This is a genomic window from Sphingopyxis sp. P1IMeth2 (assembly GCF_900185685.1).
In the GTDB taxonomy this organism is placed as follows: domain Bacteria; phylum Pseudomonadota; class Alphaproteobacteria; order Sphingomonadales; family Sphingomonadaceae; genus Sphingopyxis; species Sphingopyxis terrae_A.
On sequence record NZ_FYAT01000013.1, the window covers coordinates 275,868 to 387,552 of the forward strand.

The 111,685-nt window shown below is 64.9% G+C and carries 108 protein-coding genes, 2 tRNA genes, 1 pseudogene and 1 riboswitch (2 of these 112 only partly in view); of the genes and pseudogenes, 59 read left to right on the forward strand and 52 right to left on the reverse strand.

What is annotated here, in order from left to right:
• The 14 genes from P1IM2_RS12715 to P1IM2_RS12780 all read left to right on the forward strand — a co-directional run.
• On the forward strand, nt 1-1,198 hold the 3' portion of the coding sequence (locus tag P1IM2_RS12715; RefSeq protein ID WP_062900555.1) for an SPOR domain-containing protein. Its footprint begins 551 nt before the window's first position; the window shows 1,198 of its 1,749 coding nt (coding positions 552-1,749); the start codon falls outside the window, past its left edge; its stop codon occupies nt 1,196-1,198.
• A complete protein-coding gene (locus P1IM2_RS12720) occupies nt 1,195-2,367 on the forward strand; it encodes a deoxyguanosinetriphosphate triphosphohydrolase (protein WP_062900554.1) in 1,173 nt (390 codons plus the stop codon). Before P1IM2_RS12715 ends, P1IM2_RS12720 begins: the two co-directional genes overlap by 4 nt.
• On the forward strand, nt 2,360-3,016 hold the full coding sequence (locus tag P1IM2_RS12725; protein WP_186402677.1) for an NAD(P)H-binding protein: 657 nt from the start codon (nt 2,360-2,362) through the stop codon (nt 3,014-3,016). Before P1IM2_RS12720 ends, P1IM2_RS12725 begins: the two co-directional genes overlap by 8 nt.
• Before the next feature lie 58 nt (nt 3,017-3,074).
• A riboswitch (glycine riboswitch) is annotated at nt 3,075-3,174 on the forward strand.
• A 173-nt stretch (nt 3,175-3,347) separates the two neighbouring features.
• Nucleotides 3,348-4,502, forward strand: a complete 1,155-nt coding sequence (gene gcvT, locus P1IM2_RS12730; RefSeq protein WP_186402678.1) for a glycine cleavage system aminomethyltransferase GcvT — start codon at nt 3,348-3,350, stop codon at nt 4,500-4,502.
• Nucleotides 4,503-4,505: 3 nt separating this feature from the next.
• Nucleotides 4,506-4,877: a glycine cleavage system protein GcvH gene (gene gcvH / locus P1IM2_RS12735; protein ID WP_186402679.1), complete on the forward strand. Its 372-nt coding sequence runs from the start codon at nt 4,506-4,508 to the stop codon at nt 4,875-4,877.
• Nucleotides 4,878-4,922: 45 nt separating this feature from the next.
• Nucleotides 4,923-5,738, forward strand: coding sequence for a glycosyltransferase family 2 protein (locus P1IM2_RS12740; RefSeq protein WP_062900551.1), 816 nt, complete (start codon nt 4,923-4,925; stop codon nt 5,736-5,738).
• 3 nt (nt 5,739-5,741) lie between these two features.
• Complete coding sequence (gene gcvPA, locus P1IM2_RS12745) at nt 5,742-7,100, forward strand: aminomethyl-transferring glycine dehydrogenase subunit GcvPA (RefSeq protein ID WP_186402680.1); 1,359 nt, start codon at nt 5,742-5,744, stop codon at nt 7,098-7,100.
• A complete protein-coding gene (gene gcvPB / locus P1IM2_RS12750) occupies nt 7,097-8,644 on the forward strand; it encodes an aminomethyl-transferring glycine dehydrogenase subunit GcvPB (protein ID WP_186402681.1) in 1,548 nt (515 codons plus the stop codon). Before gcvPA ends, gcvPB begins: the two co-directional genes overlap by 4 nt.
• On the forward strand, nt 8,644-8,988 hold the full coding sequence (locus tag P1IM2_RS12755) for a hypothetical protein (RefSeq protein ID WP_062900548.1): 345 nt from the start codon (nt 8,644-8,646) through the stop codon (nt 8,986-8,988). Before gcvPB ends, P1IM2_RS12755 begins: the two co-directional genes overlap by 1 nt.
• 12 nt (nt 8,989-9,000) lie before the next feature.
• A complete protein-coding gene (locus P1IM2_RS12760) occupies nt 9,001-9,450 on the forward strand; it encodes an ABA4-like family protein (RefSeq protein WP_058812652.1) in 450 nt (149 codons plus the stop codon).
• A gap of 7 nt (nt 9,451-9,457) precedes the next feature.
• Nucleotides 9,458-9,982, forward strand: coding sequence for a CcdC protein domain-containing protein (locus tag P1IM2_RS12765; protein ID WP_062900546.1), 525 nt, complete (start codon nt 9,458-9,460; stop codon nt 9,980-9,982).
• Nucleotides 9,979-10,614 (forward strand): DUF938 domain-containing protein, encoded by a 636-nt coding sequence (locus P1IM2_RS12770; protein ID WP_186402682.1) that lies wholly within the window; start codon nt 9,979-9,981, stop codon nt 10,612-10,614. Before P1IM2_RS12765 ends, P1IM2_RS12770 begins: the two co-directional genes overlap by 4 nt.
• A gap of 124 nt (nt 10,615-10,738) precedes the next feature.
• Nucleotides 10,739-12,298: a fatty acid--CoA ligase gene (locus tag P1IM2_RS12775; RefSeq protein ID WP_186402683.1), complete on the forward strand. Its 1,560-nt coding sequence runs from the start codon at nt 10,739-10,741 to the stop codon at nt 12,296-12,298.
• Nucleotides 12,295-13,503: an acyl-CoA dehydrogenase family protein gene (locus tag P1IM2_RS12780; protein ID WP_186402684.1), complete on the forward strand. Its 1,209-nt coding sequence runs from the start codon at nt 12,295-12,297 to the stop codon at nt 13,501-13,503. The genes P1IM2_RS12775 and P1IM2_RS12780 overlap by 4 nt, the downstream gene beginning before the upstream one ends.
• Here the strand turns inward: P1IM2_RS12780 and P1IM2_RS12785 are convergent.
• The gene (locus P1IM2_RS12785; protein WP_186402685.1) at nt 13,498-14,130 is read right to left on the reverse strand and encodes a glutathione S-transferase family protein; all 633 of its coding nucleotides are present in this window, start codon (nt 14,128-14,130) and stop codon (nt 13,498-13,500) included. The genes P1IM2_RS12780 and P1IM2_RS12785 overlap by 6 nt on opposite strands.
• Nucleotides 14,127-15,059: a DMT family transporter gene (locus P1IM2_RS12790; protein ID WP_062900541.1), complete on the reverse strand. Its 933-nt coding sequence runs from the start codon at nt 15,057-15,059 to the stop codon at nt 14,127-14,129. The genes P1IM2_RS12785 and P1IM2_RS12790 overlap by 4 nt, the downstream gene beginning before the upstream one ends.
• 141 nt (nt 15,060-15,200) lie before the next feature.
• Between P1IM2_RS12790 and P1IM2_RS12795 the strand changes: the two genes are divergently transcribed.
• A tRNA-Trp gene (locus P1IM2_RS12795) sits at nt 15,201-15,276 on the forward strand.
• 79 nt (nt 15,277-15,355) lie between these two features.
• On the opposite strand, the gene P1IM2_RS12800 is transcribed toward P1IM2_RS12795, so the two are convergent.
• From P1IM2_RS12800 to P1IM2_RS12830, 7 genes are all read right to left on the reverse strand, one after another.
• The gene (locus P1IM2_RS12800; RefSeq protein ID WP_186402686.1) at nt 15,356-15,847 is read right to left on the reverse strand and encodes a MarR family winged helix-turn-helix transcriptional regulator; all 492 of its coding nucleotides are present in this window, start codon (nt 15,845-15,847) and stop codon (nt 15,356-15,358) included.
• A complete protein-coding gene (locus tag P1IM2_RS12805; protein WP_062900539.1) occupies nt 15,844-17,052 on the reverse strand; it encodes a serine hydrolase domain-containing protein in 1,209 nt (402 codons plus the stop codon). Before P1IM2_RS12805 ends, P1IM2_RS12800 begins: the two co-directional genes overlap by 4 nt.
• An 85-nt stretch (nt 17,053-17,137) precedes the next feature.
• Entirely contained in the window at nt 17,138-18,304 is a 1,167-nt protein-coding gene (locus tag P1IM2_RS12810; protein WP_062900538.1) for an acetyl-CoA C-acyltransferase, read from the reverse strand.
• A 1-nt stretch (nt 18,305) separates the two neighbouring features.
• Nucleotides 18,306-19,535, reverse strand: coding sequence for an acetyl-CoA acetyltransferase (locus P1IM2_RS12815; RefSeq protein WP_186402687.1), 1,230 nt, complete (start codon nt 19,533-19,535; stop codon nt 18,306-18,308).
• A 1-nt stretch (nt 19,536) separates the two neighbouring features.
• Nucleotides 19,537-21,228 carry a class I adenylate-forming enzyme family protein gene (locus P1IM2_RS12820; protein WP_186402688.1) on the reverse strand — a complete coding sequence of 564 codons (1,692 nt, stop codon included), beginning with the start codon at nt 21,226-21,228 and terminating at the stop codon, nt 19,537-19,539.
• A gap of 2 nt (nt 21,229-21,230) precedes the next feature.
• Nucleotides 21,231-22,727 (reverse strand): carotenoid oxygenase family protein, encoded by a 1,497-nt coding sequence (locus tag P1IM2_RS12825; protein WP_062900535.1) that lies wholly within the window; start codon nt 22,725-22,727, stop codon nt 21,231-21,233.
• On the reverse strand, nt 22,724-23,695 hold the full coding sequence (locus P1IM2_RS12830; RefSeq protein ID WP_062900534.1) for an NAD(P)H-dependent flavin oxidoreductase: 972 nt from the start codon (nt 23,693-23,695) through the stop codon (nt 22,724-22,726). Before P1IM2_RS12830 ends, P1IM2_RS12825 begins: the two co-directional genes overlap by 4 nt.
• Nucleotides 23,696-23,819: 124 nt before the next feature.
• Here P1IM2_RS12830 and P1IM2_RS12835 point away from each other — a divergent pair, with 124 nt between their 5' ends.
• Entirely contained in the window at nt 23,820-26,105 is a 2,286-nt protein-coding gene (locus P1IM2_RS12835; RefSeq protein WP_238929711.1) for a TonB-dependent receptor, read from the forward strand.
• Between the two features lie 100 nt (nt 26,106-26,205).
• Entirely contained in the window at nt 26,206-27,144 is a 939-nt protein-coding gene (locus P1IM2_RS12840; protein ID WP_062900532.1) for a winged helix-turn-helix transcriptional regulator, read from the forward strand.
• Between the two features lie 32 nt (nt 27,145-27,176).
• Here the strand turns inward: P1IM2_RS12840 and P1IM2_RS12845 are convergent, their stop codons facing one another.
• Together P1IM2_RS12845 and P1IM2_RS12850 are read right to left on the reverse strand one after the other, a co-directional pair.
• Nucleotides 27,177-27,602, reverse strand: coding sequence for a DUF2147 domain-containing protein (locus tag P1IM2_RS12845; protein WP_062900531.1), 426 nt, complete (start codon nt 27,600-27,602; stop codon nt 27,177-27,179).
• Nucleotides 27,599-28,456 (reverse strand): metal-dependent hydrolase, encoded by an 858-nt coding sequence (locus P1IM2_RS12850; protein ID WP_062902957.1) that lies wholly within the window; start codon nt 28,454-28,456, stop codon nt 27,599-27,601. Before P1IM2_RS12850 ends, P1IM2_RS12845 begins: the two co-directional genes overlap by 4 nt.
• A 177-nt stretch (nt 28,457-28,633) precedes the next feature.
• Between P1IM2_RS12850 and P1IM2_RS12855 the strand changes: the two genes are divergently transcribed.
• Nucleotides 28,634-29,269: a TetR/AcrR family transcriptional regulator gene (locus P1IM2_RS12855; protein WP_234178575.1), complete on the forward strand. Its 636-nt coding sequence runs from the start codon at nt 28,634-28,636 to the stop codon at nt 29,267-29,269.
• Between the two features lie 16 nt (nt 29,270-29,285).
• Here P1IM2_RS12855 and P1IM2_RS12860 read toward each other — a convergent pair whose 3' ends face one another.
• The gene (locus P1IM2_RS12860) at nt 29,286-30,281 is read right to left on the reverse strand and encodes a FecR family protein (protein WP_062900529.1); all 996 of its coding nucleotides are present in this window, start codon (nt 30,279-30,281) and stop codon (nt 29,286-29,288) included.
• Complete coding sequence (locus P1IM2_RS12865; RefSeq protein WP_062900528.1) at nt 30,278-30,790, reverse strand: RNA polymerase sigma factor; 513 nt, start codon at nt 30,788-30,790, stop codon at nt 30,278-30,280. The genes P1IM2_RS12860 and P1IM2_RS12865 overlap by 4 nt, the downstream gene beginning before the upstream one ends.
• Before the next feature lie 343 nt (nt 30,791-31,133).
• Between P1IM2_RS12865 and P1IM2_RS12870 the strand changes: the two genes are divergently transcribed.
• The 3 genes from P1IM2_RS12870 (at nt 31,134) to P1IM2_RS12880 (ending at nt 37,391) form a co-directional block, all read left to right on the forward strand.
• On the forward strand, nt 31,134-34,379 hold the full coding sequence (locus tag P1IM2_RS12870; RefSeq protein ID WP_186402689.1) for a TonB-dependent receptor domain-containing protein: 3,246 nt from the start codon (nt 31,134-31,136) through the stop codon (nt 34,377-34,379).
• A 155-nt stretch (nt 34,380-34,534) separates the two neighbouring features.
• Nucleotides 34,535-35,032, forward strand: coding sequence for a hypothetical protein (locus tag P1IM2_RS12875; RefSeq protein ID WP_186402690.1), 498 nt, complete (start codon nt 34,535-34,537; stop codon nt 35,030-35,032).
• Between the two features lie 214 nt (nt 35,033-35,246).
• On the forward strand, nt 35,247-37,391 hold the full coding sequence (locus tag P1IM2_RS12880; RefSeq protein WP_186402691.1) for a TonB-dependent receptor: 2,145 nt from the start codon (nt 35,247-35,249) through the stop codon (nt 37,389-37,391).
• A 131-nt stretch (nt 37,392-37,522) separates the two neighbouring features.
• Here P1IM2_RS12880 and P1IM2_RS12885 read toward each other — a convergent pair whose 3' ends face one another.
• Nucleotides 37,523-38,116 (reverse strand): Crp/Fnr family transcriptional regulator, encoded by a 594-nt coding sequence (locus P1IM2_RS12885; protein ID WP_186402692.1) that lies wholly within the window; start codon nt 38,114-38,116, stop codon nt 37,523-37,525.
• 132 nt (nt 38,117-38,248) lie between these two features.
• On the opposite strand from P1IM2_RS12885, the gene P1IM2_RS12890 reads away from it, so the two are divergent.
• The gene (locus P1IM2_RS12890) at nt 38,249-39,082 is read left to right on the forward strand and encodes a TauD/TfdA family dioxygenase (protein ID WP_186402693.1); all 834 of its coding nucleotides are present in this window, start codon (nt 38,249-38,251) and stop codon (nt 39,080-39,082) included.
• A 16-nt stretch (nt 39,083-39,098) separates the two neighbouring features.
• Here P1IM2_RS12890 and P1IM2_RS12895 read toward each other — a convergent pair whose 3' ends face one another.
• Nucleotides 39,099-39,914: a hypothetical protein gene (locus tag P1IM2_RS12895; RefSeq protein ID WP_234178577.1), complete on the reverse strand. Its 816-nt coding sequence runs from the start codon at nt 39,912-39,914 to the stop codon at nt 39,099-39,101.
• Nucleotides 39,915-40,186: 272 nt separating this feature from the next.
• Here P1IM2_RS12895 and P1IM2_RS12900 point away from each other — a divergent pair, with 272 nt between their 5' ends.
• Entirely contained in the window at nt 40,187-40,366 is a 180-nt protein-coding gene (locus P1IM2_RS12900) for a hypothetical protein (RefSeq protein ID WP_062900524.1), read from the forward strand.
• Nucleotides 40,367-40,442: 76 nt separating this feature from the next.
• On the opposite strand, the gene P1IM2_RS12905 is transcribed toward P1IM2_RS12900, so the two are convergent.
• The 4 genes and pseudogenes from P1IM2_RS12905 to P1IM2_RS12920 all read right to left on the reverse strand — a co-directional run bounded on the left by P1IM2_RS12905 (nt 40,443) and on the right by P1IM2_RS12920 (nt 47,070).
• The gene (locus tag P1IM2_RS12905) at nt 40,443-41,645 is read right to left on the reverse strand and encodes a M14 family metallopeptidase (RefSeq protein WP_186402694.1); all 1,203 of its coding nucleotides are present in this window, start codon (nt 41,643-41,645) and stop codon (nt 40,443-40,445) included.
• 4 nt (nt 41,646-41,649) lie between these two features.
• Nucleotides 41,650-44,715, reverse strand: coding sequence for a TonB-dependent receptor domain-containing protein (locus P1IM2_RS12910; RefSeq protein WP_186402695.1), 3,066 nt, complete (start codon nt 44,713-44,715; stop codon nt 41,650-41,652).
• A 29-nt stretch (nt 44,716-44,744) separates the two neighbouring features.
• On the reverse strand, nt 44,745-45,689 hold the full coding sequence (locus P1IM2_RS12915; protein ID WP_186402696.1) for an alpha/beta hydrolase: 945 nt from the start codon (nt 45,687-45,689) through the stop codon (nt 44,745-44,747).
• A pseudogene (locus P1IM2_RS12920) lies at nt 45,686-47,070 on the reverse strand (dicarboxylate/amino acid:cation symporter). The gene P1IM2_RS12915 and the pseudogene P1IM2_RS12920 overlap by 4 nt, the downstream one beginning before the upstream one ends.
• A gap of 198 nt (nt 47,071-47,268) precedes the next feature.
• Here P1IM2_RS12920 and P1IM2_RS12925 point away from each other — a divergent pair.
• The 3 genes from P1IM2_RS12925 (at nt 47,269) to P1IM2_RS12935 (ending at nt 50,545) form a co-directional block, all read left to right on the forward strand.
• Entirely contained in the window at nt 47,269-48,951 is a 1,683-nt protein-coding gene (locus P1IM2_RS12925; protein WP_186402697.1) for an ATP-binding protein, read from the forward strand.
• Nucleotides 48,948-50,270: a sigma-54-dependent transcriptional regulator gene (locus tag P1IM2_RS12930; RefSeq protein ID WP_186402698.1), complete on the forward strand. Its 1,323-nt coding sequence runs from the start codon at nt 48,948-48,950 to the stop codon at nt 50,268-50,270. Before P1IM2_RS12925 ends, P1IM2_RS12930 begins: the two co-directional genes overlap by 4 nt.
• Before the next feature lie 101 nt (nt 50,271-50,371).
• Nucleotides 50,372-50,545, forward strand: coding sequence for a hypothetical protein (locus P1IM2_RS12935; RefSeq protein ID WP_186402699.1), 174 nt, complete (start codon nt 50,372-50,374; stop codon nt 50,543-50,545).
• An 82-nt stretch (nt 50,546-50,627) separates the two neighbouring features.
• On the opposite strand, the gene P1IM2_RS12940 is transcribed toward P1IM2_RS12935, so the two are convergent.
• Entirely contained in the window at nt 50,628-51,146 is a 519-nt protein-coding gene (locus P1IM2_RS12940; protein WP_234178579.1) for a carboxymuconolactone decarboxylase family protein, read from the reverse strand.
• 282 nt (nt 51,147-51,428) lie between these two features.
• Between P1IM2_RS12940 and P1IM2_RS12945 the strand changes: the two genes are divergently transcribed.
• Nucleotides 51,429-53,756 carry an EAL domain-containing protein gene (locus P1IM2_RS12945; protein WP_186402700.1) on the forward strand — a complete coding sequence of 776 codons (2,328 nt, stop codon included), beginning with the start codon at nt 51,429-51,431 and terminating at the stop codon, nt 53,754-53,756.
• A 59-nt stretch (nt 53,757-53,815) separates the two neighbouring features.
• On the opposite strand, the gene P1IM2_RS12950 is transcribed toward P1IM2_RS12945, so the two are convergent.
• The 12 genes from P1IM2_RS12950 to P1IM2_RS13005 all read right to left on the reverse strand — a co-directional run bounded on the left by P1IM2_RS12950 (nt 53,816) and on the right by P1IM2_RS13005 (nt 62,919).
• On the reverse strand, nt 53,816-54,265 hold the full coding sequence (locus P1IM2_RS12950) for a MarR family transcriptional regulator (protein ID WP_186402701.1): 450 nt from the start codon (nt 54,263-54,265) through the stop codon (nt 53,816-53,818).
• Entirely contained in the window at nt 54,262-54,846 is a 585-nt protein-coding gene (locus tag P1IM2_RS12955; protein WP_186402702.1) for a JAB domain-containing protein, read from the reverse strand. The genes P1IM2_RS12950 and P1IM2_RS12955 overlap by 4 nt, the downstream gene beginning before the upstream one ends.
• Nucleotides 54,786-55,283: a hypothetical protein gene (locus tag P1IM2_RS12960; protein WP_186402703.1), complete on the reverse strand. Its 498-nt coding sequence runs from the start codon at nt 55,281-55,283 to the stop codon at nt 54,786-54,788. The genes P1IM2_RS12955 and P1IM2_RS12960 overlap by 61 nt, the downstream gene beginning before the upstream one ends.
• Before the next feature lie 38 nt (nt 55,284-55,321).
• The gene (locus P1IM2_RS12965; RefSeq protein ID WP_186402704.1) at nt 55,322-55,654 is read right to left on the reverse strand and encodes a hypothetical protein; all 333 of its coding nucleotides are present in this window, start codon (nt 55,652-55,654) and stop codon (nt 55,322-55,324) included.
• 61 nt (nt 55,655-55,715) lie between these two features.
• Nucleotides 55,716-56,258 carry a LuxR C-terminal-related transcriptional regulator gene (locus P1IM2_RS12970; RefSeq protein WP_186402705.1) on the reverse strand — a complete coding sequence of 181 codons (543 nt, stop codon included), beginning with the start codon at nt 56,256-56,258 and terminating at the stop codon, nt 55,716-55,718.
• A 308-nt stretch (nt 56,259-56,566) separates the two neighbouring features.
• Nucleotides 56,567-57,178 carry a MarR family winged helix-turn-helix transcriptional regulator gene (locus P1IM2_RS19015; RefSeq protein ID WP_186402706.1) on the reverse strand — a complete coding sequence of 204 codons (612 nt, stop codon included), beginning with the start codon at nt 57,176-57,178 and terminating at the stop codon, nt 56,567-56,569.
• Between the two features lie 120 nt (nt 57,179-57,298).
• Nucleotides 57,299-58,294: a spore coat U domain-containing protein gene (locus P1IM2_RS12980; RefSeq protein WP_186402707.1), complete on the reverse strand. Its 996-nt coding sequence runs from the start codon at nt 58,292-58,294 to the stop codon at nt 57,299-57,301.
• Nucleotides 58,282-60,648 carry a fimbria/pilus outer membrane usher protein gene (locus P1IM2_RS12985; RefSeq protein ID WP_186402708.1) on the reverse strand — a complete coding sequence of 789 codons (2,367 nt, stop codon included), beginning with the start codon at nt 60,646-60,648 and terminating at the stop codon, nt 58,282-58,284. Before P1IM2_RS12985 ends, P1IM2_RS12980 begins: the two co-directional genes overlap by 13 nt.
• A gap of 3 nt (nt 60,649-60,651) precedes the next feature.
• Nucleotides 60,652-61,437: a molecular chaperone gene (locus P1IM2_RS12990; RefSeq protein WP_186402709.1), complete on the reverse strand. Its 786-nt coding sequence runs from the start codon at nt 61,435-61,437 to the stop codon at nt 60,652-60,654.
• On the reverse strand, nt 61,431-62,063 hold the full coding sequence (locus tag P1IM2_RS12995; protein ID WP_186402710.1) for a spore coat U domain-containing protein: 633 nt from the start codon (nt 62,061-62,063) through the stop codon (nt 61,431-61,433). The genes P1IM2_RS12990 and P1IM2_RS12995 overlap by 7 nt, the downstream gene beginning before the upstream one ends.
• Nucleotides 62,060-62,605: a spore coat U domain-containing protein gene (locus tag P1IM2_RS13000; protein WP_186402711.1), complete on the reverse strand. Its 546-nt coding sequence runs from the start codon at nt 62,603-62,605 to the stop codon at nt 62,060-62,062. The genes P1IM2_RS12995 and P1IM2_RS13000 overlap by 4 nt, the downstream gene beginning before the upstream one ends.
• Before the next feature lie 107 nt (nt 62,606-62,712).
• Entirely contained in the window at nt 62,713-62,919 is a 207-nt protein-coding gene (locus tag P1IM2_RS13005) for a hypothetical protein (protein ID WP_186402712.1), read from the reverse strand.
• Nucleotides 62,920-63,575: 656 nt separating this feature from the next.
• Here P1IM2_RS13005 and P1IM2_RS13010 point away from each other — a divergent pair.
• The 4 genes from P1IM2_RS13010 to P1IM2_RS13025 all read left to right on the forward strand — a co-directional run bounded on the left by P1IM2_RS13010 (nt 63,576) and on the right by P1IM2_RS13025 (nt 69,680).
• The gene (locus P1IM2_RS13010; RefSeq protein WP_186402713.1) at nt 63,576-65,972 is read left to right on the forward strand and encodes a membrane-bound PQQ-dependent dehydrogenase, glucose/quinate/shikimate family; all 2,397 of its coding nucleotides are present in this window, start codon (nt 63,576-63,578) and stop codon (nt 65,970-65,972) included.
• A gap of 50 nt (nt 65,973-66,022) precedes the next feature.
• A complete protein-coding gene (locus P1IM2_RS13015; protein ID WP_186402714.1) occupies nt 66,023-67,015 on the forward strand; it encodes a cation diffusion facilitator family transporter in 993 nt (330 codons plus the stop codon).
• Nucleotides 67,016-67,099: 84 nt separating this feature from the next.
• Nucleotides 67,100-68,377 (forward strand): DUF2254 domain-containing protein, encoded by a 1,278-nt coding sequence (locus P1IM2_RS13020; RefSeq protein ID WP_217372575.1) that lies wholly within the window; start codon nt 67,100-67,102, stop codon nt 68,375-68,377.
• Between the two features lie 46 nt (nt 68,378-68,423).
• Nucleotides 68,424-69,680 (forward strand): cation:proton antiporter, encoded by a 1,257-nt coding sequence (locus tag P1IM2_RS13025; RefSeq protein WP_062900512.1) that lies wholly within the window; start codon nt 68,424-68,426, stop codon nt 69,678-69,680.
• Nucleotides 69,681-70,101: 421 nt separating this feature from the next.
• Here P1IM2_RS13025 and P1IM2_RS13030 read toward each other — a convergent pair whose 3' ends face one another.
• Together P1IM2_RS13030 and P1IM2_RS13035 are read right to left on the reverse strand one after the other, a co-directional pair.
• The gene (locus P1IM2_RS13030; protein ID WP_186402715.1) at nt 70,102-70,800 is read right to left on the reverse strand and encodes a pirin family protein; all 699 of its coding nucleotides are present in this window, start codon (nt 70,798-70,800) and stop codon (nt 70,102-70,104) included.
• Between the two features lie 54 nt (nt 70,801-70,854).
• Entirely contained in the window at nt 70,855-71,553 is a 699-nt protein-coding gene (locus P1IM2_RS13035) for a pirin family protein (RefSeq protein WP_186402716.1), read from the reverse strand.
• 111 nt (nt 71,554-71,664) lie between these two features.
• On the opposite strand from P1IM2_RS13035, the gene P1IM2_RS13040 reads away from it, so the two are divergent.
• Complete coding sequence (locus tag P1IM2_RS13040) at nt 71,665-72,594, forward strand: LysR family transcriptional regulator (protein ID WP_186402717.1); 930 nt, start codon at nt 71,665-71,667, stop codon at nt 72,592-72,594.
• Here the strand turns inward: P1IM2_RS13040 and P1IM2_RS13045 are convergent.
• From P1IM2_RS13045 to P1IM2_RS13075, 7 genes are all read right to left on the reverse strand, one after another.
• Entirely contained in the window at nt 72,591-73,949 is a 1,359-nt protein-coding gene (locus P1IM2_RS13045) for an alginate export family protein (RefSeq protein WP_186402718.1), read from the reverse strand. The genes P1IM2_RS13040 and P1IM2_RS13045 overlap by 4 nt on opposite strands.
• On the reverse strand, nt 73,949-75,526 hold the full coding sequence (locus P1IM2_RS13050) for an MFS transporter (RefSeq protein ID WP_186402719.1): 1,578 nt from the start codon (nt 75,524-75,526) through the stop codon (nt 73,949-73,951). The genes P1IM2_RS13045 and P1IM2_RS13050 overlap by 1 nt, the downstream gene beginning before the upstream one ends.
• Nucleotides 75,523-75,933: a DoxX family protein gene (locus P1IM2_RS13055; RefSeq protein ID WP_062900506.1), complete on the reverse strand. Its 411-nt coding sequence runs from the start codon at nt 75,931-75,933 to the stop codon at nt 75,523-75,525. Before P1IM2_RS13055 ends, P1IM2_RS13050 begins: the two co-directional genes overlap by 4 nt.
• A gap of 3 nt (nt 75,934-75,936) precedes the next feature.
• Nucleotides 75,937-77,868: an amidohydrolase gene (locus tag P1IM2_RS13060; RefSeq protein ID WP_186402720.1), complete on the reverse strand. Its 1,932-nt coding sequence runs from the start codon at nt 77,866-77,868 to the stop codon at nt 75,937-75,939.
• Entirely contained in the window at nt 77,865-78,113 is a 249-nt protein-coding gene (locus P1IM2_RS13065; protein ID WP_186402721.1) for a XapX domain-containing protein, read from the reverse strand. Before P1IM2_RS13065 ends, P1IM2_RS13060 begins: the two co-directional genes overlap by 4 nt.
• Nucleotides 78,114-78,136: 23 nt before the next feature.
• The gene (locus tag P1IM2_RS13070; RefSeq protein WP_186402722.1) at nt 78,137-78,973 is read right to left on the reverse strand and encodes an alpha/beta fold hydrolase; all 837 of its coding nucleotides are present in this window, start codon (nt 78,971-78,973) and stop codon (nt 78,137-78,139) included.
• Nucleotides 78,974-79,041: 68 nt separating this feature from the next.
• The gene (locus P1IM2_RS13075; protein ID WP_062900502.1) at nt 79,042-79,701 is read right to left on the reverse strand and encodes a hydrolase; all 660 of its coding nucleotides are present in this window, start codon (nt 79,699-79,701) and stop codon (nt 79,042-79,044) included.
• 512 nt (nt 79,702-80,213) lie between these two features.
• Between P1IM2_RS13075 and P1IM2_RS13080 the strand changes: the two genes are divergently transcribed.
• Genes P1IM2_RS13080 through P1IM2_RS13090 form a run of 3 tightly spaced genes read left to right on the forward strand, consistent with a single transcriptional unit; the run spans nt 80,214 to nt 83,249 of the window.
• A complete protein-coding gene (locus P1IM2_RS13080; protein ID WP_186402723.1) occupies nt 80,214-81,716 on the forward strand; it encodes an ATP-binding protein in 1,503 nt (500 codons plus the stop codon).
• Entirely contained in the window at nt 81,709-82,158 is a 450-nt protein-coding gene (locus tag P1IM2_RS13085) for a response regulator (protein WP_186402724.1), read from the forward strand. Before P1IM2_RS13080 ends, P1IM2_RS13085 begins: the two co-directional genes overlap by 8 nt.
• A 20-nt stretch (nt 82,159-82,178) precedes the next feature.
• Nucleotides 82,179-83,249: a sensor histidine kinase gene (locus P1IM2_RS13090; RefSeq protein WP_260834134.1), complete on the forward strand. Its 1,071-nt coding sequence runs from the start codon at nt 82,179-82,181 to the stop codon at nt 83,247-83,249.
• Nucleotides 83,250-83,424: 175 nt separating this feature from the next.
• Here P1IM2_RS13090 and P1IM2_RS13095 read toward each other — a convergent pair whose 3' ends face one another.
• The 3 genes from P1IM2_RS13095 to P1IM2_RS13105 all read right to left on the reverse strand — a co-directional run bounded on the left by P1IM2_RS13095 (nt 83,425) and on the right by P1IM2_RS13105 (nt 85,298).
• Nucleotides 83,425-83,622, reverse strand: a complete 198-nt coding sequence (locus tag P1IM2_RS13095; RefSeq protein WP_186402725.1) for a CsbD family protein — start codon at nt 83,620-83,622, stop codon at nt 83,425-83,427.
• A gap of 261 nt (nt 83,623-83,883) precedes the next feature.
• Entirely contained in the window at nt 83,884-84,624 is a 741-nt protein-coding gene (locus P1IM2_RS13100) for a Crp/Fnr family transcriptional regulator (RefSeq protein ID WP_186402726.1), read from the reverse strand.
• A gap of 326 nt (nt 84,625-84,950) precedes the next feature.
• Nucleotides 84,951-85,298 (reverse strand): response regulator, encoded by a 348-nt coding sequence (locus tag P1IM2_RS13105; RefSeq protein ID WP_186402727.1) that lies wholly within the window; start codon nt 85,296-85,298, stop codon nt 84,951-84,953.
• 193 nt (nt 85,299-85,491) lie between these two features.
• On the opposite strand from P1IM2_RS13105, the gene P1IM2_RS13110 reads away from it, so the two are divergent.
• Nucleotides 85,492-85,875, forward strand: coding sequence for a hypothetical protein (locus P1IM2_RS13110; RefSeq protein WP_186402782.1), 384 nt, complete (start codon nt 85,492-85,494; stop codon nt 85,873-85,875).
• Nucleotides 85,876-86,277: 402 nt separating this feature from the next.
• Here the strand turns inward: P1IM2_RS13110 and P1IM2_RS13115 are convergent, their stop codons facing one another.
• Nucleotides 86,278-86,412 carry an entericidin A/B family lipoprotein gene (locus tag P1IM2_RS13115; RefSeq protein WP_086457012.1) on the reverse strand — a complete coding sequence of 45 codons (135 nt, stop codon included), beginning with the start codon at nt 86,410-86,412 and terminating at the stop codon, nt 86,278-86,280.
• Between the two features lie 793 nt (nt 86,413-87,205).
• Between P1IM2_RS13115 and P1IM2_RS13120 the strand changes: the two genes are divergently transcribed.
• The 3 genes from P1IM2_RS13120 (at nt 87,206) to P1IM2_RS13130 (ending at nt 88,837) form a co-directional block, all read left to right on the forward strand.
• Nucleotides 87,206-87,658 (forward strand): MarR family winged helix-turn-helix transcriptional regulator, encoded by a 453-nt coding sequence (locus tag P1IM2_RS13120; RefSeq protein WP_186402728.1) that lies wholly within the window; start codon nt 87,206-87,208, stop codon nt 87,656-87,658.
• Nucleotides 87,659-87,690: 32 nt separating this feature from the next.
• The gene (locus P1IM2_RS13125) at nt 87,691-88,092 is read left to right on the forward strand and encodes a DUF1398 domain-containing protein (protein WP_186402729.1); all 402 of its coding nucleotides are present in this window, start codon (nt 87,691-87,693) and stop codon (nt 88,090-88,092) included.
• Between the two features lie 154 nt (nt 88,093-88,246).
• Nucleotides 88,247-88,837 (forward strand): DUF305 domain-containing protein, encoded by a 591-nt coding sequence (locus P1IM2_RS13130; protein ID WP_186402730.1) that lies wholly within the window; start codon nt 88,247-88,249, stop codon nt 88,835-88,837.
• A gap of 361 nt (nt 88,838-89,198) precedes the next feature.
• On the opposite strand, the gene P1IM2_RS13135 is transcribed toward P1IM2_RS13130, so the two are convergent.
• Entirely contained in the window at nt 89,199-90,134 is a 936-nt protein-coding gene (locus tag P1IM2_RS13135) for an SDR family oxidoreductase (RefSeq protein WP_186402731.1), read from the reverse strand.
• Between the two features lie 431 nt (nt 90,135-90,565).
• Here P1IM2_RS13135 and P1IM2_RS13140 point away from each other — a divergent pair, with 431 nt between their 5' ends.
• The 3 genes from P1IM2_RS13140 to P1IM2_RS13150 all read left to right on the forward strand — a co-directional run bounded on the left by P1IM2_RS13140 (nt 90,566) and on the right by P1IM2_RS13150 (nt 95,011).
• Complete coding sequence (locus P1IM2_RS13140) at nt 90,566-92,752, forward strand: bifunctional diguanylate cyclase/phosphodiesterase (protein WP_186402732.1); 2,187 nt, start codon at nt 90,566-90,568, stop codon at nt 92,750-92,752.
• A gap of 269 nt (nt 92,753-93,021) precedes the next feature.
• Entirely contained in the window at nt 93,022-93,621 is a 600-nt protein-coding gene (locus tag P1IM2_RS13145; protein WP_260834140.1) for an outer membrane protein, read from the forward strand.
• Nucleotides 93,622-93,838: 217 nt separating this feature from the next.
• Nucleotides 93,839-95,011 (forward strand): hypothetical protein, encoded by a 1,173-nt coding sequence (locus P1IM2_RS13150; protein ID WP_186402733.1) that lies wholly within the window; start codon nt 93,839-93,841, stop codon nt 95,009-95,011.
• A 126-nt stretch (nt 95,012-95,137) separates the two neighbouring features.
• On the opposite strand, the gene P1IM2_RS13155 is transcribed toward P1IM2_RS13150, so the two are convergent.
• Both P1IM2_RS13155 and P1IM2_RS13160 read right to left on the reverse strand, forming a co-directional pair.
• Entirely contained in the window at nt 95,138-96,073 is a 936-nt protein-coding gene (locus P1IM2_RS13155; RefSeq protein ID WP_260834142.1) for a cation diffusion facilitator family transporter, read from the reverse strand.
• Nucleotides 96,074-96,132: 59 nt separating this feature from the next.
• On the reverse strand, nt 96,133-96,417 hold the full coding sequence (locus P1IM2_RS13160; RefSeq protein WP_186402734.1) for a plasmid stabilization protein: 285 nt from the start codon (nt 96,415-96,417) through the stop codon (nt 96,133-96,135).
• A 358-nt stretch (nt 96,418-96,775) separates the two neighbouring features.
• On the opposite strand from P1IM2_RS13160, the gene P1IM2_RS13165 reads away from it, so the two are divergent.
• A complete protein-coding gene (locus P1IM2_RS13165; protein ID WP_186402735.1) occupies nt 96,776-96,946 on the forward strand; it encodes a DUF1328 domain-containing protein in 171 nt (56 codons plus the stop codon).
• Between the two features lie 222 nt (nt 96,947-97,168).
• Entirely contained in the window at nt 97,169-97,429 is a 261-nt protein-coding gene (locus tag P1IM2_RS13170) for a hypothetical protein (RefSeq protein ID WP_186402736.1), read from the forward strand.
• A 5-nt stretch (nt 97,430-97,434) separates the two neighbouring features.
• Here P1IM2_RS13170 and P1IM2_RS13175 read toward each other — a convergent pair whose 3' ends face one another.
• The 3 genes from P1IM2_RS13175 to P1IM2_RS13185 form a co-directional block, all read right to left on the reverse strand.
• Nucleotides 97,435-97,908, reverse strand: coding sequence for a hypothetical protein (locus tag P1IM2_RS13175; RefSeq protein ID WP_186402737.1), 474 nt, complete (start codon nt 97,906-97,908; stop codon nt 97,435-97,437).
• Nucleotides 97,909-98,251: 343 nt separating this feature from the next.
• Nucleotides 98,252-98,327 (reverse strand) — tRNA-Thr (locus P1IM2_RS13180).
• Between the two features lie 20 nt (nt 98,328-98,347).
• Nucleotides 98,348-99,220: a hypothetical protein gene (locus P1IM2_RS13185; RefSeq protein ID WP_186402738.1), complete on the reverse strand. Its 873-nt coding sequence runs from the start codon at nt 99,218-99,220 to the stop codon at nt 98,348-98,350.
• A 62-nt stretch (nt 99,221-99,282) separates the two neighbouring features.
• On the opposite strand from P1IM2_RS13185, the gene P1IM2_RS13190 reads away from it, so the two are divergent.
• The 9 genes from P1IM2_RS13190 (at nt 99,283) to P1IM2_RS13230 (ending at nt 105,940) form a co-directional block, all read left to right on the forward strand.
• The gene (locus tag P1IM2_RS13190; RefSeq protein WP_062900485.1) at nt 99,283-99,861 is read left to right on the forward strand and encodes a NifU family protein; all 579 of its coding nucleotides are present in this window, start codon (nt 99,283-99,285) and stop codon (nt 99,859-99,861) included.
• A 29-nt stretch (nt 99,862-99,890) separates the two neighbouring features.
• Entirely contained in the window at nt 99,891-100,484 is a 594-nt protein-coding gene (locus P1IM2_RS13195; RefSeq protein WP_186402739.1) for a malonic semialdehyde reductase, read from the forward strand.
• Nucleotides 100,459-101,103, forward strand: a complete 645-nt coding sequence (tsaB, locus tag P1IM2_RS13200; protein WP_186402740.1) for a tRNA (adenosine(37)-N6)-threonylcarbamoyltransferase complex dimerization subunit type 1 TsaB — start codon at nt 100,459-100,461, stop codon at nt 101,101-101,103. The genes P1IM2_RS13195 and tsaB overlap by 26 nt, the downstream gene beginning before the upstream one ends.
• Complete coding sequence (locus P1IM2_RS13205; protein WP_186402741.1) at nt 101,100-101,579, forward strand: GNAT family N-acetyltransferase; 480 nt, start codon at nt 101,100-101,102, stop codon at nt 101,577-101,579. Before tsaB ends, P1IM2_RS13205 begins: the two co-directional genes overlap by 4 nt.
• A gap of 112 nt (nt 101,580-101,691) precedes the next feature.
• Nucleotides 101,692-102,123 (forward strand): MucR family transcriptional regulator, encoded by a 432-nt coding sequence (locus P1IM2_RS13210; protein ID WP_062902952.1) that lies wholly within the window; start codon nt 101,692-101,694, stop codon nt 102,121-102,123.
• A gap of 124 nt (nt 102,124-102,247) precedes the next feature.
• The gene (locus P1IM2_RS13215) at nt 102,248-102,673 is read left to right on the forward strand and encodes a Fur family transcriptional regulator (RefSeq protein WP_003039883.1); all 426 of its coding nucleotides are present in this window, start codon (nt 102,248-102,250) and stop codon (nt 102,671-102,673) included.
• Nucleotides 102,645-103,439, forward strand: a complete 795-nt coding sequence (locus P1IM2_RS13220; protein ID WP_186402742.1) for a lysophospholipid acyltransferase family protein — start codon at nt 102,645-102,647, stop codon at nt 103,437-103,439. The genes P1IM2_RS13215 and P1IM2_RS13220 overlap by 29 nt, the downstream gene beginning before the upstream one ends.
• 7 nt (nt 103,440-103,446) lie before the next feature.
• Nucleotides 103,447-104,799, forward strand: coding sequence for a tRNA (N6-isopentenyl adenosine(37)-C2)-methylthiotransferase MiaB (miaB, locus tag P1IM2_RS13225; protein ID WP_186402743.1), 1,353 nt, complete (start codon nt 103,447-103,449; stop codon nt 104,797-104,799).
• Nucleotides 104,800-104,932: 133 nt separating this feature from the next.
• On the forward strand, nt 104,933-105,940 hold the full coding sequence (locus P1IM2_RS13230; RefSeq protein ID WP_003039878.1) for a PhoH family protein: 1,008 nt from the start codon (nt 104,933-104,935) through the stop codon (nt 105,938-105,940).
• 29 nt (nt 105,941-105,969) lie between these two features.
• On the opposite strand, the gene P1IM2_RS13235 is transcribed toward P1IM2_RS13230, so the two are convergent.
• Nucleotides 105,970-106,353: a DoxX family protein gene (locus tag P1IM2_RS13235; RefSeq protein WP_062900479.1), complete on the reverse strand. Its 384-nt coding sequence runs from the start codon at nt 106,351-106,353 to the stop codon at nt 105,970-105,972.
• Between the two features lie 138 nt (nt 106,354-106,491).
• Between P1IM2_RS13235 and P1IM2_RS13240 the strand changes: the two genes are divergently transcribed.
• The 6 genes from P1IM2_RS13240 to P1IM2_RS13265 form a co-directional block, all read left to right on the forward strand.
• The gene (locus P1IM2_RS13240) at nt 106,492-106,944 is read left to right on the forward strand and encodes a carboxymuconolactone decarboxylase family protein (RefSeq protein WP_062900478.1); all 453 of its coding nucleotides are present in this window, start codon (nt 106,492-106,494) and stop codon (nt 106,942-106,944) included.
• The gene (locus tag P1IM2_RS13245) at nt 106,941-107,813 is read left to right on the forward strand and encodes a sigma-70 family RNA polymerase sigma factor (RefSeq protein ID WP_186402744.1); all 873 of its coding nucleotides are present in this window, start codon (nt 106,941-106,943) and stop codon (nt 107,811-107,813) included. The genes P1IM2_RS13240 and P1IM2_RS13245 overlap by 4 nt, the downstream gene beginning before the upstream one ends.
• Nucleotides 107,814-107,886: 73 nt before the next feature.
• Nucleotides 107,887-109,971 (forward strand): transglycosylase domain-containing protein, encoded by a 2,085-nt coding sequence (locus tag P1IM2_RS13250; RefSeq protein ID WP_186402745.1) that lies wholly within the window; start codon nt 107,887-107,889, stop codon nt 109,969-109,971.
• A 118-nt stretch (nt 109,972-110,089) separates the two neighbouring features.
• A complete protein-coding gene (gene ybeY, locus P1IM2_RS13255; protein ID WP_186402746.1) occupies nt 110,090-110,596 on the forward strand; it encodes an rRNA maturation RNase YbeY in 507 nt (168 codons plus the stop codon).
• Nucleotides 110,597-110,613: 17 nt separating this feature from the next.
• Nucleotides 110,614-111,555: a hemolysin family protein gene (locus P1IM2_RS13260; protein WP_186402747.1), complete on the forward strand. Its 942-nt coding sequence runs from the start codon at nt 110,614-110,616 to the stop codon at nt 111,553-111,555.
• A 40-nt stretch (nt 111,556-111,595) separates the two neighbouring features.
• Nucleotides 111,596-111,685, forward strand: partial view of a glycosyltransferase family 4 protein gene (locus P1IM2_RS13265; protein ID WP_058813370.1) — the 5' end (the start) only. Its footprint extends 1,068 nt past the window's final position; the window shows 90 of its 1,158 coding nt (coding positions 1-90); it begins with the start codon at nt 111,596-111,598; the stop codon falls past the right edge of the window.

Below are 111,685 nucleotides of genomic sequence, written 5' to 3' on the forward strand. Positions count from 1 at the left end.
CGGCATCACGGGGCAGGCCGACCGCGCGATTCAGCTCCTCACGCCGCAGCTTCGCACGCAGGACCGTGCCGCATGGCGGTCGCGCGCGATGATCCTAGCGATCAACGGCCGCAATGACGAGGCGACCGAGATCGTCAAGGCGACGATGCCGGCGCTGCTGGCGCAGAGCATTTTGCCCTATCTAACCCAGATGGACCGGCTCAATCCGGCGCAGCAGGCCGCCGCCGCGCATTTCGGGCGCTTCCCGGCTGGCGAACTTGGCCCGGTGCGCAAGCCCGTGCAGATCGCTGCGGCCGCTCCGGCCCCGACACCAGCGCCTTCCCCGACTTCGACGCCGAGCAAACGGCGCGGCGACAAGGGCAAACCGGTGCAGGTGGCCACTGCCACGCCGCCACCGGCGACGCGACCGGCTCCGACGCTGACCCCGAAGCCGACACCTGCGCCCACGCCAGCGCCTGCGCCGACCTTGGCGCAGCCGCCAGCCGCCGTGCCGGTGCGCCGTGCTGATACACCGTCCGTCCCGGCAGCGAAGCCTCCCGCGCCGACACCGGCGCCAGCGGCGGCCCAACCGGTGGGCGTCGCGGTGAACAGCGGTGCCGGTCCGGTCGGTCCGGGCTTCTCGCTGAGCGATGTCGGCCAGCCGCCGGCCGCTGCCGCTGCGCCGCCGTCGGCGACGACCACGCCAGCGCCGAGTGCTGCGGCTCCGCTCGCCTCGTTGGCGCAGATCGTCAGCTCGATCGAGATTCCGCCCGAGGAGCTTGAGCGCACCAGCGGCGCGGTCGGCGCCGATACGCTTGCCAAGCTGGTCGAGGACAAGCGCAAGGCAGATGCCGCCGAAGCGGCAAAGCGCGAAAAGGAAGAAGCCGCGGCCAAGGCCAAGGCGGAGGCCGACGCCAAGGCGAAGGAAGAGGCCGCGAAGAAAAAGGCCAATCCCTCGCGCATCTGGGTGCAAGTTGCGGCGGGGTCGAACCAGAAGGCGCTCGCCTTCGATTTCAACCGCTTCGCCAAAAAGAATGCCGCGCTGTTCAAGGGCAAGGATGGCGGCTCGACCGAATGGGGCCGCACCCGCCGCCTGCTCGTGGGGCCGTTCAAGGACAAGAAGGCGGCTGCCGACTGGCTCGCGCAATATAAGAAGGCGGGCGGCGATGGTTTCGTCTTTACCAGCGATGCGGGGCAAGAGGTCGATCTCTTCAAATGACATTGTCGGCCTGTGCGAGTGACCCCAGGGCGACACGCGGACGCCGCCATGACGAACCGGGCCGCGTCGTGCGCGGGCCGCGCGATGCCTTTCAGCGCGACCGCGACCGCATCATCCATTCGATCGCTTTCCGCCGGCTGCGTCACAAGACGCAGGTCTTCGTCGCGCCCGACGGCGACCATTATCGCGTCCGGCTGACGCACAGCATCGAAGTCGCGCAGATTGGTCGCGGTATCGCCCGGGCGCTGGGGCTGAACGAAGATCTGACCGAGGCCTTGTGCCTTGCCCATGACATCGGTCACCCGCCCTTCGGTCATGCGGGCGAGGACGCGCTGAAAGCGGCGATGATGGCGCATGGCGGGTTCGATCATAATGGGCACACGCTGCGCACGCTCGCGCGGCTCGAATGTCCCTATCCGCGCTTCGATGGCATCAATCTGACGTGGGAGACGCTGGAGGGGTTGGCGAAGCACAATGGTCCGGTGCGTCACCCCGGCTGGGCATTGGCGGAAATCGACGCGGAATTTCCGCTCGACCTGACGAGCCATGCCAGCCTGGAGGCGCAGGTGGCGGCGGTCGCCGACGACATCGCGTACGACAATCACGACATCGACGACGGCCTGCGCGCGGGACTGCTGACGATCGACCAGTTGATGGCGCAGCCCTTCGTCGCCGAGAATTTCCGCCTCGTCGAAGCCCGCTTTCCGGGCGCGCCGCGCGACCGGTTGCTGCGCGAGCTGGTGCGCGACCAGATCGGCGTGATGGTCAACGACGTGATCGCCGCGACCAAGGCCAATGTCGCCGATGCGGGGGTGGAGAGCGTAGCGGAAGTGCGCGCGGCGGGCCGCACGCTCGGCGGCTTTTCGGATACGCTGGCGCGGCAGGAGCGCGATCTCAAACGCTTCATGTATGCGAACCTCTATCACCATCCGTCGCAGATCGCGGCCGCCGACGCGGCGCGCACCGTCGTTTCGGGGCTGTTTGCGGCCTACAGGGACGATCCTGCGCTGATGGGCGAGGAATGGGCATCGCGGCTGCCCGATACGGACGGGGCGACGGTGCGCCACATCGGCGACTATATTGCCGGGATGACCGACCGATTCGCGATCGATCGCTTTGCTGAGATGAATGGGCGGGCCGCGGTGCCCGAGGCGCTGGCGCATGTCTGATGCCGCACCCCGCGCGCTTCTGATCGGAGCGACGGGGCTTGTCGGACAGGCGGTTGCCCGCTGCGGCCATTCCCTGCCGCTTACCCTGCTGGCGCGCCGCTTGGTCGAGGCGGGGGCCGGCCATCGCGCCATGACCGCCGATCCGGGCGAATGGGCCGAGATCATCGCGGCGGAGCGACCCGGGATATTGATCTCCTGCCTCGGCACCACGATCCGCCAGGCGGGGTCGCAGGACGCGTTTCGCGCGGTCGATCATGATCTGCTGCTCGCCTGCGCCCGTGCGGCGAAGGCGGCGGGGACGGCGCACATGATCGCGGTCAGCAGCGTCGGCGCGGCGGCGCATAGCGCGAACTTCTATCTGCGGACGAAGGGTGAGGTGGAGGAGGCGCTGCGCGCGCTGAATTTCCTGCGGCTCGACCTGATGCGCCCCGGCCTGCTCACCGGTGACCGGCGGGGGCCGAAGCGGATTGGCGAGGGGCTGGCGATGCTTGCCGCGCCGCTCACCGACGCGCTGTTGCACGGATCGCTGCGCCGCTATCGCTCGATTCCGGCCGAAACGGTGGCGCGCGCGATCGTAGCCGCGGCGTCGCTCGCGGCGCCGGGACAGTTCGTCCACGAAAATGACGCGATGCAACAGCTCGCCGATTGACTCTGCCGAAGGCGAGCGCCAAGGCTCAGGCGTCTGTCGAGCCTCTTAAAGAGATTCGACCGGCCACGCGGGAGAGCGCGGGGGCAGGGAAACCGGCCGTCGCCACCGAAGGAGCAACCGCCCCGGAAACTCTCAGGTCAACGGACCGCGCGGCTGGAACGGACACTCTGGAAAGCGTTCGGGCGTCGCCCGGACCACCGAAGGGGTAACTCCATGCCGACCCGTCATCGTGGGCGCATGGACGAAAACTCTCAGGTTCCCGTGACAGAGGGGGCATGGCGAAGGAACGGCATCGGGCCGCGCCGCGTCATGTCAACGACGGGAGGCCGATATGAGCGAAACCGAAGAAATGGGCGAAACGGTCGCGATCGAAACGCTTCCGCTCGACGCCTGGCACCGTGCAAGGGGCGCGCGGATGGTCGAATTCGCCGGCTATCACATGCCGATCCAGTATGACGGCATCATGGCCGAACATCTGTGGACGCGCGACAATGCGGGTCTGTTCGACGTCAGCCACATGGGGCAGCTCGTGTTCAGCGGCGAAGGCGCCGCCGAAGCGCTCGAGGCGCTGGTTCCGGGCGATATTTCGGCGTTGAAGCCGGGGCGGATGCGCTACTCGCTGCTGCTCGCCGACGATGGCGGCATCCTCGACGATCTGATGGTCACCAATACGGGGCATGGCCTCTACATGGTCGTCAATGGCGCGGTGAAGTGGGACGACATCGCGCATCTGCGCGAACATCTGCCCGACGAGATCGAGATGAACCTGCTCGACGAACAGGCGCTGCTTGCGCTGCAGGGGCCAAAGGCCGCGGCCGCGCTGACGGCGCTCGGCGTGGTTCCCGAATTTTCCGATATTCTTCCCGTCGATCGCCTCGTCTTCATGCAGGCCGGCCCCTATCTGTGGGGCGACGTGCGGCTGGGGATCAGCCGTTCGGGCTATACCGGAGAAGACGGGTTCGAAATTTCGGTGCCGGCGAGCGACGTCTCGGCCCTCGCCGATGCGCTGTGCGCGCAGGAGGCGGTAAAACCGATCGGCCTCGGCGCGCGCGATTCGCTGCGGCTCGAAGCGGGATTGCCGCTTTACGGCCACGACCTCGACGAAGGCATCGACCCCGTCGAGGGCGATCTGGCCTTTGCGATCAGCAAGCGCCGCCGCGAGGAAGGCGGCTTTCCGGGCGCCGCGCGCATCCTCGGCCATCTTGCCGATGGCAGTCCGCGCAAGCGCGTCGGCCTGACCGTAGATGGCAAGATGCCGGTGCGCGAGGGCGCCAAGATTTTCGACGGGAACCGCGAAGTCGGTGTCGTCACCTCGGGCGGTTTTGCGCCGAGCGTCGGCGCCCCCATAGCGATGGGCTATGTGCCCACCGGCCTGTCCGAGCCCGGCACGGCGCTCGCCGCCGAAGTCCGCGGCAAGCGCGTCGCCGTGACGGTGACGCCGATGCCCTTCGTTCCACATCGTTACGTGCGCAAACAGGGAGGCTGATCGATGCCGCGTTTTTATACCGAAGAGCATGAATGGATCGATGTCGATGGCGATGTGGCGACGGTCGGCATCACCGACTTCGCGCAGGGCCAGCTCGGCGATATCGTCTTCGTCGAGGTTCCCGACACCGGCGCCGAACTGTCGAAGGGCGGCGACGCCGCGGTGGTCGAATCGGTGAAGGCGGCGAGCGACGTCTACGCGCCCGTCGATGGCACCGTCACCGAAGGCAACGGCCAGCTTGAGGAGGACCCCGCGCTCGTCAATTCGGACCCCGAAGGCGAAGGCTGGTTCTTTCGCATGACGCTCAGCTACAAGAGCCAGCTCGACGGGCTGATGAATGCGCAGGCGTACAAGGAATTCATCGCCGATCTGTGATCGCAAACTCCTTCCGGTCGCGGGAGGGGGAAAGGCCGCAAGACCATGACGGACCCTGCGCTTGCCAATTGCCGCCTGATGGTGGCGACGCCCATCTATGACGGGGCGCAGGGTAGCTATGTCCGCGCGCTGCTCGACCTTGCGTTACGCGCGCAGGCGATCGGCCTGACGGTGCGGTTCGAGTTCATCCTCTACCAGCCGTCGGTGACGCGCGCGCGCGACATGCTCGCCGCGATCTTCGCGGAAAGCGACTGCACCCACATGCTGTTCGTCGATGCCGACATCGACTTCGGCGCCGAGGATGTATTCGCGATGCTGCGCGCGATGGTCGGCCGCGACGATTGCGCGATTCTGGGGGCTGCCTGTCCGCGGCGGATGCTCAACTGGCGCAATGCGGCGCTGGCCGCCAAAGCCGGGCTGGGTGACGCCGATCCGGCGGCGCTCGGGCGCTTTTCGGGGGAGTTTGCGCTGCATTTCCTGCATCCCGACCAATCCTTCGCGCTCACCGATCTGGTCGAACTGACGCGGGTCGGCAGCGGGATGATGATGATCCGCCGCGACGTGTTCGACAGGTTGCGCGCGCGTCATCCCGAACTGGTCTTCCGCACCGATCCCGCCGAGCGCGCCGCGCACGGGATCGGCGAGGAGGCCTATGCCTATTTCCTGCCGATGATCGAACCCGACACGCGGGCGCAGTTGTCGGACGATTATGCCTTTTGCCGCCGCGTGCGCGATGCGGGGCTTCGCATCTGGCTCGCCCCCTGGGTGAAGACCACGCACAGCGGGCCGGCGATCTTTACCGGATCGCTTCCCGATCTGGCCCAGCTTCTTGCCATAAAATCAGCTTCTTCGACGGAGTAGTTCATGCGTTACCTCCCCCTCACGCCCGATGACCGCAGCGCGATGCTCGCGGCGGTCGGCGCTGCCTCGATCGACGATCTGTTCGTCGACGTGCCTGCCGAAGCGCGGCTCGACGGCCCGATCGCCGGCCTTCCCGGTCATGCCAGCGAATTGGCGGTCGAGCGCCATATGGCAGCGCTCGCGCGACAGAATCGCGCCGCCGGCGACGGTCCCTTCTTCCTCGGTGCGGGCGCCTATCGCCACCATGTGCCCGCGAGCGTCGACCATCTGATCCAGCGCGGCGAGTTTCTGACTGCCTACACGCCCTATCAGCCCGAAATCGCGCAGGGCACGCTGCAGATGCTGTTCGAGTTCCAGACGCAGGTCGCGCGTCTTTTCGGCACCGACGTCGCCAATGCGTCCATGTACGACGGCTCGACTGCCTGCTGGGAGGCGATCGTGATGGCGCGGCGCATCACCAAGCGCGGCAAGGCGTTGCTCTCGACCGGCCTCCATCCGCATTATCGCAGCGTCGCGCGGACGATGGCGAAATATACCGGTGACCAGCTTGTCGACGGCGACCCGACGCTTGAAGCCGGTACCGACTGGGCCGCGCTCGCCGCCGCTATCGACAAGGATACAAGCTGCGTCGTCGTTCAATATCCCGATATATTGGGCCGCATCGACGACATGAGCGCGCTCGCTACGGCATGCCAGGCGGCCGGTGCGCTGCTGATCGCGGTCGTTACCGAACCCGTTGCCCTGGGCCTCATCAAGTCGCCGGGCGAGATGGGCGCCGATATCGTGGTGGGCGAGGGGCAGGCGATCGGCGTCGGGCTCCAGTTCGGCGGTCCCTATGTTGGCCTGTTTGCGTGCAAGACGAAATATGTCCGCCAGATGCCGGGGCGGCTGTGCGGAGAGACGGTCGATGCCAATGGCAAGCGCGGCTTCGTTCTGACGCTGTCGACGCGTGAGCAGCATATCCGGCGCGAGAAGGCGACGAGCAATATCTGCACGAATGCAGGGCTTTGCGCGCTGGCCTTCAGCATCCACATGACCTTACTCGGCGAAGCGGGGTTGCGGCAGCTTGCCGGCATCAACCACGGGCGCGCCAGGGTGGCAGCGGCCGAACTGGCGCAAGTACCGGGCGTGTCGGTCGTCAACAGCGGCTTCTTCAACGAATTCACGCTGCGGCTGCCCGTCGACGCGCGCGCGACGGTTCACAAGCTCGCCGAAAAGGGCGTGCTCGGCGGCGTGTCGCTCGGGCGCCTTTATCCTGACAATGACGCGCTGGCGAACGGCCTGGTCGTCGCCGTCACCGAAACCGCGACCGAAGAGGATATCGCCGCCTTTGCCGCGGCGCTGAAGGAGGTGCTGGCATGACCGCGCTCAACCCCGCCGGCTGGCGCCCCGAAATGCACGGCGCTGGTGGTGCCGCCGATACCGCGACATTTACCGGCAACCGCGCGCTGATGCTCGAGGAGCCGTTGATCTTCGAGATCGGCTCGACCGCGACCACCGGCGTCGACTTCGACGAGGCGGCGCCCGCTGCCGATCTCGGCGCGCTGATGCGCCGCGATCCCATCGGCCTGCCGGGGCTCAGCGAGTCCGAAACGGTGCGCCACTATACGCGCCTGTCGCGCCAGAATTATGCGATCGACCTCGGCCTCTTCCCACTTGGCAGCTGCACGATGAAGCATAACCCGCGCCTCAACGAAAAGGTCGCGCGGATGCCGGGCTTTGCCGACGTGCATCCGCTCCAGCCGCAGGAAACGGTGCAGGGCGCGCTTGCGGTCATCAACGAACTCGCGGTGTGGCTGATCGAACTCACCGGCATGTACGGCGTCGCCATGTCGCCCAAGGCGGGCGCGCACGGCGAGCTTTGCGGGATCCTGTGCATCAAGGCGGCGCTCGAAGCGCGCGGCGAGGACCGGCGGGTGCTGCTCGTCCCCGAAAGCGCGCATGGGACCAATCCCGCAACAGCTGCCTTTGCCGGCTTCACGGTCGAGGATATTCCGGCGACCGCGGAGGGGCGCGTCGATCTCGCGGCGCTCAAGGCGCGGCTCGGCCCCGATGTGGCGGGCGTGATGATCACCAACCCCAACACCTGCGGCCTGTTCGAACGCGACATGAAAGCGATTTCGGACGCGGTGCACGCGGTGGGCGGCTATGTCTATTGCGACGGCGCCAACTTCAACGCGATCGTCGGCAAGGTTCGCCCCGGCGACCTTGGCATCGACGCGATGCACATCAACCTGCACAAGACCTTTTCGACCCCGCACGGCGGCGGTGGTCCCGGTTCGGGGCCGGTCGTGCTGTCGAAGGCGCTCGCGCCCTATGGCCCGATCCCCTATTCGGCGCGCTACGCCGACGGGTCTTTCAAGCTGGTCGAGGAAGAAAGCGCGGGCGCCGAGCACCCCGACACCTTCGGTCGCATGACCGCCTTCCACGGCCAGATGGGCATGTTCACCCGCGCGCTGGCCTATATTCTCAGCCACGGGGCCGACGGGCTGAAGCAGGTCGCCGAGGATGCGGTGCTCAACGCAAACTATATCCTGCGCAGCCTGGAGGATGTGCTCGATGCGCCCTTCGCCGCGTCGGGACCATGCATGCACGAGGCGCTGTTCAGCGATCGCGGGCTTGCCGAGGGCTTCTCGACGCTCGACATCGCCAAGGGACTGATCGACGAAGGCTATCACCCGATGACGGTCTATTTCCCGCTCGTCGTCCACGGCGCGATGCTCGTCGAACCCACCGAGACCGAATCGAAGGCGGTGCTCGACCAGTTCGTCGGTGCGCTGCGCAGCATCGCGCTTCGCGCAAAGAACGGCGATCCGGCGCTCAAGTCGGCGCCGCATTTCGCGCCGCGCGCGCGGCTCGACGAGACGCTGGCGGCGCGCAAGCCGGTGCTTCGCTGGGAGGATTGATGCGCGCCGCGGGCGAGGATGAAAGCGGTGCCGCGCCGCGCCGGGGCGGCTGCGGTCTCGCCGCCGCCTTGTCGCTCGTCGTCTTCGCCGCGATCTGGCTGGCCGCGGTAACCGGCTACGGCCTTGTCGCCGAACAATGGGAAATCGTCCGGCCCCGCCGCGCGCTCGCGCACCACTGGGTGTTCGGCTATGCGCCGCTCATCGCGCTGGGTTTCGCGCTGCTCACCGCCTTCGTCGTGATGCGGCGGCGGGCCGCGGCGCGAATGACGCTGCTGATTTTGTCGGCGGGGCTGGTTGCATTGTTCGGCGGAATCATCTTTCTCGGCGTCGGCGGACTGATCTGAAGGGGAAAAGCGATGAGCTGGGATAGCGTTTTCCTGCTGGCCAATTATTGGGCGATCGGTGGCTGGCTGCTTCTCGCCTTCGCGCCGCGCGGGCCGAAAGTGCTGGCGCTGATCCTCTATGCCGGGGTCTTCCTGCTCTGCCTCGCCTATGCCGTGATGCTCGGCGGCTTCCTCTCCGGCACGATCGATGCCGGCGGAACCGGCGGCGGCAATTTCACGACGCTGGCGGGGGTGATGAAATTATTCGACAGTCCCGGCGGCGCGACGCTCGGCTGGACGCATTATCTGGCCTTCGACCTGTTCACGGGCATGTGGATTGCCCGCGATGCCGATGCCAAGGGTTTCAGCCGGATCGTCCAGTTCCCTTTCCTGTTCCTGACGCTGATGGTCGGGCCGGTCGGGCTGCTGGCGTGGCTGATCGTGCGCGAACGTCGCGCGCGGGCGCAGGCAAAGGCGAAGTGAGGCGGTCATGAACGCCGGAACCGCCCCGTCGCCGCTGCTGCATTATCTGATCCCCGCCGGGGTCGTTCTGCTCGTGCTGTTCTTTAGGCTGCGCTCGGTCGGCAAGGCACGGCGGTTGCGGCTCGAACGCCTGTGGATATTGCCGACCTTCTACGCGCTGTTGCTGGGTTTCATTTTCTGGAACGCTCCGCCGCACGGACTGGTGTGGATATGGTGCCTTGTCGCGCTCGCGGTCGGCAGCGGCCTCGGCTGGATGCGCGGCAAGTTGATGCAGGTTGCGGTCGATCCCGACACGCATGAACTCAGCCAGACCGTGTCGCCCGCAGCGTTGCTCTTCTTCGTCGCGCTCATCTTCATCCGGGGTGTGTCGCGCAACATGGCCGAAGGCGTCGCCGGCCACGGACAGGCGGGATTGATGGCCGTTACCGATATCCTGATGGCCTTCGCGCTCGGCTTCATCGTTTTTCAGCGGGTCGAGATCGCGCTGCGCGCCCGGCGCCTGCTCGCGGCAGCGCGTTCGTCGCGGCGATGAAGGGGCCGTGGACGCCTTCGGACGGCGGCGAGGGCGACAAGCGCCATGCCCCCGCAACCTTGCGCAATCGCGACACGATCGCCGCGGTGCTCGGCGACTGGCTCCCCGCGTCGGGCACGGTGCTTGAGGTGGCGAGCGGTTCGGGCGAGCATGCCGTCCATTTCGCCGCCGCCTTCCCGAAGCTTGACTGGCAGGCGAGCGACCCCGACCCAGCCGCGCTCGCCTCGATCGCGGCCTGGAGCGCCGAGGCAAGGCTGCCGAACATCGCCGCGCCGCTGCACCTCGACGCATCGGCGCCGGACTGGCCGCTGGGACATGCCGATGCCCTCTTGTGCATCAACATGGTGCATATCAGCCCGTGGGCGGCGACGCTGGGCTTGTTCGCGGGGGCGGCGCGATTGCTGGGATCGGGCGCCCCTCTGATCCTTTACGGCCCTTATCTCGAAGCCGATGTCGCGACCGCCGACAGCAACCTTGCCTTTGACGAGAGCCTGCGCAGCCGCAATCCCGCCTGGGGGCTGCGCGAAGTGGAGGCGGTCGTCGATGCGGCCGCGCCGCACGGATTTGGCTTAACCGAGCGCCGCACCATGCCGGCGAACAATTTGATGCTGCTGTTCCGCAAACACAGCTGAGTCCGGCGGCGCGCCCAAGCTGTCACTGCTGTCAGGTTGGGCGTTCGGCGCTTTACCTTGGCCGCCGAAGCTTTAGCGTCCTTCTCGATTGCAAATAGCAACGCGATTCGAGGAGAGAGGATCGATGGCTGCCGACGTTTCGGACCTTGTCAGTTTCGACGAATTCATCACCCACTGGGCCGCCGACCGGCCGTCGCGCATTGCGATGCGCGAAGAGGACCGATTGTTCACCTATGCCGAGCTTGAGGAGCGGACGGCGCGCGTGGCAAGCGCGCTGCGCGCCGCGGGGCTCGAGAAGGGCGATCGCATCGCGTGGATCGGCAAGAACAGCGACCTCTATTTCACGCTCTTCTTTGGCGCCGCGCGCGCCGGGATCGTCATGGCGCCGATCGGCTGGCGGCTTTCGCCCGTCGAATGGGCCTATATCATCAACGATACCCGGGCGAAGATCGTCTTCACCGGCCCCGGTTTCGACGCGGTGCCCGATCAGTTGGCGGGCAAGCTCGACCATGCGCCGCGCATCGTCGGCGATACCGAGGCACGCGCGCTGATCGACGCGACGCCGCGCGCGCCCTTCACCCCGTCCGGTCCCGACGATGCCGTGCTGCAACTTTATACCTCGGGGACCACCGGCAGTCCCAAAGGTGCCGTGCTGTCGAACCGCAATTTGTTCGCGTTGCGGAAAAACTCGGCCGACGCCGATCTGGCCTATACGAAATGGGACGATGACGAGGCGGTGCTTGTCGCGATGCCCTGCGCGCATATCGGCGGAACGGGGCTTGGGATCATGGCGCTGGCGGCAGGGCTGCCCGGCATCATCCTCGCCGAATTCAATCCCGACGGGGTTTTCGATGCGGTCGAACAGCATGGCGTGACGCGCTTCTTCATCGTTCCCGCGGCGCTTCAGATGCTGCTGCTCCACCCGCGCTGCGGCACGGTCGATTACAGCCGGCTCAAATATATCCTCTATGGCGCGGCGCCGATCCCGCTCGAACTGCTGCGCCAGTGCATCAAGATGTTCGGGGCGGAATTCATCCAGGCTTATGGGATGACCGAAACGACAGGCACCATCTGCATGCTGCCGCCCGAGGATCATGATCCCGAAGGCAACAAGCGCATGCGGTCGGCGGGCAAGCCGCTGCCCGGCGTGGAGATCAGGATCATCGGCGACGACGGGCAGGATATGCCCGTGGGCGCGGTGGGCGAGGTTGTCACGCGCTCTTCGAACAATATGCTCGGTTACTGGAACCTGCCCGAGGCGACCGCGCGCACGATGACGGGCGACGGCTGGATCCACACCGGCGACGCCGGCTATATGGACGAGGACGGTTATCTCTACATCCACGACCGGGTGAAGGATATGATCATCACCGGCGGCGAGAATGTCTATCCGGCGGAGGTCGAAAGCGCGATCTACGGCCACCCGGCGGTGCAGGAAGTCGCCGTGATCGGCATCCCCGATCTCAAATGGGGTGAAACGGTCAAGGCGGTCGTCGTGCCCAAGCCCGGGACGACGGTGGAAGAGGCCGACATCATTGCCTGGGCGCGCGAGCGCATAGCGCCATTCAAATGTCCGCGCAGCGTCGACGTGATCGAGGCGCTGCCGCGCAACGCCAGCGGCAAGATTCTTCGCAAGGATCTCCGCGCCCCTTATTGGGAAGGCTATGAGCGGATGGTGAATTGACGGCCGATCCGATCCAGAGGCAGGGGCTGGAGGCCTTCCGGCAGGAGGTTCGCGGCTGGATTGCGGCCAATCTGACCGACGATCTGCGCGACGCCGCGGCGCGCGCGACGAGCGTGTTCGTCGACAAGCCGCATGCGATGGCGTGGCAGGCGATCCTGCATCGCCATGGCTGGGCGGCGCCGCACTGGCCGCGCGAATATGGCGGGACCGGCTGGGACGAGACACAGCGGCATATCTTCGATTCCGAACTCGCCGCTGCCGGCGCGCCCAGCCTGTCGCCGATGGGATTGCGCATGGTCGCGCCGTGCATCATGCGCTTCGGCACCCCCGAGCAGAAGGCGCATTATCTGCCGCGTATCCTGTCGGGCGAGGATTTCTGGTGCCAGGGCTATTCCGAACCGCAGGCAGGATCGGATCTTGCCAGCCTGTCGCTCCGCGCCGAGCGCGATGGCGACGATTATGTGCTGACCGGGTCGAAGATCTGGACGACGCACGCCCATTTCGCGAACCGCATGTTCTGCCTGGTGCGCACCAGCCGTGACGGCCGCCCGCAACAGGGCATCACCTTCCTGTTGCTCGACATGACGCTGCCGGGGATCGAGGTGCGGCCGATCCTGACGCTGTCGGGCGACCATGATTTCAACCAGGTCTTTTTCGACAATGTCCGCGTGCCGCAATCGGGGCGGCTCGGCGAAGAGGATCGGGGGTGGGGCGTCGCCAAATATCTGCTCGAGTTCGAACGCTCGGCGGCTTACGCTGCGGGGCTGACCGCGGCGCTCGATCGCCTGCTGGCCGGCGCGGCGGCGCGCGATTTCGGCGAGGGCGGCACCTTGCTTGACGATCCGGCGATCCGGCGGCGTTTCGCACGGCTCTATACCGATGTCCACGCGATCCATGCCGCCGAGCAGCGGATGATGGCGGCAATCGCGCTCGGGCGCAGCCCCGGTCCGGCGTCATCGATGCTGAAGGTGCAGGGAACCGAGGCGCAGCAGCGGATACAGGAACTGGCGGTCGACATCGCCGGTCCCTACGCGGCGCCGCACCAGTTCGCGGCGCGCGCGCCGGGCAGCAATCTGCCCTTCGTCGGACCCGAAGATGATCTCACCGCTTCGGCGCGCTATTTCAACGGTCGCGCCGCGTCGATCTATGGCGGGTCGAACGAGATTCAGCGCAATATCATGGCCAAGCTGATGCTGGGGCTATAGCTGCGGCGCGTCGGTGCGCTGGCGTTCGCGGGCGCGAAGGAAGGCGGGGCGGGCAGTGCAGCGATGCAGCCAGTCGGTCGTCGCTTCGCCCAGCACGTCGGCCGCGCCCAGCGTTGTCGCAAGGAAGGCGGCATAGCCGATCACGATGTCGGCGGCGGTGAAACGGCCGGCGACCAGCCAGTCGCGCCCGTCGGCGAGCGCCGCCTCGATGCTCTTGGTGCGGCCGCCGAAGAAGGCCTTGTAATCGTCGACCGCCTGCGCGAGCCGGCGCTCGGCGGGTTCGACGCGCGTGTAGCGGATCATGACCGCGAGCGGGAAGGTCAGCGTGGCATCGCTGCGGTGCAGCCAGTTGCGATAGTCCCAATAATCCGCTTCGTCGCGGCGCACCTCGAGCGCGCTGTCCTCGACGATGCGTTCGCATATGGCCGCGGATTCGGTCATCACCCGTCCGCCTTCGACCCAGCCCGGCACCGTCATCAGCGGATTGACGGCGCGATATTCGGGCGCAAAGGCGCGCGGCGGAAAGGGCAGGACGCGCAGGTCGACGTCTGCGCCCACCTCTTCGACCGCCCACAGGCAGCGCAGCGAGCGGGCATCGGGGCAATGGTAGAGGATGGGCGGGGTCATGCGGTGATATCCTTCATCCGTTCGATATGCAGGCGATGCTCGCGCCAGGCGATGAACAGCCCGCTCGCGACGATCAGCGGCGCGCCGACCCAGGTCGTCTCCGCAGGCAGGGTGCCAAAGAAGAACCAGCCGCAGGCAATCGACCACAGCAGGCTCGAATAATCCATCGGCGTCACCACCGCGACAGGCGCGAGGCGCAGCGCGCCGGTCAGCGACAATTGCACCACTGCACCGAGCAGGCCGAGCCCGATCAGCAACGCCCATTCGCCGGCGCCATGCGCGGTCATCACGAACGGCAGCGCCAGACCGAGCGGGAGCATCGAGATCAGACTGAACCAGAAGACGATCGTCATCGGACTTTCGGTGCGCGCCAGATCGCGGACCTGGATCGTGATCAGCGCGGTCATCACCGCCCCGCCGAGCGCAATCAGCGTGCCGAGCCCGTGATGGCCGGTGAAGCCCTGCGCGACGAGCGTCGTCGGATTGAGGACGAGCAGGACGCCAAGGAAACCGACCAGCACGGCGCTCCACCGCTGCCACCCCGTTGGCTCGCGGAGGAACAGCGCGGCAAAGATCACCGCGAAGATCGGCACCGACAGGTTGATCGTCGTCGCCTCGGCCATGGGCAAAAAGATCATCCCGCCGAAGTTGAGCGCCATGCCGGTCAGCCCCATCATCGCTCGCCGCGCATGGGTGCCGATCCGGTGGGTGCGATAGATGGCAAGGCCGCCCCGCGTCAGCGCCCAGCCGACGAGCATCGGCAGCACGATCGCCTGCCGCCAGAACAGGCTCTCGACGATATGGATGCCCGCGGCGTCGATCCGCTTCACGAGCACGAACATCAAGGAGAGGCTGAGCATGGCGAGCAGCCGCAGCGCGATGCCGCCCAGATAATGCTGCGGAACCTCGGGGGACGGGGCGGTGCTCATGCGCCGTTTCGCATATCAGCCTGCCGATGCTTTGCAAGCTAGGGTTCCGGCCCGAGCCAAGCGGCGACAACAATGTTGGGATCGATCGTGCAATCCCCTTGCGCGCGGCCCCCCGTTACGGCTAAGGGCGCACTCCGGCCTAGGGGTATAGCTCAGCTGGTAGAGCATCGGTCTCCAAAACCGAGGGTCGCGGGTTCGAATCCTGCTGCCCCTGCCAGGCCGGACCACGGCGGCTCTCGAAGTGTGCGCCGTTCCAGCGAATATTGTATTTGATAGGGGCTTTCGTGCCGTCGCGCTCAAGGCCGCGCCGCATGTGCCAAAGCGCGGTCGAGAAGCGAGCGCTCCGTCAGCGCATCGTCCAGGCGGTCGAGGAGCGGTATCAGATCGCCGGCTTCGGCATTGAGTTCGGCCGCGCTGGCGCCGAGCGCCTGCCAGAGTCCGGCGAGTTCTCTGGTCAGCGCCTCGCCTTTCGGCGTCAGCGCTATCGGACGTCTTCGCGCATCCTTGCCGTCGGTGAGACTGTGGACGAAGCCCTTGGCCTCCAGCGAACGCCGCGCCTGGCTTATCGAGACATGGGTTAGACGTAGCGCCGACGCGATGTCGCCTACGGTCATCGGCCCGTTGCGCATGATCTGATTGAGAATCCCGAACCATCGCTGCTCGAATTCGATGCCGTATGCGGCGTATAGTTGAGCGCTCTCGCGATCGATCCGTTCGGACAGCCGGCGCAGCCTGGCGCCCAGTGCCGCGCCGCCGGCGAGTCGGCTGTAATCGGGTTGTTCGCTCATGAGAGCGCGTTCCCGAGCGTGAACAACTTGCGTGCGATGGCCTTGATCGCGGCTTTGCTGGATGCGGTCGCCGAGCCGTTGGTGAGGATTGCGATCCCGGTCGTCGTCGCGGGATCGAGGTAGACCGCCGTGAAAACGCCGGGATCGCCGCCCCAATGATTGATGCGCGGCGCGCCTTCGCCCTCGGATTCCATCCAGCCGAGCCCTTGACCGGTCAGCCAAACCGGCAGACCTGGCGGCTTTTGCATGTGGAGCATCTCGTCCATCGAGGGTTCGGCGAGCATCCGGTGAGACCCGGTGCGGCCGCGATTTGCCGACGCCGCGACGAAGGGCATGAGGCCCGAGATCGAGGCGCGGAGCATGCCCGCAGGCCAATCGGGAAATCCGACGGGCGCAACAGGGACAAGACGCTGCGCGTCGCTTTCATAGGGCGTGACGCGAAGCGCGGCCGGAACATCGGCGAGGGTCCACGACAGATGATCCATGCCGAGCGGGCTGAACAGCCGGCGCTGCAGATAGGTCCTGAAATCGACGCCGGCGACGCGCGTGCCGATATAGCCGAGCAGGCCATAGCCGACGTTGCAATAGTCATAGGCCCGTCCCGGTGGCGCGCCGGAAAAGCTTCCGGTCGCAGAATAATGTGTTCCGCCGGGAACCAGGTAACTGTGCAGGAAATCGCCGAGTGCGAGCGGCGAATCGCCGCCGTGCGTCCGGAAATCGACCGCATAATAGGTCGCATCCGAGATGCCCGACATGTGCATGAGAAGGTGGCGCGCGGTAATATTTTGCTCGGGCGCTGCCGGAGAAACGACCGCGAAGTCGAGGTAGCGGTTGATCGGCGCGTCGATATCCAGCCGTCCCTCCTCCGCCAGCATCATGATCCCGGTGGCGGTAATCGTTTTCGTCACCGACGCGAGGTGAAACATCGAATCGACGGTGACAGGCCGCCGCATGGCAATGTCGGCATGGCCGCAGGTTCGCGACAGCAGCACTTTGCCCGATCGCGCAAGGCCGACGGCAAGGCCTGTCATCCCGCCGCTGCGCCTCTGGTCCGCAAGGAAGCGGTCGAGGTTCTCGGCGGCGGGGGAGCGCGCGAGCGCTGGTGGCGCGAGCGCAACGGCCGAAAGCGCTCCGGCAAGAAAGGATCGGCGGCCAACCGCCGCATGCATGGACGCCGTCGATGCGGCCGAAGGATCATCGATCATTGGCTATCAATGTAGGCACCTACATATATTGTCAAGACAGGTAATTCGCGCGTCCCTATGCACTCGCCGTCGCATTGCCGCTGCGTCAGGAGCGATCGATCCGTTCCACGATCAGGGCGGCGCCAACCCCCATCGCGCCCGTTACGACCACGAGCCCCAAACGCCCGTCGCACGCATCGAGCGCGTCGAGCAGTGCCGACGTCAGGATCGCGCCGCTGGCGCCCATTGGATGTCCCTTTGCCAGATGCCCCCCGCCGACGTTCACCCGCATCGGATCGACATCATAATCGCGCAGGAATTTGGCGATGGTGACCGCGAAGGCTTCCATGAATTCGATGCGATCCATGGCGTCGATCGTCAGTCCGGTGCGTGCCAATACCTTGTCCATCGCGGCGAAGCCGGCGGTCAGCGACGCGGCCGGATCGCCGCCACATTCGGCAAAGGCGACGACGCGCGCGCGCGGGGCGTCGCCGAGCCCGTCGGTTCCGAGAAGCGCGAGGGCGGTGCCGTCGCAGATCGGCGGCGTGTGGGCGACGCTGTGCAGCGGCGCAAAGCGCACGCCGCCGAGCGCCCCAGCATATTGATCCTGCAGGTCGCCAAAAGCTGGCGGTGTGTCGGCGAGGGTCTCCGCGCTGGTTTGCGGGCGCAGGCATTCCTCGCGCGACAGCGCCCCGGTGTCGATGCGCGAGCGTTGCAGCGCCAGGCTGTCCTCCGCCGCCACCGCGCGCTGCTGTGACAGGAGGGCGACAGCGTCTAGGTCGGCACGCGCAATGTCTTCGGCATGGGCGAGCCGGTCGGCGCCGAGAACCGGCGGAACGAAGCGAGCATGCGGCGGCAACTCGGCGTTGGTGTAGAAGCTCGCCCGGTCGCCCAGAAAGGGCGCGCTGCTCATCGATTCGACGCCGCCGGCGAGGATCGAATTCATCTCGCCGCTCGCCACCTTCGCAATCGCCTGGCCGATGGCCGAAAGGCCCGATGCGCAGTAATTGTTGATGCTGTGTGCGATGGTTTCGTGCGGCAGACCGGCGTGGAGTTTGGCGACCAGCGCGATGTGGCCGCCCTGCGTGCCGCTCTGCGTTACGCAGCCGAGCAGCAGCGCGTCGGGCGCGGCCGCCGCATCGCCGCATCGCGCGCGCAGCGCGATGATCTGCTGGCGAACCAGTTCCTGCGGGCTGAGCTTTGCAAGGCCGCCGTCCGGCCGCGCTTTGCCGCGCGGTGTCCGCACCGCGTCGTAGATATAGACGTCGGTCAAATCAGGTGCCGACGACGAAGCTGACTGCGGTCGTGGCACTGCCGCCGACGTTGAAGGTCGCGAAATTGCGCGCGCCTTCGACCTGATAGTCGCCGGCATTGCCCGTTACCTGCCGCCAGCCGTCGAGCAGCATCCGCACGCCCGTCGCGCCGACCGGATGGCCGAGCCCGATCAGCCCGCCCGACGGATTGACCGGCAGCTTGCCGCCGAGCGCAATCGTCCCGTCCTCGACCGCGCGCCAGCTTTCGCCTGGCTTGGTGATGCCGAAATGATCGATCGCCATATATTCGGTTATCGAGAAGCAATCATGCACCTCGACCCCGTCGCAGGCATAGATATCGGGCATCTCGGCGCGGCGCAGCGCGTCCATCATCGCCTTGCGCACGCTGGGGAAGACATAGTCGCCGCCGCGACTGTCGGCGACCTTGGTCGAATAGAGCAGGGGGGCGGTGGCGTGGCCCCAGCCCTTGATGCGCGGGATGCTTTCGAGCGGGATGCCGCGGCGCTTCGCATAAGCCTCGGCAACCTCGCGCGAGGCGAGGAAGATGGCGGCAGCGCCGTCGGTCACCTGTCCGCAGTCGGATTTGCGCAGGCTTCCTTCGATCAGCGGATTGACCTCGTCATTCTCGCCGAGATGATCGTCGGTCACCGCCCAGCCGCGCGTCTGCGAGTTGGGGTTCTTCTTGGCATTGGCGAAGTTATTCGCCGAAATGGCGCGCAGATGCGCGCGATCGAGCCCGAAACGCTCGTCATATTCCTCGGCGACGCGCGCGAACATGTACGGCCACAGGTAACGCGCCTCCTGCGCCTCGCGCCCGGCCCAGGCGGCGACGCCGAGATATTCGGCGGCGCGCTGGCCGGGCACATTGCGCATCAGTTCGATGCCGAGCACGAGCGCGAGGCCATAGCGCTCGGCCTCGATCTCGGCCGCTGCGGCGAGGATCGCAATGCTGCCCGAGGCGCAGGCGGCCTCGTGGCGCGAGGCGGGGATGCCCGCAAGGTCGGGGTGGACATGGCCGAAGAAGCCGCCGAGCTGGCCTTGGCCCGCGAACAGTTCGCCGACGAAATTGCCGACGTGCGCGGTTTCGACCTCGCGGGGTTCGATACCGGTCGCGGCGAATGCGGCCTCTGCAACGTCGCGGAACAGCTCGAACAACCCGCCGCCTTCGCGTTCGAAATTGCGTGCAAAGTCGGTTTGCGCGCCGCCGAGGATGAAGACATCTTTCGCCATGTCAGGCTTCCTTTTCGAGAGTGGCGAGCGCCATTTCGCGCACTTCGCTACGCATCACCTTGTTCGTGACGTTGCGCGGCAAGGCGTCGAAGCGGAACAGCCGTTCGGGCAGTTTGAACACCGCGAGATCCTTTTCGCGGAGATAGTCGGTTACGTGGGACAGCCCCACATCCACGCCGCCGCGCGGGACATAGGCGAGCCCGATCCGCTCGCCCATCTTCGCGCAAGGCAGCGAGAAGGAGCAGGCCTCGGCCAGCAAGGGATGGCCGCCCAAGAGTTGGTCGATCTCCTCGGGCGAGATGTTCACGCCGCCGCGGATGATCAGATCCTTGCAGCGCCCGACGAAGCGGTAGAAATCGCCGCCTTCGGCAATTTCGAACAGGTCGCCGGTGCGGAACCAGCCGTCGGCTGTGAAGGCTTCGGCGGTGCGCTCGGGCACGTTGTGGTAGCCTTCGAACAAGGTCGGTCCGCGGATTTGAAGTTCGCCCGAGATGCCGTCCGCCTCGATCGGATCGCCGCCGCCGGGCGGGACGAGGCGGCTTTCGATATTGGGCGCGCGGCCCTCGCCATAGGGGCGCCGATAAGTGCCGCGGCGCGGGAACAGGCTCGCGCGCTTGTCGGGATCGGGCATGTCGCCCTCGCCGGTGATGAAGCTCATCCCCTCGTTCGACCCGAAGACGTTGACGATGACGATGCCGAGCTTTTCCTGAAAGCCGCGCACCATCGCGGGCGCTAGCGGTGCCGAACCCGAGGCGATGACGCGCAGGCTGGAGAGATCGACGCTCGCCAGCAAAGCCTCATTCTGCAGCAGCATATTGAGCACGGCGGGCGGGGCGATCGTCAGGCTCGGCCGTTCGGTCGCGATCTGCTGCAAATAGACGCCGGGATCGAAGGGATGATGCAGCACCATCGTGCCCGCGCTGGTCAGCCAGCACATGGTGATGCCGCCGATGCTCGCCATATTGATGAGCGGGAAGGGGTTGAGCAGGACATCGCCCGGCCCGACCTTCATCGCCTCGTATCCTGCCCCTGCGACCGCGATCCAGTGGTTATGGCTGCGCGGGACGCCCTTGGGCACGCCGGTGGTTCCCGAGGTCCAGCAGATGGTGAAGATGTCGTCGGCATCGACCGGGTTGGCGGCGACATGGGCTGCAAGAGCCTCGGCGTCGCCGCTGGCGGTCGACAGGTCGATCGCGCCGACGGGCGCCTTGGGGCCGAAGGTCATCAGCCGGATACCATCCAGCAGCGGCGCTGCTACGCCGACATGATCGCAACCCTTCATTTGCGTCGCGCAGACGAAGGCTTTGGGTTCGACCACGCCGATCATGCCTTTCAGCTCATGGCTGCGATATTGCACCGCCGCCGGGCTGACGATCGCGCCGATCTTCGCCGCCGCAAAATAGAGCGCGACGAACTCGCTGATGTTCGGAAGCTGGACGAGCAGTACATCATCCTTGCCGATCCCCGCCGCGACGAGCGCGCCCGCGAGCCGATCGATCTCCGCCGTCAGCTCGGCATAGGTCAACCGCTGCGGATCGCCGAAAGCGAAGCCGCCGCGATTGGGGGCATCGACCAGTGCGAGCCGGTCCGGATGGGCGGCCGCATTGGCTGCGAACAGATCGTCGAAGGTGCGATCGCCCCACCAGCCACTTTCGCGGTAGCGCCGCCTTTTATCCTCTCCCGCGACGATCATCGTCAGCCGGCCAGCACGCTGTTCGGACCCATGCCTATGTCATCGCCGCTCGCCCAGACGGTGTGTGTGCCCGAACAGATGCGCTCTGGCAGGATGATCCGGCACACCGGCCCCGCCGCGATATTCTTCGCGTCGACCAGCACGCATTCGGACGTGTCGGTTTCAAGGTCGGCGATGAAGGACACGAGATAGCCGTCGTCCTCGTCCTTGGCATCGATGCGCGGCGCGAACGGCGCTTCGCTGCCGAAGCGGCCGGGGCCGAAAAGATACTCCTCGCTCGTGCCGGCATCGAGGTCATGCTTGACGAGGCCGCGGAAGAGGAACCAGCCCGGCTCGGGGATGGCGCTATAGGCATAGCGATAGGGTTTGCCCGCATAGCGCTGGTTGAACATGCCGAATTCGAGGTCGCGCTCGTCGAGCCTTTGTTCGGTCGTCTTTCCGGTCTTGAGATTGAAGCGCCAGCGATGAAGGCGCGGCTTGAGCAAGCCCTGGTCAAGATAGGCCATCATCCGCTCCAGCCCCTCGGGAGCATCGGGATAGGATTTGGGCATCGGCTCTTCCTGATAATAGCCGTCGAGGATGATCTCGTCGCCTTCCTCCCACGCGTTGAGCCAGTGGAGCGTGTAGGTCGGTTCGGCCTCGAACCAGCGGATATCCTCAGGGGTTCCGTGCCGCGGGATGATCGCGAAGCGCGTCTTTTCGTCGGGGTGAAACTGGACGACGTGCAGGTTCTTTTCGAGCAGTTCCGCGTTCCAGTAGAGCGGCATGTCGTTGAGGATGGTGTAATTTTCGGTGAATGCCATGTCGTGCGGCAACCGCGGTCCGGCGAGCGGCACGGGAATATAATGTTTCAGCTTATTGTCCGCGCCGACGACGCCATAATGCATATAGGGCGCGTGCTTCGAATAGTTGAAGAACATCAGTTCGCCGGTCGCGAGATCGACCTTGCAATGCGCCGAAATGCCGTCGAGCGGCACCCAGCTTTCGGTGCCGAACTGTTCGAGCGTGAACGGGTCGAGCCGATAGGCCTCGCCGCACTGGTAGAAGGTCGAGATGATCTTGCCCGCGTGGATCGCGACGTCGGTCGACGATGAATCCTTGAGCCATTCCTGCGCACCCCAGCCGTGGCGGGTCGATTTGTGCGGCGGTTCCATCAGCCCGGCCCAGAGCGAGCGGCCGGCTTCCTTCTCGGCCTCGAACCCCTTGGTGCGCACGAAGCGGCTGCGATAGCTCGCGCGGCCGTCCTTGAACGAGATCGCATGGATGAAGCCGTCACCGTCAAAGGGATGATAGCGGCCGATCGGTTCGTGAATCTGGTTCTCGCCAGTGCGGACGTAAACGCCGTCGATGTCGGTCGGGATCGTGCCGATCACCTCGACATCGCCATTGGCGAAGACCGCATTCCACTCATTGTAGGTCGGCCGCCACGCGCCCTTCATATAGGGATGGTCGTTCGGTTGAACGGTGGTCCGGATCGTGTCGACAAGCTGAGCGGTCATGCGATGACTCCTTCGGCGGCTGCAAAGCGCGGCCTGGCGGCGGCCGCATCATATTCTTTCAAGAGACGGTCGACGATGTCCGCGACGGGTTCGGTCGCGCGCACCGCGCCGACGCCCTGACCCGCAGACCAGACATTCTTCCATGCCTTGGCGTCGTCCTGCGCATCGGAGAAATTGGGGCGCTTGTCCTCGGGCATGTTCGCTGGGTCGTAGCCCGCAGCGATCAGGCTCGATTTCAGCCAGTTGGCGGTCACGCCGGTGATGCCGTTCGACGGCACGATGTCCTCGGCGCCTGCCGCGACCACCATGTCCTTGTAAGGCTGCGCCGCCATGCTCTCGGTGCAGGCGATCAGCGACGTGCCAAGATAGGCGAAGTCGGCTCCCAATATTTCGGCGGCCCGTATCGCGTGGCCGGTCGAGATTGCGCCGCCCAGCACCAAGGGCCCGTCCCAGAACTGTCGCACTTCCTCGACAAAGGCGAAACCGGCGGTGGCGCCGGTATGGCCGCCGGCTCCCGCCGCGACGAGCACCAGTCCATCGACGCCCGCAGCCACGGCCTTGCGGGCGAAGCCCACCGAATTGACGTCGGCGAAAACGATGCCGCCATAGGCGTGGATTTGCTCGACGACGCGGGCGGGACTGCCGAGCGCAGTGATGACGAGCGGAACCTTGTGCCGCACGACGCAGGCGAGGTCGTCGGCAAGCCGGCTGTTCGACGGATGCACCACCAGATTGACCGCCCAGGCGGCGGCGTCGGGATCGTTCGAGAGTGCCGCATCGATGCGGCTCACCCAGGCTTCCAGATCGGCGGTCGTCCGCGCGTTGGGAGCGGGAAAGCTGCCGATCATTCCGGCGCGCGAGGCGGCGATGACCATATCAGGGCCCGAGACGAGGAACATCGGCGCCGCGATTGCGGGCAGGCGCAAATTGCGCGTCAAAGCTGCGGGAAGGCCGTGCTTCGGCTTCATTCCTGTCTCCCAAAACTTACTTGCATAGTGATACTAACTTGCGTAACAGAACTTATGCCCGTTCAAGAGGCATTTGCAAGCAAAACATGCCGGCCCGTCGCCGGCAGTGGGGAGAGGGAGAATCATGAAGCATTCACTTGCCATGCTGTTGGCTGCGTCGGCGCTTGCCGGTCCCGCGGCTGCGTTCGCGCAGGAGGCCCCCGCCGAAAGCCAGGGCGGCCTCGACGACATCATCGTTACTGCCCAGAAGCGCGCCGAGGGCTTGTCCGATGTGCCGATCTCGATTTCCGCGGTCAGCGGCAAGCAGGTCGAAAGCTATGGGCAGACCAACCTTGAGCAGATCAGTTCGTCGGTGCCGAATCTTAAGATCACCCAGACCGCGATCGCCAATCGCATCGCGATCCGCGGCATCGCCTCGGGCGACAACAAGGGGTTCGAACAGTCGGTCGCGATGTTCGTCGATGGCGTCTATTATGGACGCGACCAGCTTTCGCGCCTGCCGCTCGTCGATATGGAGCGGGTCGAGGTTTTGCGAGGCCCCCAACCGACGCTGTTCGGCAAGAATGCAATCGCAGGGGCGGTCAATATCACGACACGCAGCCCGACCGACGAATTCGAGGGGACGGTGAGCGGCCTCTATGAATTCAATCACAAGGAACTGCAGCTGACCGGCGTTCTGTCGGGGCCGCTGAGCGACGGCATCGAAGCGCGCGTGGTTGGCTATCATCGCTCGATGGACGGATATTTCTACAACCAGAAATTGAAGCGCAACGAGCCCAACGTCGATGAATATTATGTCCGCGGCAAGGTGGAGTTCGACAAGGGCGGGCCGCTCGCGGCCGAACTGAAGCTCGAATATGCAGACTTCGCGATGAAGGGCCAGCCACGCGACGTGTTCGGCGCGGTCGGGAATTACAATGCGGTCTTCCAGGGCCCCTTCTTCGTCAGCACCGTCCCCGACTATGTGCGCGAGGATAATGGCTATGAAAGCCGCAACAAGGTGTTCGGGGCGACGCTGAACGCCGATCTGGAAATCGGCGAGCACACGCTGACCTCGGTCACGTCGCTGCTCGACTATAAGACGCGCGAGATCGTCGATGTCGACTTTTCGGGGATCAGCTTTCTCGACGGTACGAATTTGCGCGAGGATTATCGGCAGTTTTCGCAAGAGCTCCGCCTGACCTCGCCCGGCGGCGAGGCGTTCAACTATATCGGCGGGGTCTATTATCAGCACGCCAAGCTGGACGTTCAGGATTTCACCCTCTTCAATCCGACCTTCCTGGGGCTGGGCGCACCGTTCAACGCGCTCGGTGACACGCGCAACGACCGCGACTACAGCCAGACGTCGGACTTGATATCGGCCTTTGCGCAAGGCGAATTGTCGCTGACCGACCAGCTTCGCGTTACCGCCGGCGCGCGCTTCAACCATGAGAAGAAGAGCGGCCGCCGATCGCTCGCCATCGTGCAAGGCCCGCTCAGCACCGCGCCCGCTGCCGTCGTCGCTGCGGTGTTCCGCGCGCTCAACATCGAGGCGCACAGCATCGCCGGCAAGCTGAGCGAGGACAGCTTCAATCCGATGGTCAACGTCCAGTTCGACGCGACCGACGACCTGATGCTCTACGCGTCCTACGCGCGCGGAACCAAGGCTGGCGGCTTCGACATCCGGTCGAACTCGCTGCCGACGTCGACCACGGTCGCCAAGCCCGGCGCGTTCGAATTCCAGGACGAAAGCGCCGACAATTTCGAAGCGGGGCTGAAATACAAGGGCCGCGACGTCGCCTTCAACCTGTCCTTCTATCGCACCAAATACAAGGATCTGCAGGTCAACATCTTCGACGGGACGCTCAACTTCAACGTCCGCAATGCGGCGGCGGCGCGGACGCAGGGGATCGAAGCGGATTTTCGCGCGGCGCTCGCCGAAGGCCTGACCATCAGCGGCGCGATCGCCTATCTCGATTTCAAATTCACCAACTTCACCGACGGCCAATGCTATTATCTGCAGACGCCGGGACCGGGTGGCTTCTGCGACTATAGCGGCAAGCGTAACGCGCTGAGTCCGAAATGGTCGGGTAATCTCAATGTCGATTACTGGACGCCGGTCGGCAGCGACCTCAAGCTGTCATTCAACGTCAACGCCGACTTTTCCTCCTCCTATATCGCGGCGGCGAACCTCGACCCGCGGACCTATCAGGGCAGCTATGCGAAGCTTGGCGCCCGCATCGGCTTGGGACAGATCGACAATCGCTGGGAAGTGGCGCTGATCGGCCGCAATCTGACCGACCAGCGGATCCTTCAGACCGGCAGCGCGATGCCGCTTGCGACGACGATTACGGGCGGGGCGGGCAATGCCTATAACGGGATCGTCGATCGGCCGCGAACGATTGCGGTGCAGGTTACGGGGCGCTTTTGAACCAGCTCTCCCCCGACGGAAGCATGGGCGCGGGCACCGCCCATCTTCCGTCGGACCGGCCTTGTCGCGTGCTGTTCCGCGGAGTAGGGCGGGCCCAGCAATGGACGCATCAGCCGTGAAAGAAGATCGCACCATCCGCGCCTGTTCGATCTGGCGCGCGCTCGATGTCGTCGGCGACGTTCCGGTGCTGCTCATCATGGAGCAGGCCTTTCTCGGCACCCATGGCTTCGACGAATTCGTGGCGCGGACCGGGCTCGCGCGATCGGTCGTCAGCGGACGGCTGCGCAAGCTGGTCGACGAGGACTGCCTTGCCAAACGGCCGAAGAAGGAAGGGCGCGGTTCCTATTATGCGCTGACCGAGAAGGGGCGCGACCAGTTTCCCAACGCCTTGATGATGCTGCGCTGGCAGCATCGCTGGGAAGCCGCAAGCCGCGACTTTCGCGTTCGTCTGCGGCACAGCGCGTGCGGCGCGGAAACCGAGCCGACGCCGATATGCGCCCATTGCCGGAAGGAAATCGACCCGCGCGACGTCGACTGGCGCGAAGGGCCGGGGCTGGCCCAGGTCGTTCCGCACTATGAACGCCGGCGCTTCAACGGCGCGGTGACGGCGCGCCGCCCGGGCGGGCGCCCGCTGGTCGACACGATGATCGAATTGTTCGGCGATCGATGGGCGACGCTTGTGGTGCGCGCGATGTTCACGCGCATCAACCGCTTCGATGACATTCAGCGCGACACGTTGATGGCGACCAATATCCTGACCGGCCGCCTCGAACGGCTGATCCGGCAGGGCATATTGCGCACCATTCCCTATTCGGCGCACGCCGACCGCGTCGAATATCGGCTGACCGAAAAGGGCCGCGACCTTTATCCCGTATTGCTGGCGCTGCTCCAGTGGGGCGACCGCTGGTTTTCCGACGAACGCGGCCCGCCGCTGATCCTGACGCACAAGCCATGCGGCCACGACCTTCGGATGATCGTTGCCTGCAACCATTGCGACGGCGAAATCGGCATCCACAATCTGACGTTCGAGATCGAATGAGCGTCCGGAGCCGATAGTAATGCGCAGCCGCGCTAGTTAAGCCGCGTCCACGTCTTGGTTCGACAGAAAAAGGCGAGGCAGCCCTTCACTTCCAGCTTGCCGTTGCCGAGCAGTCGCAGTTCGCCGCGCGACGCTCCGTCGCCGGTTTCGGGGTCGTACACGGGGCCGCCCTTCCACTGGGACGGGCCGCCCTTGAAATTCTGGAGCACGACCAGCCCCATCAACCGACGCTGGCGCAGCTTGGGATCGCCGTTCCGCACGTCGCGCAGATCGGGATTGGCGCGCAGCCGCTTTGCATCGACCACCTTGCCGCATAGCGCCGCGCCGCAGCGATAGATTTCGACCCGTCCGCCTTCGCTGCCCGTCGCCCACAGCCCAACGGGATCGGCAGCCATGGCGCTTGCGGGGGCAAGAGCGGCGGCGGCAGCGAGGCCCATCGCAATCGCGCGGCGGCTCATGCCGCCTGCTCCCGGCTCGCGGGCGCGTTCAGCAAAGCGAGCGCTTCGGCCAGGAGGGGGCGGTCGTCGTGCTGCCAGGGATGAAAGCCCGGCCGCATATAGCCGACCACACCTTTGAGCAGATGCCGCATCAGGCCGTGCCTTCCATAGAGATAGGCGAGCAAGTGCCGCCACGTCGTCCAGTCGTTGCGCCCGTCCTGCCGCAACAGATCTGCGGTATTGCGGAAAATCACATAGTGAAAGCGCAAAGTCGTAACGCCCATGACGGCGCAGCGCTTCAACCAGCGCCGCAGCGGCATCATGTCACGCGTTGCATGAAGATAGGTGTCGTAGGCGACCGCCTTATGCTCGATTTCCTCGATCGCGTGCCACCGCCACAAACGCCGCGCTTCCTCGCTCGCGCCGCCCAGATGCCCGGGATTCGCGAGCGCGTCATGCGCCAGCGTCGCGGTAAAATGTTCGAGTGCGCAGGTTGCCGCCAATTGCTGGAGCGGCGGGCGCTGTTTCGCCCATGCGATCGTCCGGCGCGCGCGTTCTTCGAGTGGGGCGATGTCGTAACCGACATCTTCGGCCTGGCGATTGAAGACGACATGTTCGCGCGAATGCATCGATTCCTGATAGATGAAATCGTCGATCTGGCCGCGCAGCGGCTGCGGCGTGCCTTCGCGATACTGCCGGACCGATGTCATGAAGAATTTCTCGCCGACAGGGAAGGTGGACGACAGCGCGTTGAAAAAGGCGGTGCGACCGGGGTCGCCGCTGTGCCACCAGCGCGGCGGGGCCTGCTCGCGGCCGAACTTCATGTCGCGCTTCTCGATCCTGAGATCAGGAGGCGTGGGCGTATCGAGGGTCATGAACAGCTCCTGCGAATTATCAACATTAACATCAATGTTTATAATGCAAATATTCGCCATTCGCAAGAGATGCTACTATCCTGTTTCAGAACGGCTTTTTCGGAAGCCGATCGGAAGGCTGTTTCGCTTGCGTACATTGGTCTAAGGCCATGTGGACCGCAGGTGGAGGAAAGAGCGATGGCGCGAATGTACAAGATGGCGCGGCCCGCCCCGAAACGCCGCAAGCGATCGGGCGCGGAGGTGCGCGAAGAAGGGCTGGCCGCGGCGCGTCGTCTGCTGCTCGACGGCGGTCCGGGTGCCGTGACGCTTGCCAACGTCGGCGAAGCAATCGGCATGTCGCACGCCAATGTGCTGCATCATTTCGGTTCAGCGGCGGGTCTGCAATCGGCGCTGATGGGATCGATGATCCAGGATCTGACGGGCGCGCTGGATAATGTCGTCGACCTGCTGGAAACCGACGATGCGGCGCCGCGCACGATTACCGATCATGTTTTCGATGCCTTTGACAAGGGCGGCGCCGGGCCGCTCGCGGCGTGGATCGTTCTGTCGGGCGATGTTGGCCGCCTCGAGCCGATCCGCGAAGCGGTCGGTGCGCTCGTCACCGCGATCGTCGGTCAGTCGAAGGATGCCGCCGCGCGCGAGCGCGTCCGCGCCGCAGTGCTGATGGTAGCTGTCAGCGCGTTCGGCGATGCGGTGATCGGCCCCTATCTACGCGATATGCTGGGCCAGAAGGATGATGCGATGCGCGATCTCGTCACCCGCTTTCTGCCGCTGTTCCTGTCTCCCGGCTTTCTGGGGCTGGCCGAGGACTAGGGTCAGTATCTTGGGGTCAGGGGCCAGCCGCGAGCAGGATGCTATCGTCGGATGTCGACACGCGATGCGCAATGCCGTTGAGTTCCATGGCCTTGACGAACCCGTCGACGTCGCCCGCCTCGAACACGCCGACAATGCGGCGATCGGGCACCACGCCGTTTGCGAACGTCAGCTTGCGGATTGAATAGCGGTTCATCTGGTCAACCGCCTCGGCCAGCGGGTCCTGCATGAAGACGAGGCGGCCTTCGGTCCAGCTCGTTTCCTTGCTGACATCGACACGCCGCAGGGTCCAATTGCGATCGGTCCCGATCGTCAGCTTGCGACCGGGGACCATATCGGCGCCATCACCGGTCCCTGAGGCGCTCTCCTCGACGCGCACCTTACCCTCGGCCAGAACCACGACGACATTGCCGCCATCGAGGCTGACTTCGAAGGCTGTGCCGACGGCGCGAACGCTCTTGCCGTTCGCATGAACGATGAAGGGACGCGATTTGTCGTGCGCGACCCGGAAAAAGGCCCGGCCGCCGATCAGTTCGACCAAGCGCCGGCCACCGCGCTCCTGAAACCGCATGTCGGTTTCGGAATCGAGCGTTACCACCGTCCCGTCGGGTAGGGTGACGGTGCTGCGCTGTCCGGTTTCTGTACGGAATGTCTGAGCAAGCTGCGCCGGTTCGCCGCGCATCAGCGGCGGCGCCAAAAAAGCTGCGGCGACCATAAGCAAGATCGACGCCGCGATCGCCATCCACCAGCCCATAGGGCGTGAAGACGGTCTGTCGTCGATGTCCGGCTCCGCGCGCGACGCTGCGAACGCGGGATCGTCGGCAGCGGCGCCCGCAAGCGCCCACGCCCGTTCGACCCGGCGATAGACGTCGCGATGCAAGTCGGAATGATCGAGCCATTCGTGAAAGCGGCGTTCGTCGTCGACCGTCATGTCGCCGGCAAGATGCAGGTTCAGCCAATGCGCGGCTTCCGAACGCGCGGCCGCGCGATTGCCATGGTCGGTGGCGCTCACAGTTCGGCCTCCATTTCTTCGGCAATCCTGACCAGCGCGCGGTGCATCAATTCCTTCACCGAATCCTTGGTGATCCCCATGCGCTGCGCAATCGCCTGATAGGTCAGATGTTCGAACCGGTGCAATTCGAACGCCTGTCGCGCCCGTGGAGGCAAATTGACGATCGCCGCCACCACGCGGCGATATTCCTCCTGGCCGATCGCAATGCGTTCGGGCGAAAGCTGGTCGGCCTCTTCGACGCCGTCCGCCCATGCCGCCTGGAGGACCGCGCTGCTGCGCGCCTGTTTGCGGTAGCGGCTGATCAGCACATTCCGCGCGGTCGCGAACAGATAGCCTTCGACATTTTCCACTGGCGTTCCGAACTGAGCCGCCTGCAGGCGCAGAAATACGTCCTGCACCAGATCATCTACGTCCCCGTCGTTGACCCGCCGCCGGAAATAGCGCCGCAATCCCGGACCATAGGCGTGCATCCACGCCTCCAGGTCCTGGTCAGGGCGCGGCACGCCCATGTCAGACCGTGCCCGCTCGGCAGGGGCGCCCGCAAAGGCATTGCGCGTTGATCGCCTTCATCGCCGTCATTGAGCTATCGGTCCAATCCATTTTTCCTCCTCACCCGGCAAACCGGAGCAAGGCTCGTTAAGATAGACGCCCGCGCGCGAAGAGAGGGGGGAGCAAATAACCATAATTGTACAATTTTATCATGCGTTGGTGCGTTGTTAACATTAACATCGTTGAAAATTATCACGCACTCATCCCCCCGAAACAAGGGGATGGGCGTCTAGCATATGACGGGAGGGAACTCCGTCGCATCTAGCGGGAAGACCCGCGGAACATGGGCTAGGGAGAGGAAGCATGCAATTTCGGGCATGTGGGTTGCGCAAGATTTTTCTGAGCGGGGTCGCCATCGGATGCCTCGCGCTATCGGTCGGCACGGCGCAGGCGCGCGAGGGACAGGACAAAGCGACCAGCTACAAGATTCCCGCTCAGCCGCTGGGCCGCGCGCTGCGGGATTTCGGGTTACAGAGCGGCATGACAATCATGGCCGACGCTATGATCGTCAACGGCAAGCGCAGCGGCGGATATAGCGACCGGTCCGATCCCGAAACCGCGTTGCGCGTGCTGCTCCGCGGAACCGGGCTGGGCTATCGCCGTGAGGGCAATATTTTCGTCGTGCAGCCTGTGGGAAACGAGACCCCGACCGCCGCGGCGGTGACCGACGGCGACAATGAAATCATCGTCACCGCCCAGAAGCGTGCGGAAAAGATCATCGACGTTCCGATTGCGATCAGTGCCTTCACGCCGCGGGCACTCGACGACAAGAAGGTCGAAGGAGGGGCCGAACTCGTTCGCGCGGTGCCCAACGTCAATTTTTCGAAGAGCAATTTTTCGGGCTATGATTTCACGATCCGCGGGATCGGGACCAAAGCGATATCCGCGTCGAGCGACCCGGCCGTCGCGGTAAGCTTCAACAATACGCCGCTGATCCGCAATCGATTGTTCGAACAGGAGTTTTTCGACCTTGAACGCGTCGAGGTGCTGCGCGGCCCACAGGGTACCCTCTATGGCCGCAACGCAACGGGAGGCGTCGTCAACATTATCACCGCAATGCCGAAATACAGCTTCGAGGGTCTGGCGAAGGCCGAGGTGGGCAGCTTTGGGACGATGCGCCTCAACGGGATGCTGAACATCCCGCTGGGCGACCGGTTCGCGATCCGCGGCGCCGCGGCCATGACGAAGCGCGAAGGCTTCGACTACAACAGCTTTACCAATCGTCACGTCAACGACCGCGATCTGTGGTCGACGCGCCTGTCGGCGCAGTGGGAGCCGAGCGATAACCTGAAGGCGAATTTCGTCTGGCAGCATTTCCAGGAGAAGGATCGGCGATCGCGGACTGGCAAGCAGCTTTGCACCCGCGATCCCGGCCCCGATATGGTCGGCGATACCCCGGTTCCCGATCATCTTCGCGGCAAGCTGAGCCAGGGGTGCCTTCCGGGATCGCTCTACAGCGAGGCTGCCTTTGGCGCACCGAACGCGACCAGCTTTGCCTTTTATTACACAGCGGGATTGATCGACGTCGGGCTGCTGCCCGATCCCGTCTTGGGCCTGGCGCCGGTGCCGATCGTCAACAATTTGTCCGATCCCTACGCAGGGATCAATCAATCGCGCAATCTGCGCGAAATTTCGACAAGCTACGATCCTGTATTTCGCGCCAAAAACGACGTCTTCCAGCTCAATCTGGAGGCCGGTCTCGGCGATCTCAAGCTGGTGTCGCAAACCGCCTATGCGCGCGATCGCTATTATTCGTCGCAGGATTACAACCGCTTCGTCTCTGCTCCGGTCTTCGCTGATTCACTGGACCCGCGGCTCGTCGACGTGCTCGGCAGACCGAACAACATACCGGGGCCGACGCCCGGCGGCGTCTACACCGATCCGCAGCTTGGTCCATCCGACCGGATGCTCGCCGTCGACGTCAGCCAGTCGCGGAACAGTCAGTGGACGCAGGAACTCCGGCTTCAGTCCGATTTCAGCGGCCCCTTCAACTTTAGCGTGGGAGCGAATGCGCTGAACTTCAAATCGCAGGACGACTATTATGTGTTCAGCAACCTGTTCAGCCTGCTGGCCGAATATTTCTACAATCGCGAGGATGCGCCCGGCGAGATCGGGACGGGCACCCGCAATTGCGATGCAGGCCACGAATTTCGCGAATGCGTCTATGTCGATCCCAATCCGATCGACCAGATCAACGGCGAGGGTCATAATTATTTCCGCAGCAAGAATGTCGTGCAGACGCGCTCATGGGCGCTGTTCGGGGAAACCTATTGGCAGATCGCCGATGATGTGAAGATCACTGCCGGCGCGCGCTATACCAACGACCGCAAGCGTTCGACCCCGATTCCGAGCCAGCTTTTGCTCGGTGCGTTCAATTTCGGAACCGAAAGCGGCCCCTCGAGCGGCGGCCGCGTAAGTCGCGGCTATCCGGCCCTTCCGCCGATCAACCAGGAATGGAATGCCTTCACCGGTCGTCTTGTCGTCGATTGGTCGCCGCAGACGTCGTTCACCGACGACACGCTGGTCTATGCGTCCTATTCGCGTGGTTACAAGGGTGGGGGCTCCAATCCGCCACGCGTCGACATCGACCCGAAGGTAATCCAGTACCAGCCGCTCGCCGAAACCTTCGAGCCCGAATATGTCAATGCGTTCGAGATCGGGATGAAGAACAGTCTCGCCGGCGGCAAGGTCATGCTCAACGCGACCGCATTCCTCAATCTATACAAGGACTATCAGGTCTCTCAGATCGTCGATCGCATCTCGCTCAACGAAAATTTCGACGCGACGACCTGGGGACTCGAGCTTGAAGCGGCGTGGCAGCCTTCGCGCAACTTCCGTGTCGATTCCAACTTCGGCTATCTGCGCACGCGGATCGGCAAGGGGGAGCAGTCGATCGACGTGATGAACCGAACGCAGGGCAATCCCGACTGGGTCGTCGTGCGTCCACAGCTCGGTGTGCCGTCGAACTGCATCGCGCCCAAGGACAAGGTCGAGGCGATCCTCTCATCCTTCTTTGCGGGGCCGGGCGGGCTCGGGGACTTCATGCTCTCGGCGCTTTGTGCGGGGTCGGCGCGCTACGGCAGCTTCAACCCGAACGTCGAGACAAATTTGCGCTGGGACCAGTTCCTTGGCTTTACCTATGACCCGCTGACCGACGCGCCGAATGGCGGGCGCGGCTTTTATGCGGACCTCAGTGGAAAAGAACTTCCCAATTCACCGCGCTATACCTTCAATATCGGCGCGCAATACACGGTCTTTGCCGGCGAATGGAATGTCACGCTGCGCGGCGACTATTATCGCCAGGCGAAAAGCTATGCGCGCATATACAACACCGAATATGATCGGCTTCGCGCCTGGGACAACGCCAATTTGGCGATCACGATCGAGCGACCGAAATCGCAGTTCGCAGTGCAACTCTATGTCAAGAATCTGTTCAACGACACGCCGATCACAAACACCTTTACCAACAGCGACGACACCGGGCTGAGCGCGAATATCTTCACGCTCGACCCCCGGATCATCGGATTCAACGTCACCAAGCGGTTCTGATCCGGCACGGCCGCTCCGCCTCGGGCGCGTCTTCGGGCGCGCCCTTCTTTTTTGGGTTCAGAACCTGCTTCCCATCCCCCCTCGCGACCTTTGCGGGCGTCTAATCATTTGGGAAGGCAAAATCTTCCCGAACCAAAGCAGAGGAGAGGATTATCATGAAACGCCTTTTGAAAGTTTCGATCTGCACCCTGGCTTCGCTGAGCCTGTTGCCCGCGGCCGCCTTGGCCGGAACCTATTCGCCATCGGGATCGGGTGGCGCAGGACCGAGCACCGTTCAGGTGAAGAAAGGTATCACCCTCACATGCACGCTCACCGCGAGTACGACCTCCAACGGTACGATTTCGAGCACCGGCACGCCGAGCGGCACGAAGATCACCAGCATTGCGCTGAGCGGCGGACTTTGCGGCGCGGTATCCTTTACCGGCATGCCCTATGACGTCAGCGCTACCAGCTCGACCGATGTCATCATTCACGACGTGCGCGTCACGGGCATCACCGGCAACTGCCGCGGCGATCTGAAGGCCAAGCTCGTCGGCGGCGTGCTGCAATTCAATCACGCCAATACGATTCCGTCGGATCCCGCAGGCGGTTCGCCGTGCAGCATGCAGGGCAATGTCTCGACCAGCCCAACGGCTTCCTACTCCTACCCCTGATTGCGGTCAGCGAAACCAACCGGCGCCAGCCTGTCGCTTCCGCAGGTATGACGGGGCGGCCCCTCCCTCCCCCCCAAACCGCCCGATGTCGGCCCGGAAAGATGAAGACCGGAAGGCGCATTGCCTTCCGGTCTTCATCCGTTGCTGCGGAATGTCGTGAAAGGCCTCGATGAAACGGCCCAGCTTATGGCGTGTAGCCCATGGCTTGTTCGGCTTGGCGGCCGCGCTTTGCCTCCACGCCGTTCCGGCGGCGGCGCAGGCTGGATTGCCGGGTGCAGAGTCCGATCATATCGTCGTGACCGCTCGCGGCGGCGAAGCGCTCGTCGCTGCCGAACTGGAATTGAGCCCGGCAGAGATAGACACTTACGGCGCTGCGACGATCGGCGACCTCGTCGCCCGGATCGCTCCGCTGACCGGTCGGCCGGACGAACTGCCGATCATTCTGATCGATGGAAAGCGGGTCGACGGGGCGGCCGGGATAAACGGGTTTCCGCCCGAAGCATTGGCCCGCCTTGCGCTTCTCAAGCCGGAGGCGGCGGCCCGCTATGGCTATCCGCCCGGCCAGCGCGTGGTCAATCTCGTTCTTAAACCGCATTTTGCGTCCTGGCAGGGTGAGACTGCGTTCGGGGTAGCCACCGCCGGCGGACGAGAGAGCGGGCAGGCCGCGCTTGGCCGCTTTTTGATCGACGGGCCTGCGCGGTGGAACGGTCGCGTCGAGCTTTCCGGCGACGCCGCGCTGCGGCGCGACGAAAGGCCGCCTGCCGATTCGAACAGAGGTGGCGATGGGCGATTTTACACGCTGCTGCCCGCGATTAAGGGCGCGTCGGCAAATGTCGCCTTGGCGCGCCCTCTGGGGCGTTTCACCGGCACCCTCACTCTTGACGCGGGGTGGCAAGAGCAGCGTCAGCTGACCGGCCGCGCTGGCGACGGCCTAGCGGAGACGGCCCGAACGCTTGAGGGCCGGCAGAGGGGGCGAAGCATCGGTGCTTCTGCCCTCCTCGCGGGACAGGTTGCGGGCTGGCAGGGCAGCCTTATCCTCCGCTACGCCCGGTCATGGACCGACAGCATCATCGAAGCGCGGAGCGACAAGGGCAATATCGTGCCAAGGCGCGGGCGGGCGCGGAGCGAAAATCTGTCCGCGCAGTTAAATTTCAATCGGACGATTATGACACTCCCCGCGGGCGCCGCGACGGCAAATCTGACTCTGGCGGCGAACCGCAACTGGTCGGACAGTCGGCGTGCGGACGATGCAGATGCAATCGTCTTTCGGCGTGATCAGCAGGATGTGGCACTGGCACTCGCCGTGCCGCTTTTCGCGGCCGGTGAACATGCAATGCCGGTGGGCGATGTGTCATTAGATATTTCCGCCGGCGCCAATCGTCCGTCCGGCATTGCGGCCCAGTTCCGCTATGACGTCGGAATAAACTGGTCGCCGGTCCCAGCGCTGCAGATACGCGCGATGACTGGGTTTGCCGAACGAGCTCCGACGCCCGATCAGATTGCCGGCGCACCAATTGAAGTCGTCCGGCAGATTTATGATTTTCGAAGCGACAGGATCTCGGACGTCTTGTGGATTACGGGCGGCAACCCCGACCTCGGCGGCGGACGCCAGCGCACATACGGGTTGCGGATGACAATCAAACCGTTCGGTACCGCACCGATAACGCTCGCCAGCGAATACCGCCGTCAGGTCAGTCATGGGGGTGCGGCGCCTTTTCCTGCGTTTACGCCTGTCGTTGAAGCGGCCTTCCCCGATCGGATCCGGCGCGATGGGATGGGCCGGCTTGTAGCGATCGACGCCCGCCCGATCGCTATCGTCGCGGACGTGGACGAACGTCTGGACACCAGCCTCGTTGCCGCAATACGGAGTTTCGGAGGCCGCGAAAAGCCGTGGCAGGCCACTCTCTCGGTGACACACGGCTGGCTGTTGCACAGCGAGGTGCGGACTGGCGCCGGATTACCGGTGCTGGACCGGATAGACGGCGACATCGGCCAATCGCGACACAGTCTGGGCGTCCAGCTCAACCTCGGGCGGAGCGGGTTGGGCCTGACGCTCGACGGAAATTGGCAGAGCGGATACAGGCTGCGCGCCATCGCTGACGCCGTCGGTGGCGAGGACTATCGGTTCGACGCCTTGCTCCTGACCAATTTGCGCATCCATGTCGAACCGGCGCGCATCCTGTCGGGACATATTCCGACATGGATGCAGGATCTGCAGATTTCGGCCGACGTCCGGAACCTGTTCGACGGCTATCGCCAAGTACGCTTGGGCGATGGCAGCAGGCCTGCCGGGTATGGACGCTATGACGCCGATCCCTTGGGACGGAGCGTCCGTATTTCGCTGCGCAAGCGGTTCTAAGGCGATGCCTGATGGCCGACGGTCCTCTTCATAGGTTCGCGCAATTACGCGGCACTTCCTCCTGCAGAATCTTGGCATTTCATCAGGTGGACGGGTTGGCTCGATCCCGCGGGACACTATCGGGTGGCCCCTTATGCACCCGTGAGGCGACTTAACTGAGCCATGTCGCGCAGGTGGATGGTGCGATAGCCGCGCCGGATCGCGCCCGCTTGCTCGAGCGCGGCAAGATGGGCGCTCACGACCTTGCGCGACAGGCCGCAGAGTTCGGCCAGATCCGATTGGCTGAGCGGTACCTCGGCGTCACGCGCGAAGGTCAGGAGCCGCGCGGCGATGCGTCCGCGGGGCCTCAGCGACAGCATCTGCGCCAGCCCGTGCACGCTGGCGTCGAGTTGCCCGTACACCAGTTCGCTCGTCGCCTTCCAGAGCGCGGGGAGGCGATGCCCGATCCGGTCGAGCATCGTGTCGCTGATCGTCAGGACGCGGCTCGGCCGGCTGGCGATCGCGGTCACGATACGCGGACCGCCGCCCATCTGGCGCGACTGACCGAAGGCGTCGCCGGCGCGGGCGATGCCGACCAGCACGATCTTTTCCCCCGCCGCGGCTTCGAGGCGCAGCATCCCGTCGAGCACGATGACGATGCCGGTCGCCATGTCCCCCTCGCCATAGACCCATTGCCCGCGCGCGAGCGTTGCCAGCCGGCCATCGGCCGCGATCGCCTGCTGCACCGCAGGATCGCAGCGGCAAAACCATCTGCATTGCCGGAGCTGATCGCCGATCGTCATGAAGAATTGTAACGAAGGTGGCATTTGAATGCCAGCGTTTGCGCTATCGTCGCCGGGATAATGCGGGAGAGTTCCATGACGTCGATACAGATGCACCCCCTGTCGCCGCACGTCGGTGTCGAAGCGACCGGGATCGATTTGAACCATCTCGACGAGCAGGATATCGGGCTTCTGCGGCAGGCCGTCGCCGAGCACGGCGTCCTCTTCGTGCGCGATCAGACGCTCACCCCCGAACAGCATATCGCTTTCGCCCGCCGCTGGGGCGAGATCGACATCAACAAATATTTCCCTGCCAATGGCGGGCACTCGGAAATTGCGGAGGTCCGCAAGTCGGAGAGCCAGCAGACCAATATCGGCGGCGGGTGGCACACCGATCACAGCTATGACCAGATCCCCGCAATGGGCTCCATCCTGCTCGCCCGCGAAACTCCGCCCAGCGGCGGCGATACATTGTTCGCGGGCATGGGCGCGGCTTTCGATTCGTTGTCACCGGGCCTGAAGGACATGTTGCGGACGCTTCGCGCCGTCCACTCGGCCGATCATATCTACAGCGCCGATGGCCTCTATTCGAAGACCGATCAGGGTGTCGACCTGAAGGGGCATGAGGAACGAACGCGCGCGGTGCATCCGGTGGTGATCCGGCACCCGCAAAGCGGGCGCGAGATCCTGTACGTAAATCCGGCCTTCACGCTGCATTTCGACGGCTGGACGCGCGAGGAGAGCGTGCCGCTGCTCACCTATCTCTATCAGGTCGCGATGCAGGAGCAGTTTCATTGCCGCGTCCAATGGGCGCCCGGATCGCTGGCAATCTGGGACAACCGGTCGACCTGGCATTATGCGATGAATGATTATCACGGCCATCGCCGCCTGATGCACCGCATCACCATTTCGGGCGAACCGCTCGCCTGATTTATGGGGCCAGCCCCTAGGGTCGTTCGATTCCGTAATCGATCCTGATCCGGACCCAGGCCCCGACCATCGAGCGCCCGCCGACCCGCGGCGGCCGCACGCGGAATTGCCACGCCGCCGCCAGCACCGCGCGGTTGATCTGCGATCCTTGCGGATATTCGTCGAGCCCGACGCAATCCTCGACGCGAAACTCGGGGGCGGTGCGACAGGCGATCAGCCCCCATCCCGGCCCACTGGCGGTGGACAGATAGCCGCGCAGTTCGTCGCGGCTCGGCTCGCGATACCATGCCGCCGCATAAAGCGGCTCGCCGTTTGGAGCGCTCCCCACGCGCGGCGTGTCGCGCGATGCCGCCGACCCGCCGCTGTCTGGCGGGCCAAAGGACTGCCCGCTGTTGAGGCGGACGCCGATGCGTTTCGTCGGCGGGGTGGCTGGCGGCGCCGGTGGTTGCGGGGGCGTCGCGGGCTGCGGGACTTGTGGCGGCAGTGGGGTGGGCGGTGGCGCCGGAACGGGGGGGCTCGTCACCGGCGGCGTCGGCGCCTCCTTCTGCTGTTCGCGCGCCTTGCTGGCGGACTCGGGTGCTTGCTCGGCGACTTCGGCGGCTTCCAGGCTCACCATGGTGATCCGTTCCTGCTGCTTGTCGGGCAGCGATCCCAGGCCCGTGGTGAGAAGCAGCAGGAGCAGCAGCGCCGGAATCAGGACAGCGAGGCCGATCGCGAACAGCCGGCGCCCCGCCCCGATGCTGAGCTGTTCGACGTAGGGAGTGGCTGGAACAGGGTTCAGCGGACGCAATCTTCGGTGGCGGCGCGCGCTGGTCGCGGGCCGGGGAGGCACGCGCGAGCGATAGGCGGGAGGGCGATTTTTGACAAGGGTGCCTGCAAGCCCGCAGCGGGCGCTACTCGCTAAGCGGTCGCTCGCCGCGACCTGAGCGCGCCGACAGATGACCAACTTGTAATCCCGCCGCCATCGGCCGGGCAGGGCCCCGGGTCTATTGATCGGTCGTCGGGCAAGGCCGATCCGAACCGTTTCCCCCGTCCCTGGAACGGATCGGCCGCCCTGACAGCCCCCGATTGCGGGTGGTTGAACTGTCAAGGAGTGGAAGTCTCATGCGTAACTATAGCAAACTCGCTGCCGCCGCCGTCCTTTCGCTCGCCATGGTGAGCGGCTCGGCTTTCGCCGCTGACGCGACGCCGACCAAGGCGGCGACGTCGAAGCCCGCGAAAAAGGCGACGCACCACGCGCAAAAGATGAAGAAGGCCGAAAAGAAGGCCGCAACCAAGGGCTGATCGCCAGCGTCAGTTCCCGGTTGCCGAGGCCGGTCCGCCGATGCGGACCGGCCTTTCGGCGTCCGGCGCCGGAAGATTATCGAGCGAGGAGCGGAAGTGCGCTCAGAAAGGCGCGTGCGAGTTTCCCTCCGGCGGCATCGATTCCGGGGCGGTCGGCCTCGTCGCCGGCTTCATAGGTAAAGGCGGGGATACCATAGGTCGCGTGAAACCAGTTTTTCGACGTGCCCGAGCCGGGGTTGGCGTTGCGGCGTTCGATCGTGAAGGGATAGCCGGGCAGCGCCTTCTCCTTCCCGCCAAGCCATGCTGCAAGGAACGCCTCCTCCGCGGGCGTCGTTTCGTCGGCGCCCTGCACATAGAAGAGGCTGTGCTGCGTCGAATGGAAATCGACCATGGCGACCGGGCGCACGCCTGCGGGCAGGCGATCAAGCCAGGTTTTGACCGCGCGCGTTTCGGGCTGCGAAAAGATGCCCCAGTCGCGATTGAGGTCGACGCCGCCGCGGTTCGCGCGCCAGTGACCCCGCGCGACACCGTCGGGGTTCAGCAAGGGCAGGATAAGGAATTGCGTCGCTGCGGTGTCGACGCGCCCCGCGGCGATCTCGTCCGCGAGCGCGCGCAAAAAGGCATCCATTGCGAGCGCGCCGGTAATTTCGGGCGGATGGGCGCGTCCGATCAGGATGACGAGCCGCGGCGCCTTCGTGTCGCCGATGTGGACCGCCGATAGCAGCCGACCGTCGAGCGACGCGCCAAGTGTCAGCCGCTCGGCTGCGGGTAGCGCCGCAAGCCGGTCGAGCAACGCATCATAGCGGTCGCTGCCGAACAATTCCTGCCCACTGACGATCCCTTCGCCGGCGGGCAGCGAGAGCGTGGCGCTCATCCCGTCGGCCGCAACGCTGGCGGAAAGGGGCGCGGCGGTGCCGCCTACGGTCAATTTGGGCGCATAGCGATGCGCCGCGCCAAGATAGTCGAGTTCGACCGAAATGTCCGCCGACCCGCTCGCCCGGTAGCGGAAGGCGTACCAGGGGCTCGGGTTGATCGGCGGCGCATGTTCGGGGCCGATCAATATCGTGAACGACCGCTCGCCCCGGATGACGCAGCGCGATGCGGGCGCTTCGTCGAAATCGAAGTCGATCCGCACCGTGCTCGTCGTGCATCCCGAACCGCGTTCGACCGGCGCGGCGGCGAGGGACGGCGGAAGCGGGGGTGTGCTGCTGCACGCCCCCGTCCCTCCGATGACCAGCGCAAGCGCGACGCGCTGCGCCAGGGCGCTGGACAGTCGCATTGCGCTAGAACTTCTTGCGCAACTCGACGTGGAAGACGCGGCCGCGCGCGGTGTAGAGGCTGCTGAAGAAGCCATAATCCTCGTCAGCCAGCGGCGGATCTTCGTTGAACAGATTGTTGATCGCGAAGCGCAAGCGGGTGCCGTCGAGCGGGGTGTCATTCTTGATCGTGTAGGCGATCGAGAGGTTCAGCGTAAACTGATCGTGCACCGGGTAATAGTTTGCGTTCGGATCGTCGGAATCGATCAGCACGTCGCGGATCACGCTCGTGTCGTAAACCTTGCCCGTATATTGGCCGAACAGGCCGATATCGACCGGGCCGCTTCCCCAGTTGATCGCGCCGGTCGCGCGCCATTTCGGGCGGCCCTCGATCTCGACCAGCTCGCCCAGACCGCCGACCGTGACGTCGAGCGGCAGGACGCCCGAGGCGATGCCGTCGAGGATTTCCTGACCGTCGGGCCCCGCCGACTGGACGAAGCTCATCAGGTGCGCGACGTTGAGGCTCAGGCGGAACTTGCCCATGCCGAAATCGGGCACCTTGTAGAACAGGCCGAAGTCCCAGCCCTTGGAGACGCGGCTGTCGAGGTTGAGATAGGGGTCGAGCACCTGGGTGATCTTGCCCGCGGGGGCGAGGCTGGTGCCGGTGAACAGCGCAATGTCCTCCGCGGTCGGATCGGCGCGGATGACGTTGGGGTTGCTGCTGCCGTTCAGGCGGCGCAGCAGGTCGAGCGCGATGGCATTGTCGTCGCCGAACGTGCCGACCAGCCCGGTCTGCTTGACGCGCCAGTAATCGGCGGTCAGCGTCAACCCGGGGATGAAGCGCGGTTCGAGGACGATACCCAGGTTGATGCTGGTGCTATCCTCGGGCTTTAAATTCTCGGTACCCGAGCGATAGCTGATCGTGCCCGCGCCGGTGCAGGAACCGAGGCTGGAAATCAGCCCCTTTTCGAGCTGCGCCTGACACAGGACGAAATCGTCGCGCGTGTTCGACCGCGTCGTCCCAGCGTCATTGACCTGCACCAGATTGGGGGCCCGGAAACCGCGGGACCAGGCGCCGCGGAAGGTCACGCCGGGGAAGACCGACCAGGATGCGGCGATGCGCGGCACCGCGGCGGTTTCGTCGATATCCTTGAAATGCTCGACGCGGCCGGCGAGCTGGATATCGAAGCGGTTGATCAGCGGGATATTCATTTCCGGGCTGACGACCGGCACGAGCAGTTCGGCGAAGGCCGAATAGACTTCGCGCGAGCCGCTGGTGTCGGGCGAGGGGCTGGTGCCCGCGACGTCGCTGCCATTGACTTCGCCGGTCACGCTGTCGGTGAAGGTGATCGTCCCGTCGAGCCGCGGATCGCGGTCATCGTAGAAGGTTTCGCGGCGCCATTCGACGCCCGCGGCGATACCCAGATCGCCGCCCGGCAGCGACAGGAGGTCGTTGCGGCTGATCTTGAAGTCGCCGAGCGCGAGGCTGGTACCGCCCTTGCGGTAGACGTCGATACGGAAGGGATCGATCGACGAGTCGGGGTTGGGCGTGCAGTCGCCGATGCCGGGATCGGAGGTGACGCAGCCGCCGTTGAACGGATTATAGGCGTCGGGCGTCGTCAGGTTGATCTGGTTCTGCATCAGCGTGAGCGAGACGCGGTTGTGCGTCACATCGTTCAGCTTAGCCTCGGAATAGACGAAGCCGGTGTCGAAGTCCCACGCGCCGATATTGCCGCGCAGCCCGCCGACGAGGCGATAGACATTCTTGTCGACCGACACGTCGCGATTGCCGACATCGACGAAGCGATAGCGCTCCATAATGACATCCACACCGCTCGCGGCGATGGTGGTGCCGGGCAGGCGGTTGGGACTGCCGACCGGGCCGAACGGGTTCCAATAGGCATTTTTCGAAATGCCGACCGGCACCGCGCTCAGGATCGCCGAAGCGTCGAGCTGACGGTTGTTTTCAGACCGGTAGAAACTGCCTTCGAAATAGGCCTCGACATTGTTGCTGAGTTCGTAACTCAGCAGCGCCATCGCATTGTAGCGACGCTTCTGGCTGATCAGGCTGTTACCGTAGATCGTGTTGTAGCGGACGTCCGTGGTCGGCGTCGTGCCGTTCCGGGCGCAGAGGCCGTCTCCGAAGTCCATCTTGCAGCCGGGAAAGCTCGACGGCTGGAGATAGAAATCATCGTCGCCGATCGGCGTCCGGCTCGACGGCGACGAGCCCTGGATGTCGAATTGCCCGAACGGACCGAAGGTGTTGCGATTGTTGAACGACGCGTCGCCTTCGAAATCGGTGCCTTCGACCAGCGGCAGGCGATTATCGTCCGCGGCATAGTCGCGCGCGGCATTCGATAGCCCGTTTTCATAAAAATAGCCGCCATAGACGGTCAGGTTGCCGCGTCCGCCGCCGAAGTCGAAACCATAGCCGCCTGAAATCTGGTAGCTGTAGAGGCTGGTGCCGTCGGAGGCGCGCCAGTCGCCTTCGAGGAAGCCGCCCTTCATGTCGCCCTTGAGGACGGTGTTGATCACGCCCGCCACCGCGTCCGCGCCATAGATCGCCGACGCGCCGTCGCGCAGCACTTCGAGCCGCTTGACGCTGCCTGGCGCGATTTCGTTGGTGTCGGAGCTCACCACGGGCACGAGCAGTTCGGTCTGGAAACCGGGGTGAAGCGTCATCCGGCGGCCGTTGATCAGCAGCAGCGTGTTGCCGGTGCCGAGGTCGCGCAGGTTGATCGAGCCGACGTCGCCGCGGACATTGTTGACGGTCGACGAATTCTGTTCGTTGAACGCGACGGTGCCGGCCTGCGGGATCGCCCGGAACAGCTCGTCGCCCGACGACGCCCCGGTGTTTTCGATCGCCGTTTCGTCGAGCACCGTGACGGGCAGGACGTCGTTGATCTTCGCACCCTGAATCTGCGAGCCGGTAACGACGATCGCCTCATTCGCGTCTGCGGGCGGTGCCGGCTGGTCGGCGCTCTGGTCCGCCGCGGTTTCGGCGGCGAGCGGTTCCTGCGCCTGTGCGACGGTCGCCGCAAGCAAGCTCGGTCCGCAGAGTAGCGCCAGCTTTGCGATGGTGATTGCACGCATGGATATTTCCCTTCCCCTGTTGTCTGTATTCATCGATCGAATGGCCGCCTGGTCATCCAGGCTTCGAACAGATCGGGCCATTGGCTGAGGATCTGGTCGGGCGTGCCGAGGCCCCATCCGTGGCCGCCCTCCTCGAAAATGTGCAGCTCGGCCTTCGCGCCCTTGGCGAGCATCGCCTGGAACAGCGACAGATTATGGCCGGGCGGTGCGATCGGATCGTCGGATGCCGAAAATAGGATCATCGGCGGTGCGTTTCCGTTCGCCAGCGTATCGAGCGACCAGGCATCTTCGGCGGCTTTGGTCGGATGCTCGCCGATAATCTCGCGCCGCGTCCGCGTGGTATCGAACGGCTTGCGCAACTGCACCACCGGAAAGAGCAGCGCCGCGAAGTCGGGGCGTGCCGGGGCGTTTTCGAAACGATCGGTGCCGTCGTAGAATTTCTGGTCGGGCCGCAGCGCGGTGAAGCCTGCGAGGTGCCCGCCCGCCGACATGCCCATGATTCCGATGCGGTCGGGCGCGATGCCGAAATCGGCGGCGCGGGTGCGCACGATCTTCATCGCCCGCTGCGCGTCGGCGAAGGGCGCGCTTGCGTCCCAGCCGTCGCGCGGAAGGCGATAGATCAACTCGAACACGGTATAGCCGTGCAGCTGGAGCCATTTCGCCGCGGGCGTGCTTTCCTTCCACAGCTGGATACGGAAATAGCCGCCGCCACCGCAGACGATCACCGCGCGGCCGTTGGCGATATTGGGCCGGTAGACGCGCAGCCGCGGGGTCGCGATATTCGAGACTGCGCCATAGCCGGACCCCGCGCCGCCGATCTTTTCGGGACCGCTGGGTTTGTTGCCCCCCGGCGGTTTGCCGGGCCAGAGCGGAATTTCCTCAACCGCAAAGGCAAGCGCCGGGGCCGATCCGGCAGCGCCGAAGGCACCTGCGAGCGCCGCGCCGCCGGCAAGGATTGACCGCCGCGAGATCATGCGCCTTCTCCTGACTTGGCCATCGCAAGGCTGTGCGGGCCGAAGCGTTCGTGGCGCTCGCTATCCTCGCTCGGCAGCGCCATCGGCGTGCCGGCCATCGCCGCCGCCAGCCGATCGGTATCGAGCGCCTTTTCCCATTTGGCGACGACGATCGTCGCCACCGCATTGCCGATGAAGTTGGTGAGTGCCCGGCATTCGCTCATAAAGCGGTCGATCCCGAGGATCAGCGCCATGCCCGCGACGGGAACAGACGGGACGACCGAGAGCGTCGCGGCAAGGATCACGAAGCCCGCGCCGGTCACCCCGGCCGCGCCCTTTGAACTGATCATCGCGACAAGGACGAGCGCGAGCTGCTCGCCGAGCGACAGGTGGATGCCCGTCGCCTGCGCAATGAACAGCGCGGCGAGCGTCATGTAGATGTTGGTGCCGTCGAGGTTGAACGAATAGCCGGTCGGCACGACGAGCCCGACCACCGTCTTGCGACAGCCAGCGACTTCGAGCTTTTCCATAAGGCTGGGCAGCGCCGCTTCAGACGACGAGGTGCCCAGGACCAGTAGCAGCTCTTCGCGAAGATAGCGGATCAGCGCGAAGATCGAAAAGCCGGTGAAGCGTGCGACCAACCCAAGCACGACGATCACGAACAGCAGCGAGGTGAGGTAGAAGGTCGCGACGAGCGTCGCGAGGCTGGCAAGCGACCCGATCCCGAACTTGCCGATGGTGAAGGCGATCGCGCCGAACGCGCCGATCGGCGCGAACTTCATCAGCATGTGAACAAGCTTGAAGATCACTTCGCTGAACGACGTCAGCAGATCGAGCACGAGGTCGCTTTTGGGGCGCGTCGTGAAGATTGCGACGCCCGATAGGATCGCGACGAGCAGAACCTGCAGGATTTCGCCGTCGGTCATCGCGCTGAACAGCGTCGTCGGAACGATGTTGAGCAGGAAGCCAGCTAGCGATTGTTCCTCGGCGGTGTGCGCGTAGGTCGCGACCGCGGTGGTATCCAGCGCGGCGGGATCGATGTTGAGCCCGCGCCAGGCTGCACGATGTTGGCGACCGCCAGGCCGACGATGAGCGCCAGCGTCGAAAAGGTCAGGAAATAAATGAAGGCCTTGGCCGCGACGCTGCCGATCGACGACATGTCCTTCATGCTGGCAATGCCGGTCGCGACCGTCAGGAAGATCACCGGCGCGATGATCATCTTCACCAGTTTGATGAAGCCGTCGCCCAGCGGCTTCAGCGCCTCGCCGGCATCGGGATAGAAATGACCCAGCAGCGCGCCGAGCAAAATCGCCACGACGACCTGGAAATAGAGCTGGCGATAGAGCGGTACGCGCTTGCGCCCGGTCATGCCTTTATCTGCCGCGATGCTGATCGACCCCATGCCATCCTGTCCCCTGTCCGCCGGCTCGAACCGGCTGTTGCGGGAATTCTAGGATGGTTCGCGACGGGTGCAACGATCACGCTGCCTTCCTTCTGCTCCATATAAAACAACAGCTTACGATGATCTCCGATCAGTTTTGTGCAGATTTCCGCATATTTTGGATATACAAAGTGCGGATATTCGCACATCAATCGGCCGATGACGGTGCTGGGAATCGATCTGCGCGCGCGGCGCTGGGCCTTGGCTGCGGGGCTATGTGCCTTGCTCGTCATCGCGCTCGCGGTCGCGATCACCGATCGGGTAATGCACGATCGCGCGCTGTCTGAGCAGGCCGGGCTCGCGCGTAACGATGCGGCGATATTGGCGTCGAGCCTGCGCAGCGAGCTCGACAAGTTCAGCCTGCTTCCGATCGCGCTCGCCGACGATCCTCAGGTGCGCGCGCTGGCCGCGGGCGACGGTGCTTCAGTGGCGCCGCTCAACGGGCGGCTCGAGGCGCTTGCGCGCCAATCGGCGGCGGCGGCGATCTATGTGATGGGCGCCGACGGCACGACGCTCGCGGCGAGCAACTGGCGGCTGCCGACCAGTTTCGTCGGGTCGAAATATGCCTTTCGCCGCTATTTTCACGATGCGCTCGTCAACGGTTCGGCCACCCAGTTCGCGCTCGGCACCGTCAGCCGCGAGCCGGGGCTCTACATCGCGCGGCGCATCGGGACGCGCGCCGCGCCGCTGGGTGTGGTGGCAGTGAAGGTCGAGTTCGACGGGCTCGAGAGGAGTTGGCGCGACACGGCCCAGCGCGTCTATGTGACCGATCGCGACGGGGTGGTGCTGTTGGCAAGCGACGAGCGTTGGCGGTTTCATCTTGCCCAGGGCGCGAGCGCCTACGCGCGCGACGCCGAGGCCGATCTGCGGCAGTTCGGCATTCGGACGCTGCGCCCGCTCGCGATCGTTTCGCCCAACGAGGGCGAGGCGGTGCGTATCCCGCTCCTCGACACGCGGCAGCCGATCCTTCCCGACGGATGGGTGCTGCACCTCCTCGCCGATCCGGCGCAGCGCGTCGATGCGGCGGTGGCGACCGGGCGGCTGGCGCTGGCGCTCGGCTTTCTGGTGCTGGCGGCCCTTGCCGCGACGGGCGTCGTGATGCGCCGCCGCCGCGATGCGCGAGCGCAGGCGCTGCTCGACGAGCGAACCCGCACGCTGCGCGAACAGCTGTCGCAGGCCAACCGACTGGCGACACTCGGCCAGATATCGGCCGGCGTCGGGCACGAGATCGGGCAGCCGGTCGCTGCGACGCGGGTTTTTGCGGAAAATGGGCAAAAGATGCTCGCGGCCGGCGAGGTCGAGCAGGCGTCGGGCAATTTTGCCCGCATCGTCGATCTGGCGGACCGGATCGGGCGGATCACCGGCGAACTGCGGCGCTTCAGCCGGCGGCAACCTGCCGACCGCCGCGAAATGCCGCTCGGCGAGGCGATCGACGGGGCGCTGCTGCTGCTGCGCGATCGCATCCGGTCGATGCACGTCGCCATTGGCCTGCCGCCCGAGGAGGCAACGCAGGTCGTCGTCGCCGCCGAACATGTCCGGCTCGAACAGGTGCTGGTCAACCTGCTGCAAAATGCGCTCGATGCCGCCGGAGAAGGGGGCAGGGTGACCGTCGTCGTCGAGGCAGGGGGCGATGCCGTCTGTCTGCGCGTGATCGACAGCGGGACGCCGCTTTCGCTGGCGCAGGCCGACGATCTGTTCCGGCCCTTCGCGACGACCAAGCCCGACGGCCTCGGCCTCGGACTTGTCATCGCGCGCGACATCATGCGCGATCTTGGCGGCGAGCTTGCCTATGAAGCGGACGCATCCGCGACGACCTTCGTCATGACGATCCCGCGCGCATGACCGGCGCGCCGCCCACGATCTTTTTCGTCGAGGATGACGAGACGCTGCGCGAGGCGACGGTGCAGGCGCTGACGCTCGAAGGTTTCGAGGTGTCGGCCCACGCCGACGCCCCATCTGCGCTGCGCGGCGTCACCCCCGCCTTTGCCGGCGTGATCGTCAGCGATATCCGAATGCCCGGAATGGACGGGATCGCTTTTTTCGACCATCTGCGCGCGCTCGATCCCGAAATGCAGGTGATTTTCACGACCGCGCATGGCGATGTCGCGATGGCCGTCGAGGCGATGAAAAATGGTGCGGCGGACTTTTTTACCAAACCCTATTCGGTCTCGCGGCTAGTGCATGCGATCCGCAGGGCGCACGACCGGCGCGCGCTGGTGCTCGAAAACCGGCGCCTGCGCGACGCGCTGCGCGAGCGGGAGCATCGGCGGATCGGCGGCTCCTCGCAGACCGCCGAGCGGCTGCAGCGCCTGATCGCCGAAGTGGCGCGTGCCGATGTTGATCTGGTGATCTCCGGGCCGACGGGTGTGGGCAAGAATTTCGTCGCGCGGCTGGTCCACGACCTCAGCCCGCGGCGTGACCGGCCTTTCGTGACCGTCGATGCAGGCGTTCTGATGCACGACGACGCGAATCTGATCCTGTTCGGGCGCGATCCTTCGGTGGCGCTGTCACGGTCGGGCCTCGTCGAACGGGCGCAGGGTGGCACGCTGGTTCTCGACGAGATCGAGAGCATTCCCGAGCGCGCCAAAGCCCAGTTGCTGAGCCTGATCGATACGCGCCGTTTCCTCGCGATCGGCGCCGAGCGACCACGTTCGGTGGACGTCCGTATCATCGCCATCTCGCGCAGCGCGGGCGAAGGAGAAGGCGCCCGGCCGCTCGACCCCGCACTGCTCCACCGGCTCGGCGGCATTGCTATCGCGCTGCCCGATCTGGCCAGCCGGCGCGAGGATATTCCCGATCTCTTCCGCGAATTTGTGGCCGCGTTCGAGGCCGAACTGGAACTGGAGACAAGCGAACTCGGCGAAGCCGAGTGGCGCCATCTGCTGAGTCACGACTGGCCGGGCAATATACGCGAACTGCGTACCTTTGCCCGCAACTTCGCCACTGGTCTGACGCGAATCGCACAGGGCTCAGCCTACAATGCGGAGCCGCAAAGCCTACGTGAATTGGTCGCCCGCTTTGAACGCGCAGTGATCGAGGACGCGCTGCGCGATGCAAAGGGACAGGTGGACGAGGTGCAGCAACGGTTGTCGCTGCCGCGCAAGACGCTTTACGACCGATTGACGAGATATGGCCTCAGGGCCAAGGATTATCGACGGTAATTCGGATTGTCGTATCGGAGGAGGAACGGTGGCGCGGCTTCCGGAGCCCATCTAAGCCATTAATATTGAAACAAAATATCGAATTATTGGTTGCTGGATGTGTGACCTTAATGTGGCCCAGCCCGCTCGTCGCGGCGGTCTATCTGAAATGTGCTCTTCTCGGGATCGAGCTGGGCGATCTGCAGCGCTTCGCGTGGAAATATGCATTATGCCTCTGCTTCGTGCTCATCGGCGCAGCGCTCTTGTTCGGCGTTGTTCCGCTCGCAGCGGCCTAGCGTCCGCTTATCCTGCTAAAATAGTCGGACCGGTTCGGCCAGCGCGGGCCAGGAGCCGGCTCGCAGGCTTGCGTTCCGGCGCTCAGGGCTTCGCCGCCACCGGGAGGCGAAAGGGCGCGCCCAGCCGGTTGAAGGCATTCATTGCAGCGATCGCGATTGTCAGATCGACAAGATCTTTCGCCTCGAATGCGGCGGACGCGGCGGCATAGGCTGCGTCGGACGCATGCGTCTCGCTGATGCGCGTGACCTCTTCCGCCCAAGCGAGCGCTGCGCGATATTGTTCCGGGAAAAGGTGAGGGACTTCTTCCCACACGGGAAGCAGAGCGACCTTGTCGACCGGCATGGTCTGGAGAAGGTCCCGCGTGTGCAGATCGATGCAATGCGCGCAGCCATTGATCTGGGAAACCCTGAGGAAGACCAGGTGGATCAATTCTGCAGGAAGCGCGCTACTGTTTGTCACATACTGATGCACGCCGAAGAATGCCCTGGCTCCGGCGGGAGCGACTTCGGACCAGTTCAAGCGCTTCATATCATCATCCTTTCCTGTCGAGCCGGTGGCGGCATCACCTGCTTGACGAGGGAGAGAGGCAGACTGTGACATCGCAGCCGAAAAATTTCGTCTGCAGTCCCGTTAAAGCCATTGTCCGCTTGCCGCGCAGGGAGACCGGCTTTTGCGTCCATAATGGCAGGATCGCGGTTCCCAACTCCACGCCAGCCCGGCGCGCCGACCCACCGGCAAATCGGCATGGGCAAGCAATCAACCTGCATTTTTGATTGGGAGCGCGCGGCAAACATTCAATTCGGACCAGTCTCGCGCGCTGCTGCTAGAAGGCGATTTACCGCTTTGCAGGCAAGCCGGACGCCTTGTGAAAGGGGCGGCTCGATGTTCAAGGTTCTCGAATGCATTTCCGGCGAGCATGACATGCGGCTCGTCCTCCTCGCGGCTATTGTCTGGATATTGGGGAGCGCCGCGATCTTCCTCCTGCTCGGCCGATCGCTCGACTGCGTCGATGCCCGGCGGCGTCAATGGCTCGCGATCGCCGCGCTCGCCGCCGGGGTCGGCGTTTGGGCAACCCATTTCATTGCCATGCTGGCCTATCGCGGCGCGGTCCCGCTGCGTTTCGCGCCCGGGATGACCGCAACTTCGGTCGTCATCGCGATCCTCGCCTTCTGGTCGGCCTTTCTTGTTCTCGGCCGGGAATTTCGGCCCGCCGCGAGCGGGATGGCGGGCCTGATGGCGGCAATCGGGGTCGCAGCGATGCATTTTGCCGGGATGGCCGCGATCGATGCGCCGGTCGCCGTGCAATACGACTGGCCGGCGATCGCCGCTGCCTTCGTGCTTACCGCGATGATATTTGTCGCTGCCTTCTGGCTGTTCGGCAAGCTCAAGGAAAAATGGCGTATCCTGCTGCCCGCGTCGCTGGCGGTCGCGGCGGTTCTGCTGCTGCATTTTACCGCCATGTCGGCGACCTTGCTCGTGCCCGATCCGGCCCGCGGGCCTCCGGCGGCCGGAACCGGCGATGGCTGGCTCCTCGCCGCAACCGTCGTCGCGACGATCGCGCTTATCGGCCTTGTGCTTATTGGCGCCTTTCTCGATCGGCTGCTGACCGACCTTCGCGGTCTCACCGACGCGACGTTCGAGGGCCTTGCGGTGCTGAGCAACGGCCGCATTCTGGAGGCGAAAAGCCAGCTTGCGGGTCTGCTGGGGGTCGAGGTGCCCGAATTGATCGGATCGCGCGCTGCCGACTGGCTCGTGCCCGCGGACGGCGAGGGGCTGGTGGCGACTCGCGACGGGCCGGCCGAAGCGGTGATCCGGCGCACCAACGGCGAGGATCTGATCGTCGAAATAGCGGCGCATGCGATCGAATATCGCGGTCGGCGCTGCCAGGTCCTTGCGGTTCGCGATCTTACCGCGCGCAAGAGGGCCGAGCAGCTTATCGAGCATCTCGCCTCGCACGACACTTTGACGGGCCTTCCTAACCGCGCCCGCTTCACCTCTGCGCTCGAAGCGCTCGCGCGGTCGGGCGAACATTTCGCGCTGCTGGCGCTCGATCTCGATCGCTTCAAGGCGGTCAACGACCTGTTCGGCCACGCCGCGGGCGATGCGATCCTCTGCCGGGTCGCTGCACTGCTGCGCGACGCGATCCGCGACGTCGATCTGGTAGCGCGGATCGGCGGCGATGAATTTCTGATCATTCAGCGCGGCGTCGGCGACGTCGCCGACACCCAGCGTCTCGCGGAGCGCATCCTCGCCGGCTTTGCTCTCGAGATGGACATCACGCGCGATCCCATGGCGGTGGGGGTAAGCATCGGGGTGGCACTCTTCCCAGGCGATGCGACCGATATCGAGCGGCTGCGCCATAATGCCGACGTCGCGCTCTATCGGGCCAAGGAATGCGGACGCGGCCAAGCCTGCTTCTTCGATCTCGAAATGGATCGCCAGGTCCGCGAGCGGCGCGAATTGGAACATGACCTGCGCCACGCGATCACGCGCGGCCAATTGCACCTGGTCTTTCAGCCCCTCGTCGCAACCGCCGGCGGCACGGTCATGGGCTATGAGGCGCTGCTGCGATGGACGCACCCGACCCGCGGCTCGATCGCGCCCGAGATATTCGTGCCGATCGCCGAGGATGTTGGCGCGATCATCCCGATCGGCGAATGGGTGCTGCGCGAGGCCTGCGCTGCCGCCGCGCTCTGGCCCGATGACGTCAGTGTCGCGGTGAACGTCTCGGCGATCCAGTTCCAGCTCCCCAATCTCGCCGCCGTCGTCGCCGATGCGCTCGAGACGAGCGGTCTTGCCGCCGCCCGGCTCGAGCTCGAAGTCACCGAGAGCGTGATGCTGCGTGACCGGGCGGGCGCGCTCGACACGCTTCACCGGCTGAAGGCGCTCGGCGTGCGGATCGTGATGGACGATTTTGGAACCGGATACTCTTCGCTGAGCAATCTCCAGGCCTTTCCCTTTGACAAGATCAAGATCGACCGGAGCTTTGTCAGTCATGTCACCGACGACGAGTCGGCGCGTTCGATCATCCGCGCGATCGTCGGACTTGGCCGAAGTCTCGATCTGCCCGTCGTCGCCGAAGGCGTGGAAACTGAGGCGCAGCGGCTGATGGTGCTCGAGGAAGGCTGCCCGCAGGCGCAGGGCTTCCTGTTCGGGCGGCCTGCCGAATTCACGCTCGCAGGCCCGCGGCTTCGGGTGGTCGGCGGCTGATCCGGCCTTGGCGCTGAGGTACGATGCTCAAAGGCGTGCCCGTCCCGGCAGCGGCTTTGCTACGACGCCTGCGTGCCCGCAAAATGTGCCTCGATCGCCGTCATCCCGCGCCCGGTCAGTTCGATGTGCACGACCCGGAGATCGCGTTCGCACCGCCGCCGCTCGACAAGCCCGCAGGCGAGCAGCTTGTCGATCCAGCGCAGCGCGGTCGTCGGCGGAACCATCGCGGCAATGCACAGGCTGTGGACGCTCACCGGACGTGCGCGCGCCTTCTGGACATAGAGGTCGAGCAGCATGTCCCAAGCCGGTTCGCCGAGCAGATCGCCGGGCAGGGCCCGCTCGCGCCTGCGGCGGTTCGCATATTCCTGCTCGGCGCGTGCCGCAACAAGCAATATCATGTCGCTGCTGTCGTCAGCTTGGTCATCAGGCGAGCGGCGCATCTTGTGGAGCGCCGTCTCAAGCGAGGGCGGCTCGCTTGAGACCGCCGCGGCCGGGCTTTCGGCCTTCATAGCAGACCTCGCGCGCGCATGCTCGTCACGCGCTCGGCGCCCACGATCAGATGATCGACGAGCGGAATGTCGACCGCGCTGGTGAGTGCGGCGATGCGGCGCGTGAACTCGACGTCGCGCGCGCTCGGTTCGCTCGATCCGGTCGGGTGGTTATGCGCAAGGATGATCGCGTGCGCCCCGAACTCGAAGGCGCGCTCGAAGATATGGCGGATTTCGATGCCGAGGCGAGCAATCGTCCCGCGTGCGATCAGCTCGTCGCCCAGATAGCCCATGTCATGCGCGGCGAAGGTGACGTGGAGACATTCGACGGGCGCCTTGGCCAGCAATATCTGCAGATAATGGAGGAAGTCGGGATCGTCGGTGCGCACCACCGACCGGGTGATGCGTTCGCGCAGCCCTGCAATCATGAGTGTGCGCGCGGCGACGATCGCGTCGCGAAGCGGAACATCACCCCCGAGCGCCTCGAGCAATTGCTGCGGCGTTGCGGCGAGCGCGCGGCCGAGCCCGCCGAAGCGCCCGATCAGGCCGGCGGCGGCTTCGGGGGCACGGGCGCCCGCGAAGGGTTCGATGAGCGACGCCACGCCGGATAGGGTCCGATACGCCGCACCCGCTTCGCATGCGTGCGGATCGCCATGAAGAGAATGATCAGCAGCGCATAATAGGGGAGATAGTCCATCAGCGCGTAGGCGAGTTTCGCCACCTGGCTGTTGGCCTCGCGCGCGAAGTGCGCGATCACCGAGACCAGTTGAATTGCTGCGAGCCATAAAGGATAGACCCTGTTGGCCTGGATCGCGACGGCAAGAAAGACCGCCGCAATCAGCCCGTCAATTACGAGATGCCCGACGTCGACCGAGGCGTAGATCGTCCACCGCCCCACGACCGCATGATAGATGAGGTCGCCGACATTCATGAAGACGAGCGCCGCCGTGCAGATCCTCTCGGGAGCCGCTCCCCAACGCCTGGCGGCGATGATCAGGAGCAGCAGCGAGGCGATGTTGAAGGCCCAGATCCAACCCATGACCGGTTGGTGGCCCCGCGCGGCGGCGCCGTCAATCGTCAGGCGGCGGCTTCGGCTTGGGATTCGAGCTCGGCGAACGCCAGCGTGTCGTCGTGCCCCGGCATGCCGGTGATCTTGATCTTGTCGCCGACCAGCGCATTGTGCGAACGGAATATGTCGTTCGCGGCGCCGATGTCCGACTGGATTGCGCGGCCTAGGCGAACGATCGCTTCCTGGCCGACATGCGGCGCGGGAATATCTTCGACCTGGCGCGCGCGCAGGATCGATTGCATCACGTCGAGCTTGGCGAGCAGGCTCTCGTCGGCTTTCGCTTCGGCGAGACGGATCTGGTTGCGGATGCGCGCCATATAGGCGGGTACGGCGTCGGTCATGAGTTTACCCCCAGGGCCTGCGCGCTCGCTGCGCACGCCACAATATTTCGCGGCGGGGTCGTTAGCCGAGAAGGTCCGTGATCGCGCTCGCCGCGGCGAGCCCCAGCACGAGGCTGGCGACGATCCCCAGCAGCATCGCTATGATCGTCGCGATCCGGGCCAGCACGGCATGTTTGCCGTCGAGCACCCCGGGGACGATCCGCTGTCTTGCTTCCCGGCTCCACGGCGCTTCGAGCGATAGACTCAGGGCGTCTTCAAACCGGTCGGTGGCGGTTTCGTCCTGACCCGAGACGTGGCGCACGAGCCCCGGCTCGGCGAGTGGTAGAAATTGGGGTGGTGTTTCTACACATGGGTCGGCAGCGGGTTCGGAGGTGTCCGCGAGACTTGTCCAGTCGCGGTAGCGGCGCGCAAGCTCGTGCCGCGTCACGCCGCCGAGGCGCGAGCGCAGCACTTCGATGCGGCGGTTGACCGTGGCTTCGGCAATCCCGAGCGCATGACCGATCTCCTTGCTCGTCCGGTTGTTGGCGAGAAGGTCGAGGACGGCGATCTGCTTGCGCGTCAGCGCCGTGAAGGCGCGTTGATCAGGGTGTGGCCCGGTTTTCATCTGTTTGTGCCCCGCGTCTTTAACCATGAATCGGGCTCGGCGCACAAGCGGGCGCGGCAGGGTGATCTGCCTGACCAGCCCCGCCGCTTCGCGTTCCGAGTGAACGGGCGACCTCGCGCACCGCGCGAAACCAGGGCAGAATATGGCCGGAAGCGCGCCTTTTGCGAGCCCGATCAGAACGGCGACCGACGCGCGGAAACGCGCCGCCCGGGCGCGAGCGCATAAGGAAAATATTGCTGCAAAACTGGCAGTAACCACCGGCCCCTGGGAGCGCTTGCTATCTCCCGTCGGGTGCTAGCGAAGCGGCTCTACGATTGGCGCGGCAGATCGTCGAAATAGCGGTCGAGGCGCGTACGCGCCTTATTGGTGAGCCGGATGAAGCTGCGGCGTTTGTCGGCAGGGTCGGCATGCCGTTCGAGCCAGCCGCGTTCCGTCATCGTCTCGATGTGGCGCAGCGCGGTGGTGGCGGGCACATGCGCGGCGATGCAGAGGCTCGATACCGACACCTCATTGCATTCATAATGCGCAGCATAAAGGTCGAGCAGCATGTCCCAGGCAGGGTCGCAGAAGATATCGCCGAACAGCGTCTCGCGCGCCCGGCGCTGACGCAATCGTTCGCGAACAAGCGCGGCGCGTGCCCCGGGGAAGCTTGCGGGCGGAGCGGGCGGGGCCGCGGGAAGGCCGTTCGCGTCCCTTTGGATTGCCTCGATTTCCTGCGCTGCGCCGGCTCCGTGCTCGCGGTTTTGAGCAGGCCCTCCACGCCGTGCCAAGTGGGTGATCGGGGCGTCGGTGCGCTCGGGGTATTCGAACATCAGATATTCGAGGCGCGCGATCAGGCTTTCGAGATGATCCTCGAGGCGGCCGAAGCGGCGCGGATCGATGCCCGACTGGCGTTCGAAACTCTCCCAGGATTGACCCATGATGGTCCTCCTTTCCTGGATAGGCTTACGACAGCTTCATGTCGCACCTTAACCTTGCGCGGGTGCCAATTTGTCTCCGATCCGGACGCATCGCGGTGCTTGCTTGCAGCGCGGAGCCGGTCAGAATTCGATATCGACGCGAACCGTATCGCTATAGCTTCCCGCGGGCGGGGTAGGCTGCGCGCCGTCGATGCGTGCGCGGTAAGTGAAACCTTGCGCCGCCAGCCCATTATAGACGCCCGCATTGATCTCGGCATCGCCGCTCGACCGGCGCTCGGCGCCGAGCGGCCCCCAGCGATCGGGCGAGGCCGCGCCCTTCAGAATTTCGTAAGCGAGAAAGGCGCTGCCATTGGTCATCCGGCGCTGCGCGCCCGCGGCGTGGGCGCCATTGTCGAGGCCGACGCTATAGGCGGCGCCGGCGCTGCAGCGGATGGTGAGCGTCTGGGTCACCGGCGCGAAACTGCCAACGAGCGGCGCGGCGCCGAAGTCGATCGCCGGGGCGTCGATCAGACAGTCTTTTTCGAGGATCAGGCTGATGTTGATCCGCACCGCGGTGCCGCTTCCCCAGTTGAGCGAGGTTACGAGCGGCACGGGACGCACAAACCCGGGGCTTGCCGAATAGGCGAGGCAGACCGCCACCCCGAGCGAGCAAACTGAATAATACCAGCGCAGATCGAGCGAGCCCGTATAGGTCCCTGCAGGCAGCGAAGCGGTCGGCGTGGTACGAACATAGATTGGGATCGATCCCCCGGCGCCGGCGAAGAGGCTGACGAGGCTGAACGAGGAAAGATCCTGGAAGCTTCCGACGCCGAGCGCGGGGCCGCCGGGCGCAAGCGAGGCGGCGAAGCCGATGGTGGCGCCGCCGGGACCGGTCAGCTGAAAGCTCGATGCCTCGACGCGCAGTCCCACATAATGGGTGGTGAGCGCCGCCAGCAATATGTCGCACGAGAGCCCTGCCGACCCGCTCGCCTGCTGCGCGGCGCTGGCGGCGGCAAAAGTCGATGTGGTGCCAAGATTGGTATTCGCGGTCGCAACGGTGCAGGCCGAGGCGGCCTCGGGCGCCGCCACGGCGAAGGCGGCGCCGAGCAGGCCGCGAAGCAAGGTCAGGCGGCGCATGGCAGGTCTCCAAGATCGATGACCGTATCGGCGGTAGCATCGGCGGCGGCGGGTTCGCCGAGCCGCGCGCTGCAGCGCGCGCCGTCGGGGAGATCGATGTCGAGACGCTCGCCAGCGTCGAAGTCTTCAAGATAGACGAAGCCCTCCCAGCCGACATAGCTGGTTACGGCGCCTGTATGGACGATCGCGCCGGCGGGGACCGGGGCGCCGCCGGGCAGCCGGAGCGTCGCCGTCGCGGCGCGGCGGATCTCGACCGGGAAGCGCACGACATGCCCGCTGCCGCGCGCCACCGCGACGCGCTGCTCGACGAGCGGAACGCGCGCGTTCGCCGGGAGCGTGAGCGGATCGATCGCATAGAGCGCGTCATAATAGGCGCTTGCCCAGGGAATCAGCAGCTGACCGTCGCCGTTCGTGCGCCCGACAAGCTGATTTTCATAGCGCACCGGAATATCGGGCGCGCCGGTATTCACCACGACAAAGGCATCGGCGATCCGGTTGGCCGCGAAAAGCCCACCGTCCATGAAGACGAGCGAACCGCTTGCGCTTCCCCAGACGGTCGCCTCGCCGTTGCCATAAGCGCCGCCGCGCAGCGTCATCGCGTCGGTGCGCAACGCGGCATCGCCACGCAGGTAAAGCCCGCCGCCATCGGCAGCCGCGGCGCTCGCATTCCATCCCCACCCGCCTGCCGCCGGCAGGGCGCGGCTATAGTCGGCGCGCCAGCCCATTCGCTGGCCCGGCGCGTCGAAGACGCCGGCGCCGAGCGTGCCGCGAGTCCCGCCGAGCGGAATGCTGACGCTGAGTGCGCCCGACCAGCTGCGGTCACCGAAGTCGTGCGACACAGTCGCGGCGAGACGGTTGCCGCTTCCCAGCGGCAGCGTCCACGCCGCATTGGCGAGGCGGCTCGCGCGCTCATCTTCGGCGGCAATATCGAAATAGCCGACCCCGAGGGTGCCCGCGCGGCCGAGCGCGAAGCTCAGCGCCGCCGAAAAGACGCGCCGCGCCCGCCACGCGCGCCCGCCCGCGGCGGCAGCGAGATCGGTGAAATCGCCGGTGCGGCGCGCGTAACGCAGCGCGATCGAGGCGAAGCGCGACTGATATTCATAGCCGAGCGTCAACTCGCCGCCCGCGCTGCCGTCGCCGAAGCTACGGCTGTAGCCGCCGCTCAGCACGCCGCCGCCGCCGAGCGCGACGACCGCGCCGCCGCCGGCAAGCTCGGCGCCATCAGCGATCTCGGCGCGAATCTCGAGGGTGACCGCGTCGGTCACGCCGTGACGCAGCGAAGCGGTGGCGGCAATATCGCCATAATCGAAGCTTTTGGTGCCATAATGGTTGCGGAACGCCCCGAAAGCGGCGGCAAAATCGGTGAGCCCGGGCCGCAGCAAATCGCTTGCGACATAGAAGGGCATGGCGGTCTGGATCTTGCGCCCGTGCATGTCGGTGACGATCAGATCGGCTTCGCCCGCGCCGCTGACCGGTGGCAGGGCCTCGACGCTGAACGGGCCGGGATCGACGGCGCCGCCCGCGACGCGCTGACCGCCGACGATCAGATCGACGGTCGAGGGCAAGGCGGCGCTCCCCGAAAACTGCGGGAGCGGGTAAGTGATGATATCGGGGCGCACGGCGAAGTCGCGCGACACCTGGATACCGCCGAGCCGCACCGCGCTCGCCCAGCCAAGGCCGCGGGTGACGACATCGCCGACCTCGACCGTGACCGCGCTCGCCTCGTCGGAGCGCCGCCAGACGCTGTCGTAGCGAATATAGGCCTTGCCGTGTCCCGAGCGCAGCGCGCCCGTGGTCGATACCGTCCCTGCGGCGCTGAAGAAGCGCGCTTCATGGTAGAGCGAGGCGGCCGACTTCTGCCCGCTGCCGCCGCTGACATAGATGTCATAGTTGAGGAGTGCGCCCATGTCGTAGCGCGCGGCCGCCGCTTTGCGCGGCGTACCGCCCAGCCTCTGCCCTGGAAGCAGCGCGCTCGCGGCGACGATCTCGAGCCGCTGGCGCGGCGCATCGTAGCGCGCGCTGAGGCCAGGGAGCGTGTCGAGCCACAGCGGCGCGCCATCCGGCGCGACCCTGATCCCGGCGCGCGCGAGATCGGCGGGCAGAACCGCCAGGCGCGCGCCTTCGCGCGTCACGCGGACGATGCGGCCGCTCGGCTTTGCATTTATGACGAGCTCGAGCATGAGCGTTTCGGGGGTGTTGAGTGTGGCAGCAGGCCCGGCGCCAGGCGGCGGGAGAGCGCCATATTCACCCGAATTGGTGCCGCCCGTCTCATCAGCGAGGGCGCCCGCCGGCAGGCCGCCGAGCACGCTCGCAATCAGCCCGGCGAGCGGCATCGCGATGCGCCCCCGCGCCACGGGTCATTCGTCCGCCGGTGCGAGCATTTGCCGCTCGCCCCCGTTGACGCCGGCACTGAGCCGCGCATGCGGTGCGCCCTCGGGGAGCGGCCAGCGGGCGCGGCTGCCGGCGAGCACATAGCCGAGGAGCCCCGGTGCCAGCGGGACGCTTCGCGCGCCCTCTTCGAGCCGCGCCTCGACCAGCCTCGCATGCAGGCTGCCGCTGTTGACGATCTCGACGAAGGTGCCGCGTGCATCCTCGCCGATCCGCCAGCTCAGCGATGGCGCGGGCGCGTCGGCGGGGTCCTTCCGGGCGCCGTTCCGCGAGGGGGCGGCGTACGGGGCCGGGACGAAGAGCGGCAGCGAATAGCGCATGCGGAAGCTCACGGCAGCGGCCGGCGCCGCTTCGGCGGCGGCGCGGGTCGGAATCTCATCGACGATGACGCGGTAGGCGTCTTCGCCCGCCGCCGGGGGAGGGGCGGTTCGTGTCAGCCGCACGAGCTGGCGCTCGCCGGGGGCAATGGTGACGAGCGGCGGCGAGGGCAGGACCCTGTCCTGCGCTGCATAGACATTCTGCCCGTCCTGCTGCGCCCAGGCGAATATCCGCACCTGCAGCGTGACCGGGGTCGATCCCGGATTTTCCAGCCACAGTGCGGCCGCCTGACGATCGGCCTCGATTACCGGATTGACCGGCCAGATCAGGAGCGAGGCCGGCGGTTCGGCACGGGCGAGGGCGGGCACGAGCGCGAAGAAGCCGAGCGCCGCCGCAAGCCGCAGTGCGGCGCGAGGAGGAAGGCGGCGCGTCACCATGACAAGGTCACCAACAACCGATCGTTGTAGAGACCCGGCGGCAGGGCGCCCGGCAGGGTCAGGCGGCCATAGAGCGGCAGCCTGATATCTTCGCTATTCGCATCGAGGACCGTGACCGGGGTCGCGGCGCCGACCGCGATCGGTGCGGCGCAGCTCCCGTCGCTGCACAGACTGTAAGCGATGCGCGCTCCGCTGTCGGCGCCGTGCTGGAGGTAGCGCACGCCGCCTGCTTCGTGCTCGCCGCCGTCGATCGTCATGAGCAGCGCGGTTCCCGGCGTGCAGCGCAAGCGGATCGTCTGCGCAGCGCTTGCCGAGGCCGTGTGCGTGGCGGTCGAAAGGCTCATGTCGCTTCCGAAATCGAGCGTGCCCATCGTGCCCGCGTCGCCGCTCGATCCAAGCCCGTCGACGAGGCATCCCGCGTCGATCCGCGCGGCGACGCCGAAGGTCGCGCTCGTTTCGGCGCGCGCCGGGGTGCCGCCCCCGCCAAGGACCACGATGGCGAGGGCGGCCAGCGCGGCGCGCTGAAGCGACCGGCGATGCGCCGGCGATTGCGGCGCGGTGGGGCGCGCCGCAAACGGGGAGGCGGCCTGACGGGCCGCAAAAAGAAGGCGCGCGCCGGGCGTCACAGCTCGAGCACGACCGTGACGGTATCGCTATAGGCGCCCGTCACGAGCCCCGGCTCGCCGAAGGCGCGCGCATAGATGTCAATCTGCTGTTCGGCGCCGGTAGCCGCGAGCGTGAGGCTGCCGCCGACCGGGATGACCGTGCTGCGCCCGGCATTGCTGTAGAGATTGTAGGAGACATAATGGCCGGGACTGCTGGCGTGCGCCATGGCATGCGCGCCCGGTCCCGCGCCCGAACCGTCATTCTCGCCGGCCTCGAAAGACAGCGTCGGGACGATCCCGGGGCTGCACTGGATGCGAAGCGCGCCGCCGCCGCTGAGAAGTTCGCCATCGGCCTCGCTGAACAACGTATTCTGGGTGCCGAAGTCGATCGTACCAAAGTCGGCGCCACCGGCGCCGTCGCTCAGCGTCTGGCCGTTGATAATGCAGCCCGCTTCGAGTGTGATCGTCGCATCGATGCTGCCGGTGATGTCGGCCCGCGCCGGTGCTGCAAGAGCAAGGCCGAGAGTGGCGGCGGCGATGGAAACGGCAAATTGTTTCCTCATGACAAGACTCCTTCATTTCCGAACAGGATTAACGGATCTGAAGTTGTCTATTTAAGGAACAAACTTTTATATTTGGTATATGAGAGAAATATAGAACTTTATCGAAACTAATATTTGAAATATGCGAGTAATATATTCGCCTTGTCGATTGACGAGGCGGTAATTGTATCTTTGGCACCACCCAAGGTGGCAAAGCTCGCTATGCCATGCGATATTGCCTGCGTCGCGGCCAAGCGCGCCCAAATCGGAGCCATCGGGAAAGCGTTGGCACGGCGCGCGATAAAAGCAGAGCGCGAACGGTCATTGACTGACATGCAAAATATTGGAAATGTTCAGTTTTTCATGGAATCCTGCTTTGCTCCACTCCGGACCGGATCCTAACCATGTCTTCGCCAAGGTGAGCGACGCGGCTCCAGCGAACGGCGGTGGGGGCTGATTACCGCCGGTGGTGGCCCACGGTCCGGATGCCTTCAATCGCTATGCCGATCGCGATCCCAGTGCATCTGGTCGCCGATAGTCTTAACGATTAGGGTCGCTAACGTGCGCTCAATCTCGATGCGGTGCTCAAGCCTGCGCGTCGAGGTCGGGTCCGGGGCCCGGGCAATCTGGTTGCCGAGCCTCGCGAGCTGCATGCTTTTGAACCGGCCGCATCTTTACAAAGCGCAAGGGTCGCGGACCGCACTGTCATCGAGATAGATGAAGGCGCGCGCTTCTCGCTTGGTCGGCGTAATCGAGCGTCAGATTGCCGAGGTCTGGTCTGTTTTTAGGGGCGCAAGGTCTCCCAGAATAATGCCCGCCCCTGAATATCTGTCGGCGGCGCGGTCGCGGGGGAGGCCCGCCCGCGCAACATTTACTTCGGCGCGACGCATCGTTCGGCGCTGCGGCGTGTTACTGCCTTGTCGGGGTGCGCGATGCGGCCGCCCTGCCGCGCGTCCGGTGCTTTATACGCGCCCCATAAGAAGGACTGGCGATGATCCGCTTCCGCACGCTTTTTCCGGCTCCCCTTATCGCGCTCTTCGTCGGCGCGCTCCTGACACTCATTGCGCTTGTGCTTGTGACAGGAGGGCTCTGGCTCGCGCTGCTCGGCGGGTCCCTCTATTATCTTGCCACAGGCGCTACGATGCTGGCTGCGGGCCTGCTCCTGATGCGCGGGCGGATGCTTGGCGGCTGGCTTTACGGCGCCGTCATGCTGTTCACGCTGCTCTGGGCGTTCTGGGAAGTGGGCGGCAACGGCTGGGCGCTCGTACCGCGCGTCGTCGCGCCCGCCGTGCTCCTTGTCGCCGTGCTGTTCGCGATGGCCGCGCTGTCGAAGCGGCCCCGGCGCTGGCGATTTGCGCTTGCAGGGAGCGCGCTTGTCCTTCTCCTGCTGGCCACGGGCGGCGCCACCCTTGGCTGGCTGAATGCATCGCGCCCGCTCGGGCCGTTGCCGGCGAGCCGGATGGCGATGACCGACCCGGCGCTCATGCAGACCGGGGTCGACTGGCCTGCCTATGGCGGCACCGAAAGCGCGCGTCGCTATTCGCCGCTCGCACAGATAACTCCCGCCAATGTCGGCACGCTCAAGCGCGCCTGGACGATCCATAGCGGCGATCTGCCGTCCAGCGCCGCCAAAGGGACTTATGGCGCGGAGAATACGCCGCTCAAGATTGGCGACAGCCTCTACATCTGCACTCCGAAGAATATCGTCATGGCGCTCGACCCGGCGACCGGCAAGCAGCGCTGGCGCTTCGACCCGAAGGTCCCCGATGATGCAATCCCCTATACAGCGGCTTGCCGCGGCGTGAGCTATTATGCCGTTCCGACAGCAGCTGCCGGTCAGCCCTGCGCGCGGCGGATCATCTTCGGAACGCTTGACGCGCGGCTCTTCGCCCTCGACGCCGTCACCGGCAGACCCTGCCAGGATTTCGGGGCGAACGGTCAGGTCGACACCAAGATCGGAATGGGGAACACGCCCCCGGGCTATGTTTCGATCAACTCGCCACCGACGATTGTGCGCGGGGTCGTGGTGACCGGGCACCAGGTGCTCGACGGGCAGGACCGCTGGGCACCATCGGGTGTGATCCGCGGCTTCGACGCGGCAACCGGCAAGCTCAAATGGGCGTGGGACATGATGCATCCCGATTGGGACGGCTATCCTCCCGCAGGACAGACATGGGCGCGGGGAACACCGAACATGTGGACGATCGCTTCGGGCGATGAAGCTCTTGGCCTCGTCTATCTGCCGATGGGCAATGCCGCGGCCGATTATTATTCGAGCCTGCGGCGCCCCGCGGAGAATGAATTTGCAACCTCGCTGGTCGCGCTCGACGTGATGACGGGCAAGCCGCGCTGGCATTTCCAGGCGGTCAAGAAGGACGTGTGGGATTATGATTTCGGTGCGCAGGCGACACTGATCGATTATCCGGGGGCGACCGGAACCGTGCCAGCAATCGTGCTGCCGTCGAAACAGGGCGACATCTACGTGCTCGACCGGCGAACGGGCAAGCCGCTGACCCCGATCGGGACGATCAGGGCGCCCGGCGGCGGCGTCGAGCCCAAGGATCGCGCGCCGACGCAGATCGTGTCGCTCTGGCACACGCTGCGCAAGCCCGACCTTACCGAAAAGGATATGTGGGGCATGTCGCCGATCGATCAGATGATCTGCCGTATCCAGTTCCGCCAGGCGAGCTACAAGGGCTTTTACACGCCTCCCGAAAGCATGCGGCGCTCGATCGAATATCCCGGCTACAACGGCGGCACGGACTGGGGCGGGGTCGCTGTCGATCCCGCGCGCGGGGTGATCGTTGCCAATTATAACGACATGCCCAACTATGTCCGCCTCGTGCCGCGGCGCAAAGCAAATGAAATGGGTTGGGCGCCGCGCGATCAGGCACGCGGCACTATCGGCGGAGCCGAAGGGGCAGGCGATCCCCAGGCGCATACTCCCTATGCGATCGACGTCAACGCCGGATGGCGGCTGCCCTTTACAGGGCTGCTGTGCAAGCAGCCTCCCTATGGGGGCATTCGCGCGATTGACATCGCGACCGGCAAGACGATCTGGGACCGCCCGCTCGGCACCGCCCGAACCAACGGTCCGTTCGGCATCCCCTCGATGCTGCCCGTTACCATCGGCACGCCGAACAATGGCGGCGCCGTGGTGACGGCGAGCGGTCTGATCTTCGTCGCGGCGGCTACCGACAATCTGATCCGGGCAATCGATCTTGCGACCGGAAAAACGCTCTGGTCCGACGTGCTGCCCGCAGGCGGGCAGGCGACGCCGATGACCTATGAAGCCAATGGCAAACAGTATCTCGTGATCTATGCCGGTGGCCATCATTTCATGGAGACACCCGTCGGTGATGAGGTCGTGGCCTATGCGCTGCCCTGATCGCGGGATATGTTGACAGTCAGGCCGTCGATGCTCGTCGGGGTGGACCGATGAGTAACACGCTTTCCCTTCGTCATCTAAAGGCGAATATCGTGCTCTTTGGCGCGCTCTTCGCCAATCTTGGCATCGCTGCGGCCAAATTGGTCGCCGCCGCCATCACCGGGTCCTCATCGATGGCCTCCGAAGGCATTCACTCGCTCGTCGACAGCGGCAATCAGATGCTGCTGCTCTATGGCCAGCGCCGGGCGAGCCGCTCGCCCGATGCCCGCCATCCCTTCGGCTACGGCCGCGAACTCTATTTCTGGGCGTTCGTGGTGGCGATCCTCATCTTCGCGGCGGGCGCGGGCATGTCGATCTACGAGGGTTGGATCCATATCCGCGCTCCTGCTCCACTTCGCGATCCCGCGATAAACTATATCGTACTCGCGATTGCCTTCCTGCTCGAAGGTGCATCTTGGGCGCTGGCCGTGCGGGCTTTCGATGCCGGGCGCGGCGGACGCAGCTGGTGGCAGGCGATCCGGCAGTCAAAGGATCCCGCAGCCTTCATCGTCCTGTTTGAGGATAGCGCGGCGCTTGCCGGGCTCCTCATCGCCGCGGCAGGAGTCTGGCTCAGTCATGCGACCGGCGATGCGCGGATCGATGGGGCCGCATCGATCGCGATCGGCCTCATCCTCGCCGCAGTTGCCGCGCTGCTGGCCCGCGAAGCGAAAGGGCTATTGATCGGTGAAGCCGCCGATCCGGCGCTGATTGCCCTGATCCAGCAGACGGTGGGCGCGCGTGCGGGCGTCAGTGCTGTCAACCATGTCCGCACCATTCACACCGCGCCAAAGGCGATATTCGTCGCGGTGAGCGCCGATTTCGAGGATGACTTGCGCATGGGCGACGCCGAGACGCTCATCGCGGCGATTGAGGCCGAACTCAAGGCGGCCGCCCCCGACATCAGCTCCATCTACATCCGGCCTGAACGGCGCGAGGATGCGCGGCTGATGCAGTCGGCGTCCGCCTGTGCTACCAGCACCGGCAGCGCTCCCTCCACCCGATAGCCGAGGGAACGGCAGCAGCGACAGGAGGATGAAGGTGCAATATCCGCCCACACGGCACGCTGCTACGGCGTTCGGAAGGCCATAATGATGCCGCTCGACGGGCCGTTCATCGGCCGGACCAGCTGGCTGCTGCGCCAGTTCAGGAAGCAGATATGGGTCCGCGCGGCAATGTTCAGCCTCGCCGCGGTAGCAACGGCGGTGCTCGCCGCGATAGCCGAGCCCCTGATCCCCTATGACTTCAACCTCACCCTGGCGGCAGGCTCGGTCGGCAATATCCTCGATATCCTCGCTTCGAGCATGCTGGCGGTGACGACCTTTTCGCTTTCGGTCATGGTGTCGGCCTATTCGGCGGCGGCGGCTAACGTCACCCCTCGGTCGACCAAATTGCTGCTGAGCGATTCTGTCGCGCAAAACACGCTCGCGACCTTCATCGGCAGTTTCCTCTTCAGCATCGTGGGGATCATCGGCCTCGCCGCCGGCTTCTACAGCGACAAGGGGCGGATCATCCTGTTCGGCGCCACGCTTGCCGTCCTGCTGATCATTGCCGGCACCCTGCTGCGCTGGATCGAGCAACTGGGCAAGTTCGGGCGCGTAGGCGACACGATCAAGCGTGTCGAAGAGGCCGCGACAGCGCCTGCGGGGCAATGGGGGAACCGCCCGCGCCTTGGGGCGCGGCCCTGGACGATGATCCCTTATGGCGCGTCCGAAGTTATGTGCCCGGACGTCGGTTATGTCCGGCACATCGACATGGCCGCGCTCGCCGACATCGCCGCCGATGCCAGCGTCACCATTCACATAGACGTTATCGCGGGATCCTTCGTTCATGCCGCGCGTCCCGTCGCCTACGTGTCGCCGCCCGCGCACGATGTCTGCGCCGCCCGGATCGCCAAATGCATCACCATTGGTGCCGATCGCGAATATGATCAGGATCCACGCTTCGGGCTGATCGTGCTCTCCGAAATCGCGTCGCGAGCCTTGTCGCCCGCGGTCAACGACCCAGGCACCGCAATTGAAGTCATCGGTGCCGGCCTGCGCGTCATGCTCGCCTATGGCGATGCCCGGTCCGAGCCACAGGAGCCCTGTTTCGAGGGGCTTCACGCCCATGATCTGGCAGCGCGCGACCTCTTCGACGACTTCTTCAATCCGATCGCCCGCGACGGTGCGGCACTGGTCGAAGTCCAGATGCGCCTCCAGTTCGCCCTCGAGGCGTTGGCGAGGAACAATCGGGAGCTTTATGCAGATTGCGCGCGGTCGCACGCGGCGCGGGCGCTCGAACGGGCAGGCAAGGCCGGGATGTTCGACCATGATTTCGACCGCCTCAAGAAACGCGCGGCCTGGGTCGACGCGCTGCCCGACGAATAGAAGCGGTGCAACGGCCGCAGCGGACAGCAAGAAAGGAAGCGACCCGATGAGCTTCGTCATCACGCCCTTTGATGCGGCGGCAATCCTGATCGTCCTCGCCGCGGCGCTTGCCTATATCAATCACCGCTTCATCGGCCTGCCGACCAGTATAGGCCTGACAATCATGGGCGCCGTTGCGTCGCTTCTCGTCGTCGCGCTCGATCGTTTGCTGTCAGGGCCATCGGTGGCGGACGAAATCGTGAAATTTATCGCCGGCATTGATTTCCACGCAGCGCTGATGGACGGGATGCTCTCTTTCCTGCTGTTCGCGGGCGCGCTCCATGTCGACTGGACCGAAATGCGCAGGGGGCGCTGGGCAATATTGGCGCTTTCGACGATCGGCGTCCTTCTTTCGACGGCGCTCGTCGGTGCCGGACTTCACCTGCTTTCGGGCTGGATGGGTATCGCCATACCCCTGATCTGGTGCCTGGTTTTCGGGGCGCTCATCAGCCCGACCGACCCGGTCGCCGTCATGGGTGTCCTGCGCGAAACCGATGTTCCACCCACGCTGCAGGCGACCGTGGCGGGGGAAAGCCTGTTCAACGATGGCGTGGGAGTCGTGATATTCGCGATTCTACTTGCTACAGCGGCAAGCGGCGCCCCCCTTTCGCCGCCGCACGCCCTGCGGATGTTCGTGGCCGAGGCGGGCGGCGGGATTCTTCTGGGCCTTGTCATCGGCTGGACAGCCTTCAGGGCCATGCAGTCTATCGATGAGTATAAGACCGAGGTGATGATCAGCCTCGCCGTGGTGATGGGCGGCTACGCTCTTGCCAGCCAGCTGCACGTCAGCGGTCCAGTCGCGATGGCCGTCGCGGGGCTCATCATCGGCAACCACGGCGTCGCGCACGCGATGAGTGACATGACGCGCGATTATCTGCTCAAATTCTGGAGTCTGATCGACGACATTCTGAACGCGCTGCTGTTTCTGCTGATCGGGCTTGAGGTCGTTACCATTCCCTCCGACACGCGGATTATTCTGCTGGGTACACTCACGATTCCGCTCATATTTGCCGCCCGCTGCCTGTCCGTGCTGGCCCCTCTGGGCGTGATGCGAACCTTGCTCCCGCTGGGCAGGCTGGCGCCGATTACGCTGATCTGGGGCGGGCTGCGCGGCGGCATATCAATCGCCCTCGCACTCGGCCTGCCGGACGGCCCGGAGCGCCCCTATATTCTCGCGGCAACCTATATTGCGGTTCTCTTTTCGGTCATCGTGCAGGGCGGTACGATCGGACGGGCCATCAAATGGCGCGAAGCGCGGTCCTAGGGCCGGGGCGCGACGGTGATAGAGCATCTGGCAGAGCGGGGAATTAGACCGTTGAATTGAGCACTATTCAAAGGCGAGCTATTTTGCCGTCGACTATTTCGCCGACATCCCTTTCCCGTCACCATATGCGGAGTGGATAGGGGTCCCGCATGCCCGAGCATTGCCCCTTTGCCGTGGTGGTGGACGCCGCCGGCCTCGGGAGCAGATCGCAAGGCATCAGCCTCGAACATTATCGGCTCCGCGACATTGATGTCTTAATTGCAGCGGCCCGCAGGCCGGCGTCACGCGCGTTGAATACACGCTGAAGATCTGCGGGGAAGAGCCAGTCGAAGTCGACAGGAGCCGCTCGGTCGGCGGGATCGATGCTTGACCACATGGTCATTTTCCTTGCTGTGATCGGGGCTTGGGCGCACCGTACGGGTCAGGGTAGATCGATTAGCAGCACCTCCGCGTCGGTTTCCGCTTCGATCGCAAGCCTGTCTTCCGAAGTGACCGCGGCGCCGTCGCCTCCGCGCATTTCGGTTCCGTTGAGGCTGACGATTCCTGCGACGACTTGAACCCAATAGCCGCGTGTCGGGTCGAGCGAGCGCGTGAGGATATTCCCGTCGTCAAGGCGCGCGACGTCCATCACCGCGTCCTGCCGCAGCGTCAGCGATTCGCGGCGCGCATCACCGCTTGCTATCGTGACCCAGCGGTTGCGCGCACCGTCGTCGGCAAACGACCTTTGTTCATAAGAAGGCGCGCCGCCAGCCTCGGCCGGAATAATCCATATCTGGAGCAGATGGGTGGGTTCGTCGGCACTGGGGTTGCGCTCGCTATGCCGGATGCCGGTGCCGGCACTCATCCGCTGCACCTCGCCCGCGCGAATGATCGCATTGTTGCCCAGATTGTCGCGATGCACAACGGCGCCTTTCAGGACGATCGTCACAATCTCCATGTCTTGATGGCCGTGCTCGGGGAAGCCAGCGCCGGGGACGACGCGGTCTTCGTTAAGCACGCGAAGAGCCCGGAATCCCATGTGTCTGGGGTCGTTATAGTCCGCGAAGGAGAAGCTGTGACGGGCGTCGATCTGACCGCCTTGGTGACGGCCGCGCGCGCCGCGATCCCTGAACTGGATCATCTATTTTCTCCTGTGGCTGGAGCGCCGCCGCGATGGCGACGCTCCAGCCTTTCGTCATGCTGCGTCAACGAGGACGATCTCGCTGTCCTCGATCGCTGTCACGCGCAATATGTCCATATCGCTGATTGCTGCGCCGTCGCGTGCATTCACGCGGAGGTTGTCGATCTGCACCGCGCCACTCGCCGGGACGAGATAGGCCTTGCGGTCCTTGCCGAGCGGATATTCGGCAGTCTCGCCGGCCCGCAGTGTCGCGCCGACGACGCGCGCGTCGGTGCGGATCGGCAGCGCGTCATTGTCATTTTCGTAGCCTGAGGCGAGCGTGACGAACCTGCCCGAGCGTTCGCCCTTGGGGAAAGGCTTGGCGCCCCACTGCGGCGCTTCGCCGCTGCGGGTCGGAACGATCCAGATCTGAAAGATCTTCGTGGTGACGTCCTCGAGATTATATTCCGAATGGCGGATACCCGTTCCGGCGCTCATGACCTGCACGTCGCCGGCTTCGGTACGGCCCTTGTTGCCGAGATTGTCCTGATGCGTAATCGCGCCTTCGCGGACATAGGTGATGATTTCCATGTCGCGGTGCGGATGTGGCGGGAAGCCGGTCTGCGGCTGGATCGTGTCGTCATTCCAGACGCGCAAATTGCCCCAGCTGGTGCGCGCGGGATCGTGATAGCCCGCGAACGAGAAATGATGTTTGGCGTCGAGCCAGCCGTGATTGGCGCCTCCAAGGCTGTCGAAAGGGCGAAGTTCGATCATTTTTTGTCTCCAGGGCGCGCCGGGGTGGCTGCTGTTGAAAAGCTTTTAGACATTGCCCGCCATTTGGTTCAGTGGGATAAATTGCATCGAACTGTTCGAGGAAGTGGAAAAGTGAACAATCCCGGCACCCCGACGCTGGACCAGCTTCGCATCTTCCTTGCTATCGTCGACACGGGCAGCTTCGCGGCGGCGGGTCGTCAGCTCAATCGCGCGGTTTCGGTGATCAGCTACGGCATTTCCAATCTTGAGGCGCAGCTCGGCCTCACGCTCTTCGAACGCGAGGGAACGCGCAAACCGCAGCTCACCGTCGCGGGCCGCGCGCTGCTGTCGGAAGTTCGCGCGATTTCCGTCGGTATCGATGGCCTGCGCGCCAAGGTAAAGGGGATGCTCGACGGCTTGGAGGCAGAGGTGGATCTCGCGGTCGACGTGATGCTGCCGTCCGAAAGGCTTGGTAAGGTGCTGCGTGCCTTTGCGGCCAAGTTCCCGACGGTGCAGCTGCGGCTTCATGTCGAAGCGCTCGGGGCGATTACCGCAATGGTTCTCGATCGCAAGGCGATCCTTGGCATATCGGGGCCGCTGGCCGCCGGGGTCGAGGGGGTCGAATGCATAGCGGCGGGATCGATCCCAATGGTCCCGGTCGCCGCGCCCGACCACCCGCTTAGCCGGATGGAACGTATCCCGCCGGGCGCGGGACGCGACTATACGCAGCTTGTCCTGACCGACCGATCGCGGTTCACCGAGGGGCGCGACTATTCGGTGATGAGTCCCAAGACCTGGCGACTTGCCGATCTCGGCGCCAAGCACGCGTTGCTGCGCGAAGGCATAGGCTGGGGCAATATGCCGCTGCCGATGATCGAGTCCGATCTTGTCACGGGAACGCTGATCCAGCTTGCGATGCCGGATCATCCAGGAGGGACCTATCGCTTTGCGGGCGTCTGGCGCCGTGACACGCCGCCCGGCCCGGCGGCATTGTGGCTGCTCGAACAATTTGTCGAGCTCGGACAGGATGACGCCGAGCTTGCCGGGATGATCGATCTTTAGAGCTTCAGCATTGCCTCGGCTCCAACCATTTGGATCGTGCGGGCTGGTCCTGTGTCGCGGATATAAGAGCCGGGGCGAAAGGCGGAGAGCGAGGCGGCGAAGGACAGAAGCGTCGTCGCTTGCCAAGCAACCGAAATTTCCAGCTGGTCGCCGATGTGTCGCGCTTCGCTGCCGCCAGCGGGACGGATGAGGCCGCCCGGTATGTCGTAGATGCCGTCGCCGCGGCTTTCTCGCCAGAAGCGTGCGGCGACGAGTTCGAGCGACGCCCCATCGCCAAGGTCGAAATCGACGCTGGGATGGAGGTTGATGATGTTGCGCGGGCCGATCGGCGACAGTTCGCCGAAATATTTGCCCTTCGGGAATAGCGCATTGAAGGTGCCGAGTCTGTCGTCCGTGGCATCGCGGTCGCTGCTGGCGATGTTTGCGCGAAGGCGCAGGCGCGGCTTCAGGGCCGCCTGCGGAAAGCTCCAGCTGGTTTCGGTCGCGAGCGACCAGGCGCGAATACGGTCGCCCGCGAAGTGGCCCCGCTGCAGCATCGCTTCCCAATTCCAGCCCAGGTCCCCGCGGCGTCCGAAGAAGCGTAGCCCGAAAGTGTCGCGCATCTCGCGCCCGGCGCGACCGGCAAAGCGCGCGGCTTCATTGGCATATCCCAGCCAATAGGCGTCGACCCCGATGTCCTTGGCGGGCGTGACGGTCACGTAAAGCCCGTCGAGCCGCCGGGTCGTTGACGTGCGGTCGTCGAAATCGCCGGCACCGATCGCCACGGGGCGGAGATGAAATGCGTCGAGGCGGACCGGGCCAATATCCGCGATTGCGCGCACGCCGTCGAAAGCCTGCGGGATATTGGGGCCATAGCGGATGCCGACAAGGCGCTCTGACCCGAGCGCAACGAGTTCACGCCCGCCGCGCAGTGTCAGCTTGCCGGCGCCGCCCAGCGCGACGCGGACGTCGGCAAAACCCTGCAACAGGTCGATCCCGCTTTCGTCGGCTGGGCCCTTGCCCGCAGCGACACCGCGCGCATAGCCGGCGATACCCTGCACGAAGACGCGCGCCGGGCCGGCGTGAAGATCCGCATGCGGCATGACACGCAGCCAGAGATAGCCATCGTCGGGCGCCGGCGGATCGCCCCACAGATTGTTGCCGAAGCCCTCGAAGCGCGCCCGTGCTTCGGCGCCGAGGGTCAGATAGGCATCGCCCGTGTCATCGAGCGGCACATATTTGGGCTGCCGCCAGCCTTCGCGCGGGACGTCGCGCAGAAGCGACCAATCCTCGTCGTAGCGCAAATTTGTCTGCTCGACCGATTGCGCAAAGGCCGTTGCGGGCGCGAGCGCGGCGAGGAGCAGGAGGTGGCGCATCAGCGGGTGACGAAATGGCGCACGACTGGCGCCTCGCCGTTCAGAAAGGCAGCGAGCGCGTCCTGCTGCACGCGGTCGGCGTTGGTGACGCGATCATGCTGGCGCAGATGTTCAAGCCAGCTTTCGACGGTGAAGGTTTCCACCACTGTGCCAGGCGCCGCGGTATCCTCGTAAACACCCCAATGGATTGCGCCGTCGCGGCGGCGAATGCGGCGCATCGCCTGCATTGCGGTGAAGAAGTCGGACAGCTTCGCCGGGTCGACGTGATATTCGATCGTCACCAGCACCGGTCCGCTGTCATGTTCGACCGCGCCGTCGACAAGCGGCGCAGGCCAATGCGACGAAGGCGCAAGATCGAGCGCGCTCGCGCGGTCGAGCGGAAAGCGCCAGGCGAGGATCAGGCTCGCTGCAACGAGCAAAGTGGCGGACGCAAGCAGGGTCGATGGCACGCCGATGTGCGAGGCGATCGATCCCCACAAGGTCGAGCCCGCCGCCATCGAACCCTGGAAAATGAGCAGGTAGATGGCGAGCGCGCGCGCCTTGACCCAGCCCGGCGAGGTTGCCTGCGCGCCGCCGTTGAGCGACGCCATCATTGCGATCCATGCGAGTCCCGCGACGAACAACGCCGCCGCAGCGGTCGCGAATTGCGCAGCCTGCGACAAGCCCGCCATGGCGATGGCGAGCAGGATCGAGGCGGCGAGGGTGATCGCATTGGCGCCCATTGTGCCGCGCAGCTTTGGCATCAGCATCGCGCCGCCGATCGCGCCCAATCCCATGAAGGTGAGGAGGCCGCCATAGCCAAGCGGGCCGAGCCCGAGGTCGCGGCGCGCTATGATCGGCAGCAGCGCCCAGAGACCACTGGCGAAGAGGAAGAAGCCGACCGAGCGGACGAGCACGACCTTGAGTTCGGGCGCTCGCAGCGCATAGCGCAAGCCGGCGCGCATCGCGCCTACCATATGCTCGGCGGGCAGTTGCCGATCGGGAGCGACACGCCGCCAGCGCGCGAGCACCACCAAGATGCCGAGGATGGAAAGGGCATTGACGGCGAATACTGCGCCCGGCCCGGATGCTGCGATGATCAGGCCGCCGAGCGCGGGGCCGATCGCGCGCGCGATGTTGACGCCCAGCGAATTGAGCGCGACCGCCTGTTGCAGTGCGGGTCCTGGCACGAGTTCGGGGACGATCGCCTGGAAGGCAGGCGCCGAAAAGGCCGCGCCAATCGCGATGGCGGCGGTAAAGGCGAGCAGGACCCGGGCGTCGGTCAGACCCGCGAGCGTCAATGCCGACAGAATTGCCGCGCCGGTTAGGCCGAACAGTTGCGCCCCCATCAGCAGCTTGCGCCGGTCGACGATATCCGCGAGCGCTCCGGCGGGAAGCGCGAGGACGAACATCGGAAAGGTTGTGGCGGCCTGCACCAATGCGACCATCAGCGGATCGGGCGACAGCGAGGTCATCAGCCAGCCCGCCCCGACGTCGTGCATCCAGGTGCCGATGTTCGAGACGACCGTGGCAATCCACAGCGCGCGGAATAGCGGGCTTGCGAGCGGACGCGGGGGAGGGGAAGCCGTGTCGGTCATGATTTTTGCGTCCGCAGGATCGCGGCGAGCATCAGGCCGCCGATCAGTCCGACATGTTCAAGGAAGCTGTTACGCTCGTGAAAGCGCGCCATTTGGTCGGCGACCTCCCAGAAGGGATGGGCGATCAGCGTCGCCGCGGCGGTGAATACGCCGAGCGCGCCCGCGCCGAGCCACGCCTGGCGGCCAAGGATGACGAGGAGCGAACCGCCGATCTGGACGAATATTGTTGCGATGACGGTGAGTATCGCAGGTTCGAGCCCGAAATGCCGGGCCTCGCCAAGCGCGCCTGACATATCGAATAATTTGGTGATCCCGCTCGTCCAATAAGGCAAGGTGAGAAGCGCTGCAGCGAGGGTTGAGAAGCCGCGCTTGCCAAGCAGGCGGGCGATGGGAGCGGGCGCGTTCATCGATCAGACTGCCCAGCAACCGCAGCCGAACGCGCCCCAGAAACTCTGGACGTCGGCGGCGGGGGTGTTGGCGCCGAGCGCTGCGGCATGGTCATGGCCGTGGACGGCGCAAGACGAAGCGCAGCCGCAGGCGGATGCCATCTTCTGCGCGCCTTCGGGCCGGCGATGATAGCCGCCGAAGGTCGCGACCGGCGACCAGTCGGGCATCGGCTTGGGCAGCGTGGGGGCGATCGGGCCATAATCGCCCTCGCCATGCACGATCTTGCCGCCGAGTATGGTCAGCACCGAACGCAGATGCACGATCTCGCTTTCGGCGACGCTGAAATAATCGTCCGAAAGCAAGGCGAGATCGGCGAGCTGGCCGGCCTTGATCTGTCCCTTCTTGCCGACCTCGTTCGAGAACCATGTATTCTTTTCGGTCCACAGGCGCAGCGCGGTTTCGCGGTCGAGGCGGTTGCGGACGGGATAGAGGTTCGTGCCGCCGAGCGTCTTGCCGGTGACGAGCCACGAGAGCGAGACCCACGGGTTGTAGCTCGCGACGCGCGTCGCGTCGGTGCCCGCGCCGACGGGGATTCCGGCCTCCATCATCCGCTTGATCGGCGGGGTCGCTTCGGCGGCCTTGGCGCCATAGCGTTCGATGAAATATTCGCCCTGGAACATCATCCGGTGCTGGACCGCAATGCCGCCGCCGAGTGCGGCGATGCGGTCGATGTTGCGCTCGCTGATCGTCTCGGCATGGTCGAAGAACCAGTTGAGGCCCTGAATCGGGATATCCTTGTTGACCTTTTCGAACACGTCGAGCGCGCGGCCGATGGTCTGGTCGTAGGTCGCGTGGAGCCGCCACGGCCACTTCCGTTCCGCGAGCAAGCGGACGACGGGTTCGAGGTCGCTTTCCATGTTCGCCGGCATGTCGGGCCGCTCGACGCGAAAATCCTCGAAGTCGGCGGCCGAATAGACGAGCATCTCGCCCGCGCCATTGTGACGATAGGTGTCATCGCCGTCGCCGGGTTTAACCTGGGTCGACCAAGTGGCGAAATCCTTGAGCTCTTCCTTCGGCTTTTGCGTAAAGAGGTTGTACGCGATGCGCAGCGTCATCTCGCCGTCCTGATGCAGTTTTTCGATGATCTGGTAATCGTCGGGATAATTCTGGAAGCCGCCGCCCGCGTCGATCACGCTGGTCACGCCCAATGAATTGAGTTCGCGCATGAAGTGCTTCGTCGAATTGAGCTGATACTCCTCGGGCAGCTTCGGCCCCTTGGCGAGCGTTGCATAGAGGATCGTCGCATTGGGCTGTGCGAGCAACAGACCCGTCGGGGTTCCGGCGGCGTCGCGGACGATCTCGCCGCCCGGCGGGTTCGGCGTGTCCTTCGTGTATCCGACCGCCCGCAGCGCGGCGGCATTAAGCAGCGCGCGGTCGTAGAGGTGGAGGATGAACACTGGCGTCTCGGGCGCCGCGGCGTTGATCTCGTCGAGCGTCGGCAGGCGCTTTTCGGCGAACTGATGCTCGGTAAAACCGCCCACGACGCGCACCCATTGCGGCGGCGGGGTGTTCTCCGCCTGGCGTTTCAGCATTGCCATCGCCTCGGCGAGGCTCGGCACGCCGTCCCAGCGCAGTTCCATATTATAATTGAGCCCGCCGCGGATGACGTGGATGTGGCTGTCGATCAGCCCCGGGATCAGACGGCGGCCTTTGGCATCGATGACGGTTGCGTCGGGTCCGGCGGCGGCGCGGACCGCCTGCTCACCGCCGACGCTCAGAAATTTTCCGTCGCGGATCGCGACCGCTTCGGCGACGGGATTGCCCTTGTCGAGCGTAGTCACCTTGGCGTTGACGATGATCAGATCCTTGGGGCTCATGGCAAAGCTTTCCGATGATGAGAGAAGGGCGGTGGTGGCGGCGCCGGCAAGCGCCTGGCGGCGGGTGATCGGGTTCATGCATCATGCTCGCGGCGCTGCGGCGGTGCGCCGAGGACTTGGGGTGCACAATCTTCGCGGACGAAGCGAGCCAGTTCAGTGGTATCGGCGAGGCGCTTTACGACGGGGACGATCTGTTCGCCGAGCAGGATTCCGGCGAGGCCGACCAGCGCGACGACCGGAGGCGCGGGAGAACGGACACCGAGCAGGCTGTAGACAAGACCGGCGAGCAGTCCGGCGCCCAGCGAGACGAGATAGATTTTCACGGGTCCGTTCTCCCTTATTTGCCTCAGGCCTGTACGAAGGCCAGCAGGTCGGGGTTGATGACGTCGGCGTTGACCGTCAGCATGCCGTGGCTGAAGCCCTCGTAGATCTTGAGCGTCGCATTCGGCAGGATTTCGGCCTGGAGTACGCCGGCATTCTTGTACGGCACGACCTGATCATCGTCGCCGTGCAGCACGAGGGTCGGCACGCTGATCGCCTTCAAATCTTCGGTCTGGTCGGTTTCCGAAAAGGCCTTGACCCCGTCATAATGCGCCTTGGCGCTGCCCATCATGCCCTGACGCCACCAATTGTCGATTACGGCAGGAATGACGGTCGCACCCTCGCGGTTGAAGCCGTAGAAGGGGCCCGAGGGCAGGTCGCGGAAGAATTTCGACCGGTTGGCCGCCAGTTCGCTGCGGATTCCGTCGAACACTTCGATCGGCAGGCCGCCGGGATAACGGTCGGTCTTCAGCATGATCGGCGGCACCGCCGATACCAGCACCGCCTTGGCGACGCGGCCCTGGGGAATGCCGTAGCGGGCGACATAGGCTGCGACTTCGCCGCCGCCCGTCGAGTGCCCGATATGAACCGCGTTCCGCACGTCGAGATGTTCCATCACGGCCGCCGCATCGGCCGCATAATGATCCATGTCATGACCCTCGCTCACCTGCTGCGACCGGCCATGACCGCGGCGGTCGTGCGCCACGACGCGGTAGCCCTTGGCGAGGAAGAAGAGCATCTGGTTGTCCCAGTCGTCCGACGACAGCGGCCAGCCATGATGGAAGACGATCGGCTGCGCGTCCTTCGGTCCCCAGTCCTTGTAGAAGATTTGGGTGCCGTCCTTTGTGGTAACATAGCTCATGACAAATTCCCTTCAGCATTTGGATGGAGTGGACCGGATTCAACAACCCTCCGGTCCGGCGGGTGTAATCACTTCGAGGCCTCGGAGGCGCCGAACATCGTCTTGGCATAGGTGATCCCAAGGCCGTAGGCGCCGCCCCATTTGCGAGCGATGCCGGTCGTGAGGTCATAGGTTTCGGCGCGCGCCCAGTCGCGCTGCAGTTCAAGCAGATATTGCAGTGAGGTGATCGGCTTCGCGCCGGCCTGCACCATGCGCTCGACGGCGCGCTCATGCGCTTCGGTCGAGATATCGCCGCTCGCGTCGGTGATGACATAGGCGTCATAGCCCTGTTCAAGCGCCGAGAGCACGGGGCCAACGATGCAGACCGAGGTCCAGAGGCCGGCGAACACGAGCCGCTCCTTGCCAATGCGATTGACTTCGCCGATCACGGCGGCGTCTTCCCAGGTGTTCATGCTGGTGCGATCGAACAGCGCTTGCCCCGGAAATGCATCGGTGATCTCACTGAACATCGGGCCCGAGAAGCTCTTCTCGGCAACCGTGGTCAGTATGGTCGGGACGGCGAAGCCGGCAGCGCTATTGGCGACCAGTGCCGCGTTGTTGCGAAGCAGTTCGGGTGCGATCGACTTGGTGGCGAACGCCATCTGCGATTGGAAATCGATGAGGACCAGCGCATGATTGCTGGGATCCAGCAGCGCCTTGGCGGGGGTCGGGGTGGCTTTGATCGACATGGGTGGCACTCCTTCTCTGGAAGATCGGTGATCCCGATCATTCGGGGTACAATCGATCTACGCGGAGGCGGCCATCCTAAACAGTGAGATAAAATTGCCGCTTCTATTCTAAAATATAGAAAAGCAAATCATCAGCGCCGCACGGCGACCAGTGGATGTCATTGGGCTTTCATCAATAGCGGCAACGCGGCGGGCCAGACGGATCCAATGCGATTGTGTGGTCGGCTAGGTCTGGTAAGGATGGCGGCATGAGGCAGGGGATGCTTTTTATCGGGCTGGTCGCATTCGCGATCATGCTCATGCTGGCCATATTTTTCGCGGCACGCTTCGGGGATGAGGAGTAGCTCGCCCACCGCTCGGTCGATTGAACCTGAGAGGCGATAGGCGCGGCAGTTTGATCTAGGTTAAGTTCGACCAGCCAGCGCTCCTGCGTTCGCTTTTCGAGGGCTTGCGCAATCTGTCCGGTCTCGCCATGGGTCTTCTCCACTCGCGGCGCGGAGACGGCAACCTCTATGGAATCGAAGAAGATCGCGTCGCTCGGACGCGACCGCCGCGCAAGCCGCACTATCGTAGCGCTGCTCGCGCTCGGATTTGTCGCGCTGCTCGTTGCTGCCGCGGCAACCTATTGGACCCAGCGCCAGAATGAGGAAATTGCCCAGCGCGTCTCGCACACGCTGCTGGTCGAGGCACGACTTGGCGCCTTCGCGAGCGCCAATGAGCGGATGGAGACCGCAAGACGCGGGCTTTTGTTGACCAACGATCCGCGCTTCGCCGCGATCATGGACAAGGCCGAGGAGAGCGCCCGGGCACAGCTTGGCGAACTTGGCGCGTTGATCCGGGACAATCCGGAGCAGGTGGCGCGCGTGGCGCGGCTTCGCAAGCTCATCGACGCTTATGGCGCCTATAATCGCAAGGCGATCGGCGGCGGCATCGCGGCACGGCGCGCGGTCGTCGAGGGGTTTGCGAGCGATACGGGGGTCACTTATGTCCGCGACGTTCGCGGGGTGGTCGATGCCATGATGGCGAACGAACTCGCGCTGCTTCGCGAGCGCGAAAGCAAGCAGCGGCGCACGCAGGCGCTATTCAACACCACGTTGCTGATCACCGGGCTGCTCATTCTGGCGGTCGCCGCGATCACGCTTCTTCTCATTCGCCGCAATCTCGTCGACCTTCGCCTGTCGCGCGAACAGCTTCGCCATTTGAACGAAAGCCTCGAGGAGCTTGTCGAAGCGCGCACCGCCGAGCTCAGCCGGGCCAATGCCGAAATCCAGCGCTTCGCCTATATCGTCAGTCACGACCTTCGCTCGCCGCTGGTCAATGTGATGGGCTTCACCGCCGAGCTGGAAGCGGCGCGCAAGGCGATCGCCGATTATCTCGCGCGCAGCGAGGAAGGAAATTGGCAGGCGCCCGATCCCGCGACCCGCCTCGCGATCGAGGAAGACCTTCCCGAAGCGATCGGCTTCATCCGCAGCTCCACCCAGAAGATGGACCGGCTCATCAACGCGATCCTCAATCTGTCGCGCCAGGGTCGGCGGTCGCTGGCGCCCGAACGGCTCGACCTTGGGCTCGTCGTCAAGACGATCGCCGACAGCCTCGAGCACCGCATCCAGGAAACCGGGACGCGGCTCGAAATCGGCGATTTGCCGCAGATCGTCAACGACCGGCTCGCCGTCGAACAGATACTCTCGAACCTCATCGAAAATGCGCTCAAATATCTCAAGCCCGGGCGGGCGGGCGTGATCGCCGTCAGCGGGCAATGCGAATATGGACGGGCATACGTCGAGGTAAAGGACAATGGCCGCGGGATCGACCCGCGCGACCATGATCGCATCTTCGACCTTTTCAGAAGGTCGGGAACACAGGACCAGCCCGGCGAGGGCATCGGTCTCGCACACGCCAGGGCGCTTGCCTATCGCCTTGGCGGCACGATCGACGTGCAATCGGCGCTGGACGAGGGATCGATTTTCCGTCTCACATTGCCGGTCGAATGGAAAGGCGGAGAAGAAAATGCCTGATCAACAGCAATCCGTGAATATCGTGATGATCGAGGATGACGAAGGTCATGCCCGGCTGATCGAAAAGAATATCCGCCGCGCCGGCATTTCGAACGCCATCCATCACTTTACCGACGGCACGTCGGCGCTCGACTTTCTCTATGATGCCGCGGAAGGGCCAGCGCGCAACGGTCCGGCGCTCGTCCTTCTCGACCTCAATCTTCCCGACATGAGCGGGACCGATATTCTGGCACGGCTGAAAGGCGAGGGCAGTGCGCTGCGCCGGACGCCCGTCGTGGTACTGACGACGACCGACGACAAGGTCGAAATCCAGCGCTGCTATGATCTGGGCTGCAATGTCTACATCACCAAGCCCGTGAATTACGAGAATTTCGCCGATGCGATCCGCCAGCTTGGCCTCTTTCTGTCGGTGATCCAGGTCCCCGATCCCGACCAGGCCTGACCGGAAGGGCTTCGTCAAGCGTGGCGCATATTCTCTATATCGACGATGACGAGGGCATCCGCCGCCTCGTCTCGCGCAATCTCGAACGCGAGGGGTTCAAGGTCAGCCTGGCAGCAAGCGGGGCCGAGGGGGTCATGATGACCCGTGCAGGGCGTTTCGACCTTATCGCCGTCGATCATTACATGCCCGGGCAGGACGGGCTCTCGACGCTTGATGCACTGCGCCGCGTCGCGGGCTGTCCGCCGATCGTCTATGTGACGGGTTCGGAGGAGAGCCGCGTCGCGGTCGCCGCGCTCAAGGCGGGTGCCGACGATTATGTCGTGAAATCGGTAGGCAGCGATTTCTTTGACCTGCTGGCGAGCACCTTCGGGCAGGTCCTTGAACGCGCCAGCCTCCGCCGCGATCGCGAGCGTGCCGAGGAGGAGCTCAGGGCCAGCAACGCGCGGCTCGAGGCGCTGCTGACGGAAGTCAATCACCGCGTCGCGAACAATCTCCAGATGATCATGTCGTTCGTCGCGCTCCAGGCGAAGACACTCCCCGATCCCGAAGCGCGCGAGGCACTCAAGAAGACCCAGCAGCGGATCGCAACCGTCGCGCAGGTGAACCGCCGTCTCTACACCAGCAATGACGTCGAATTCGTCGCGATGGACGACTATCTGGAGGGCCTCGCCGCCGACCTCGGCGCCAGCTGGTCGACCGGCGCGGCGCACCGCGAAGTTCGCGCCGAGGCCGAGCCGTTGCGGATCGCGACCGACAAGGCCGTCGCGCTCGGAATGATCGCCAATGAATGGGTGAGCAATGCCTGCAAATATGCCTATGGGGCCGCCGAAGACGGCGCAGTGAGGATCATTCTGCGCCGGAGCGGCGATGGCATGGTTGAACTCGGCGTCGAAGATGACGGGCCTGGTTTTTCAGTAGGCGGGCCGGCGCAGGGCACCGGGCTGGGTACAAAGCTCATCGATGCAATTGCACGTACCCACCGCGCCGAGGTGCATTATGAGTCTGACCAGGCGGGCGGACGGGGAATGCGTGCCAGGATCCTGTTGCCCCTCAAGGCTGGCGAACTCAAAGCCTTCGAGCCCTTTATCTGAGCATATTGCCAAGGGAAGGGCCGGGGCGGTGCAAGCGTGGCGTTGGGCGCCGTTGGACGTGCCGGTTGGCGCCTCGGATCGCCTGAAATTTTGCGAAGATTGCGCCCAATTCCTGTTTGGACACGAAAAAGCCCGCGCAGTTGCACCGCGCGGGCTTTGCTGAACCTCGCCGAGGTCAGTAGCTGTTTTCGAACTCGTCAATCTCGCGCTCGGCTTCATCCTGGGCGCGGCCATATTTTTCCTGAATCTTGCCGGCGAGCACCTTGCGGCTGCCATTGATCTGATCGACCTCGTCGTTCGTGAACTCGCCCCATTTCTTCTGAACATGGCCTTTGACCTGTTCCCAGTTACCCTTGATCGTATCGTTGTTCATGATCGGTCTCCATTCTGTCTGATCGGTCAACGCGCGGGGCAAGCGAGCTGTTCCATCTTAAGCCGACCGGCCGCGCTTCAAAAAGCCGCCACATAACATAGGTTAAGCGCGAGCATTTGAGGCGGTGTTGCGCACCGGGTTCGGCGGCGATGGGCGCGGCGCGGGCGTATCTCGGGCAGGCGTGCGCTAGGCGGCGGGAGGCTTGCGCTACGCCTCGCGGCTGCGCGGAAAATCCTTGCCCGGATCGCGCGCCTCGGCCGATCAGGACTGATCGCGGTGGAGGTAGAGATCGGAAAAGTCCGCCACCGCGATCAATGCATCGAGATCGGCAATCCGGATCCCGCGGCCTTCGCGGACGATCGAACCCGAGCGCTCAAGCGCCTTGAGGGTCCGGTTCACATGCACCGGCGTCAGCCCCAGAACGTCGGCGAGCTGCTCCTGGGTGAGCGGCATTTTGCGCACGTCGAGCCCGCCCCAGTGGGTGTCGTCCAACCGGAAGTGGAGCTCGCACAAAAGATGGGCGAGCCGCGCGAGTGCGTTGCGGCGCCCGTTGTTGAGCAGCCATTTGCGACCGATCGACGCCTCGATGAGAATATCGACCATGACGGCGCGCGCGATTGCGGGGCGCGCCTGCACGAGCCGCTCGAAATCCGAAATCATGATCACGGTCAGTTCGACGGCGGTGAGCGCCTGCAAATTATGATCGACGGTGCGAAGATACATCGACTGGAAATCGAGCGGGTCGCCAGGGATCTTGATCGCGACGATCTCGCGGCCGCCATCGGGAGTCGTCTTCTGGCGGTAAGCAAAGCCCGATCGCAGCACCGGGCAGATATCGGATCGCTCGCCTTCGCGCAGGATATAGTCATTGGGTTCAAGGTGCCGCGTGCGATGCGGCAGAGCGGCGATCGCCGCCTGGTCTTCGGTGGACAGGAGGCTGTGGCTGAGCAGCTTGGCCAGAAACACACCCATGCCGGGTGGCGCCTTGTCGCGGTCGAACATTATCAATGCCTTTCCTTGCCGCGGACGACGTGCGCTCGGCTTATGATGTGCAATGCTCTAGCCGCTATCGCGGAACGCGCAATATCGAGATTGCCGGGCGCGCAGCGCTTCGCGCATCGGTCGGTCAACGTCGCGCGTCGACGCCGCCTATTGCGTCATTTGCCGCAAGGCGTCGCCGGTAAAGGCGGACGTACCTGTCAGGATCCTGGCCGGTCCTTTTCCTCGGTTGATCGATCATCGTCGCGAAGCCGCGCCGCCGCAGTCGCGAAGGCGCTGGCGCGCGGCGTGGGATGGATCGCGATAGACGGAGCCAGGCTGAAGTGCCGCTAGACGCCAATGCTGGCGAGGGCCGCCGCAAGCGCATCGAGGGTAAAAGGCTTGCGTACCACGGCTGCCTCTCCGAATCCGGACCGAGCAGCGCCGCCGTCGCCCGTCGCGACGACAAAGGGAATATCTGCCTCGCGGAGCGCCTTTCCCACCGCCTCGCTCGTCTCGCCATTGGCAAGATGAACGTCCAGGATCACCGCATCGAAATCGGGCGATGCCAAGCGCGCGAGAGCGCCGGCCAGACTACCTTCGCAGCCGGCAAGTTCGCAGCCGAGGGCGTCGAGGAAACCCTCGATCATCATCGCCACTAGCGGGTCGTCCTCGACGATCAATATCCTGCTTGTCATTTGAAGCCCATAGCAAGCTATCCCGCGCTCATGGGAAGCGACGAGAATGAGTCAAATTTGTCAGCGTTCCTCAGGAACTTGCGCGGCGCCTCGATGTTCCGCGCGGCAGGCAAAGAATTCGCGGTCGTGTCGCAGGCGAGGCGGCGGACGGGGCGGGGGGCTATTGAAAAAGGGGGAAGGCATCGCTTCGCTAGTGCCGCCGCACCATTGCGGCGAAGCTGCCGAGAATTTCCGCGCAGTCGTGCCCGGCGCCGTCGGTCCCCTCGCACTCGGCCGCCCGCGCGCAACACCCGCACCGGGCAAATGTTTCCTGCCGCAGCAAAAATATACCGCCTTCTGCAAAGGAAACTTTCTTCTGATTCAAGGGGTTGATCCGATGTCAAATCAATTGGAGGACAGCATGAGCATCGAAGGAAAGATCAAGGAAGCCGCCGGCTATGTGAAGGAAGAGCTGCATGAAAATGGTGACAGCCCCGAGGCCAAGCGCAAAGCGCAGGAAGGCCGCGACCTTCGCAATGAAGGCCGCATCGAAGATGGCAAGGCACCCAAGCTGGGCACGCCCGGCACCGAATCCTGATCTCCCGCCATACCCCGTGGCAAACTGGGCCCGCCTCGGCGGGCCTTTTCTTGTGCGGGCAACGCGGTCAAACGCAGCGGCAAGGCGGCGGACGCACTGGCAGGAAGAGTATATCGCGCCGCAGATGAGCGGCAGCGAAAAGGGCGCTGTCGGCTAAGGAAGCCAAATAAGCGGCGCAAGGCAATATGGTGCGGCAGAACCGGGAACGGGCGGAGAGGCGACAATCAGGGGGACGGAAGGAAGGCGTGCATGCATGGGGACCCTCGGCGGTCGTATCCGCCGAGGGTCGCCAGCGTCTCGGCGCTGCTGACGACAGAGCAACTTCACTCGAACGCGATCACGCTCCGTGCGTGGCAACCGACGCGGCCTCCGTTCGCGGCATTCGCAAAAGCGGCGTTAATCCTAGCAGTTGCCCTTGACGCCATCGGCGCAATCGCCGACCGATTCGATGTCTTTGCCCGCTCCTTCAACCGTGTTGCAGGCCGACAAGACCAGCAGCGATCCGCTGATCGCGAAAATTGTCAGCAGCTTCTTCATATCCTCTCTCCGGTGACAAGGCGTACCAGCGCCTCTGCCTGGCCTTACGAATTCGCGCGCTAATTGTTCCGCCGCTTCGGCGCGCGCCAGCCGGGGCGTTTGAATTCACCGCCGAACGGGCAATTTGGGGAGAGGCATCGGATCTGGCGGGCACCCTGTCGATCGCACCATTTTGTTTAGGCGGTGTATTCTGGCTTGCGGGAATGCTGGCGGAGCGAATGGCTGCCCGCATGTCGGCGGCACGATATGCCAAGAAGGGCTTCGCGTTCGGCGAAGCCCTTCCGGCCCCCGTGGCAATATGGCTACGCCAGCTGGAGGCAGACTCCCATCTGCTCCGGGTCGCGCGCAGCAGAATGGGAGGCGATGCTTAGCCGCAGCGATCGGCGGCCGACATAAAATAGATCAAGTTCGATCCGAAATGATGTTCGACGGCACTTCCTACGCTTGGGGCCGAGCCACCAGCGCGCCCGCACATGTGATCTCGCGGGCAGCGGTTGCGGCGCGCATCGGAAAAGTCCCGGCTACAAGATCGACGCGCGTCCCGCATCGTGGCTCGCTCCGCTGGTCGCATGCAGACCGGTGAACCCCGGCCTTGGCCGAGCCGACCGACAGAAATCAAACCTCTGCGCATTCGCGGGCTCGATGCCGCGCCGCCGCCGACCGACGAGGTTGGGGGAACGCTCGCCCTCCGGGCGTGGTCGCTGACCCGTGCCAAGTCGCAGCCTCGCCCTCTCCGCCAAATATAGTTGACTAGGAAACTGCATTATGCTACCGGGCGGCGAAGGGAGCGGCCATGAGCGGTGTTTCTGAATTGACGGCGCATCTCGGATATCTGCTGCGCAGCGTCTCGAACGCAGTGTCGCACGAGTTTGCGCGCAAGATCGCAGCCGAAGCTGTGACTGTCGCCGAATGGGTCATGCTGCGCTCGCTCTATGATGAGACCGAGATGGCGCCATCGGTACTTGCCACGAAGATGGGGATGACCAGAGGAGCGATCAGCAAGCTCGCCGAACGGCTCATTGCCAAGCGCCTTGTCGAGCGGCGCGAAAATCCGGTCGATAAAAGGGGCCACAGCCTCTCGCTCTCGCTGGCCGGTGCGCAGAAGGTGCATGCGATTGCTGCGCTTGCCGATCGCAATGATGCCGATTTTTTTGCGGTGATGAACAATGCCGAACGCGCCGAGCTGCGCGCCCTTCTAGAGACGCTGATCGCCCGGAACGGCCTCTCGGCCGCTCCTGTCGACTGAGCGCAAAGATCTTCGAACGAAAGGAAGTGAACATGCACGCCGACCAGACCGCCACCGCCGAATATTGTCTAAACGCTGCTTACGACGGACGCGTGAGTTTCCCCGAGATTGTTGGCAAGCTCATCGACGCGGGTTTCGAAGGCTATGATGTCGACTATCGCCGGGCCATGCAGATCTATTATCTCCCCGACGGCGACAGCGTCGAGCTCGCGATGCCATCCTGCTCAGAGGACGTTTCGGCCCGCTTCGATGACGCGCGCATCGCGGCGCTGGTGCGCTGGGCGCAGTCGGACGTGCCCCACTACAGCTATGCCGCGTTCAGTGCGCAGGCCAAGACGGCCGGCTGCGCCGGCTATCATGTCTCCTTCCTGGGCCGGCGCGTGGTCTATTACGGGCGCACCGCCCAGACGCATGTCGAGCTGTTCGATAGCTGATGCGGCGCCCACCGAAGGACGGCCCGCAAGCCGTCTCTGCCGGCCGGAGAGTCCGGATATTGTTCGAGCGTAAGGCGCCGCGCGTCGCAGGGCGCGGGAACCCCTGAGACGTCCGGCGCGCTTCTTCCTGCGGGGGCTCCGGAGGAGACGCAATATGAACCACAGTCTGCATGAAGCCGGCTCGAACAACGGCAACTACCTGCGCTTCATGGCGATGGTGGGGACCTCAACCGCGGTGATGTTCGGGCTCATGTATCTCAATAGCTATGCGCTCGATCATGTCCTGTGGAGCGAGACGCGTTTCTGGATGACCTTGGTGATGGGCGCCGCAATGGCGCTGATCATGCTGGGCTTCATGCGCGCAATGTACCGTAATTCGCAGAAGAATATGATCATAATCGGCGCCGCGGCGGCCGTATTCGCCGGCTCGCTCTTTCTCGTCCGCAGCCAGATAACCGTCGGTGACACCGACTATATGTCCGCGATGGTGCCGCACCATTCGATCGCCATTCTGACCAGCGAGCGGGCCCGCATCCACGATGCGCGCGTGCGCGCGCTTGCGAACGGGATCATACGGACCCAGCGCAAGGAAATCTCCGAGATGAGATGGCTGATCGCCGACATAGAGGCACACGGCATCGCGGCAAACCCCGAGGAAGCTCGGGCGCGGCCAGTGCCCGACTTCGAGGGGCACCTCAACGCGGGTGACTGGGATCCCTCACAGAGCAAGATGGTCGATCGCTGATCACAGGCGTCCATGGTGCAGCACCCCTCGGCTCACCGGCCCGGCGTGCGGGCCCGCCGGCTCGGGGAGCTTCATGGGCGTCGCGCGACGGTCTGCCTTGCAGTCCGAACGGGTGACCGAGCGACCGAGACCCATCCGTCCGTAAGAGGCTGCGTTTGGCGACGCAGCCCCTCCGCAGAGCGTGCACCGGCCTCGCCTGTTTGCGTGAGCCGCCTGGTCGCAGATGGCTCTACGCGCTGGATCAGCCATGGTCCGTCCGCTGTCCTGCGCGCACCGCCGCAGTGACGGGGGCTCGTGTAGATATTTTGAGTGAGGGGCGGGCAACTGCCACCTACGGCGGCGCTCGCCAGAGCGGGGTCGCTCATCCGTTGACGATGGTGCCGCCGTTCGGGTGAAGCACTTGGCCCGACATATAGCTGCTGTCCTCGCAGGCGAGGAACAGAAAACAGGGTGCGACCTCATTGGGCTCACCCGGTCGTTTCATCGGCGTGCTCTCGCCAAAGGTCGCGACCTTTTCGGCGGGCGCGCCGCCGCGCGGGTTGAGCGGTGTCCAGATCGGCCCCGGTGCGACCGCGTTCACGCGAATGCCCTTGCCGACGAGATTTTCGCTCAGCGACCGGGTGAAGGCGGTGATCGCGCCTTTCGTCGCACTGTAGTCGAGCAGTCCGGCGCTTCCCTGGTACATGGTGACGCTGGTGCAGTTGACGATCGCCGAGCCCGCGCGCAGGTGCGGTAGTACCGCCTGAACAAGATAAAACATGCCGAATATATTGGTGGCGAAGGTCCGCTCGAGCTGTTCGGCCGAAATGTCGCGGATGTCCTCGGCGGGATGCTGTTCGCCGGCATCGTTCACCAATATGTCAATGCGACCGAATTTGGCGATCGTCTCGTCCGCGATCTTCGCCGCGGCATCTTTCCGCCCGACATCGGCCTTGATGGTCAGGCAGGTTCGTCCCTCGGCCTCGACGATCCTAGCCGTCGCTTCGGCATCGCGCGTGTTCGACTTGTAGACGATGGCGATGTCGGCCCCTTCGCGCGCGAAGAGTGCGCAGACCGCGCGGCCGATGCCGCTGTCGCCGCCGGTCACGATCGCGACCTTCCCGGCAAGGCGATCAGAACCCCGATAGCGCGGCTCCCACTCGGGTTTGCGCGCCAGCGTCGCTTCGCTATCGACCAGCGGCGCGGCGATCGACTTGCTGTCGCCCACTTGCTTGCGCAGCTTGGCTGCCGCGATCTGCTTTCCGCGCTTCTCCTTGCTGTTTTCGCCGACCTTTCCGGCTTTGGCTTTGCGGGTCATTCTGCTTTCCTCTTCTGCCCCCGCTCCGAAGCACGAACCATCCAAAGCGAAGGATGGTTGCGCATGTTCGTCGGCGCGGCTTCGTGTTCGGCCAAGCCTGCCTCATCATTTTCCATGTCGCGGCGGTTGAGCGGAGAGGTGCCTGGCCGCAGGGTCCTCCGCGAGACGGGTTCCCGCCAGCGGCCTTGCTTGCTGTATCGATCGCCAGATCAAAGATTAGAGGCTTGGCGGGCCAAAATTGCACCCGCGCGATCCGCGCCGCGCCATTGCGCGGCGCGCCCGCCGCCATCCGCGGGCCGCTGGCGGGAAAATTGAGACCAAAATGGTTGCGATCGCGCTGGCTTTACCAATGTAATATTGACCTATTGGGGGTCTGATTAACGCCGATTTGACCAAAGCATGGCTTATCATGCGGGGAGAGGAGGCCGGCCTTGCGATGTCCCGAACGAAGCACTGACGAAGTCGGACGGCTCGCAGCGCTCGCAGAATATGGGATAGACCCCGCACTCGGCTTGCCCGGCCTGCAGCCGATCGTCGAAATGGCGGCGCGCACCTTCGATTGTCCCGCGGCTGCCGTCAACATGATCGGCGATGACCATGTCTTTTTCGCCGCAAGCGAGGGCGTTCGGGCATGCGACATGTCGCGCGATGCGAGCTTCTGCGCGCATGCGATCAATGCCCAGGATATTCTCGTCGTCGAGGATGCGACGCTCGATCCGCGCTTTCACGACAATCCGCTCGTCGCTGACGGGCTCATCCGCTTCTACGCCGGGGCCGCGCTCAGATCGCCGTCCGGCCATGCGCTTGGCGCGCTGTGCGTGCTCGATCCGGCGCCGCGCGCCGGCCTGTCGCCCGAGGACCGGGCGCGATTGCGCGCGCTCGCCGATCTCGTGTCGGACAAGCTCGAGCTTCGCCGGCTCGGCGTTCAGGCGGCAACCCGGCCCAATCGTTTTGCCGCGAGCGCCGCGACGTCACCCAATGCGGTCATCTGCTTCGATGCCGGAGCGCGCGTAACCGCCTGGAATGCGGCAGCGAGCATGATGTTCGGTCACGATGCCGCGGCGATGATCGGCGAGCCGATCGACAGCATCATCGATCCGCGCGATCATCCGCTCGTCCACGCCGCGATCGCGCGCGTCCGCGGAGGGGGCACGCCGGTTACCGAGGCGACACCGCTCACGGGAGTGAGGGCCGATGGCACCCGCTTTCCGGGCGAGATTCACTGGTCGCACTGGTTCGAGAATGGTGTCATCCATTTCGGCACGATCGTGCGGGACATGACCGAAGCGCAGGCCGAGCATGACGCGCTCTACCGATTGGCGAATTATGACGCGCTCACTGGCCTGCCCAATCGCAATCTCCTGCGCGCGCGCCTGGCAGAAGCCGCCGTCGCCGGCGCGCCGCACGCGCTCCTTGTCGCTGATCTCGCGGGCTTCGGAGACGTCAACAACGCGCTCGGTCAGGCAGCGGGCGATGCGGTGCTCGGCGAAATCGGGACGCGGCTGGGCACGCTGGTTACGGGATCCGATATGGCGGCGCGTTGCGGCGGCGCTGCCTTTGCGCTGCTTGTCGCGGCGGACGCGCTTCTGGCGATCGATGCCCTGACAGAGGCCATGATTGCAGCGATCGCCGCTCCTATCCATATTGATGGCGTCGAACATCGTTTGTCGGGCCATGTCGGGATCGCGCTCGCGCCCGATCATGGCGGTGAGGCCGACGCGCTGATCGGCAGCGCCGAACTGGCGCTGTTCCAGGCTCGCCAGCTCGGGCCAGGGTCGCGTTATGTCTATGTGCCCGCGCTGCGCGCCGAAGCGGTCGCACGGCGCATGTATGACGCCGAATTGCACCGGGCCTTCGAAGCCGGCGAATTCTGTCTATTCTATCAACCGCAGTTCTGCCTCGCCGATGGTGCGCTCACCGGGGCCGAAGCCCTTATCCGGTGGAAACATCCCGAGCGCGGACTGCTCGAGCCCGCCGCGTTCCTTGCCGCGCTCGAAGCCGGGCCGCTCGCCGCGCCGGTCGCGCGCTGGGTCGTCGAGGAGGCCAGCGTCTGCGCAGCTTTCTGGCGCGCTCGCGCACCCGATTTCCGGATGGGCATCAATCTCTCGGCGGCGCTGTTTCGCGCCGGCGATCTGCCGCAGCTGGTGCGCGGCGTCTGCGCGCGCCGCGGCCTGGCGCCCAGTGCACTGGAACTCGAGATCACCGAGAATATCCTGATCGAGGGCGAAGCACCGATCGTCGAACAGCTCGGTGCACTGCGCGATCAGGGCGTGCACCTCGCATTCGACGACTTTGGCACCGGCTTTGCGTCGCTCAACCTGCTCCGCACGCTGCCCGTCACCCACATCAAGATCGACAAGAGCTTCACCCGGATGGTGCGTAGTGCACCGCGCGAGCGCATCATCGTCACCACGCTGATCGACATGGCGCGCCGTCTCGGCATTTCTGTAATCGCCGAAGGCGTCGAAACGGCCGAGGATGCAGCCTTCTTGCGCGAGCAGGGATGCGAGGAGGGGCAGGGTTACTGGTTCGGCCCCCCGGTCCCGCCCGCATTGTTCGAGGAGCTTTATTTTGCAAACGCGGGGACACTGCGCGAAATCGGCGGCTCCGCGGGCTGACGTTGCGTCGCCCTAGGACAATGACGCAGATCCACTGCAGACGGGCGGTCTAGCCCGAATAGTGCGATGCTCATCCGATCGGATCGACAGTGCATGTGGTGTCGGCGATCCCGCGACGTGCGCCAGAGACATTGCGCGCAATTGTGGCGCAACGGCAACAAGCAAAATTTATCGACAATTATATCCGAAGTGAGTTTGACTTAGCTCGTTGCGCCTTTTCTTCCGGGCGCGAGCCAAGCGCTCGTCAACAGGAGGAAAAGTTGAGAAAGATGATGACGGCGGCATTTGCCGCAACGCTTTTCGCGGTTCCCGCTCACGCGCAGGACAGCAGCGGGCTGGCGGGTTTCAAGCTCGGCGCCATTGCAGGCTATGACAGCGTGAAGCTCGAACTCGACGGCGACAGCGGCTCGAAAGGCGGCTTCGCTTATGGCCTGACCGCCGGCTATGATGTCGATCTGGGTAGAGCGATCCTCGGAATCGAAACCGAGATCTCCGACTCGACCGCCGAGGAAAGCGTCTCCGACGTCGTTGTCCCGGGGGACCGGGCATCGCTCGTGACCGGCCGTGACCTCTATGTCGGCGCGCGGATCGGCTTTGCGGCCAGCGACAATGTCCTGCTTTTTGCCAAGGGCGGGTACACCAATGCCCGGGTGAAGCTCAAATATAATGACGGCACGAGCAGCCTCACCGAGGGCGACAATCTGGACGGCTATCGCCTTGGCGGCGGAGCAGAATATGTATCGGGTCCGATTTTCGGGCGGCTGGAATATCGCTATTCCGATTATGGCGAATATAGCTATGCCGGTGTCGGCACCGGGCTCAAGGCGTCGCGCCATCAGGTCGTGTTCGCTGGTGGCTATCGCTTCTAATCGAGCCAGAGGGGGGAGGGGCGCCAGCCGGCTGCCCTTTCCATCCCGCTGACGGTACGCCCGGCTGTCCAGCGGGACCCGCGGCCGGGCAGGCAAGGGGTTCTGCTCCGCAGGATAGGCAATCCGCGTGCGGTCCTGACCTGGGATGATCTTCGCTACGCTCTTGACTTCGGGGCCTTTTGCTCGAAGCTGAATTTGAAGGTTGAAGGGGGCGGGCATGGACAAAGCGGTATCGGCTCTTGCGGGGCGGCGCGCACCGTCGATCGATATGCGGACATCTAAGGTCGCTGGCGCCCCGACGAGTTGCACATTGCTACGGCGCGTCATCGGCGCGCTTGCCTCGCGCAGATTTTTGCTGGCCGGGATCGCTACGGCAATTTCGGCGGCCGCGCCTTCGCTGGCCGCTCCGCCGCCACCCTCCGGGCAAAGTCAGGTCGATCGCGATGCCGATCTGGCGCGGTCGGCGCGGAAGGCCCTTGACGGAGGCCGCGCGCGCGAAGCCGCCGACATGCTCGAAACGCTCGTCGCGCCGCGTCATCATATGCTCGCCATCCTGCCCGCGTGGCATCTCGATCTTGGCCGTGCCTATGCTGCGCTCGGCGCGCCCGACGCCGCGCAGGGCCAGTATCGGCTAGCCCTGGCCGCGGCCGGTGAAGCCGGGGAGGCCGAAACCGAGGCGGAACTCGCCGACCTTGTTGCGCGGTCGGGACAAGCCAATCCCGTGCCCGACACGCTTGGGCCCGACGGCGCCAAATATTTCGATCTGCGCTGGGTCGATCGCGGGGGCGGGCAGATCGACTATGCCGGGGCCTTTCTCCTGCCTGCCGATGGCCCGCGCGGCGAAGCCTTCATGCTGGCGACCTATCGCGCCGACTGTGCCGCCTTGCAGGTCCAGATGCTCGCCGGCAGCGAATTCTCCGCGGGTGGCAAGCGGCTGCGCAAATTCGGGCGCGCCGAGCTTGCCTCGCCATCCAATGATCTCGCGCGGCACGCCGCGCAGATGATGTGCCGCCGTGATCCCGCGCTGGCGGTGCGCCGCACGCCCGATATCGACGGGCTGGCTTTGCTTGCGCGCTACCGCGCTCATCGTGAGATGCGCGCCGCTGTCGCCGCGCGGACAGAAGCCGGCTCCGGGCTCGACGCGGCGGCGTGCCGGGCGCATGTCGAACTGTTCATCGAGAAGATCGCGGCCGAAGGCCCGGTTTCCGGCCCGAGCTGGCAGATACGCGACTGGTGGGATGTCGCGGTCGAGACTGTCCCTGCGGACCAGATGGCGGGCGCGAAACTGGCCGCCGAACAGCTCGCCCGGACCGATCCCGTTGCGGCGAACGCGGCGCAAAAGGCCTGCGTCCGCAAGGCGATCGACAGCGGAGAAATAGCGGGACTCTAGCCGCGCCGACGCAGCTCCCATCTGCGGAATTGCGGGACCAGCAGATGCCGCCGGTCGGGCGAGTTTGCCCACATGCGATAGCCGTCGTACCACCCGGCGCGTATGATCTCCCGGTTCGGGCAGGCGTCAGGGGTGCGCGGGCGTCTTGCACGCGCGTCCCGTCGTTTCGAGCTGTAGCGTCGCGTGCGTAATGCCGAATTGCTCTTGCAATGTTTCCGCCACTTCCCGCCGGACCCTGCCGTGCCCATCAGGCGTCGCGGTAACGATATGCGCGGTGAAATTCATGTCGTTCCCGGCGACCGACCAGAGATGAAGTTCATGGACCGCGACCACTCCCCCGCAAGCCAGGATTTGCGCGCGGACAGTGTCGAGGTCGACGCTGCGCGGCACGCCCTGTAGCAGGATATTGGCGGCATCGCGCAGCAATATCCAGGTGCGCGGAACTACCCAGAGCCCGATTGCAATCGCGACCAGAGGGTCGACCCAGCGCCAGCCGGTCAGCCAGATGAGGCCGGCCGCGCCGATCACGCCGAGCGATCCCAGCATGTCGGCCCAGACCTCGAGATAGGCGCCCTTGACATTGAAGCTGTCCCGCGTGCCGTGCGCGAGGACGCGCATGGCGACGAGATTGACCGCGAGCCCGACGGCCGCGACGGCGAGCATGCCGATCGAGCCGACATCCTCGGGCGCGAAAAGGCGCCTTGCCCCCGCAACGAGCACATAGGCGGCGATGGCAAGCAGAAGCAACGCATTGAAGGCTGCCGCGAGGATCTCGACGCGGCGATAACCATAGGTGCGGCGGGCATCCGCGGGCTTTCGCCCGATCCGGACGGGAACCAGCGCGAGCGCCAGCGCTGCTGTATCGGTGAACATGTGCGCAGCGTCGGATAAGAGCGCGAGGCTGTTGAAAAGCCAGGCTCCGGCGAGTTCAGCGATCAGAAACAGCGCAGTCAGCGCCAAAGCGATCGCGAGGCTTCGCGAACTAGCACCCGCCGCATGATCATGCGCGCCATGCGTGTGGCCATCTTCTTTCGTTGCTGGCTGGATCATGAACAAACTCACTTTGCGGACATGGGATCAACGTCCGCAAGGCCGCAATCGCTCCATCCTTATCCGCCTCCTCATCCGTTCCCGTAGCGGCGCCGGATTTCCCATCCGTTCTTTGCTGCGTGAGAGCGCTTCTCAGGGCTTTCACCGGAACTGCCCTTGCGCGAGGATTCATGGGTGTCGGAATGGCCGCGGCCCGACCCCGACATGTCGCCGCCCCCCGATTCCTTGTTGACCGTCGCCCAAGCCCGGCGCTCGGCCTCCTCATTGCTCACCCCGCGCTCTTCATGGCCCTTCTCGATATGCTCGGCTCTGCGTTTCTGCTTGTCGGTGTAGCTTGATTTGTCGGTGCGGGGCATCGAACCTTTCTGCTTGCCGTCCTGGCCGGGATTCTGGCCGGGGGTTCTGGTTCGGCTGACTGCCGCCCTGCTGATTATTCTGCGCCATGATGGCCTCTTCTTCTTCTCAGATCGCCCTCGGGGGCGGGCGCGCATGGGAGACGCACGGCCGCGGCCATTGCTCCCTTGAAAGATCACTTGAAAACATCGGCTTAACCTATGTTATGAAAGGAAATTCAGAGCATTGGAGCCGGAACCAACGCGGTTCGGCAGCGTTTGGTGAGCATCCACTAAGGATAGACCGAACGGCGCGTCTTGCCGCTCCTACGCCTGCACGCGGGGAGGCGGACCGGCGCGGCCGGAACGCGGGAGACATTTCATGTTCAAATGGGCCATTATCTTCGCCGTCGTCGCGCTGATCGCCGCGCTTCTCGGCTTTGGCGGCATTGCCGGTCTATCGGCCGGCTTTGCGAAAATTCTGCTCGTCATCGGCGTCGTGCTTTTCGTCCTCGCCTTTCTGTTCGGGCGCGGTCGCCGCACGTCGCCCTGATCGACGCGGGCGTTGGTTCGGGAAGGGTGGACGATCTTTCGTCCGCTTTTTCTGACGGGTGCCGGCGGCCCACGACCCTTCGGCCGCCGGTCACCTAAGCTCATGTTCGGGCCGACGGCTGCGCCGAGGAAGGAAGGGCGGCAGCACGTGCCAGAGCGATCTTTTCACCACCCCGTGACGCCCGACGGCCGTTATTTCGTGGTCCGCGGTCGTCTTTGGCGGATGTCCAATCCCAACTTGTCGGAAAAAGAGCGCACGCGTCTTGTCTCCGACCTCATGGCGGCGCGGCGGGCGGTGCGCATGGCGCGCGAGGAGAAGAACGCCGCCGCCATGCGGCGGTCGAGGGCCGCGGTCGATCGCGCGAAGCGGGGGCTCGGCGAGCGCGGACCGGGGTGGTGGTCGGATGGCGCCCCCGATCTCAATCGCCGCATGGCGGTAAATACAGATTATGCCGATTGGTTTCGGGCGCTAGGGTCCGAATGACGCCGTCAGGATTTCGCGGTTATCAACGAGGCGGTCGAACCCCTGTCGATCGTCAGCCATACACTACCCAGTCCAGCCGCCGGAACCACCTTCATGCGATCAGGCGCGATGCCGCGGTCGCCGAGCATATGCGCCAGCGCCCGCGCCTGCCCAGCGTCACCGGCAATTTCCATCGAAGCCGCGGGCGCCGCGCGCAGGATGTTGGAAAGGTCGGCCGCCTGCCCGATGCCTGCGCGCGTCAGGATCGGCCGATCCTCGGCGAAGCCACCAAATGCAAACTCGCCCTTCTGCCCGTCGCGCGACGCCAGCCACTCGGCGATGTTGCGTGAAAGCGAGCCCTTGGCGGCGGCGAGCGTCGAACCGTCGGGAAGAGTCACGACATTGTTAAGTGGGCCAGCCGGCGGCGCCGCCTCCACATCACTCGCGCCGCAGGATTGCAGCGAAAGCGTCGCGGCGGCGATCGACAGGGCCGACGTCATCACAAGCAGCAACCGCACCATGGTCTTCCTTTCCAATTCTCTTTGCCTAACGCGCGCGGGCGCCAGACGTTGCCCTGATATTGCGGAGCGTGCGAGGCTACACCCCGTCCCGTATCGGGGCATCAGGCGAGGTCGCGCATGCGGAATTCGCGGTCCCAATGGCGGCGCGTGTCAAACTCGACCTCTGTGGTGACGGGTGCCGGTGAGACGAGCCGGAAATGCAGTAGCTGGGTGCCCTGCGATGGGGTGGAGCAAACGGAGACAATCTGGGGGGGCGATAACCACGGTGATAGCAGAAAAACTGCCGAAAATTGGCAAAAACTGCAGATTTCAGCGCTTTAGATGGTGCCGGCTGTCAGACTCGAACTGACGACCTACCGCTTACAAGGCGGTTGCTCTACCAACTGAGCTAAGCCGGCGCGCGTTCGCGCCCCTTGCGTCAAATTATGCCAAAGGTCCAGCCCTCCGTGCGCGCGATCGTCGGGGTGAGCGGTGCGGGAGACCAGGGCGCGGTATCGGCGGCGATCGCGCGAAGCCACGCGGAGCTGAGCAGCGCGTCGCTTGCATGGTCGCTGACCGGGCCCGCAAGCCCCGCCGGCGGCGAGCCGAGCGCCGCGAGCGCGGTGTCGAGCGCGGCGCCGTCGCGGATCTTGCTGCGTCCGGCGGGCACGCCCGCGGCGCGCGCGGCAAGCGCGGTGTAGATTTCGACGAGCAGCGGGCCGCGCGGGGGCGCCGGATCGAGCGGCCAGAGTGGGAGGGCGCCGCCGAGATGGTGGAGTAGCCGCATCCCCGACAGGCTCGCCTTGCCGACCTGCGCCGCACCGACGAGGTTGAAATTGCTCACACTCGCCGCCTGGCGTGTCGCGCGCTGATGCTGTTCGACGATACGCAGCCGGCCCGTACCGCCCTCGAACAAGTCGCCGACATCGCCCTTTGCATGGCGGAAATGGCGGCGGGCTTCCACATTGTTCAGAAAGCCATGCGCCTCGAAATGCGGATCGTCCGCTGCATGGCGCGCGACGAGCGCCCACAGCGCGCGCATATCGGGCGGACTGTCGGACCATTTGGGGAAATAGGCGTGGCGGTCGGCAAAGGCGAATGCGGCCGAAAAATCGAAGCCGATCAGAATGTCGGTGCCTTGAGCGGCAACGTCGCAGAGCCAGTCGAATATCTCCGCGCGCGACCAGACATGCCCCGGCCGGACAAGCGCGGGCGCCGCCCCGCCGCTCGCCACGGCGAGTGCAATGCCACGCTGGCGCGCGCCGCGGGCGCCCGACCAGTCGATGGCGGCAAAATGGGTGAAACGGCGCATATTTGGCGTGTAGCGCGGCGCGGCGGCTTGCACAAAGGGCCGCGCGGTCCCAAATGCGACCCATGCTGATCGAAACCGAACCGACTCCGAACCCCGCGACGCTCAAATTCCTGCCCGGCCGTCCGGTCATGGAAACGGGAACCCGCGACTTTGCCAGCCCCGAAGAGGCCGAAGCCTCGCCCCTGGCGCAGGCATTGTTCACGCTCGGCGACGTAAGCGGCGTCTTCTTCGGGCGTGACTTCGTGTCGGTGACGATCGCGCCCGGCGCCGAATGGTCGATGGCGAAGCCCGATGTGCTGGGCATCATCATGGATCATTTCCTGGGCGATATGCCGCTGTTCAACCCGGCGAGTGCTGCGGGGATCAGCGTTCCGGGCGACGCGGAGGACGGCTTTGCCGACGACCCGGCCGATGCCGACATCATCGACCAGATCAAGGAATTGATCGAAACGCGCGTCCGCCCGGCGGTCGCTAACGACGGCGGCGACATCGTCTATCGCGGGTTCGACAAGGGCAATGTCTATCTGAAGATGCAGGGCGCCTGCGCCGGCTGTCCCTCGTCGACTGCGACGCTCAAGAACGGAATCGAGTCGCTGCTCAAACATTATGTTCCCGAAGTCACCGCCGTCCACGCGGTCTGATCTGATCCCAGCCACAGGAGTATGTCCCGATGAGCGAGCCGCTTTCCGACAGCGCCCTCGACCAGCTTTTCCGCACCGCGCGTACCTATAACGGCTATCTCGACAAGCCGGTGTCGGACGCGCAGCTTCGCGCGATCTGGGATCTGATGAAATTCGGCCCGACGAGCGCGAACAGTCTGCCGGCGCGCATTGTCTGGTGCGTTTCGAACGCCGCCAAGGAAAAGCTCGCCGCGCTGTCGATGCCCGCGAACGCCGAAAAGATATTGAAGGCGCCGGTCACTGCGATCATCGCGATGGACAATGAATTCTACGAACATCTGCCCGAACTGTTTCCGCACACCGACGCGCGGAGCTGGTTTGCTGGCAATGCGCCGCACGCGGCGACAACCGCGTTCCGCAACTCCAGTCTGCAGGGGGGCTATTTCATCCTGGCCGCGCGGGCGCTCGGGCTCGATACCGGACCGATGTCGGGGTTCAACAATGACGCTGTCGACGCCGCATTTTTCGCCGATACGCCGAATGTGAAGAGCAATTTCATCTCGACGCTGGGCTATGGCGATCCGGCGAGCATCTTCGAGCGCAGCCCGCGGCCGGACTTTGACCGCTTCAACCGCATCGCCTGACGCGCTCCGGCTCGTCATCGATTGTGCCAGCGAGGCCTGCACGGTCGCGCTGATCGATGGCGCGCGCACCGTCGATGCGCGGCACGAGGTGATCGGGCGCGGACATGCCGAACGGTTGATCCCCCTGATCGCCGAACTGCAAGGCGGTGGACGAGCGGCCGGGATATTGGTGGGCTGCGGGCCCGGCAGCTTTGCCGGCGTTCGCATCGGCGTCGCAGCGGCGCGCGCGCTGGGACTGGCCTGGGGCGTCCCGGTCCGGGGCTTTTCGACCCCCGCCCTCGTCGCCGCGGCGGCGGCCGCGCCGATTGCGGCGGCAGGCGGCGCGCTCGTCGTCATGGAGGGCGGGCACGGCCAATGGTTCGTCCAGCCCTTCGGCGCCAAGCTGACGCCGCGCGGGCCAGTTCAATCGCTGCTACCCGAAGTCGCCGTAGAGAACGCGGATGGCTTGATAGTCGGGAACCGCGCCGACGTTTTCGTCGCGCGCCGCGGCTTCGGCGAAGCGCTCGTTATGCTGCCCGACGCGCGTGCGCTCCCTGCGCTGCCGGCGGAAGCCCTGTTCGATCACCCCCGTCCCATTTACGGGCGGGCGCCCGACGCAAAACCGATGGCGACGCCATGAGCGAGGCAGTGCGGATCGCCACCGCGCGCGTCGCAGACCTGAACGCGGCGATGCGGATCATGGATGCGGCGTTCGAACCCGCCTATGGCGAAGCGTGGAGTGCAGGTCAGTTGCTGACGCTGTTCGCGCTACCTTCGGCGCGCATCTGTCTGGCATGGGTCGGGGAGCGGGCGTGCGGCTTTTATGCGGCGCGGATCGCCGGTCCCGAAAGCGAATTGCTCCTGCTCGCCGTCGACCCGGCCTTTCGCGGCCGCGGCGTCGCAAAAAAACTCATGACCGACTGGCAGAATTGGGCATCGGGCGAAGGCGCCGAAGACTATTTCCTTGAAATGCGGGCCGACAATGACGCTATTCATCTTTACCGGGCGTCGGGTTTTACGGAGTGCGGACGGCGCCCTGCTTATTATCGCGGGCGCGATGGCGTAATGCGCGATGCGATTACGATGCGGCGCCTAGTCAAGGACGCTGATCATTAGCAATTGAGGCATTGCGAAATTCCCACCAAAATGGCATGAATTTCCTCGGGGTAGGAACCCCCCAATAATCAAATCGCTGATTATCCGGGTCTTTATATGGGGAATGAGTTTCATGTCGGAGTCTGCCGATACAAATGAAATGCTCGTCACGCTGACTGCCGACATCGTCGCGGCGCATGTCAGCAATAACAGCGTCGCGATTTCAGATCTCGCAATCCTGATCAACAACGTCCACACCGCCTTGTCGAACCTTGGCGAAAAGGCGGTCGAAGAAGAAAAGCCGGTGCCCGCGGTATCGATCCGCGCGTCGGTGAAGCCTGACCATATCGTGTGTCTGGAAGACGGCAAGAAGCTGAAAATGCTTCGCCGCCACCTGATGACCCACTATGGCATGACGCCCGACGATTACCGCGCAAAGTGGGGCCTTCCAGCCGATTATCCGATGGTCGCTCCCAATTATGCCGAACGGCGCCGCGCGCTCGCCAAGGAAATCGGCCTGGGCACCAAGGGGCGCGGCGGCGGCCGCAAGCGCAAGAAAGTCTGAGCTTTTCACGGCGCAGAATGCAGGGGCGGTGCCGGGGGGCGCCGCCCTTGTTCTATGCGCGGGGCGACCCTATACAGATTGAAGAAACAGGACGCGACCTGCGCGCTTTGCACGAAAGGCCATCATGCCCGGTTCCATCGATCTTGAAGCCCTTTGCCATGAAAAGGGCCTGCGGATTACCGAACAGCGTCGCATCATCGCGCGCGTGATTTCGGATTCCGAAGATCATCCCGACGTCGAAACGCTTTATGAGCGCGCGTCGAAGATCGACAGCGGCATTTCGATCGCCACCGTTTATCGGACCGTGCGCCTGTTCGAAGAAGCGGGCATCCTCGACCGCCATGATTTCGGCGATGGCCGTTCGCGCTACGAAGCCGCGCCAGAGGCGCATCACGATCATCTGATCGACGTCGAAACGGGAAAGGTGATCGAATTCGTCGATCCCGAACTCGAAGCGTTGCAGAAGGTGATCGCCGAACGGCTGGGCTTCCGCCTCGTCGATCACCGCATGGAGCTTTACGGTGTCGCCATCGATCGCAAGCGCGACTGATCGCGCCCGGATCACCTGGCGCTCGGTCTTCCGCCTTGCGCTGATGGTGCTGACGCTCCTTTTCCTGATCGTCCCGCACCTTTTCTACCGCGCCATCGGGCGGCCATCGCCGATGGTCATGGCCTTTCTGAACGCGGTCGGCTGGATCGCGGGTTTGCGGGTCACGACGACCGGGACGCGGCTGCGCCGCGATGTCCTGTTCGTGTCGAACCATGTCAGCTGGCTCGACATTTTGGCGCTCGGCGGTGCGGCGCGATCGGCCTTCGTGTCCAAGGCCGAGGTCGGCACGACGCCGCTCGTCGGCTGGCTCGCCGACCAGAATCACACCATCTATGTCCAGCGTGAGGCGAAGCGCGAGATTCACAATCAGACGAACGATCTGCGCAATGCGCTTGCGCGCGGGCGCCCGGTGACGCTGTTTCCCGAAGGGACGACGGGGCCCGGCGACGGCTTGCTGCCATTCCGGCCGTCGCTGTTGCAGGCGGTGATTCCGACGCCGCCACGGCTCCAGGTGCAGCCGGTGTTTCTCGACTATGGGGTCGAGGCTCCCGATATTGCGTGGCTCGATCCCGAATCGGGCCTCGACAATTTCAAGCGTCTGCTCGCGCGCAAGCGGCCGATCACATTGACCATCCATTATCTCGATCCGCTGCCCAACGATGCCGAGGCGGACCGCAAGCTATTGGCCGAGGCCGCGCGCGCCGCGATCGCCGGCGCGATGGCGCAGACGCCAAACCCTTCCGCGATCAGCCGCCATCGCCTATAGGGCGCCGATGACATCCGACTCCCCCGCCAAAAATCCCGCCAAGACCTTCCACGTCAAATCCTTCGGCTGCCAGATGAACGTCTATGACGGCGAACGCATGTCGGAGATGCTGGGCGCGCAGGGTTATGTTCCCGCCGCGGACGGCGCCGATGCCGATCTGGTCGTGCTCAACACCTGCCACATCCGCGAAAAGGCGGCCGAGAAGGTCTATTCGGACATCGGCCGGCTGAAGCGCGAGGACGGCAGTACGCCGACGATCGCGGTCGCCGGCTGCGTGGCGCAGGCCGAGGGCGCCGAAATCGCGCGCCGCGCGCCGAGCGTCGATGTCGTCGTCGGCCCGCAGGCCTATCACCGGTTGCCCGACCTGATCGCGCGCGCCGAACGCGGCGAAAAGGCGATCGACCTCGACATGCCGCTCGAAAGCAAGTTCGGCGCGCTGCCAAAGCGCGCGGGCGGTCAGCGCCCGACGGCCTTTTTGACCGTGCAGGAAGGCTGCGACAAATTCTGTACCTACTGCGTCGTGCCTTATACGCGCGGCGCCGAGATCAGTCGGCCCTTCGCCGACCTGATCACCGAGGCGCGCGCGCTCATCGCGGGCGGGGTGCGCGAAATCACCCTGCTCGGGCAGAATGTGAACGCGTGGGACGGCGAGGATGACAAGGGCCGGGCGATCGGCCTTGACGGCCTGATCCGCGAGCTTGCGCGGGAGGGCGGGCTGGAGCGCATCCGCTATACCACAAGCCACCCGAACGACATGACCGACGGGCTGATCGCGGCGCATGGCGAGGTCGACAAGCTGATGCCATTCCTTCACCTGCCGGTGCAAGCGGGCAGCGATCGCATCCTCGCGGCGATGAACCGCAGCCATAGCGTCGACAGCTATTTGCGCGTCATCGAACGCGTTCGCGCGGCGCGCCCCGACATTGCGATTTCGGGGGACTTCATCGTCGGCTTTCCCGGTGAGAGCGAGGCCGATTTCGAGGCGACGCTCGATATCGTGCGCGCGACCAATTATGCGATGGCGTACAGCTTCAAATATTCGCGCCGCCCCGGCACGCCCGCGGCGACGATGGACGAGCAGATCGACGAAGCGGTGATGAACGACCGCCTCCAGCGGCTGCAGGCGCTGCTCAATCAGCAGCAGCAGGCATTCAACGAAGCGACGGTCGGGCGCGCGACGCGCCTGCTGCTCGAACGCAAGGGCAAGTTTGACGGCCAGTTGATCGGCAAATCGCCCTGGCTGCAATCGGTGCATGTGACGGCGCCGGGGCTGGCGATCGGCGACATGGTCGATGTGCGCATTACATCGGCCGGGCCCAACAGCCTGGGGGCCGAGCCGTTGATGGAAGCGGTTGCCTAGTGCCGGCTTTGAGTTTGGGTTTCCCCGCGAAGGCGGGGACCCATCTCCTTTCGCCGCATTCCGGTGCCACGGGATGGACTCCCGCCTTCGCGGGAGTACACAGGTTGTTACTGAAAGAAGGAGCCCTGCCCACGTGTCGAAACGCCCGCTGACCGCCGCATCGCCCGCCGAACCCGGCGACCGCGTCCGATTGTCGGTGGAGTTCGAGCGAACCCAGCTTCTGGGCATATTATTCGGCGAGTTCGACCGTAATCTGGTGGCGATCGAGAACAGGCTCGGCGTCTATATTTCGGCGCGCGGCAATCGCGTGCAGATCGAAGGGGAGGCCGAAGCCGCAGCGCGCGCGCGCGATGTGCTGACCGAAATTTATACGCGGATCGAACGCGGGGAAGAGATTGACAGCGGGCTGGTCGATGCGGTGATCGCGATGACGGCGCAGCCGACGCTCGACGGCATCATCCGCCACGAAACCAGCGACGCGCCGCCGGTGATGATCCGCACGCGCAAAAAGACGATCGTCCCGCGCGCGCCGTCGCAAATCCCCTATATGCAGGCGCTGGCGCGCGACGACGTGATATTCGCGCTCGGTCCCGCGGGCACGGGCAAGACCTATCTTGCGGTCGCGCAGGCCGTAGCCCAGCTCATCACCGGCAGCGTCCAGCGCCTGATCCTGTCGCGCCCGGCGGTCGAGGCGGGCGAGAAGCTCGGCTTCCTGCCTGGCGACATGAAGGAAAAGGTCGATCCCTATCTGCGCCCGCTCTACGACGCGCTGCACGATTGCCTGCCCGCCGAGCAGGTCGAACGCCGCATCGCGAGCGGCGAGATCGAGATTGCCCCGCTTGCCTTCATGCGTGGGCGCACGCTCGCCGATGCCTTCATCATCCTCGACGAAGCGCAGAATACGACGATCCCGCAGATGAAGATGTTCCTCACCCGCTTCGGCATGAACAGCCGCATGGTGATCTGCGGCGATCCGAAGCAGGTCGACCTGCCGCTGCCCGCGACATCGGGCCTCGCCGATGCGGTCGCGCGGCTCGAAGGTCTCGAAGGCATCAACGTCAGCCGCTTCACGAGCGCCGACGTCGTGCGCCACCCCATCGTCGGGCGGATCGTCGAAGCCTATGAGGGGCCGGGAAGCTGAGAGCTACGGCGCCCTGACGCCAATGCCGTTCAGCCTTTGGAGCGGCTGGCGTCGATGCTCCATATCCCGGCGCCGCGCGTCGCGATGAACAGGAAGATGAAGGTGTAGAGGATGATCGTCTCACCGCCGTTGACGATCGGATAGAGCCCGTTCGGCGCGTGGGCGACCCAATAACCGACCGCCGACATTCCACTGGCGATGAAGGCCGCGGGCCGCGTGAACAGGCCGATGATGATCAGCGCGCCCGCGACGAGTTCGATCGTTCCGGCGGCATAGAGCATCGGGTTGAGCGGCATCGGAAAATCGGTCGGGAAATTGAAGAATTTCTGCACTCCGTGCGCGAGGAACAGCAAGCCGGCGACAATGCGCAGCAGCGCATAGGCCTGTTCACGATAGCCATCGAGAAACTTCATCACACGCCCCCTTCGGTCGTTGTCGATGGGCGAAGCTATCGCAAAAAGCCGTCGCCGCGAAATTTATTCGCGCGCCATGTCACAATCGACCGGCGCTGCCTCGTCATGTCGGCACAACCCGAACAAAGGAGTGATGACATGACCAAGGTAACCGACCCCTTCGCCGCAGCGCCGCAGTTGATGAAGCAGTGGATGGCGGTTTCGCTCGCTGTGCAGGACAGCCTCGAGAAAAGCCTGATCGAACTCGTCAAGATCCGCGCCTCGATCGTCAACGGCTGCGCCAATTGCATCAACATGCACACCGCCGAAGCGCGCGCTGGCGGCGAGAGCGAGCAGCGCATCTATCTGCTGGCGGCATGGCGCGAGGCGCCCTGCTATACGCCTCGCGAACGCGCGGCGCTCGCCTGGACCGACGCCTTGACGCGCCTGTCGCAGGGGCACACACAGGGCGAAGCCAAGGCGGCGCTCGAGGCCGAATTCACGCCGGAGGAACAGGTGAAGCTGACGCTGATGATCAACATCATCAACGGATGGAACCGTATCGCGGTCGGTTTCGACCTTTGGTACGAACAGCCGGCCCGCGCCGCGTGACGGGGACGGCACCTTCGCATGCGGAAGCGGCGGATGCGGCGGCGAGTTTCGACCCGCTGCGTCCGCTGCTGACGCGCGTCGCCTATCGCATGCTCGGTTCGGTCGCCGATGCCGAGGATGTGGTGCAGGACGCCTTCATCCGCTGGCTCGGCGCCGATCGTGCGGTGGTGCATGAGCCTGCTGCCTTTCTGCGGCGTACCGTGACGCGGCTCTGCCTCGACCAGCTCAAATCGGCGCGGGCGCGGCGCGAAACCTATGTCGGGCCGTGGCTCCCCGACCCGATCGTCGGCGAGGAACCCGACGACGATGTTACGCTGCCGCTGATGCTTGCGCTCGAACGGCTGTCGCCGCTCGAACGTGCAGCCTTTCTGCTCCATGACGTCTTCGGCGTCGGGTTCGACGAGGTCGCGGCGACGATTGGCCGCGATGCGGCGGCGACGCGCCAGCTCGCGACCCGTGCCCGCGCCCACGTCCGCGACGCGCGCCCGCGCTATCGGCTCGAGCGCGAGCGCGGACTCGAAATCGCGAGCGCCTTCTTCGCGGCGTCGCGGAGCGGTGACATGAGCGCGCTCGGCAGCCTGCTCGCGGCCGATGTCGGCATGTGGTCCGATGGCGGCGGCAAGCGGCCCGCGGCGATGCAGCCGGTACTCGGCTTCAACCTCGTCATGCGGGTGCATCGCAGCCTGGCGGTCCTGTTCGGAAAACATGCCTCAATGCTGGTCGAGGTCGGGACGATCAACGGGCTACCCGGCTTCGTGACGCGCGAGGCCGACGGCGAATATCAGACGACCGCGCTGGAAATCGAGGACGGGCTGGTCGTCGGCATCTATGTCGTGCGTAACCCCGACAAGCTGCGCCACATGCACTGAAGCGCCGCCCGATTGCGCTTCGCCGCAGGAGCGATTGCGCGCTCTGTATTGGGCGTGTAATACGGCGCGAAGAATGACCGCTTTCCCTTTTTCCGATGATCCTCCGCCTCCGGCGATTGAAGAACCGCTGTTTCCGCCTGCCGAAACGCCTGCGACGCCGGCGGGCGCGAAGAAGCCGCGGCCACGATGGCTGCGCTGGCTGTCGCGCGGTTTTGCGGCTTTTGCGATTCTCTTCATCCTGCTCGTCGGCTGGCTGGCGATTACGGCGCCGCTGTCGAAATCGCTCGAACCGATTGCGCCGCCGCAGATTACCCTGCTCGCATCGAACGGCACCCCGATCGCGCGCATCGGCGCGGTCGTCGACAAGCCGGTGAAGGTCGCCGACCTGCCCGATCATGTCACGCAGGCCTTCATCGCGATCGAGGACCGCCGTTTCTATAATCATTGGGGCGTCGATCCGCGCAGCGTCGCGCGGGCGGTGTGGAGCAATGTTACCGGCGGCCGCACCCAGGGCGGCAGCACGATCACGCAGCAGCTCGCCAAATTCACCTTCCTGACGCCCAAGCGCACGCTGGGCCGCAAGGCGCGCGAGGCGCTGATCGCCTTCTGGCTCGAAGCATGGCTGACCAAGGACGAGATCCTCGAGCGCTATCTGTCGAACGCCTATTTCGGCGATAACACCTATGGTTTGCGCGCCGCGTCGCTCCATTATTTCTATCGCCAGCCCGAAAAGCTGACCCCGGCGCAGGCGGCGATGCTGGCAGGGCTGGTGCAGGCGCCGTCGCGGCTGGCCCCGACCAAGAACCCCGATCTGGCTGAAAAGCGGATGCGGCTGGTCGTGCAGGCGATGGCGCGCGAGGGTTATCTGACCGCAGCCGAGGCGAAAGCGATGCGGCCGCCGCGTATCGACGTGCGCGAGCGCGATGACCTACCCACCGGCACCTATTTCGCCGACTGGGCGCTGCCGCAGGCCCGCAAGCTCAGCGACATCGGCTATGCGCGCCAGACGATCACGACGACGCTCGACGCCCGTTTGCAGGCGGCGGCGCGGCGTGCGGTCAATCGCGCCGCGCTCGGCAAATCGCAGGTGGCGCTGGTCGCGATGCGCCCCGATGGCGAGGTCGTCGCGATGATCGGCGGGCGCGACTATGCCGCATCGCCGTTCAACCGCGCCACCCAGGCACGGCGCCAGCCCGGATCGACCTTCAAGCTGTTCGTCTATCTCGCGGCGCTGCGCAAAGGCTGGCGCCCCGACGACAGCATCGCCAACGGGCCGATCGAAACCGGTACCTATCGGCCGAAAAACGCCAGCGGCACCTATTCGCCAAGCATCACGCTGGAAGACGCCTTCGCGACCTCGAGCAATGTCGCGGCAGTGCGGCTGCTGCAGGAAGTGGGCGATGACCGCGTCATTGCGATGGCGCGCGATCTGGGCGTCACCGCACCGCTGGCCAAGGGTGACCCGAGCCTGGCGCTCGGTACCTCGACGATGACGTTGATGGAACTGACCGCCGCCTATGCTGCGGTGGCGGCGAACGCCTATCCGGTCGTGCCGCGCGCCTTCAAGAGCGAGGACAAGGGCTGGTTCGAAAATATGGTCTGGGGGCCCAGCCATTTTTCGGCGCGCGAGCATGACGGGATAGAGGATATGCTGGGCGCCGTGGTCAATCGCGGTACCGGGCGCGCGGCGCGGCTGCCGATCGCCGGCTTTGGCAAGACGGGGACGAGCCAGGACAATCGCGACGCCTATTTCATCGGCTATACCGATGGGCTGGTTGTGGGCGTGTGGGTCGGCAACGACGATAATTCGCCGCTGCAAGGTGTGACCGGCGGCGGCGTGCCGGCGCGAATCTGGCGCGATTTCATGGTGCAGGCCAGCGGCCGCGGCGCCGAACCGAAGAAGCCGCCGCGGGCTGCCGATCCTGCGGGACCGGTCCAGCCGCTTGACGTGCCCGACGTCGGGACGATCCCGGTCGGGGACAAGACGAGCATCGGGGTCGAGGACGGCAATGCGGTCATCAGCACCGAAATCGGCGGCACACGCGTCGATCTGCGCCTCCCGATCGGTGACCGTCAGCCACCCTCGGGGCAAGGGCCGCCCCCGACACCGGCAACCCCGTCGGCGCAGCCCCAGCCGGCACCGGCCCCGCCGCCGTAACAGGGGTGGGCAAGCAGTTTCGCATGGCGCATGGCGCGGTGCGGCAGTAGCGAGGGGCAATGATCACGCCGATTCTCTCCGTTGACAAGCGCAGCCGGCCCGCGGCCGCGATCCGGCCATGCTGAGCGTCGAAACGCACGAGGCCAGCCCCTGGCCCGACGATCTCGATTGGCAGGTGCGCGCCGGTGAGGCGGCCGCGGCCGGGCTCGCGCTGACGCCTTACGCCGCGCTGGCCGATGCCGCGCCGCTTGTCGAGGTGGCGATCCGCCTGACCAACGATGATGAAGTTCACGCGCTCAACCGCGATTTCCGCGGGAAGGACAAGCCGACCAACGTCCTGTCCTTTCCGCAGGTCCAGCCCGATCTTCTCGAAACGATGAGCAACAGCGACGATGGCGAGATATTGCTCGGCGACATCGTGCTGGCGCGCGAAACCTGCGTGCGGGAGGCCGCGGAGAAGGGGGTTTCGGTCGCCGATCATGCGACCCATCTGATCGTGCACGGGATGCTGCATCTGGTCGGTTATGACCATGTCGACGATCATGGCGCCGAGGCGATGGAGGCTTTGGAAGTGAAAGCCCTTGCATCGCTGGGCATCGCCAATCCATATGCGGTGCAGGATTAACGGCAAAAGCGAGAGACATGCCCGACGAGCAGGGGTCTTCGACCCGATCGGAAGAGGACAGTAGGTCCGGCCTGTGGGCCGGAATACGGACGTTGCTGTTCGGCGGTAACAGCGAACCGTCGCTGCGCGAGCAGATCGAAGAGGTCATCGACGAGGCCGAGGAAGAGGGCGCCGAGCGCCGCGGCAGCAGCATCGTCGGCGATCTGTCGCCCATCGAACGCAAGATGCTGCGCAACCTGCTGCATTTCGGCGAACAGACGGTCGACGATGTGGCGGTGCCGCGCGGCGAGATCATCGCGATTTCGGAAAGCGCCAGCTTCGAGGAAATCGTCGCGATCTTTGCCGATGCGGGGCACAGCCGCCTGCCGGTCTATCGCGAAACGCTCGACGAGGTCATCGGGATGATCCACGTCAAGGACGTGTTTGCGGTACTGGCCGAAGGGCGCACGCCGCCGCCGCTGCTCGACCTGTTGCGTCAGCCGCTCTATGTGCCGCAATCGATGGGCGTGCTCGACCTGCTCGCTGAAATGCGCGCGAAGCGCACGCACCTTGCGATCGTCATCGACGAATATTCGGGCACCGACGGCCTCGTCACGATCGAAGATCTGGTCGAGGAAATCGTCGGTGAGATCGAGGATGAGCATGACGACGAGCCGACCGCGCTGTTCGTGCCCGGCGCCGACGGCTGCTGGGACGCCGATGCGCGCGCCGAACTCGACGATATTGGCGAAGTAATCGACCCGCGCCTTGCCGAAGTCGACGAAGATGTCGACACGCTCGGCGGCCTCGCTGCGGTGCTCGCGGGGCATGTCCCGGCGGTCGGCGAGGTGCTGCACCACTCGAGCGGGTGGCGCATCGAAATCACTGAGGCCGATGAAAAGCGCGTCCATCGTCTGCGCCTGCATCCGCCGGTGGTTGTCGACCTGGAAGCCTCGGCCGACCGCGGCGCCGACTTCTGACGAATTGCCTTTGACGGGGCAAAGGACTAGCGCAAACCGGATGGACGTTTCGGACCTTCGCATCGCGCTGTTCAGCGGAAATTACAATATGACGGTCGATGGCGCGAACAAGGCGCTCAACCGCCTTGTA

Excerpts from the sequence above, each read along its gene's own strand:
- P1IM2_RS12720 (WP_062900554.1), top strand. The coding sequence starts at position 1,195 with ATGACATTGTCGGCCTGTGCGAGTGACCCCAGGGCGACACGCGGACGC.
- P1IM2_RS12725 (WP_186402677.1), top strand. The coding sequence starts at position 2,360 with ATGTCTGATGCCGCACCCCGCGCGCTTCTGATCGGAGCGACGGGGCTT.
- gcvT (WP_186402678.1), top strand. The coding sequence starts at position 3,348 with ATGAGCGAAACCGAAGAAATGGGCGAAACGGTCGCGATCGAAACGCTT.
- gcvH (WP_186402679.1), top strand. The coding sequence starts at position 4,506 with ATGCCGCGTTTTTATACCGAAGAGCATGAATGGATCGATGTCGATGGC.
- P1IM2_RS12740 (WP_062900551.1), top strand. The coding sequence starts at position 4,923 with ATGACGGACCCTGCGCTTGCCAATTGCCGCCTGATGGTGGCGACGCCC.
- gcvPA (WP_186402680.1), top strand. The coding sequence starts at position 5,742 with ATGCGTTACCTCCCCCTCACGCCCGATGACCGCAGCGCGATGCTCGCG.
- gcvPB (WP_186402681.1), top strand. The coding sequence starts at position 7,097 with ATGACCGCGCTCAACCCCGCCGGCTGGCGCCCCGAAATGCACGGCGCT.
- P1IM2_RS12755 (WP_062900548.1), top strand. The coding sequence starts at position 8,644 with ATGCGCGCCGCGGGCGAGGATGAAAGCGGTGCCGCGCCGCGCCGGGGC.
- P1IM2_RS12760 (WP_058812652.1), top strand. The coding sequence starts at position 9,001 with ATGAGCTGGGATAGCGTTTTCCTGCTGGCCAATTATTGGGCGATCGGT.
- P1IM2_RS12765 (WP_062900546.1), top strand. The coding sequence starts at position 9,458 with ATGAACGCCGGAACCGCCCCGTCGCCGCTGCTGCATTATCTGATCCCC.
- P1IM2_RS12770 (WP_186402682.1), top strand. The coding sequence starts at position 9,979 with ATGAAGGGGCCGTGGACGCCTTCGGACGGCGGCGAGGGCGACAAGCGC.
- P1IM2_RS12775 (WP_186402683.1), top strand. The coding sequence starts at position 10,739 with ATGGCTGCCGACGTTTCGGACCTTGTCAGTTTCGACGAATTCATCACC.
- P1IM2_RS12785 (WP_186402685.1), bottom strand. The coding sequence starts at position 14,130 with ATGACCCCGCCCATCCTCTACCATTGCCCCGATGCCCGCTCGCTGCGC.
- P1IM2_RS12790 (WP_062900541.1), bottom strand. The coding sequence starts at position 15,059 with ATGAGCACCGCCCCGTCCCCCGAGGTTCCGCAGCATTATCTGGGCGGC.
- P1IM2_RS12800 (WP_186402686.1), bottom strand. The coding sequence starts at position 15,847 with ATGAGCGAACAACCCGATTACAGCCGACTCGCCGGCGGCGCGGCACTG.
- P1IM2_RS12805 (WP_062900539.1), bottom strand. The coding sequence starts at position 17,052 with ATGATCGATGATCCTTCGGCCGCATCGACGGCGTCCATGCATGCGGCG.
- P1IM2_RS12815 (WP_186402687.1), bottom strand. The coding sequence starts at position 19,535 with ATGGCGAAAGATGTCTTCATCCTCGGCGGCGCGCAAACCGACTTTGCA.
- P1IM2_RS12820 (WP_186402688.1), bottom strand. The coding sequence starts at position 21,228 with ATGATCGTCGCGGGAGAGGATAAAAGGCGGCGCTACCGCGAAAGTGGC.
- P1IM2_RS12825 (WP_062900535.1), bottom strand. The coding sequence starts at position 22,727 with ATGACCGCTCAGCTTGTCGACACGATCCGGACCACCGTTCAACCGAAC.
- P1IM2_RS12830 (WP_062900534.1), bottom strand. The coding sequence starts at position 23,695 with ATGAAGCCGAAGCACGGCCTTCCCGCAGCTTTGACGCGCAATTTGCGC.
- P1IM2_RS12835 (WP_238929711.1), top strand. The coding sequence starts at position 23,820 with ATGAAGCATTCACTTGCCATGCTGTTGGCTGCGTCGGCGCTTGCCGGT.
- P1IM2_RS12840 (WP_062900532.1), top strand. The coding sequence starts at position 26,206 with ATGGACGCATCAGCCGTGAAAGAAGATCGCACCATCCGCGCCTGTTCG.
- P1IM2_RS12845 (WP_062900531.1), bottom strand. The coding sequence starts at position 27,602 with ATGAGCCGCCGCGCGATTGCGATGGGCCTCGCTGCCGCCGCCGCTCTT.
- P1IM2_RS12850 (WP_062902957.1), bottom strand. The coding sequence starts at position 28,456 with ATGACCCTCGATACGCCCACGCCTCCTGATCTCAGGATCGAGAAGCGC.
- P1IM2_RS12855 (WP_234178575.1), top strand. The coding sequence starts at position 28,634 with ATGGCGCGAATGTACAAGATGGCGCGGCCCGCCCCGAAACGCCGCAAG.
- P1IM2_RS12865 (WP_062900528.1), bottom strand. The coding sequence starts at position 30,790 with ATGGGCGTGCCGCGCCCTGACCAGGACCTGGAGGCGTGGATGCACGCC.
- P1IM2_RS12870 (WP_186402689.1), top strand. The coding sequence starts at position 31,134 with ATGCAATTTCGGGCATGTGGGTTGCGCAAGATTTTTCTGAGCGGGGTC.
- P1IM2_RS12875 (WP_186402690.1), top strand. The coding sequence starts at position 34,535 with ATGAAACGCCTTTTGAAAGTTTCGATCTGCACCCTGGCTTCGCTGAGC.
- P1IM2_RS12890 (WP_186402693.1), top strand. The coding sequence starts at position 38,249 with ATGACGTCGATACAGATGCACCCCCTGTCGCCGCACGTCGGTGTCGAA.
- P1IM2_RS12900 (WP_062900524.1), top strand. The coding sequence starts at position 40,187 with ATGCGTAACTATAGCAAACTCGCTGCCGCCGCCGTCCTTTCGCTCGCC.
- P1IM2_RS12905 (WP_186402694.1), bottom strand. The coding sequence starts at position 41,645 with ATGCGACTGTCCAGCGCCCTGGCGCAGCGCGTCGCGCTTGCGCTGGTC.
- P1IM2_RS12910 (WP_186402695.1), bottom strand. The coding sequence starts at position 44,715 with ATGCGTGCAATCACCATCGCAAAGCTGGCGCTACTCTGCGGACCGAGC.
- P1IM2_RS12915 (WP_186402696.1), bottom strand. The coding sequence starts at position 45,689 with ATGATCTCGCGGCGGTCAATCCTTGCCGGCGGCGCGGCGCTCGCAGGT.
- P1IM2_RS12925 (WP_186402697.1), top strand. The coding sequence starts at position 47,269 with ATGACGGTGCTGGGAATCGATCTGCGCGCGCGGCGCTGGGCCTTGGCT.
- P1IM2_RS12930 (WP_186402698.1), top strand. The coding sequence starts at position 48,948 with ATGACCGGCGCGCCGCCCACGATCTTTTTCGTCGAGGATGACGAGACG.
- P1IM2_RS12940 (WP_234178579.1), bottom strand. The coding sequence starts at position 51,146 with ATGTCACAGTCTGCCTCTCTCCCTCGTCAAGCAGGTGATGCCGCCACC.
- P1IM2_RS12945 (WP_186402700.1), top strand. The coding sequence starts at position 51,429 with ATGTTCAAGGTTCTCGAATGCATTTCCGGCGAGCATGACATGCGGCTC.
- P1IM2_RS12950 (WP_186402701.1), bottom strand. The coding sequence starts at position 54,265 with ATGAAGGCCGAAAGCCCGGCCGCGGCGGTCTCAAGCGAGCCGCCCTCG.
- P1IM2_RS12960 (WP_186402703.1), bottom strand. The coding sequence starts at position 55,283 with ATGGGTTGGATCTGGGCCTTCAACATCGCCTCGCTGCTGCTCCTGATC.
- P1IM2_RS12965 (WP_186402704.1), bottom strand. The coding sequence starts at position 55,654 with ATGACCGACGCCGTACCCGCCTATATGGCGCGCATCCGCAACCAGATC.
- P1IM2_RS12970 (WP_186402705.1), bottom strand. The coding sequence starts at position 56,258 with ATGAAAACCGGGCCACACCCTGATCAACGCGCCTTCACGGCGCTGACG.
- P1IM2_RS19015 (WP_186402706.1), bottom strand. The coding sequence starts at position 57,178 with ATGGGTCAATCCTGGGAGAGTTTCGAACGCCAGTCGGGCATCGATCCG.
- P1IM2_RS12980 (WP_186402707.1), bottom strand. The coding sequence starts at position 58,294 with ATGCGCCGCCTGACCTTGCTTCGCGGCCTGCTCGGCGCCGCCTTCGCC.
- P1IM2_RS12990 (WP_186402709.1), bottom strand. The coding sequence starts at position 61,437 with ATGGTGACGCGCCGCCTTCCTCCTCGCGCCGCACTGCGGCTTGCGGCG.
- P1IM2_RS13000 (WP_186402711.1), bottom strand. The coding sequence starts at position 62,605 with ATGAGGAAACAATTTGCCGTTTCCATCGCCGCCGCCACTCTCGGCCTT.
- P1IM2_RS13005 (WP_186402712.1), bottom strand. The coding sequence starts at position 62,919 with ATGTCAGTCAATGACCGTTCGCGCTCTGCTTTTATCGCGCGCCGTGCC.
- P1IM2_RS13010 (WP_186402713.1), top strand. The coding sequence starts at position 63,576 with ATGATCCGCTTCCGCACGCTTTTTCCGGCTCCCCTTATCGCGCTCTTC.
- P1IM2_RS13015 (WP_186402714.1), top strand. The coding sequence starts at position 66,023 with ATGAGTAACACGCTTTCCCTTCGTCATCTAAAGGCGAATATCGTGCTC.
- P1IM2_RS13020 (WP_217372575.1), top strand. The coding sequence starts at position 67,100 with ATGATGCCGCTCGACGGGCCGTTCATCGGCCGGACCAGCTGGCTGCTG.
- P1IM2_RS13025 (WP_062900512.1), top strand. The coding sequence starts at position 68,424 with ATGAGCTTCGTCATCACGCCCTTTGATGCGGCGGCAATCCTGATCGTC.
- P1IM2_RS13030 (WP_186402715.1), bottom strand. The coding sequence starts at position 70,800 with ATGATCCAGTTCAGGGATCGCGGCGCGCGCGGCCGTCACCAAGGCGGT.
- P1IM2_RS13035 (WP_186402716.1), bottom strand. The coding sequence starts at position 71,553 with ATGATCGAACTTCGCCCTTTCGACAGCCTTGGAGGCGCCAATCACGGC.
- P1IM2_RS13045 (WP_186402718.1), bottom strand. The coding sequence starts at position 73,949 with ATGCGCCACCTCCTGCTCCTCGCCGCGCTCGCGCCCGCAACGGCCTTT.
- P1IM2_RS13050 (WP_186402719.1), bottom strand. The coding sequence starts at position 75,526 with ATGACCGACACGGCTTCCCCTCCCCCGCGTCCGCTCGCAAGCCCGCTA.
- P1IM2_RS13055 (WP_062900506.1), bottom strand. The coding sequence starts at position 75,933 with ATGAACGCGCCCGCTCCCATCGCCCGCCTGCTTGGCAAGCGCGGCTTC.
- P1IM2_RS13060 (WP_186402720.1), bottom strand. The coding sequence starts at position 77,868 with ATGAACCCGATCACCCGCCGCCAGGCGCTTGCCGGCGCCGCCACCACC.
- P1IM2_RS13070 (WP_186402722.1), bottom strand. The coding sequence starts at position 78,973 with ATGAGCTATGTTACCACAAAGGACGGCACCCAAATCTTCTACAAGGAC.
- P1IM2_RS13075 (WP_062900502.1), bottom strand. The coding sequence starts at position 79,701 with ATGTCGATCAAAGCCACCCCGACCCCCGCCAAGGCGCTGCTGGATCCC.
- P1IM2_RS13080 (WP_186402723.1), top strand. The coding sequence starts at position 80,214 with ATGGAATCGAAGAAGATCGCGTCGCTCGGACGCGACCGCCGCGCAAGC.
- P1IM2_RS13085 (WP_186402724.1), top strand. The coding sequence starts at position 81,709 with ATGCCTGATCAACAGCAATCCGTGAATATCGTGATGATCGAGGATGAC.
- P1IM2_RS13095 (WP_186402725.1), bottom strand. The coding sequence starts at position 83,622 with ATGAACAACGATACGATCAAGGGTAACTGGGAACAGGTCAAAGGCCAT.
- P1IM2_RS13100 (WP_186402726.1), bottom strand. The coding sequence starts at position 84,624 with ATGTTCGACCGCGACAAGGCGCCACCCGGCATGGGTGTGTTTCTGGCC.
- P1IM2_RS13105 (WP_186402727.1), bottom strand. The coding sequence starts at position 85,298 with ATGACAAGCAGGATATTGATCGTCGAGGACGACCCGCTAGTGGCGATG.
- P1IM2_RS13115 (WP_086457012.1), bottom strand. The coding sequence starts at position 86,412 with ATGAAGAAGCTGCTGACAATTTTCGCGATCAGCGGATCGCTGCTGGTC.
- P1IM2_RS13120 (WP_186402728.1), top strand. The coding sequence starts at position 87,206 with ATGAGCGGTGTTTCTGAATTGACGGCGCATCTCGGATATCTGCTGCGC.
- P1IM2_RS13125 (WP_186402729.1), top strand. The coding sequence starts at position 87,691 with ATGCACGCCGACCAGACCGCCACCGCCGAATATTGTCTAAACGCTGCT.
- P1IM2_RS13130 (WP_186402730.1), top strand. The coding sequence starts at position 88,247 with ATGAACCACAGTCTGCATGAAGCCGGCTCGAACAACGGCAACTACCTG.
- P1IM2_RS13135 (WP_186402731.1), bottom strand. The coding sequence starts at position 90,134 with ATGACCCGCAAAGCCAAAGCCGGAAAGGTCGGCGAAAACAGCAAGGAG.
- P1IM2_RS13145 (WP_260834140.1), top strand. The coding sequence starts at position 93,022 with ATGATGACGGCGGCATTTGCCGCAACGCTTTTCGCGGTTCCCGCTCAC.
- P1IM2_RS13150 (WP_186402733.1), top strand. The coding sequence starts at position 93,839 with ATGGACAAAGCGGTATCGGCTCTTGCGGGGCGGCGCGCACCGTCGATC.
- P1IM2_RS13160 (WP_186402734.1), bottom strand. The coding sequence starts at position 96,417 with ATGCCCCGCACCGACAAATCAAGCTACACCGACAAGCAGAAACGCAGA.
- P1IM2_RS13165 (WP_186402735.1), top strand. The coding sequence starts at position 96,776 with ATGTTCAAATGGGCCATTATCTTCGCCGTCGTCGCGCTGATCGCCGCG.
- P1IM2_RS13170 (WP_186402736.1), top strand. The coding sequence starts at position 97,169 with ATGTCCAATCCCAACTTGTCGGAAAAAGAGCGCACGCGTCTTGTCTCC.
- P1IM2_RS13175 (WP_186402737.1), bottom strand. The coding sequence starts at position 97,908 with ATGACGTCGGCCCTGTCGATCGCCGCCGCGACGCTTTCGCTGCAATCC.
- P1IM2_RS13185 (WP_186402738.1), bottom strand. The coding sequence starts at position 99,220 with ATGCGCCGTTTCACCCATTTTGCCGCCATCGACTGGTCGGGCGCCCGC.
- P1IM2_RS13190 (WP_062900485.1), top strand. The coding sequence starts at position 99,283 with ATGCTGATCGAAACCGAACCGACTCCGAACCCCGCGACGCTCAAATTC.
- P1IM2_RS13195 (WP_186402739.1), top strand. The coding sequence starts at position 99,891 with ATGAGCGAGCCGCTTTCCGACAGCGCCCTCGACCAGCTTTTCCGCACC.
- P1IM2_RS13205 (WP_186402741.1), top strand. The coding sequence starts at position 101,100 with ATGAGCGAGGCAGTGCGGATCGCCACCGCGCGCGTCGCAGACCTGAAC.
- P1IM2_RS13210 (WP_062902952.1), top strand. The coding sequence starts at position 101,692 with ATGTCGGAGTCTGCCGATACAAATGAAATGCTCGTCACGCTGACTGCC.
- P1IM2_RS13215 (WP_003039883.1), top strand. The coding sequence starts at position 102,248 with ATGCCCGGTTCCATCGATCTTGAAGCCCTTTGCCATGAAAAGGGCCTG.
- miaB (WP_186402743.1), top strand. The coding sequence starts at position 103,447 with ATGACATCCGACTCCCCCGCCAAAAATCCCGCCAAGACCTTCCACGTC.
- P1IM2_RS13235 (WP_062900479.1), bottom strand. The coding sequence starts at position 106,353 with ATGAAGTTTCTCGATGGCTATCGTGAACAGGCCTATGCGCTGCTGCGC.
- P1IM2_RS13240 (WP_062900478.1), top strand. The coding sequence starts at position 106,492 with ATGACCAAGGTAACCGACCCCTTCGCCGCAGCGCCGCAGTTGATGAAG.
- P1IM2_RS13250 (WP_186402745.1), top strand. The coding sequence starts at position 107,887 with ATGACCGCTTTCCCTTTTTCCGATGATCCTCCGCCTCCGGCGATTGAA.
- ybeY (WP_186402746.1), top strand. The coding sequence starts at position 110,090 with ATGCTGAGCGTCGAAACGCACGAGGCCAGCCCCTGGCCCGACGATCTC.
- P1IM2_RS13260 (WP_186402747.1), top strand. The coding sequence starts at position 110,614 with ATGCCCGACGAGCAGGGGTCTTCGACCCGATCGGAAGAGGACAGTAGG.